94 protein-coding genes and 2 pseudogenes (2 of these 96 running past the window's edge) are annotated in these 115,343 nt (G+C 64.0%); 47 read left to right on the top strand and 49 right to left on the bottom strand.

Annotated features, from left to right (window positions below; all coding sequences use genetic code 11):
- From soxB to F0185_RS08005, 9 genes are all read right to left on the bottom strand, one after another.
- A protein-coding gene (gene soxB, locus F0185_RS08045) for a thiosulfohydrolase SoxB (RefSeq protein WP_167223441.1) crosses the window boundary here: on the bottom strand, positions 1-766 show its start. The gene continues 947 nt to the left of window position 1, outside the view; 766 of the gene's 1,713 nt are visible here — the first part of the coding sequence; its start codon is at positions 764-766; the stop codon falls past the left edge of the window.
- Between the two features lie 19 nt (positions 767-785).
- The gene (soxX, locus tag F0185_RS08040) at positions 786-1,409 is read right to left on the bottom strand and encodes a sulfur oxidation c-type cytochrome SoxX (protein ID WP_167223251.1); all 624 of its coding nucleotides are present in this window, start codon (positions 1,407-1,409) and stop codon (positions 786-788) included.
- Between the two features lie 10 nt (positions 1,410-1,419).
- Positions 1,420-2,226, bottom strand: a complete 807-nt coding sequence (soxA, locus tag F0185_RS08035; RefSeq protein WP_167223249.1) for a sulfur oxidation c-type cytochrome SoxA — start codon at positions 2,224-2,226, stop codon at positions 1,420-1,422.
- 34 nt (positions 2,227-2,260) lie between these two features.
- A complete protein-coding gene (soxZ, locus tag F0185_RS08030; protein WP_166884464.1) occupies positions 2,261-2,572 on the bottom strand; it encodes a thiosulfate oxidation carrier complex protein SoxZ in 312 nt (103 codons plus the stop codon).
- A gap of 44 nt (positions 2,573-2,616) precedes the next feature.
- Positions 2,617-3,078: a thiosulfate oxidation carrier protein SoxY gene (gene soxY / locus F0185_RS08025; RefSeq protein ID WP_167223247.1), complete on the bottom strand. Its 462-nt coding sequence runs from the start codon at positions 3,076-3,078 to the stop codon at positions 2,617-2,619.
- A 256-nt stretch (positions 3,079-3,334) separates the two neighbouring features.
- Entirely contained in the window at positions 3,335-4,390 is a 1,056-nt protein-coding gene (locus F0185_RS08020) for a c-type cytochrome (RefSeq protein ID WP_167223245.1), read from the bottom strand.
- Positions 4,374-5,726, bottom strand: a complete 1,353-nt coding sequence (soxC, locus tag F0185_RS08015) for a sulfite dehydrogenase (RefSeq protein ID WP_167223243.1) — start codon at positions 5,724-5,726, stop codon at positions 4,374-4,376. The genes F0185_RS08020 and soxC overlap by 17 nt, the downstream gene beginning before the upstream one ends.
- Before the next feature lie 130 nt (positions 5,727-5,856).
- Positions 5,857-6,225, bottom strand: a complete 369-nt coding sequence (locus F0185_RS08010; protein WP_229476822.1) for an ArsR/SmtB family transcription factor — start codon at positions 6,223-6,225, stop codon at positions 5,857-5,859.
- A 97-nt stretch (positions 6,226-6,322) separates the two neighbouring features.
- Complete coding sequence (locus F0185_RS08005) at positions 6,323-7,195, bottom strand: LysR family transcriptional regulator (protein ID WP_167223241.1); 873 nt, start codon at positions 7,193-7,195, stop codon at positions 6,323-6,325.
- 129 nt (positions 7,196-7,324) lie between these two features.
- Between F0185_RS08005 and F0185_RS35160 the strand changes: the two genes are divergently transcribed.
- Positions 7,325-7,453, top strand: coding sequence for a hypothetical protein (locus F0185_RS35160; protein WP_267875996.1), 129 nt, complete (start codon positions 7,325-7,327; stop codon positions 7,451-7,453).
- A 137-nt stretch (positions 7,454-7,590) separates the two neighbouring features.
- Here the strand turns inward: F0185_RS35160 and F0185_RS08000 are convergent, their stop codons facing one another.
- The 3 genes from F0185_RS08000 to F0185_RS07990 form a co-directional block, all read right to left on the bottom strand.
- Positions 7,591-7,977, bottom strand: a complete 387-nt coding sequence (locus F0185_RS08000) for a hypothetical protein (RefSeq protein ID WP_167223239.1) — start codon at positions 7,975-7,977, stop codon at positions 7,591-7,593.
- Positions 7,978-8,557: 580 nt separating this feature from the next.
- Positions 8,558-9,136: a DUF302 domain-containing protein gene (locus F0185_RS07995; protein ID WP_229476817.1), complete on the bottom strand. Its 579-nt coding sequence runs from the start codon at positions 9,134-9,136 to the stop codon at positions 8,558-8,560.
- Between the two features lie 27 nt (positions 9,137-9,163).
- The gene (locus F0185_RS07990; protein ID WP_167223237.1) at positions 9,164-9,832 is read right to left on the bottom strand and encodes an SEN1982 family lipoprotein; all 669 of its coding nucleotides are present in this window, start codon (positions 9,830-9,832) and stop codon (positions 9,164-9,166) included.
- A gap of 186 nt (positions 9,833-10,018) precedes the next feature.
- Between F0185_RS07990 and F0185_RS07985 the strand changes: the two genes are divergently transcribed.
- From F0185_RS07985 to F0185_RS34735, 7 genes are all read left to right on the top strand, one after another.
- Positions 10,019-12,361, top strand: a complete 2,343-nt coding sequence (locus tag F0185_RS07985) for a DNA polymerase II (protein WP_167223235.1) — start codon at positions 10,019-10,021, stop codon at positions 12,359-12,361.
- A gap of 231 nt (positions 12,362-12,592) precedes the next feature.
- On the top strand, positions 12,593-14,695 hold the full coding sequence (locus F0185_RS07980) for a TonB-dependent receptor (RefSeq protein WP_167223233.1): 2,103 nt from the start codon (positions 12,593-12,595) through the stop codon (positions 14,693-14,695).
- A gap of 190 nt (positions 14,696-14,885) precedes the next feature.
- On the top strand, positions 14,886-15,194 hold the full coding sequence (locus tag F0185_RS07975) for a hypothetical protein (RefSeq protein WP_167223231.1): 309 nt from the start codon (positions 14,886-14,888) through the stop codon (positions 15,192-15,194).
- A 55-nt stretch (positions 15,195-15,249) separates the two neighbouring features.
- Positions 15,250-15,612: a hypothetical protein gene (locus tag F0185_RS07970; protein WP_167223229.1), complete on the top strand. Its 363-nt coding sequence runs from the start codon at positions 15,250-15,252 to the stop codon at positions 15,610-15,612.
- A 193-nt stretch (positions 15,613-15,805) separates the two neighbouring features.
- Positions 15,806-16,906, top strand: a complete 1,101-nt coding sequence (locus F0185_RS07965) for an HAF repeat-containing protein (RefSeq protein WP_167223227.1) — start codon at positions 15,806-15,808, stop codon at positions 16,904-16,906.
- A 92-nt stretch (positions 16,907-16,998) separates the two neighbouring features.
- Positions 16,999-18,144, top strand: a complete 1,146-nt coding sequence (locus F0185_RS07960; RefSeq protein WP_166884440.1) for a branched-chain amino acid ABC transporter substrate-binding protein — start codon at positions 16,999-17,001, stop codon at positions 18,142-18,144.
- Positions 18,145-18,431: 287 nt separating this feature from the next.
- Positions 18,432-20,045 carry a chitinase gene (locus F0185_RS34735; RefSeq protein ID WP_229476815.1) on the top strand — a complete coding sequence of 538 codons (1,614 nt, stop codon included), beginning with the start codon at positions 18,432-18,434 and terminating at the stop codon, positions 20,043-20,045.
- 42 nt (positions 20,046-20,087) lie between these two features.
- Here the strand turns inward: F0185_RS34735 and F0185_RS07945 are convergent, their stop codons facing one another.
- Positions 20,088-20,402 (bottom strand): peptidylprolyl isomerase, encoded by a 315-nt coding sequence (locus F0185_RS07945; RefSeq protein ID WP_166884437.1) that lies wholly within the window; start codon positions 20,400-20,402, stop codon positions 20,088-20,090.
- 836 nt (positions 20,403-21,238) lie between these two features.
- On the opposite strand from F0185_RS07945, the gene F0185_RS07940 reads away from it, so the two are divergent.
- Entirely contained in the window at positions 21,239-22,153 is a 915-nt protein-coding gene (locus F0185_RS07940) for a hypothetical protein (RefSeq protein WP_167223225.1), read from the top strand.
- Positions 22,154-22,486: 333 nt separating this feature from the next.
- Here the strand turns inward: F0185_RS07940 and F0185_RS35425 are convergent, their stop codons facing one another.
- From F0185_RS35425 to F0185_RS07920, 4 genes and pseudogenes are all read right to left on the bottom strand, one after another.
- Positions 22,487-23,536, bottom strand: coding sequence for an energy transducer TonB (locus F0185_RS35425; protein ID WP_167223223.1), 1,050 nt, complete (start codon positions 23,534-23,536; stop codon positions 22,487-22,489).
- Positions 23,537-23,761: 225 nt separating this feature from the next.
- On the bottom strand, positions 23,762-24,559 hold the full coding sequence (locus F0185_RS07930; protein ID WP_167223221.1) for a sulfite exporter TauE/SafE family protein: 798 nt from the start codon (positions 24,557-24,559) through the stop codon (positions 23,762-23,764).
- A 10-nt stretch (positions 24,560-24,569) separates the two neighbouring features.
- Positions 24,570-25,865, bottom strand: a pseudogene (locus tag F0185_RS07925) (NAD(P)/FAD-dependent oxidoreductase); the annotation flags it as partial.
- A complete protein-coding gene (locus tag F0185_RS07920; RefSeq protein ID WP_167223217.1) occupies positions 25,817-26,698 on the bottom strand; it encodes an MBL fold metallo-hydrolase in 882 nt (293 codons plus the stop codon). The gene F0185_RS07920 and the pseudogene F0185_RS07925, both read right to left, overlap by 49 nt.
- Positions 26,699-26,912: 214 nt before the next feature.
- On the opposite strand from F0185_RS07920, the gene F0185_RS07915 reads away from it, so the two are divergent.
- Positions 26,913-28,229 carry a sigma-54 interaction domain-containing protein gene (locus tag F0185_RS07915; protein WP_167223215.1) on the top strand — a complete coding sequence of 439 codons (1,317 nt, stop codon included), beginning with the start codon at positions 26,913-26,915 and terminating at the stop codon, positions 28,227-28,229.
- 34 nt (positions 28,230-28,263) lie between these two features.
- On the opposite strand, the gene F0185_RS07910 is transcribed toward F0185_RS07915, so the two are convergent.
- From F0185_RS07910 to rnk, 4 genes are all read right to left on the bottom strand, one after another.
- On the bottom strand, positions 28,264-30,186 hold the full coding sequence (locus F0185_RS07910) for a PAS domain-containing hybrid sensor histidine kinase/response regulator (protein WP_167223213.1): 1,923 nt from the start codon (positions 30,184-30,186) through the stop codon (positions 28,264-28,266).
- 184 nt (positions 30,187-30,370) lie between these two features.
- Positions 30,371-30,712, bottom strand: a complete 342-nt coding sequence (locus F0185_RS07905; RefSeq protein WP_167223211.1) for a hypothetical protein — start codon at positions 30,710-30,712, stop codon at positions 30,371-30,373.
- Between the two features lie 31 nt (positions 30,713-30,743).
- The gene (locus tag F0185_RS07900; RefSeq protein ID WP_223164476.1) at positions 30,744-31,718 is read right to left on the bottom strand and encodes a GreA/GreB family elongation factor; all 975 of its coding nucleotides are present in this window, start codon (positions 31,716-31,718) and stop codon (positions 30,744-30,746) included.
- 94 nt (positions 31,719-31,812) lie between these two features.
- Positions 31,813-32,220, bottom strand: coding sequence for a nucleoside diphosphate kinase regulator (gene rnk / locus F0185_RS07895; protein ID WP_167223207.1), 408 nt, complete (start codon positions 32,218-32,220; stop codon positions 31,813-31,815).
- 401 nt (positions 32,221-32,621) lie between these two features.
- Here rnk and F0185_RS07890 point away from each other — a divergent pair, with 401 nt between their 5' ends.
- Complete coding sequence (locus tag F0185_RS07890; protein WP_167223205.1) at positions 32,622-33,152, top strand: DUF6985 domain-containing protein; 531 nt, start codon at positions 32,622-32,624, stop codon at positions 33,150-33,152.
- Positions 33,153-33,169: 17 nt separating this feature from the next.
- Positions 33,170-33,481: a YdhR family protein gene (locus F0185_RS07885; protein WP_167223203.1), complete on the top strand. Its 312-nt coding sequence runs from the start codon at positions 33,170-33,172 to the stop codon at positions 33,479-33,481.
- 42 nt (positions 33,482-33,523) lie between these two features.
- Here F0185_RS07885 and F0185_RS07880 read toward each other — a convergent pair whose 3' ends face one another.
- From F0185_RS07880 to paoA, 7 genes are all read right to left on the bottom strand, one after another.
- Positions 33,524-36,610 (bottom strand): CHASE domain-containing protein, encoded by a 3,087-nt coding sequence (locus F0185_RS07880; RefSeq protein ID WP_167223201.1) that lies wholly within the window; start codon positions 36,608-36,610, stop codon positions 33,524-33,526.
- A gap of 119 nt (positions 36,611-36,729) precedes the next feature.
- Positions 36,730-37,479 carry a class I SAM-dependent methyltransferase gene (locus F0185_RS07875; RefSeq protein WP_167223199.1) on the bottom strand — a complete coding sequence of 250 codons (750 nt, stop codon included), beginning with the start codon at positions 37,477-37,479 and terminating at the stop codon, positions 36,730-36,732.
- 108 nt (positions 37,480-37,587) lie between these two features.
- Positions 37,588-38,082: a hypothetical protein gene (locus tag F0185_RS07870; protein ID WP_167223197.1), complete on the bottom strand. Its 495-nt coding sequence runs from the start codon at positions 38,080-38,082 to the stop codon at positions 37,588-37,590.
- Between the two features lie 157 nt (positions 38,083-38,239).
- Positions 38,240-39,196 (bottom strand): cupin-like domain-containing protein, encoded by a 957-nt coding sequence (locus F0185_RS07865; RefSeq protein WP_167223195.1) that lies wholly within the window; start codon positions 39,194-39,196, stop codon positions 38,240-38,242.
- 133 nt (positions 39,197-39,329) lie between these two features.
- Positions 39,330-41,528, bottom strand: coding sequence for an aldehyde oxidoreductase molybdenum-binding subunit PaoC (paoC, locus tag F0185_RS07860; RefSeq protein ID WP_167223193.1), 2,199 nt, complete (start codon positions 41,526-41,528; stop codon positions 39,330-39,332).
- A gap of 2 nt (positions 41,529-41,530) precedes the next feature.
- Entirely contained in the window at positions 41,531-42,484 is a 954-nt protein-coding gene (locus tag F0185_RS07855) for an FAD binding domain-containing protein (RefSeq protein WP_167223191.1), read from the bottom strand.
- Positions 42,481-43,128 (bottom strand): aldehyde dehydrogenase iron-sulfur subunit PaoA, encoded by a 648-nt coding sequence (paoA, locus tag F0185_RS07850; RefSeq protein ID WP_167223189.1) that lies wholly within the window; start codon positions 43,126-43,128, stop codon positions 42,481-42,483. Before paoA ends, F0185_RS07855 begins: the two co-directional genes overlap by 4 nt.
- Before the next feature lie 500 nt (positions 43,129-43,628).
- Between paoA and F0185_RS07845 the strand changes: the two genes are divergently transcribed.
- Positions 43,629-45,026 carry a DUF4214 domain-containing protein gene (locus tag F0185_RS07845; protein ID WP_167223187.1) on the top strand — a complete coding sequence of 466 codons (1,398 nt, stop codon included), beginning with the start codon at positions 43,629-43,631 and terminating at the stop codon, positions 45,024-45,026.
- 87 nt (positions 45,027-45,113) lie between these two features.
- Here the strand turns inward: F0185_RS07845 and F0185_RS07840 are convergent, their stop codons facing one another.
- A complete protein-coding gene (locus F0185_RS07840; protein WP_223164475.1) occupies positions 45,114-46,025 on the bottom strand; it encodes a M48 family metallopeptidase in 912 nt (303 codons plus the stop codon).
- A 316-nt stretch (positions 46,026-46,341) separates the two neighbouring features.
- Between F0185_RS07840 and F0185_RS07835 the strand changes: the two genes are divergently transcribed.
- The 3 genes from F0185_RS07835 (at position 46,342) to bcaP (ending at position 50,966) form a co-directional block, all read left to right on the top strand.
- The gene (locus tag F0185_RS07835) at positions 46,342-47,712 is read left to right on the top strand and encodes a DUF4214 domain-containing protein (RefSeq protein ID WP_167223185.1); all 1,371 of its coding nucleotides are present in this window, start codon (positions 46,342-46,344) and stop codon (positions 47,710-47,712) included.
- Positions 47,713-47,964: 252 nt separating this feature from the next.
- The gene (locus F0185_RS07830; protein WP_167223183.1) at positions 47,965-49,353 is read left to right on the top strand and encodes a DUF4214 domain-containing protein; all 1,389 of its coding nucleotides are present in this window, start codon (positions 47,965-47,967) and stop codon (positions 49,351-49,353) included.
- A gap of 215 nt (positions 49,354-49,568) precedes the next feature.
- Positions 49,569-50,966 (top strand): branched-chain amino acid transporter BcaP, encoded by a 1,398-nt coding sequence (gene bcaP, locus F0185_RS07825; RefSeq protein ID WP_167223181.1) that lies wholly within the window; start codon positions 49,569-49,571, stop codon positions 50,964-50,966.
- A 160-nt stretch (positions 50,967-51,126) separates the two neighbouring features.
- Here bcaP and F0185_RS07820 read toward each other — a convergent pair whose 3' ends face one another.
- Positions 51,127-51,585, bottom strand: a complete 459-nt coding sequence (locus tag F0185_RS07820; protein ID WP_167223179.1) for an acyl-CoA thioesterase — start codon at positions 51,583-51,585, stop codon at positions 51,127-51,129.
- A 104-nt stretch (positions 51,586-51,689) separates the two neighbouring features.
- Here F0185_RS07820 and F0185_RS07815 point away from each other — a divergent pair, with 104 nt between their 5' ends.
- Positions 51,690-52,808 (top strand): ATP-dependent DNA ligase, encoded by a 1,119-nt coding sequence (locus F0185_RS07815; protein ID WP_167223177.1) that lies wholly within the window; start codon positions 51,690-51,692, stop codon positions 52,806-52,808.
- 521 nt (positions 52,809-53,329) lie between these two features.
- Positions 53,330-54,394, top strand: a complete 1,065-nt coding sequence (pstS, locus tag F0185_RS07810; RefSeq protein ID WP_167223175.1) for a phosphate ABC transporter substrate-binding protein PstS — start codon at positions 53,330-53,332, stop codon at positions 54,392-54,394.
- 9 nt (positions 54,395-54,403) lie between these two features.
- Here the strand turns inward: pstS and uraH are convergent, their stop codons facing one another.
- Positions 54,404-54,808 carry a hydroxyisourate hydrolase gene (gene uraH / locus F0185_RS07805; protein ID WP_308623248.1) on the bottom strand — a complete coding sequence of 135 codons (405 nt, stop codon included), beginning with the start codon at positions 54,806-54,808 and terminating at the stop codon, positions 54,404-54,406.
- Between the two features lie 12 nt (positions 54,809-54,820).
- Entirely contained in the window at positions 54,821-55,330 is a 510-nt protein-coding gene (locus F0185_RS07800; RefSeq protein ID WP_167223171.1) for a GlcG/HbpS family heme-binding protein, read from the bottom strand.
- Positions 55,331-55,466: 136 nt separating this feature from the next.
- On the opposite strand from F0185_RS07800, the gene F0185_RS07795 reads away from it, so the two are divergent.
- Positions 55,467-56,138, top strand: coding sequence for a heavy metal response regulator transcription factor (locus tag F0185_RS07795; protein WP_167223169.1), 672 nt, complete (start codon positions 55,467-55,469; stop codon positions 56,136-56,138).
- On the top strand, positions 56,138-57,496 hold the full coding sequence (locus F0185_RS07790) for a heavy metal sensor histidine kinase (protein WP_223164474.1): 1,359 nt from the start codon (positions 56,138-56,140) through the stop codon (positions 57,494-57,496). The genes F0185_RS07795 and F0185_RS07790 overlap by 1 nt, the downstream gene beginning before the upstream one ends.
- A gap of 237 nt (positions 57,497-57,733) precedes the next feature.
- Here F0185_RS07790 and F0185_RS07780 read toward each other — a convergent pair.
- The 6 genes and pseudogenes from F0185_RS07780 to F0185_RS07755 form a co-directional block, all read right to left on the bottom strand.
- Positions 57,734-59,635: pseudogene (locus F0185_RS07780) on the bottom strand (peptidase domain-containing ABC transporter); the annotation flags it as partial.
- Positions 59,636-59,668: 33 nt separating this feature from the next.
- On the bottom strand, positions 59,669-60,181 hold the full coding sequence (locus F0185_RS07775; protein ID WP_167223165.1) for a hypothetical protein: 513 nt from the start codon (positions 60,179-60,181) through the stop codon (positions 59,669-59,671).
- Positions 60,182-60,296: 115 nt separating this feature from the next.
- On the bottom strand, positions 60,297-60,734 hold the full coding sequence (locus tag F0185_RS07770; RefSeq protein WP_223164473.1) for a type 1 periplasmic-binding domain-containing protein: 438 nt from the start codon (positions 60,732-60,734) through the stop codon (positions 60,297-60,299).
- 215 nt (positions 60,735-60,949) lie between these two features.
- The gene (locus F0185_RS34360; RefSeq protein WP_223164472.1) at positions 60,950-61,639 is read right to left on the bottom strand and encodes a tlde1 domain-containing protein; all 690 of its coding nucleotides are present in this window, start codon (positions 61,637-61,639) and stop codon (positions 60,950-60,952) included.
- 4 nt (positions 61,640-61,643) lie between these two features.
- Positions 61,644-63,029: an HlyD family secretion protein gene (locus tag F0185_RS07760; RefSeq protein WP_167223161.1), complete on the bottom strand. Its 1,386-nt coding sequence runs from the start codon at positions 63,027-63,029 to the stop codon at positions 61,644-61,646.
- Between the two features lie 252 nt (positions 63,030-63,281).
- Positions 63,282-64,082, bottom strand: a complete 801-nt coding sequence (locus F0185_RS07755) for a ferritin-like domain-containing protein (RefSeq protein WP_167223159.1) — start codon at positions 64,080-64,082, stop codon at positions 63,282-63,284.
- A gap of 150 nt (positions 64,083-64,232) precedes the next feature.
- On the opposite strand from F0185_RS07755, the gene F0185_RS07750 reads away from it, so the two are divergent.
- From F0185_RS07750 to F0185_RS07730, 5 genes are all read left to right on the top strand, one after another.
- Entirely contained in the window at positions 64,233-66,347 is a 2,115-nt protein-coding gene (locus F0185_RS07750; RefSeq protein ID WP_167223157.1) for a TonB-dependent siderophore receptor, read from the top strand.
- Between the two features lie 139 nt (positions 66,348-66,486).
- The gene (locus F0185_RS07745) at positions 66,487-68,631 is read left to right on the top strand and encodes a TonB-dependent receptor (protein ID WP_167223155.1); all 2,145 of its coding nucleotides are present in this window, start codon (positions 66,487-66,489) and stop codon (positions 68,629-68,631) included.
- A gap of 269 nt (positions 68,632-68,900) precedes the next feature.
- Positions 68,901-69,608 carry a hypothetical protein gene (locus F0185_RS07740; RefSeq protein WP_167223153.1) on the top strand — a complete coding sequence of 236 codons (708 nt, stop codon included), beginning with the start codon at positions 68,901-68,903 and terminating at the stop codon, positions 69,606-69,608.
- 106 nt (positions 69,609-69,714) lie between these two features.
- The gene (locus tag F0185_RS07735) at positions 69,715-73,851 is read left to right on the top strand and encodes a hypothetical protein (protein ID WP_167223151.1); all 4,137 of its coding nucleotides are present in this window, start codon (positions 69,715-69,717) and stop codon (positions 73,849-73,851) included.
- The gene (locus F0185_RS07730) at positions 73,848-76,007 is read left to right on the top strand and encodes a hypothetical protein (protein ID WP_167223149.1); all 2,160 of its coding nucleotides are present in this window, start codon (positions 73,848-73,850) and stop codon (positions 76,005-76,007) included. Before F0185_RS07735 ends, F0185_RS07730 begins: the two co-directional genes overlap by 4 nt.
- 353 nt (positions 76,008-76,360) lie before the next feature.
- Here the strand turns inward: F0185_RS07730 and F0185_RS07725 are convergent, their stop codons facing one another.
- The gene (locus tag F0185_RS07725) at positions 76,361-77,101 is read right to left on the bottom strand and encodes a lipoprotein YafT (protein ID WP_223164471.1); all 741 of its coding nucleotides are present in this window, start codon (positions 77,099-77,101) and stop codon (positions 76,361-76,363) included.
- A gap of 249 nt (positions 77,102-77,350) precedes the next feature.
- Between F0185_RS07725 and F0185_RS07720 the strand changes: the two genes are divergently transcribed.
- The 7 genes from F0185_RS07720 to F0185_RS07690 all read left to right on the top strand — a co-directional run bounded on the left by F0185_RS07720 (position 77,351) and on the right by F0185_RS07690 (position 84,370).
- Complete coding sequence (locus F0185_RS07720; protein WP_167223147.1) at positions 77,351-77,551, top strand: hypothetical protein; 201 nt, start codon at positions 77,351-77,353, stop codon at positions 77,549-77,551.
- Between the two features lie 143 nt (positions 77,552-77,694).
- Positions 77,695-78,882 carry a sensor histidine kinase gene (locus F0185_RS07715; protein ID WP_167223145.1) on the top strand — a complete coding sequence of 396 codons (1,188 nt, stop codon included), beginning with the start codon at positions 77,695-77,697 and terminating at the stop codon, positions 78,880-78,882.
- Between the two features lie 134 nt (positions 78,883-79,016).
- Complete coding sequence (locus tag F0185_RS07710; protein ID WP_167223143.1) at positions 79,017-82,451, top strand: DUF4132 domain-containing protein; 3,435 nt, start codon at positions 79,017-79,019, stop codon at positions 82,449-82,451.
- A gap of 28 nt (positions 82,452-82,479) precedes the next feature.
- On the top strand, positions 82,480-82,776 hold the full coding sequence (locus F0185_RS07705; RefSeq protein ID WP_167223141.1) for a hypothetical protein: 297 nt from the start codon (positions 82,480-82,482) through the stop codon (positions 82,774-82,776).
- A gap of 16 nt (positions 82,777-82,792) precedes the next feature.
- Positions 82,793-83,248, top strand: coding sequence for a hypothetical protein (locus F0185_RS07700; protein WP_167223139.1), 456 nt, complete (start codon positions 82,793-82,795; stop codon positions 83,246-83,248).
- 67 nt (positions 83,249-83,315) lie between these two features.
- Complete coding sequence (locus F0185_RS07695) at positions 83,316-83,873, top strand: hypothetical protein (RefSeq protein ID WP_167223137.1); 558 nt, start codon at positions 83,316-83,318, stop codon at positions 83,871-83,873.
- Between the two features lie 191 nt (positions 83,874-84,064).
- Positions 84,065-84,370 carry a tetratricopeptide repeat protein gene (locus tag F0185_RS07690; protein ID WP_167223135.1) on the top strand — a complete coding sequence of 102 codons (306 nt, stop codon included), beginning with the start codon at positions 84,065-84,067 and terminating at the stop codon, positions 84,368-84,370.
- A 44-nt stretch (positions 84,371-84,414) separates the two neighbouring features.
- Here F0185_RS07690 and F0185_RS07685 read toward each other — a convergent pair whose 3' ends face one another.
- From F0185_RS07685 to F0185_RS07670, 4 genes are all read right to left on the bottom strand, one after another.
- Complete coding sequence (locus tag F0185_RS07685; protein ID WP_167223133.1) at positions 84,415-84,837, bottom strand: STY0301 family protein; 423 nt, start codon at positions 84,835-84,837, stop codon at positions 84,415-84,417.
- A 130-nt stretch (positions 84,838-84,967) separates the two neighbouring features.
- Positions 84,968-85,423, bottom strand: coding sequence for a BPSL0067 family protein (locus tag F0185_RS07680; RefSeq protein WP_167223132.1), 456 nt, complete (start codon positions 85,421-85,423; stop codon positions 84,968-84,970).
- A gap of 12 nt (positions 85,424-85,435) precedes the next feature.
- Positions 85,436-85,927, bottom strand: coding sequence for an Hcp family type VI secretion system effector (locus F0185_RS07675; protein WP_166884347.1), 492 nt, complete (start codon positions 85,925-85,927; stop codon positions 85,436-85,438).
- A gap of 156 nt (positions 85,928-86,083) precedes the next feature.
- Positions 86,084-86,545: an STY0301 family protein gene (locus F0185_RS07670; protein WP_167223130.1), complete on the bottom strand. Its 462-nt coding sequence runs from the start codon at positions 86,543-86,545 to the stop codon at positions 86,084-86,086.
- Positions 86,546-86,700: 155 nt separating this feature from the next.
- On the opposite strand from F0185_RS07670, the gene F0185_RS07665 reads away from it, so the two are divergent.
- The gene (locus F0185_RS07665; protein WP_167223128.1) at positions 86,701-87,108 is read left to right on the top strand and encodes an iron chaperone; all 408 of its coding nucleotides are present in this window, start codon (positions 86,701-86,703) and stop codon (positions 87,106-87,108) included.
- Here the strand turns inward: F0185_RS07665 and F0185_RS07660 are convergent.
- A complete protein-coding gene (locus F0185_RS07660) occupies positions 87,105-88,022 on the bottom strand; it encodes a LysR family transcriptional regulator (protein ID WP_167223126.1) in 918 nt (305 codons plus the stop codon). The genes F0185_RS07665 and F0185_RS07660 overlap by 4 nt on opposite strands.
- 187 nt (positions 88,023-88,209) lie before the next feature.
- Between F0185_RS07660 and F0185_RS07655 the strand changes: the two genes are divergently transcribed.
- On the top strand, positions 88,210-88,821 hold the full coding sequence (locus F0185_RS07655; protein WP_167223124.1) for an ankyrin repeat domain-containing protein: 612 nt from the start codon (positions 88,210-88,212) through the stop codon (positions 88,819-88,821).
- Here F0185_RS07655 and F0185_RS07650 read toward each other — a convergent pair.
- Positions 88,818-89,717 carry a LysR family transcriptional regulator gene (locus F0185_RS07650; RefSeq protein WP_167223122.1) on the bottom strand — a complete coding sequence of 300 codons (900 nt, stop codon included), beginning with the start codon at positions 89,715-89,717 and terminating at the stop codon, positions 88,818-88,820. The genes F0185_RS07655 and F0185_RS07650 overlap by 4 nt on opposite strands.
- A 101-nt stretch (positions 89,718-89,818) precedes the next feature.
- On the opposite strand from F0185_RS07650, the gene F0185_RS07645 reads away from it, so the two are divergent.
- Positions 89,819-90,658, top strand: coding sequence for a type 1 glutamine amidotransferase domain-containing protein (locus F0185_RS07645; protein ID WP_167223120.1), 840 nt, complete (start codon positions 89,819-89,821; stop codon positions 90,656-90,658).
- 120 nt (positions 90,659-90,778) lie between these two features.
- The gene (locus F0185_RS07640) at positions 90,779-93,289 is read left to right on the top strand and encodes a TonB-dependent receptor plug domain-containing protein (protein ID WP_167223118.1); all 2,511 of its coding nucleotides are present in this window, start codon (positions 90,779-90,781) and stop codon (positions 93,287-93,289) included.
- Between the two features lie 225 nt (positions 93,290-93,514).
- Here F0185_RS07640 and F0185_RS07635 read toward each other — a convergent pair whose 3' ends face one another.
- From F0185_RS07635 to F0185_RS07620, 4 genes are all read right to left on the bottom strand, one after another.
- Entirely contained in the window at positions 93,515-93,958 is a 444-nt protein-coding gene (locus F0185_RS07635; RefSeq protein WP_167223116.1) for a hypothetical protein, read from the bottom strand.
- A 159-nt stretch (positions 93,959-94,117) separates the two neighbouring features.
- Positions 94,118-94,492, bottom strand: coding sequence for a pentapeptide repeat-containing protein (locus tag F0185_RS07630; RefSeq protein ID WP_167223114.1), 375 nt, complete (start codon positions 94,490-94,492; stop codon positions 94,118-94,120).
- Positions 94,493-94,561: 69 nt separating this feature from the next.
- Complete coding sequence (locus F0185_RS07625; protein WP_167223425.1) at positions 94,562-95,125, bottom strand: cohesin domain-containing protein; 564 nt, start codon at positions 95,123-95,125, stop codon at positions 94,562-94,564.
- Positions 95,126-95,207: 82 nt separating this feature from the next.
- A complete protein-coding gene (locus F0185_RS07620; RefSeq protein WP_229476813.1) occupies positions 95,208-98,216 on the bottom strand; it encodes a reprolysin-like metallopeptidase in 3,009 nt (1,002 codons plus the stop codon).
- A gap of 908 nt (positions 98,217-99,124) precedes the next feature.
- Between F0185_RS07620 and F0185_RS07615 the strand changes: the two genes are divergently transcribed.
- From F0185_RS07615 to F0185_RS07565, 11 genes are all read left to right on the top strand, one after another.
- A complete protein-coding gene (locus F0185_RS07615; RefSeq protein ID WP_167223112.1) occupies positions 99,125-99,637 on the top strand; it encodes a sigma-70 family RNA polymerase sigma factor in 513 nt (170 codons plus the stop codon).
- On the top strand, positions 99,637-100,638 hold the full coding sequence (locus tag F0185_RS07610; protein WP_167223110.1) for a FecR domain-containing protein: 1,002 nt from the start codon (positions 99,637-99,639) through the stop codon (positions 100,636-100,638). Before F0185_RS07615 ends, F0185_RS07610 begins: the two co-directional genes overlap by 1 nt.
- A 92-nt stretch (positions 100,639-100,730) precedes the next feature.
- On the top strand, positions 100,731-103,160 hold the full coding sequence (locus F0185_RS07605) for a TonB-dependent siderophore receptor (RefSeq protein ID WP_167223108.1): 2,430 nt from the start codon (positions 100,731-100,733) through the stop codon (positions 103,158-103,160).
- 203 nt (positions 103,161-103,363) lie between these two features.
- Positions 103,364-104,191: a hypothetical protein gene (locus F0185_RS07600; protein ID WP_167223106.1), complete on the top strand. Its 828-nt coding sequence runs from the start codon at positions 103,364-103,366 to the stop codon at positions 104,189-104,191.
- 62 nt (positions 104,192-104,253) lie between these two features.
- Positions 104,254-105,288 (top strand): DUF4214 domain-containing protein, encoded by a 1,035-nt coding sequence (locus tag F0185_RS07595; RefSeq protein ID WP_167223104.1) that lies wholly within the window; start codon positions 104,254-104,256, stop codon positions 105,286-105,288.
- Between the two features lie 5 nt (positions 105,289-105,293).
- Positions 105,294-107,261, top strand: coding sequence for a glycosyltransferase family 2 protein (locus F0185_RS07590; protein ID WP_167223103.1), 1,968 nt, complete (start codon positions 105,294-105,296; stop codon positions 107,259-107,261).
- The gene (locus tag F0185_RS07585) at positions 107,258-107,908 is read left to right on the top strand and encodes a class I SAM-dependent methyltransferase (protein WP_167223102.1); all 651 of its coding nucleotides are present in this window, start codon (positions 107,258-107,260) and stop codon (positions 107,906-107,908) included. Before F0185_RS07590 ends, F0185_RS07585 begins: the two co-directional genes overlap by 4 nt.
- Positions 107,905-109,125: a glycosyltransferase gene (locus F0185_RS07580; protein ID WP_167223100.1), complete on the top strand. Its 1,221-nt coding sequence runs from the start codon at positions 107,905-107,907 to the stop codon at positions 109,123-109,125. Before F0185_RS07585 ends, F0185_RS07580 begins: the two co-directional genes overlap by 4 nt.
- A gap of 44 nt (positions 109,126-109,169) precedes the next feature.
- Positions 109,170-113,549 (top strand): glycosyltransferase family protein, encoded by a 4,380-nt coding sequence (locus F0185_RS07575; RefSeq protein WP_167223098.1) that lies wholly within the window; start codon positions 109,170-109,172, stop codon positions 113,547-113,549.
- Positions 113,546-115,054, top strand: coding sequence for a class I SAM-dependent methyltransferase (locus F0185_RS07570; protein ID WP_167223096.1), 1,509 nt, complete (start codon positions 113,546-113,548; stop codon positions 115,052-115,054). The genes F0185_RS07575 and F0185_RS07570 overlap by 4 nt, the downstream gene beginning before the upstream one ends.
- A protein-coding gene (locus F0185_RS07565; RefSeq protein WP_167223094.1) for a polysaccharide deacetylase family protein crosses the window boundary here: on the top strand, positions 115,051-115,343 show its beginning. It continues 1,021 nt past the right edge of the window; the window shows 293 of its 1,314 coding nt (coding positions 1-293); its start codon is at positions 115,051-115,053; the stop codon falls past the right edge of the window. The genes F0185_RS07570 and F0185_RS07565 overlap by 4 nt, the downstream gene beginning before the upstream one ends.

The following is a 115,343-nucleotide window of genomic DNA, read 5'->3' as shown; positions in this document are numbered from 1 at the left end:
TGTTTTCTTCCTGGATGCCGAAACTCCAGTCGGGCGTCAGGTAGCGTGGATTGGCGATCGGCGTGTACGGAAACGCCTGGCCGATAATGGCCACCGGCACGCCGTTCATTTCCTTGATCACGTAGGGGGCGAAGACCGGATCGCCAAAATCGGTGGTGCTGACGTTCTGCGCCACGAAATCGACCTTGCCCTTGAAATCCTTGCCGACGATTTCTTGCACGCGCTTGTCGCCCAAGGTCATTTCCCAGTGCGCGGTCATCACGTCCACACCCAGCAGCAGGCCCGCGTCGACCATGTCCTGGCCCTTTGTCCACAGGGCCGTGCCCGAGCCTTGCCAGGTGTCGCCGCCGTCGAGCAAGAGTGCGCCGGGGCGGCCCGCGCGCATTTGCTTGACCAGGGTGGCCAGGTGCGCAAACCCGCCCACCTTGCCATAGGTGCGCGCGGCCTGCTCGAAATGGAGCGCGGTAAACGCATGCGCCTGCGGCGTGTTCGGTTTGATGTTGACCTGCTTGAGCAGCGCTTCGCCCACCAGGTGCGGCATCTTGCCGGCAGCCTGGCCAATGCCGAGATTGACGCTCGGCTCGCGAAAATGCACCGGGTTCAGTTGCGCGTGGCAATCGGTGAAGTGCAGGAAATGCACATTGCCGAAGCGCGCCAGGTCGTACAGCGCTCCCGGCGAAGGCGCACCCAGCGCCGCTTTCGAGCCCAGCAGCATGCCGCCGGCGGCGGCGATGCCCATCAGTTGCGCAAATTCGCGCCGGTTCATTCCCATGGTGCCTCCTCGGTTACTCGTTGACGGGCGATGCGGGGTCGAGCAGCAGCGCCATCACATCCTTGAGCTGGGCTTCGGTCAGCACGCCGTTGTGGCCGAAGCGCGGCATGTTGGAACAGGCGCTGTAGGCTTGCGCGTTGTACAGCTTGTTCCAGGTGTACTTCAGGATCGCGTCGCTGTTGCCGCGCAGCTTGCCGTACTGGTACAGGGATGGTCCGATATTGCCGAACGAGATTTCTTTCTTGCTGATCTGGTGGCAGGCGTAGCAATTGCCGCCGTTGACCGCGCCGATCGCGTCCGACGATTGCATGCCGCGCCCGTTCTGGGCGATCTTTTCGCCTTCCTTCCAGGCGCCGAGGTACTTGCCGTCGGCCGGCTGCTTCACCGCGGCCAGCTGCGCCGCCTCGATGCGCGCCGCCACCTCGGGCGGACGGGCGCTCGGGTACTGGCTGCACAGTTGCTGGGACTCGTCCTGGGCCGCGACCCGTTCCACCGTGGCCGGCCCGGCCGACTTGAAGTCTTGCCGGATCAGGGCGAGCGCGGCCTGGCGGTAATCGGTATCGGCCGCCACCGTGGCGCAGCCGGCGATGGTGGCGGCGCCGCAGGTCGCCAGGAAGATGCGTGCGATTGATGTCATGTGCTTTCCCCTATCGTTTCAAGGCCGGGCCGGCGTACACGCCGCCGTTCGCGTTTTTTGCCAGGAACATCGTCAGCGCCGTCAGCGCGTCGGAGGCGTACAGCGGCTCCGGGAAGCGCTGCTGGCGGAAGCAGTCGGTCAGGCGGTGCTGCATGGTGCGCACTTCCCCCTGCGACACCCGATACGCCGGCCAGGTCGTGTAGGCGGCCTGGGCATTGATGGGATTGAGGATGTTCGGCAATTCCTGCAAGCGGATGCGTTGCCCGTCCACCGAGTGGCAGGTGGCGCAGGCGAAGTCGTGCGAGCCGCCCCGGTAGAAGAACAACTGCTTGCCGGTGTCGAAGGCGCGCTGCTCCATCGGGTGCGCGGTCGAGACCGCCATCTTCATGCCGCGCGACTCGGCGGTGATGTAGGACACCAATGCTTCGATGTCGGATTTCTTGCCGGCCGCGCCGAACGGCGTCTTGACCGCCTCGGCCGGGGTCAAGCCCTGCAGGGTGACGCGGCAGTGGACCAGGCGCTGTTCCAGGTCCATCACCTTGTTGACGTCCTTGAAGTAGCGCGGCAGTTCGGTGTACGCGCCTTTGAGCACGCCCGCGCCTTTGCCGAAGTCGCATTTCTCCAGCGACACCTTGTTCGGGCCGGTCTTGGTCTTCCACAGTTCTTCGCCGCGCATTTCCCACAGCTCGGCGGGATTGCCGTCGGCCAGCATCTGGCGGTACTTCGCAATCTCGTCGGTGCTGGACGTCTGCGCGAACGCCGCGCCGAACGCGGCCAGCAGTCCTGAAGCGAGCACAACTTTGTGGCGGTGGATCATGGTCGTCTCCTTATTGTTATTGTGCGTGGGGAACTCAGGTGATCGTGCCTTCATCGGTGCGGGTGTCGCCGGCCGTGTCGACCCAGGTCACGCTGACCTTGTCGCCCTTGGCCGCGCCCTTGAACTTGAACGACAGGAAGGGATCTTTCGAAACCGAGGGGCCGAAGCTGGCGTCGAACACGACCTTGTCGCCGACCTTGGCCACCAAGGTCTTGATGAAATGGGCCGGGACCACTTTGCCGGCCGCATCCTTGCGTTGCCCGGTTTCCATGTCGTGCCGCATGAGGATTTTTACTTCAACCAGCTCGCCGGTGGCGCTGGCGCGGATGCGCATTGGATCAGCCATGATGGTTTCCTTTGTCGATGTGGGGAAGAAGCGTGGGCGGCGGCTCAGCCGCCGCAGCCGCCGAGCGTGACTTTGATTTCCTTGGACGCGAGCAGCCATTTGCCGTCGGCGCGCACCAGCGCGTGCACGTTCGAGGTGCCGCCCATCTTCACGCGCGTGGTGACGGCCGGTTCGGTGCCGGGCGGGATGTTGAAGCTGGCCGACAGGGTGTTCGGGTTCTTCTCGACCAGGATCGCCATGAAATCGGTGTTGGGCGCCTTGCTGGCGACCGAGACCGGCACCACGGCGCCGTTTTCGGCGATATCCGGGCCGGTGATGGTGATGTCGGGGCTGACGACGAATTTATCGCCGCCGAGCTCCTTGACCACCGCCTCCAGGCTTTTGGCGTCGAACACTTTCTGGCTCCATTCGGCCGCGAACACATCGGACGGTTTGAGCAGCCCGGCGGCGAAGGCCGCGCCCAGCACCGAGGTAATGCGCATGAGGTTGCGTCGACTTTGATTCATCATCTTCTCCAGTTAGTAAAAGGTAGTGCGTCGCACGCCACCACACCGTCGTTCCCGCGCAGGCGGGGACCCAAGCAGGTAGCGCAGCGGCAGCGCGTCAAACTTGGGCCCCCGCCTGCGCGGGGGCGACGATATTCCGCCGGTGACTTGGCCCCCCCCGCCTGCGCGGGGGCGACGATATCCCGCCGGTGGCGTGGAACAGGATTACGCTTTGAAACAAGACTACCCGATCCGGGTAGTCGCCGGCCACATCCGTTCATTTGGGTGTTGCCAGAATCCAACCGACCATCGTGGCAATATCGGCATCGTTGAGATGACCCTGCGCCGGCATCGGCACCACGCCCCAGGCGCCGGCGCTACCCTGCTTGATCTTGCCGGCCAGGGTCGTCGCGGCATTGCTGTCGCCCTGGTATTTCTCCTGCACCGCCTTGAAACTCGGCCCGACGACCTTGGTGGCGACAGCGTGGCAGGCCAGGCACGCGTTTTGCTGGAGCAGCGCCAGCGCCGCCTGGCCGGGTGCGCCCGCCGCCGCTGCCGGCACCGCCGTCGCCGTGCCTGGCAGGCGGGCCGTCGGCGCGGGCTGTGTTGTATCGACGCCACGGGTGGCGCCGAAGCCGCGTGTCTGCTGGGCCAGGTTGCCGTGCGCATTGCGCGCCCCTTCCGGCAAGGACGAGCGCACGCTACCCTCGACCGGGCAGTTCTTCATGCATGCCACGCTCTTGACGTCCGGCTTGCCTTTGACATCCCACAAGCCGTGGCTGGTGACCATGCCGTGACGGTTCGGCATGCGCTGCTGGGCCTGCGCCATGGTCTGGTCCGACAGCACGAAGTCGTCCGCCACCACCTCGCCCATGTTGAGCATGTAGGCGGAGACCGCATACACCTCGTCGGTGGTGAGCGACTTGGGCGCGGTCCAGGGCATGGCGCGGTTGATGTAGTCCCACAAGGTGGACACGGTCGCCACTTTCATCAGGGTGGTCTTTTGCGGCTGGCGGCCATTGGTGAGCGAGGCCACCCGGCCTTTCGCGGCATCCTCGGCCGTGGTGCCGCCGATCAGCGGCGTAAACACCTCGTTCGACTCGCCGAAGGTGCCGTGGCAGGACGCGCACTTGCCTTCCCAGACCGCCTGCCCGGCTAGCACGCTGCCTGAGCCCTTGGGCAAGCCGGCAAAATCCGGACGCACGTCGATATCCCAGGCGGCCACTTCCTGTGGGGTGGCGCTTCGCCCCGGCTTGCTGGCCGGGGCGGCGCCGGCGCTGGAGAACAGCGCCGCCATGGCCAGCGCGAGCGCCGCTTCAGTCAACCTGGACATTGGACACCTCACCCGATTGCGCAACCTGCCACGACTGGATTGCATTGTTGTGATAAATAGAGCGGGTGCCACGCACCGCGCGCAGTTCATTGATTTTCGGCTGCACGTAGCCGGTCTCGTCAATGGCGCGCGATTGCAGCACGGCCGGCGCACCGTTCCAGTCCCAATCGATATTGAAACGGCTCAGGCATTTCGACAGCAGCGGCGTTTCCAGGCGCGCCGTGCGCCAGTTGCGCCCGCCATCGACCGAGACGTCGACCCGCTTGATCTTGCCGCGCCCGGACCAGGCCAGCCCGGTGATGTTGTAATACCCGGTATCGAGCAGGCGCTGGCCGGCCGAGGGCGTGGTGATCACCGACTTGCATTCCTGGATCGAGGTGTACTGGCGGAAGGTACCGTCCGGCAGCGCATCGATGTAGTGCAGGGACTCGTCCTTGGTGGCGTAGGGCTGGTCGCCCACTTCGATGCGGCGCAGCCATTTGACCCAGGACACGCCCTGCACGCCCGGCACCACCAGGCGCAATGGGTAGCCGTGTTCCGGGCGCAGCATCTCGCCATTCATGGCCCAGGCCACGATGACGTCGTCCAGCGCGCGCTCGAGCGAGATGGTGCGCGTCATCGAAGAGCCGTCGGCGCCCTCGGCCAGCACCACTTTGGCGCGCCGCTTGTCGACGCCACAGTCTTCCAGCAGCACCGAGAGCGGCACGCCGGTGAACTCGCTGCAACTGAGCATGCCGTGCGAATACTGGACCGAGGGCACCGCCACATTGCCCCATTCCATCGCCGTATTCGCGCCGCACTCGATGAAGTGCATGCGCGACACCGACGGCATGCGCATCAGGTCGTCCATGGTGTAGACCTTGGGATTCTTCACCAGGCCATTGATCATGAAACGGTGTTTGGTGGGATCGATATCGTGCCAGCCCTGATGGTGGCGCTCGAAGTGCAGTCCGGACGGCGTGATGATGCCGAACAGCCCCTGCAAGGGCGTGAACGAGACCGAGGCCGCGCCGACCCGGGTCAGCCCGGGCGACTCGCGCCGCTGCAGATTGGCCTCGTACTGCGAAGGCTGGCCGTACGGATTGGTCACGACCGGTTTGCCCAGGGTGCGCGAATGCGCGGGCAGGACCAGGATGTTGGGGTCGCCCGCCCCGCCGTCCTGCGCCAGCGCCGTGCCCGCGCCCATGGCGGCGCCGGCGGCCAGGAAGCTGCGCCGCAGGAAGCCGCGGCGCGCATCGTCGATGCCGGCGCGGTTGATGTCCTCGACCAGCGCGCTGTCGAGAAAATGCTCGGGGGCTGCTTGCACGCGGCCGGTTTTGCGTATCGGAGTCGTCATGACCACCACCTCTCGCTTGCCTGTTGAACATCGCCGCACGCGGCTATCGTTACCACTTACTTATATGACCATATGATCATATAACCAATTGAGCATATTTCACTTTCAACATGAACGGCATCGGCCTTGCTCAGCCGTCCGCGCCCATGAATCCCTGAATCGCGCCCTGCCCCATGCGGCGGCTGCTCTTGACCTTTTCCGCCATCTGGCTGCACACCGTGCGGCACAAGGCAATCGTGTTCTGGTCTTCGATGCGGTAATACACCTGCGCACCCTCCTTGCGGCGCCCCAGGATGCGGGCGCGGTACAGCATGTTGAGCTGGCGCGACACATTCGCCTGCGTGGCGGCGATATCGCCGACAATCGCGCCCACGGTGCGCTCGCCATTGCACAGCGCGTGCAGGATCTTGAGCCGGGTCGGTTCGGACAGCAACGCAAAATAGTTCGATACTTCTTCGAACACTTCGCTCATCTGTTCACTGTCGAGGTCTGGATCCATGCTTTGTTTCAGGTCTAAAGAAATGCCGATATACGCATGTAACCAAATACGCAGGGATTGCACAAGCGATTTCGATGTTGCACTGCGGAAAACAACACTAGTCCAGCATCTGCCGCGCCAGCAGCTGTGCGTGCGGGGTCAGTGCGGCAAAATCGCGTGCGCAGAGGTACAGCTGGCGGGTGGCCCAGGCTTCCGAGAGCGGCACGATGGCGAGGTCGCGGCGCAGCGTCCGGGCCAGCACATCGGACAGGATCGACACGCCGACGCCCGCCTCCACCTGCATCGCGATATGCTCGGGGTTGCGCAACTGAATCCGGTAGTCGAGCTGGCGGCCCAGGCGCGCCGCGCGTTCGGCCAGGTGGATGGTGAGCGCCGTATCGGCCATGCCCACGATGGGCTCGCCCAGGATATCGGCAAAGGCAACCTGCGTTTGCCCGGCGATCCGATGCGAACGGCTGGTAATGACGACCAGCTGGTCGCTGGCGATCAGGTGCGTCTGCAGGGGGCCGAAATCGGTCACGTCCGAGAGGATGCCCAGGTCGGCGCGCCGCTCCACCAGCGCCTGCACGCTGTCCAGGCTGGGACGCTCTTCCAGGTCGATCGACAAGTCGGGATGCGCGGCCAGGAACTGGCACAACTGGGGCGGCAGGAATGCCGCCATTGCCGCCGTGTTCGACAGCAGCCGGATGCGGCCTTTCAGGCCGGTTGCGTACGTGCGCAGCTCGCCGCGCATCTGTTCGACCTGATCGACGATCGAGCGTCCATGCCGGACCAAGGCTTCGCCTGCGGCGGTGGCACGCACCCCGCGTCGATTGCGTTCGAGCAAAGGCGCACCGAGCGCAGCCTCCATCCCGGCAATCCGTTCGCTCACCGACGCCAATGCCAGGTGCATGGCACGCGCACCCTGGGTCAGGCTGCCGCATTCGACGACGCTCAGGAACACGCGGATATCGGTCAGGTCGAAGCGCATGGTTTGTCTCGTGCTTTCGGAATTGCCGAAGTGTAGCACCGGAATTGCCAGATTGCGCAATTGGAGCCGGCCGACTACGATGGCATGCATGAGCCGCACATTGCCGGGCCTCTCACTACGGAGAACATCATGCTCGACGCTTTGTTGGAAACGATTGGAACGCTGGCCGTGCTGGCCAGTATCGCAGCAAAATTCCTGTATGCCCGCGCCGATACCGATGCCGCCGCGGAATCGTCGGCCGTGAACAGCGAAGATTAAGAGCGCCTGACTAAACCTCTCGACGTAACTCCAACAGATGAGTGAGAAGGCAAGCGAAAGAAAGGCTTGGTGGAGGTCGGCTCGCTGTTTTGAGTCGCGGCCGTTCGGCATCGCGCGGCTTTACGAGCTCGTGTTGGTCACTTCCCGATATTTATTTCCAACCAGTAGCCCGTCCAGGGAGCGTCAGAAAAATTGAAGCCTGAGACACCCGACCGCACACATTCCGAAAATTTCGTTTCAGGCGAAACGAGTACCTTCGAAGGCACACCATGTTTTGACAACCTCACCAGCAGCGAGATGCTATTTTCCTTACCTTCCGGGGCAGTTTTCCGACACTCGTTAATGACGGGGGTTAGCTTCGCGCCCCCTTCCGCAGCATTCTTTTGTTCCCAAGCCAAGCCTACTGGTACCCGCGAATCCCTATGCGATTGGGCTCGTAAGCTTTCGAACGAAGGACCGCCGCCAGCAATTGCACCATTGACGTAAATGAGCAGCAGCAGGGGGATTGAGTTTGATACTTTCATCTATTTCTACTATCTCAGGGGTGCAAAGGGGGCCTGGCCGATAATGCGCGGTGACATCTGCTCCACGATTCAAAGTAGCCCGATCTGCCTGAACTGCTTTCGAACAGCCAACGTGCCGCCTACGCAGACGACCAAAAGCAAAGCGCCGGGTATCAGGGAAACTAAAGTCTCCTCAGCCCTCTGAACCGGCCATCCATTAAACGCCATGTGCAATATTGTATATATCCACCATGCGCTAGTGACAACGGCAATTGAATACCAAAGGAAGCTAGCCCAACGACGACGGAAAATTAAGCCGACGCCGCAAACAAGGGGGAATGCAGCGGCGAGAAACCAAGCTGGTGCTGCATACTCAACTGCCCACCAACTCAAGTAGGCAGCAACTAGGATCAACAGAAAAGCAAGAAATTTAACGATCATTGCTACCAAGTCCCAATTTGCTTGTTGAACGGTTCAGTTGACTATCGGATGACCAGTTATGGCCGAAAGCTACCGGTCACAATGGCTCATTGTACGATGGTGTTGCTCTCATGCCAAGTGACCGGCTTGTCAGGCGTTCCAAGTCCTGCTCGACGGCGACTCAGAATTCGCCGCGTGCGCCGCGCTCGAGCATCTTCCAGACGGCGTCGCGCACGCGCTTGACGCGCGGCTTGAGCGCGGGCGGCAGCTTGCGCCCCATGGTGGTGAGCATGTCCATGTTCATGGTGTAGATCCACAGGCCGTCTTCTTTTTCCAGAACGCTGATGCGGCAGGGAAGAAACGCCGCCATGTGCGGGCTGAACTCGACCATCAGGCGCGCGGTCTCGGGGTCGCAATACGAGTACACCTTGAGGAACTTTTGCGGCTGGCCCGAGCGCGCCTGCAATTCCGCCGACAGCGGCAGGCTGCCGACCATCTTCAGGTTTTCTTCCGCCGCCACGCTGGCGAACGCATCTTCGATCTCGGCCACGGTCACACCCGGCTGCACCTTGCGTTCCCAGGTCACGGCGACGGCGATGTCGCCACCGGAGTCGGCCCAGCGGCCCCACACATCGGCGAACACGCCGCCGGCGCCGGATTCGGCCTGCGCCGCCGCGCCCAGCGTGCCGCAGGCGGCCAGCAGCAAGGGCGCAGCCGCCGTCAACAGGCGCAGCGGCAGGGCCGCCGACGTCATTCTCATCGCATCGCCTGGCGCGGCGCGCCTGATTCAGTCGAAACCAATGTCATACTCATCCCAGCCCTGCTCGTTCAATTTGAGCAGGACTTTCTTCTCCACTTTGCCCGCTTCCGCAAGGTTTTCTGCGATCTCGGGGAAGGCCGCCGAAAGTTCCGGCCGCTTGGCCCAGTCGGCCACCTTGTCAATCTTGTACGCATACGTCACGTTCACGAACAGCCACTTGCCCGCCTTTGCAGGCGTGGTCCAGTTGATCACCTTCGTGAGCTTCTTTTGACCGTAGCAAAGGTCGCCTTCAATGACCTTCTTCGAGGTTTTTTTACTGTAATCGTATTTGGTCACTTCCTTTTCGCGGTAGATCTTTTTCCCGGCGTCGGTCAGCACGTAACGCTTGACCACGACTTCCGGCTTGTACGGATTGGTGTCGTTCGGATCGTTTCCGCCAGGCGCCTCGGCCGTCAGTCCGAGCGCTTTCAATGCCTCCATTTTTGGGACCAGCGCGTCGGGGATGACGTCTTTGTTCTCCATGTCGGAGGGCGAAATGGACAGCGGCCACTCGGTCAACTCCAGGCAAAGTTCACCCTTCTTGTCGAGATAGTTCGCAACAGCGAGGCTGATATTCTTGTCGTTTGCCTCGATCTTGTTGTCGCATGCCGTGAGGGAGACAACACCAGCGACGGCCAGAGCCAGGTAGCTTTTCATTGAGTAGGGGTTTCGTCAGGAACGATGATGTGCAAAAGGTCGATCATAGTCGATCAACAATCATAACTCAACGCCATTTCAACAATTGCAACATTTCATACCAGCCAACATGCCGCACATCGCTTAAAATACGCGGACCACCGCTCCCCGGCGCACCATCACTTACAGCACTTCCGAGGTAGTCATTTGAATCAACCGCAGCAGGGGTTTATCCTGACCCGCCACTGGCGCGATACGCCGGCCGGCACCGAGGTCGACTTCTGGCTTGCCACCGACGATGGCCCGCGCCATATCCGTCTCGCCAAACAGCTCTCGGTCGCCTTCATTCCCGAGCAGTGGCGCGTGCAGGTCGAGGCGCTGCTGCAGGGCGAGCGCGGCTGCGAACTGCGCACGCTCGCCCTGCGCGACTTCGGCCAGCGGCCCGTGTTCGGCCTGTACTGCCAGCAGTACCGCCAGTTGACCCGGCAAGCGAAGCGCCTGCGCGAGTACGGCATCGACGTCTACGAGGCCGACATCCGCCCGCCCGAGCGTTACCTGATGGAGCGCTTCATCACCGCGCCGGTGCTGTTCCACGACGCGCCCGACAGCCCGCTCAAGCCGGCGTCCGGCTACCGGCCGCGCCTCAAACTGGTCTCGCTCGACATCGAAACGACCGCGCGCGGCGAACTGTATTCGATCGCGCTCGAAGGCTGCGGCCAGCGCCAGGTGTACATGCTGGGGCCACCCAACGGCCCGGACGCCACGCTCGACTTCGCGCTCGACTACTGCGACAGCCATGCGCAGATGCTCGAACGCCTCAACGCATGGCTGGCCACGCACGACCCGGACGCCATCATCGGCTGGAACGTGGTGCAGTTCGACCTGCGCGTGCTGCAAAAGCATGCCGAGCGCTGCGGCGTGCCGCTGCGCCTGGGACGCGACGGCAGCCCGATGGAGTGGCGCGAGCACGGCTCGCGCCAGCACTTTTTCGCCTGCGCGGCCGGGCGCCTGATCATCGACGGCATCGACGCGCTCAAGTCGGCCACCTGGAGTTTTTCCTCGTACAGCCTCGAAAACGTCAGCCGCACCTTGCTGGGAGAAGGCAAGGCGATCGACAATCCCTACCAGCGCATGGCCGAAATCGAGCGCCGCTTCAACGAAGACAAGCCGGCGCTGGCGCACTACAACCTGAAGGACTGCGAACTGGTCACCCGCATTTTCGACAAGACCGAACTGCTGCCCTTCCTGCTGGAACGCGCCAGCGTGACCGGGCTGGCGGTGGACCGCAGCGGCGGCGGCTCGGTGGCCGCCTTCGAGCACCTGTACCTGCCGCGCATGCACCGCCAGGGTTACGTGGCGCCCAACCAGGGCGATATCGCCGGCGAAAACAGCCCAGGCGGCTACGTCATGGATTCGCGTTCGGGCCTGTACGATTCGGTCATGGTGCTCGATTACAAAAGCCTGTACCCGTCGATCATCCGCACCTTCCTGATCGACCCGGTCGGCCTGGTCGAAGGCTTGCAAGACGATAGCGGCGCCACCGTGCCGGGCTTTCGCGGCGCGCGCTTTTCGCGCGAGAAGCACTGCCTGCCGGCCATCGTCAGCCAGATCGCCGAGGGCCGCGAGGCGGCCAAGCGCGAAAAGAACAAGCCGCTGTCGCAGGCGCTCAAGATCATCATGAATTCCTTCTACGGCGTGCTGGGCGCGGACCACTGCCGCTTCTTCGACCCGCGCCTGGCGTCCTCGATCACCCTGCGCGGGCAAGAGATCATGCACCGCACGCGCGAACTGATCGAGGAACGCGGCCACCAGGTGATCTACGGCGACACCGATTCGACCTTCGTGTGGCTGGGCGGCGCGCACGATGACGCGCAGGCCGGCGAGATCGGGCGCGCGCTGGTCGCCCACGTCAACGCCTGGTGGCGCGAGCACCTGCAACAGGAATTCGGCCTGCCCAGCGCGCTCGAACTGCAATACGAAACCCACTACCGGCGCTTCCTGATGCCGAACATCCGCAATTCGGAAGAAAGCAGCAAGAAGCGCTACGCCGGCCTGACCGGCCAGGCCGACGGCGGCGAAGAGATGGTGTTCAAGGGCCTCGAGGCGGTACGCAGCGACTGGACGCCGCTGGCGCAGCAGTTCCAGCAGGCGCTGTACCTGCGCATCTTCAAGCGCGAACCGTACCGCGAGTACGTGCGCGAATACGTCGAGAGCACCCTGCGCGGCGACTTCGACGAGCTGCTGGTGTACCGCAAGCGCATCCGCCGGCCGCTCGACGAATACCAGGGCGCCGCCCCGCCGCCGGTGCGCGCGGCGCGCCTGGCCGACGACTTCAACCGCCTGCACGGCCGCCCGCTGCAATACCAGCGCGGCGGGCCGATTCGCTATGTGATGACCCTGGCCGGCCCCGAACCGCTGGAAACGCAGCGCTCGCGCATCGATTACGACCACTATGTCACGCGCCAGCTGCAACCGATTGCCGACGCCATCCTGCCCTTCCTGGGCGACGACTTCCACAGCCTGACGACCTTGCAGCGGAACCTGTTCTGACGCCAGACCATGCGCTTCACATAAATTTGCCATATTGACGTTGCTCGGCAATAATATGAATGGGAATCATTATCATTCGTAGGGGCCTCGAAAAACCGTAGCGAGCGGTGCAAGTTTCGTCCGAGAAGCGCAGCCGTACGAAGGTACGGTGAGCATCGCAGGGCGGAAATTGCTCCGCGCAGTAGATTTTTCGAGGTCCCCGTAGTAAATGCACAAGAACAAGGACGTCACATGGCAATGCAACAGAAACGGCTGGCCGTCATCATCGCGCTGGCACTCCCCTATTTGTCCAGCCCTGCCCTCGCGCAGGCCCAGGCCGAACTGAAAGAAATCACCGTCACCGCCACGCGCGACCAGGACGCCGGCTATAACCCGGCCAGTTCGACCAGCGCCACCAAGATCGACGCGCCGCTGCGCGACATTCCGCAAACCGTCAACGTGGTGCCCCTGTCGGTGCTGCGCGACCAGGGCGCGCGCTCGCTGCAGGATGTGCTCAAGGCGGTGCCAGGCATCGGCCTGTCGCACGGCGACGGCCAGCGCGACCAGGTGACGATTCGCGGCTTTACCGCGATTGCCGACCAGTTTGTCGACGGCATGCGCGACGATGCGCTGTACTTCCGCGACCTGTCCAACACCGAGCAGGTGGAAATCATCAAGGGACCGGCCTCGGTGCTGTACGGGCGCGGCTCGTCTGGCGGGCTGATCAACCGGATCAGCAAGAAGCCCGGCATCAACAAGAATGAAGTCAGCGTGCAGGCCGGCAGCTGGAACCAGCGCCGCGCCGAGATCGACGTGGCGCGCGCCAACCCCGACAGCCCGGTGGCATTTCGCGTCACTGGCGCCGTCGAACGCGCCGACAGCTACCGCGACCAGCAGTTCCTCGACCGCGAAGCGTTTGCGCCGTCGGTCTCGCTCAATATCGGTAGCGCCACCAAACTGCTGTTGCAGGCCGAATACCTGAACGACAAGCGCGTGACCGATTTTGGCGTGCCGTCGTACCGTGGCAAGCCCGTCGACGTGCCGGCCGGCACCTACTATGGCGCCGCCAATGCCAAGGCCAACGATTACTCCGAAGCCGAAGTGAAAGCCTTCGGCTTCACCCTGGATCACCGCTTCAACGATGCGTGGACCGTGCGCAATGCCTTCCGCCACTATAACTACACCTTGGACCGCAACAATACACTGGCCGGTTCGGTCGACGAGAAGGCGCTGACGGCCTCGCTCAACCGCAGCAATGTGCTGCGCGACGAGAGCGGCTACTTCAACCAAACCGAGCTCAAGCAAGTGGCCAACCTGGCCGGCATGCGCCACCAGTTGCTGTACGGCGTGGAGATCGGCAAGCAGGAAAAAGACCAGTTGTTCCGCTCCCAGAACAATATCGCCAGGGTCAATCTGTTCAATCCGGTCGCCCCAAGTCTGCCGTTCACGGTCAGCGCCGCGCCGTCGACCGACAACCTGGGCGTGATGAAGGTCGCCAGCGCCTACGTGCAGGATATGGCCACCTTGTCGGCGCAGTGGAAGGCGCTGGCCGGGGTGCGCTTCGACCGCTTCGAGCAGAGCACGCTCGAACGCCGCGCCAGGCAGTCGAACTTGTCCCGGGTGGACCGCGCCTGGAGTCCGCGCGCCGGACTGGTGTACCAGCCGGGTGAGACGCAATCGTACTTCGGCTCGTTCAGCAAGTCGTTCCAGCCGTCCGGCGAATCGTTCGCGCTGGCCGCCAACAATGCCCAGATCGCGCCGGAAGAAACCACCAACAAGGAAGTCGGCGCCAAATTCGACCTGTTCGACGGCAATGCGACCGCCTCGGTGTCGCTGTTTCGCCTCGAGCGCACCAACATCAAGGCCACCGACCCGACCACCAATCGCTTGGTTCCCATCGGCACCCAGCGCAGCGACGGCATCGAGCTGACCTTTGCCGGCAAGCTGGGCGACGGCTGGCAGCTGTGGTCGGGCTATGCCTACCTGGATGCGCGGGCGGTGTCGTCGGTGGCGATGGACGCCGGCCAGCCGGTGCAGGGCAAGCGCCCGACGCTTACGCCGGTGCATAGTGGCAATGTGTGGCTGACCAAGTCGCTCGGCAATGGCTTCGGCGTGGGCGGCGGCGTGAACGCGGTTGGCGAGCGTTTCGCCAATCCGGGCAACACGGTGTCGCTGCCCGGTTACGCAACGTTTGATGCGATGGCGTACTACCGCCAGGGCAAGGTCGATATCCAGGTCAATGCAATGAACCTGGCCGACCGCCACTACATCGTGGCCGGGCACGGCAGCAACGGCAACCTGAACCTGCCGGGGGCGCCGCGCTCGGTGCAGGTGACGGCGCGCTACGCGTTCTGATGAGTGTGGAGCACGGCGCATTGCCGTGACGCTCGACCAATAACCCGCCGCGTGCGGGTTTTTTTGTTCTGGATCATTGGAGATGACTGTCCAGCGGAACTTGGCGCCGTCGAAGTTGTCTGACCATCGTGTGCACCCGTACTCATTTGCGAAAAGCTCTTTACGGCGCCTTGAATCGACAGGAAGGACGATGGATATGAGTGACGAATCACGTAGCCAAGACGGGATGGAAGCACGCGTGGCACATTTGGAGGCGAACGTCGCAGCCATGATGCTTGATGTCTCCGTGATGAAGACCGATGTTGCCGTATTGAGAACCGATGTCGGTGTGATGAAACTGGACGTCGGGGTATTGAAAAGTACTAGCGCCACCAAAGGTGACGTTTCCGAGGCGAAGGCTGCAATAGTTATGTGGGTTACCACTGCGATTTTTCTCTCGCAGCTGATACCCGAACTAATTCGCCTATCCGCAGTTTGCTTTAGCACGCCACGACGCTGAAGTGCTCATATCATCATGAACAGAACGGAGCTGTTCCAACTTTCCTGGAAATGCAATGGATACCGGCAATGAACAGAGCAATCATGGCAACCTTGAATGGCGTGTCGCGCGACTGGAAAATGATGTGGCCGTCATCAAGATCGATGTCGCACTAATCAAGGCCAACGGCGCGACCAAGACGGATCTTAACGAGTTGCGTTTCGAGCTTTCGGCGCAAATCGTCAAAGCGCAGGGCGAGATGGCGGCTCAGATCGTCAAAGTGCAGGGCGAGATGATGGCCCAGATCGAGAAACTGCGTTCCGACACGGTGAGCGCTGTGAATGCGGGACGAACTGCAACCGTTCTGTGGGTCACAAGCGCTGTGATCTTCGCGCAGTTCCTTCCCGCAATCGCACACTTTGTCAAAGAACTTTCCTGACGGCGATCCTTCCCACAGCGTCTATCCGATACTCGACAAGCATATCCAGGATTTCTTGCAACCGCGACGCAATCGATTTACCACAGCCTAGCAAAGAAATATTCCTCACTGACGTAATGATGGCGTATATTCATCATTGGCCGTTTTGCAACGGATAACGCGCTCCCACCCCTCAACGCCAAAGGAATCCCGCATGCGCCCTGCCCTCCCAGCCTGCCTCGCCGTCCTGATCTTGCTGGGAGGCGAAGCCAGCGCCCGCCCCCATCCGCTCGGCATCGCCGCGCCGCCCGGCGAGTCCACCATCGCCTACGACATGAACGCCGCCGGCCAGGTCGCCGCCGTGCTGGAAGATGGCGATGGCAACACGCGCGGGGTGTTGTTCGAAAAAGGCAAGGTCACCGACCTCGGCTCGCGCGGCGGCAAGCACAGCGACGCGCGCGGAATCAACGACCGGGGCCAGGTCATCGGGTCGGTGCGCAACAAAAACGGCACCTGGAACGCCTTCATGTTCCATCGCGACAGCGGCATGCGCGTGATCGGCACCTTGGGCGGCCCCAGCAGTTACGGCATGGGCCTGAACCAGGACGGCGTGGCGGTCGGGTTTGCCGATATCCCCGGCGGCGACTGGCACGCCTTCATCGATGATGGCGGCGGGACCTTGCAGGACCTGGGCACCCTGGGCGGCAAGATCAGCTACGCCAGCGGCATCAACAAGCACCGCCATGTGGTCGGCACCGCCGCCAACGAGCAGGGTTTGCGCCACGCTTTCCTGTACACGCCGGCGCGCGGCATGGTCGACCTGGGCACCCTGGGCGGGCGCCAGAGTTCGGCCATGGCGATCAACGACGCCGGCATGGTGGTCGGCGCCTCCGAAACGCGCGAGCGCCGCTGGCGCGCCTTCACGCACGACGGCAAGCGCATGGTCGACCTGGGCGCGCTGATCGGCAACTACAACAGCTTCGCCACCGACATCAACAACGCCGGCCACGTGGTCGGCACCGTGCTGGTGGGCGCCGAGCGCATGTCCTTCGTCTGGCGCGACAACAAGATGACCGTGCACCGTGGTGGCCAGGGCTTGCACCTGACCAATGCCATCAACGACCGCGAGCTGGTCATCGGCGCCACCTACGACCACGGCATGACCGCCGCCACCATGGCCTCGAGCGCCGCCGCCGTCATCACCCGGGGCGGCAGCGAACTGCTGACCCTGATCGCCGCCGTGCTCACCATGGCTGGCCTTGGGGTGCTGTTCAAGTTGCGCAGCCGGGGCATCGAGATCGACGGCCACGGCTGACGTAAGGGAAAGCCACAGGCGCGCGCTGCCATTACTGCGTGGTATGCTGCCCGATCTGCGGCGCTTGGGCCGCGTCAACGATAAAGGTAGCTATGCGGTTCAGTTCAAGATTGGTGTTGCGGGCGAGCGTGCTCGCTTGTATGGTTGGCGGCGCGGCGCAGGCGCAGGACGTGATCCGGATCGGGCACGTGGCGGCCACGTCCGGCGCCATCGCCCATCTCGGCAAGGACAATGAAAACGGCGCGCGCATGGCGGTCGATGAGCTCAACGCCAAGGGCGTCGTCATCGGCGGCAAGCGCTACCGCGTGGAACTGCTGGCCGAGGACGACGCCGGCGATCCCAAGCAAGGCACGACCGTGGCGCAAAAACTGGTCGACGCCAAGGTGCGCGGCGTAATCGGGCACCAGAACTCGGGCACCACCATCCCCGCCTCGAAAATCTATTACGACGCCGGCATCCCGCAAATTTCGCCGGCAGCCAGCAACCCCAAATACACGCGCCAGGGATTCAACACGGCGTTTCGCAATATCGCCAATGACGAGCAACTCGGCGCCGCCCTCGCCCGCTACGCGGTGCAGGACGGCAAGGCAAAGCAAATCGCCGTGATCGACGACCGCACCGCCTACGGCAAGGGCCTGGCGGACGAGTTCGTTAAGAACGTCAAGAAGTCCGGCGCCGCCCGCATCGTCGCCCAGCAATTTACGACCGACAAAGCGACCGACTTCAACGCCATCCTCACCGCGATCAAGGCCACCAAGCCGGACCTGATTTTCTTTGGCGGCATGGATGCCGTGGCCGGGCCGATGCTGCGCCAGATGAAGCAGCTCGGCATGCCGGTGCGCTTCATGGGCGGCGACGGCATGTGTTCCGATTCGGTGCCAAGGCTGGCTGGCGACGGCATGGCCGACGGCCAGGTCATCTGCGCCGAAGCGGGCGGGGTCGAGCCGCAGCAGCAAAAAGGCCTGGACGATTTCCGCGCGGCCTACCGCCGCCGCTTCGGCGTCGAGGTGATGACCTATGCGCCGTACGCTTACGACGCCATGCTGGCCATGGTGGCCGCCATGCAAAAAGCCGGCTCGCCGGACCCGGCGGTGTACCTGCCGGCCTTGGCCAAGGGCAGCTACCAGGGCATTACCGGCGTGGTCGCCTTCGACGCGCGCGGCGACGTCAAGGATGGCAAGCTGACCTTGTACACCTTCAAGGGCGGCAAGCGCCAGCGCGTCGCTGTCATCAAGTAAGTCCAGCTCGCCCCGAGCGAGCCCGGAAGCGGCCTTCAGCGCCGCCTCCGGGCCACCCAACACCTTCCCCGCTTGCCTTCATCTTTCCCGCCGCGCGCCGCCGATCGACCTTCCCTTGTCGTGCGCCTTGATAACGGGCGGCATCAAGCATTGCCGGAGGTAATAAGTTGGTATTAATAATTTTCAATTTGGTATGCATACTTTGGATTAGTGGTGTTATATTGGTATTTGTTTATTGCACATAAAACATCTTCAAGCCGCCTGACATCTCGACAAGGAGTTCCAAATTGAACAAGACACTCATCCATAGCCTCATCGTCAGCCTGCTGGGCGGCTCGCTCGCCGCTTGCGGCGGCGCCGGCACGAACCAGTCCACCGGCACGCAGTCATCCCAGAGCAAGATGCTGGCGGCAACGTCGGTGTGCTTCGCCGAATGGAACAGCGCAAGCGTGTATGAAGGCGGCAAATCGGCCAGTGTCGCGGGCGTCAATTACACGGCGGCGTACTGGACCCAAGGCGCCAATCCGTCGACCAATAACGGCGCGGCCGGGACCGGCAAACCATGGACCGTGAGCGGCGCATGTGGCGCCAATCCGACACCAACACCGACACCAACGCCGACCCCGACACCAACCCCAACCCCGACGCCGACGCCGACGCCGGTTCCAACGCCGACGCCGGTTCCAACGCCGACGCCGACGCCCGCGCCAACCCCGGCCGCCTGCGCGCTGTGGGCGGAAGGAAATTCGTACACCGCCGGCCAGGTGGTCAGCTATCTCGGCCTGTCGTACAAGGCGCTGGTGACGCATACGGCGTACGTTGGCACCAACTGGAATCCAAAGGATTCGCCAACGCTGTGGAGCGCCGGCGGCAGCTGCGCGACCCCGACGCCGACCCCGACGCCGACTCCGACACCGACACCAACACCAACGCCGACACCGACGCCCACCCCAAGCGGGCTGGCAAAACACGCGCTGGTCGGCTACTGGCACAATTTCGCCAACCCGAGCGGCAATACCTTCCCGATCAGCCAGGTCAGCAACGACTGGGACGTGATCGTGGTGTCCTTCGCCGATAACGCCGGCAACGGCAACGTCAGCTTCACGGTCGACCCGAGCGCCGGCAGCGAAGCGCAGTTCATCGCGGACATCAAGGCCAAAAAAGCCCAGGGCAAGAAGGTGATCCTCTCGCTGGGCGGGCAGAATGGTTCGGTCTCGGTTGGCTCGACCGCCGAAGCGACCAATTTCACCAATTCGCTGCACGCGATCATCGTCAAGTATGGTTTCGACGGCATCGACCTCGACCTGGAAAACGGCGTCTCCCAGGGCGCGGCGATCCAGACCTACCTGCCGATCGCGGTCAAGAACCTGAAGGCCAAGGTGGGCCCGGGCTTCTACCTGTCGATGGCGCCGGAATGGGTGTATGTGGAAGGCGGCTTTACCAGCTACGGTTCGATCTGGGGCGCGTACATCCCGATCATCAACGCGCTGCGCAATGAACTGACGGTGCTCCATCCGCAGTATTACAACAACGGCGACATCTACACGCCGTATGCGAGCGGAGCGATCAAGGCCGGATCGACCGACCAGCTGGTGGCCACGGCCAGGATGCTGATCGAAGGCTTTACTTACGGCGGCAATACCTTTGCCGGCTTGCGTCCGGACCAGGTGGGCTTTGGCGTGCCGTCCGGCAGAAGTTCGGCCGGGTCGGGCTTTACCACCACGACCGACGTCAACAACGCGCTCAACTGCCTGACCCGCCTGCTCAACTGCGGCACTATCAAGCCGCTCAAGGCGTATCCGGACTTCCGTGGCGTGATGACCTGGTCGATCAACTGGGACAGGTACGACGGCTATAACTTCTCGGCGCCGGTCAAGGCAACGCTGAAAACGCTGCCGTAAGCCCAGTCCTGAAGGGGCGCGCCACGGCCCCTTCAGGTTGCATCACTTCGCCAGCGGCGGCGGCTGCTGGACCACCACGTCGCGCTCCTCGATCAGCTTGCGCTTGAGATTGGCCCTGACCTTCTCGTAGCTCGCCGTTGCGACCGGGCGCGTCTCTTCGATGTCGATCACATGCCAGCGGCCATTTTTCGCGCGCACCGGCTGCTGCAGCAATCCCGGCTCGCCCTGTGCCTCGATGGCCTCGGCAATATCCTTTTCCATCTCCCCCACGCGCATCCAGCCGAGCTGGCCCGCACGCTTGATCACTTCCGGCAGTTTGGTACGCTTGCGGATGTAGTCGACGAATTCAAACGGCATACCGGCTGGACCTCGTTCCACAAGATATTCCGACTGCCTGAAACTTCCTCCGATTGTCGCGTCATGTTCGAACGCATGCTGGGTCGTGCGATTGGCCGTTTCACGGACATTGGCAGCGGCACGAATTTCCCAAGAGAGACTTGAAACAACTCATGCTGAAATTGCTTTTCAAAAATTCCGCGAATATTTTAGGCGTGCTCAAGTTTGAAAACATCAAGAGGCATAATTCAATCGGATTTTCAGTAGACAAGCGCGAATTCAAACCTTAGAATTTATCTAATCACCAAAAAAACGCATCAAGTTTTTATCAGGAAATTTTGAGGCAGGAGGAAAATGCCTCATAAAAAATACCTTTGGCAATATATTCGATGATATGCGGGTAACGCTTAGTGTACACAGACGATTATAGAAACATACAGGAAGATTCAAGCCAGTCTAGATAGCAATCGCCCGGTTGAATATGTGTACACACTTAAAGATAAGCTTGGTACCCGCTTTCGCGTTGGATCAGAGAGTGCGATGGCGTGGCTTGCGCATGGTTATCTAAGAAAAAAGGACGCTGCAAGGGCATATGCCATTGCGCAAGCATGGGCACTTGTGGGAAGCGCGGAAAATCGTGACCGTGTCGGATATCTACACTCTCAGCTTACGACAACTGAATTGTACGCCGCGAAATCATTGCTCAACCGCTGTGGCATCCAGAGCGATAGTGGCTCTTCGATAATGCTTTCACCATTTGGCCAAGTCAATTTTCACTAAAAATCCCCGACGCGGCATTTATTGATCTCACGGATTTATGACGCGCGCATTCTCAAGACATGACTTCAGGAGTAATTATGAAAGAATCTATTTGGCCAAAAATTCTTGTCTGGCTGTCGCTGTGTGGATATTGCTCTTCGAGTTGCGCAGCAATGGAAATTTCATCGCGCCTGGAAAACTTTATTGCAAAAACCGATGCTGTTTCAACAAGTGGCAAACCGACTGAGGAAAAAGCATCATTAATTAACGCGGAATATATGAAAAATTTCGCAACCGACGCGGCGGCCATACCAGATAACGAGTTAGCCGCGTTTTTCGAAGCAACCCAATACGTGATGTTTTATACACTGGATAGATCCAAATTATCTCTATTTGAAATGATATTTGCCAGACTGATTAACATACACGAAGCAACGTCAGAACAATCTGGTAAATTATTGCAGATGTACTATGCTCTTCGCGAATTTGAAAAAGCCAATTCTTTTATTGAGCGGTACGGTCGGCATCCTTTACAAGCTCGCCCGATTATCATAAAGGACCTGACGAGCCCTTCCTCGACGCGAACGATTTGGAATTTTCATCCGAAACGCACTTTAACGCGACTTGATATGGGCTTACAAAAGGGGCGACATCTCGTTATTATTGGCTCGCCGTATTGTCCATTCGCGACCAGAGCTTTTTCGGAAATCGAGAGCAGTCCCATGCTCGCGCCGCTACTACCTGGGAGAGTTACGGTCATGGCAATGCCTGATTTTAACTTCGATTACGATAGTTATACCAGGTGGAACCAATCGCATCCCTCTCTTCCTTTTACATTAACGCATCGCCGGGAAGAATGGCCCGAAGTTTCCCATTGGGTATCGCCTCTTTTTTTGTTTTTCCGAGATGGTAAGCTGGAGTCGAAATTTTCAGGATGGGACAAGGATGGGAATTTGGGTAAAATATATGAAGGATTTGGAATCGCTGCCTCTTCCGATTTCGGAAAGCGCTGAATAATTTGATGATGCACGTTTCCGCACCATAAAAACGAAGGCGTAGGTATCCGATTCGCTGCACGCGATCATCGTTAAGTGTTTAGTTTGGTGTCTTGACAGTGAAGTATGGATTCGACGGCATCGACCTCAACCTGAATGGCGGCGTCTCCCAGGGCACGGCAATCCCAGACCTATTTGCCGATCACCGTCAAGAACCTGAAGGCCAAGACCTGGTCGATCAACTGGGACAGGTACGACGGCTATAACTTCTCGGCGCCGGTCAAGGCAACGCTGAAAACGCTGCCGTAAGCACAGTCCTGAAGGGGCGCGCCACGGCCCCTTCAGGTTGCATCACTTCGCCAGCGGCGGCGGCTGCTGGACCACCACGTCGCGCTCCTCGATCAGCTTGCGCTTGAGATTGGCCCTGACCTTCTCGTAGCTCGCCGTTGCGACCGGGCGCGTCTCTTCGATGTCGATCACATGCCAGCGGCCATTTTTCGCGCGCACCGGCTGCTGCAGCAATCCCGGCTCGCCCTGTGCCTCGATGGCCTCGGCAATATCCTTTTCCATCTCCCCCACGCGCATCCAGCCGAGCTGGCCCGCACGCTTGATCACTTCCGGCAGTTTGGTACGCTTGCGGATGTAGTCGACGAACTTGGCGCCGCCTTTCAGCTCGCCGATGACCCGGCTCGCTTCCGTTTCGGTGGCAAAATCGATCTGCGCCAGCTTGTAATCTTTCGGTCCCAGCTTCGGATCGGTCTGCAGCTTGTACAGCGCGCGCACCTTCTCCTCGCTTGCGCCGGCGCTGTCGAAGGCCAGCGGCACCAGCACCGCGCCAGGCACCGCCACGCCGTCCAGGGTTGCGCGCCCGAAGCGGCATTGCGCAACCATCTCGAGCGCCTGCTGGTCGGCCAGCGGCTCGCCGCTCGACAATTCAATCTTCGGCGCGGACGGCGCGCCATCGGCGCCCACCAGCACGCGCACCGTCATGTTCGGCGCCAGGCCGTCCAGCTCGGGGAACTGGATCAGTTTGTTCCGGCGCGAGCAAAACTCGACCGCCAGGCGCGCCGGCGTGTACGCACCCGTTTCGGCGGGCAGCTTCCAGGGCACGCTGAGCACCCACGGCGTGCCGTCGGGACTGGTGGCCGGGACCGTGCAACTGGTCGCCAGCGCCACCGAGGCGCTGTCGAGCAGCGCGTAGCCGCTCTCGCCGACCACGCCCGCCACGCGCACCTTCTTGCCCGGCACCAGCTGGACCCGGCTCACGCCCTCCATGCGGTAGCGCAGAGCTTCGTCCGGGTAGACTTGCGCCGCGCAGGCCGACAGGGCCAGGTCGGCCGCCGCTGCGGTGGACAAGGGCACGGCCAGCGCCAGCAGCATGGCGGCGGTTCCGGATAGCACGGGGAGTGTGCGGGCGCAAGCGCTCAGCGTTCGATACATGGCAGACCTCGGTGTGGGTAAAGGCGGAAATTTCCGGCTTGAAACTCTAGCTGAAAACCACGCCAACCCTCAAGATATTTTTATGACAACGCCGGGAACCGTGCAAAACAACCACACAGCAGCCTGTCGGACTTGGGGAGTCGAAGCGAAAAAATAGCTGGGCGAGGCCAGATTTTGACGATTTCGCTAAGCCGTAGCGCGGACCAGCAGCGCGACCGCCACCAGCGCCGACACCAGCGCGAAGCCCTGTTGCAGGCGCGCAGCGGGCAGGCGCGCCGCCACCAGCCGCCCGGCGCCCATGCCGGCCAGCGCGCCGAATGCAAACGGCACGGCGACGGCCCATTGCAGATGCCCGGTGGCGGCGCTGGCGGCCACGCCCGCCATCGACACCAGCGCGATCACCGCCAGCGAGGTCGCCAGCACCGACTGGGTGCCCAGGTCGGTGAAGCGCTGCAGCGCCGGCACCATGACAAAACCGCCGCCCACGCCCAGCAAGCCGGACAAGCCGCCCGCCACCAGCCCACTCCAGCACAGCGCCCGTGCGCACGGCGCCGTCCAATTGAGCTTGCCGCGCGCGGTGTCGAGCCGGCACGGCGGCGGCTTGCCGCGTTCGGGCGGCGCGTCGCCGGTGCAGCGCGAGCGCCGCCAAGCGCGCAGCGCCACGTACAGCAGCACGATGGCGAAGACGGCCGTCAACGGCCGGTTCGGCATGCGCTGCGCCAGCCACAAGCCGAGCGGCGAACACACCACCCCGGCCGCGGCCACCAGCAGCGCCGCCTTGTAGCGCACGGTGCCGCTGCGCAGGCCCATGCCCGCACCCAGGCTGGCCGCCAGGCCCACCGCCAGCAAACCGATCGGCCCCGCTTCGGCCATCGACAAGCCCGCGCCGAACACCAGCAACGGCACGGCCAGGATGCCGCCGCCGGCGCCGGTCAGCGCCAGCACGATGCCGACCGCAAAGCCGAGCAGCGCGACGAGCGTCATGGGGCGCGCCTCACGCGTCCACCACCGTCGGCCTGGCCAGCCATTCGCGCCCCTTGAGCATGGCGTGCCAGTACAGCGGCGGCAGGATGCGCTCCTTGAGCAGCCACGCCAGCCGCGATGGCCGCGTGCCGTCGATCAGCCAGGATGGAAAACTCGGCGCCAGCTTGCCGCCGTACTTGAACTCGGCCAGGACGATCCTGCCGCGTTCCACCGTCAGCGGACAGGCCCCGTAGCCGTCGTAACGGGCCACGCCGGCCCGCTTGCCGAGCGCCGCCAGCACATTGTGCGCGACCACCGGCGCCTGCTTGCGCGCCGCCGCCGCCGTCTTGGCGTTGCCGGCATTAATGGCGTCACCGAGCGCGTGGATGTTCTCCCACCGCTTGTGACGCAGGGTGGCCGGGTCGACATCGATCCAGCCGGCGCCATCGGCCAGCGGGCTGACCCGCACGAAGTCCGGCGCCACCTGGGGCGGCACCACGTGCAGTAGGTCGAACGCGCGCGTGATGGTCTCCTTGCCGCCGTCGGCATTGAGGCGCGCAAACGTGGCGCGCCGCGCCGGGCCGTCGACTGCAATCAGGGTGTGGCCCAGTTGCAGGACGATGCCGTAGCCGTTCACATAGTCCATCAGCGCCGGCACGTACTCGGGCACGCCGAACAGGACCGGCGCGGCGCTGCAAAAGTCGACCCGCACCTGGCCGGCCACGCCGCTGCGCTTCCAGTGATCGGCCGACAGGTACATCGCCTTTTGCGGCGCGCCCGCGCATTTGATCGGCGCCGGCGGCTGGGTAAAGATGGCCTGGCCCGCGCGCAGGCTGCGCACCAGTTGCCAGGTGTAGGGCGCCAGGTGGCCCAGGTAGTTCGAGGTGACGCCGTTGCTGCCCAGCGTTTCGCGCAGGCCGTCAATGGCTTCCCAGTCGAGCTTGAGCCCCGGGCACACGATCAGTTGCCCGTAGCCCAGCATCCGATAGCCATCGAGAATGACGGCGTTTCGCTCCGGCTCAAACGCCGCCACCGCCGCCCTGATCCACTTCACCCCGCGCGGAATGACCGACGCCATGGTGCGCGCCGTCTGCGCCGCGTCGAACACGCCCGCGCCGACCAGGGTCCAGCCGGGCTGGTAATGATGCACCTCGGCCGGGTCGACGATGGCGATGTCGAGGCCCGGCGCGCGCGCCAGCAGGCTGGCCGCCGTCGCGATCCCGGCGGCGCCGCCGCCGATGATGAGCACCTCGTGCCGGTCCATGACCCCTGCCGCGCTCACAGCGCGTCGATCGGAATTTTCAGGTAGCGCTGCCCGTTCGATTCCGGTTCCGGGAAGCGTCCCGCGCGCATATTCACCTGCACCGACGGCAGGATCAGCGCCGGCATCGCCAGGGTGGCGTCGCGCCGGGTGCGCATGGCCACGAATTCGTCTTCCCTGACGCCGCCGCCGACGTGGACGTTGTGAGCGCGTTCCTCGGCCACCGTGCTGACAAAGCGCACCTCGCGCCCGCCGGGCTGGTAGTCGTGGCACATGTAGAGCAAGGTATCGTCGGGCAAGGCGAGCACCTTGCCGATCGAGCGGTACAGGGTGAGCGCGTCGCCGCCAGGAAAATCGCAGCGCGCGGTGCCGTAGTCGGGCATGAACAGGGTGTCGCCGACGAACGCGGCCAGGCGAGCACCGTGGCCGACCACGTAGCTCAGGCACGCCGGCGTGTGGCCGGGCGTATGCATGACGCTGCACTCCAGGCTACCGATGCGGAACGTCTCGCCGTCGGCGAACAGGTGGTCGAACTGGCTGCCGTCGCGCGCCATGCCGGCCCCGGTATTGAGCAAGGCGCCGAAGACTTCCTGTACGGCGGCGATGTGGCGGCCGATGGCGGTTTTGCCGCCCAGGCGCTGTTGCAGGTATTGGGCGGCGGTCAGGTGATCGGCATGGACGTGGGTTTCCAGGATCCACGCGACCTTGGCGCCAAGTTCGCCCACGCGCGCAATGAGCCGGTCGGCCGAGGTGGTGGCCGTGCGGCCCGATTTCTGGTCGAAGTCGAGCACGCTGTCGATCAGGGCGCAGCAGTGCGTCACCGGATCGAGCACCAGGTAACTGACAGTGCTGGTGGCGGCGTCGAAAAAACCTTCGACCTGGAATGCGGCTGTGCTCATGCGTGGGGGCTCTCCTGTGGATACCTTGCAGGACAATGCAAAACGCATGCCAGAGCGCCAACGTGCATAAAACTTGATCGATCTCCTTGATTTGTTAAGGAATTTACATGTCGCAGCGCGCGCGGCCGACTGCCAGGAGACTGCCACATGGCAGTGCCGCTTGACAGTCATGGCAGTGCTGCGCCACCATGCGTGCCTGACCAGGAGCTTCCCCATGCCCGACGACCCGGCGAAACCAGCCTCGATTGCCCCCCACTCCGCGCAGGTGCAGTCGCTTGTATCGTTCCTCGAACACGAGGCGCAGCCGATGATCGTGCTCGACCCCGACTACAACATCCTGGCCGCCAACGGCGCTTACCGGCGCCAGTTCGGCGCCACCGGCAAGCCGTTCATCGGCCAGAAGTGCTACCGCGTCTCGCATCACTACGAGCTGCCGTGCGACCAGGCGGGCGAGCATTGCCCGATGAAGAAGGCGCGCGAACTGCGCGGGCCGGACCGCGTACTGCACATCCACCACACGCCGCGCGGGCCGGAACACGTGGATGTGGAGCTGCGCCCGATCTTCGACGAACACGGCGCCATTACCGCCTACGTCGAGCGACTCTCGACGGTGCGCAGCGCGTCGGCGCAGCCCAGCGGCGACGGGCTGGTCGGCCGTTCGCCCGCCTTCAACCAGGCGCTGGCCGCGCTGCAGCGGGTGGCGCCGTCGATGCTGCCGGTGCTGCTGCTGGGAGAATCGGGAACCGGCAAGGAGCTGTTTGCGCGCGCCGTGCACGCCACCAGCGCGCGCGCGGGCGGCCCGCTGGTCGTGGTCGACTGCTCGGGCCTGAGCGAGACCCTGTTCGAAAGTGAATTGTTCGGCCATGAAAAAGGCGCGTTCACCGGCGCGGCGCTGCGCAAGCCGGGACTGGTCGAGACGGCGCAGGACGGCACCATCTTCCTCGATGAAATCGGCGACGTGCCGCTGGCGATGCAGGTCAAGCTGCTGCGCCTGATCGAAACGGGGACCTACCGCCGCGTGGGCGGAGTGGAAACCCTGCACGCCAATTTTCGCCTGGTGGCGGCCACCCACAAACGGCTCGACGAAATGGTCGCGCGCGGCCAGTTCCGCCAGGACCTGTATTACCGCATCAACGCCTTCCCGATCGAACTGCCGCCGCTGCGCGAGCGCGCCGACGATATCGCCCTGCTGGCCAATTCCTTCCTCGCGCGCCCAAGCGCCATGCGCACCGTCAGCATCGATGCGGCAGCGCTGGCGCAGTTGGAGCGGCGCGCATGGCCGGGCAATATCCGCGAACTGCGCAACGTGCTCGAACGCGCCAGCCTGTTCGCCGACGATGGCGTGATCCGCGTCGCCCACCTGCCGCCGGCGCCAATGCAGTCCGTACCGGCGCCGAAGGCCGGCGCCGGTACGGCGGCCGATGCGCTGGCCGATGCGCTGACCGGATTTGCCGGCACCCGCAGCGAGCTGGCCGCTTACCTGGGCATCAGCGAGCGCACCTTGTACCGGCGCCTCAAGCGGCAGGGCTAGGCCTGAGCGTTGAGGCGGCCAATCGACGCTCGCCCTAGGCGACTTCCGCCAGCACGTCCATCAGCCTGGCGGTATCGACCGGTTTGACCATGTGCTGGTCGAAACCGGCGGCTTGGCTGCGCTGGCGGTCGCTCTCCTGCCCGTAGCCGGTAATGGCCACCAGCAGCGCACCACGCGTGTGCGGATGGCTGCGCAGGCGCGCCGCCAGGGCGTTGCCGTCCATTTCGGGCAGGCCGATATCGAGCAGGCAGACGTCGAAGCGGGCCGTTTCGATGCGCGCCAGCGCGTCTCTGGCCGAATGCTCGACCGTCATGCGGTGCCCCGACGCTTCGAGCAGCATGGCCAGCATGGCGGCGGCGTCGACGTTATCGTCCACCACCAGAATATCGAGCGTGCGCGCTTGTCCGGCCACGCGCCCGGGAGCGTGCGCCGCCAGTGGGGTCTGGCGGCCGTCGCACAGGCGCGGCAGCGAGACGCTGAAGGTACTGCCGGCGCCGGTCCCGCCGCTGACACAGGACACCGTGCCCCCATGCATCTCGACCAGGCTTTTGACCAGCGCCAGCCCCAGACCCAGGCCGCCGGCGGTGCGGTCGGACGTATGCTCGGCCTGGCTGAACAGATCGAATACGCGGCATGCCAGCTGGTGCTCCATGCCGATGCCGTTGTCGGCCACACTGAGCGTCACGCGCTCGTCATCGAGTGCGATGCGCAGGTCGATCTTGCCGCCGTCCGGGGTGTACTTGGCGGCGTTGTTGAGCAGGTTGCCGACGATTTGCACAAGCCGCTTGGCGTCGCCCAGCACGGTGCTGGCCTCCGGCGGCACATGGATGCACAGTTTGTGCCCGCGGCCGAGGATCAGCGGCCCGCTTTGCTCGACGGCGTCGGCGACGATGTCGCGCAGGTCGAGCGGCGCAGTATCGAGCTTGACCACGCCGCCGGTCACGCGCGACACGTCCAGCAGGTCGTTGACCAGATGCGTCATGTGGCTGACCTGGCGGCTGATGATTTCGCTGGTCCTGCGCACCCGCGCCTCGTCGAACTTGCCTAGTTTGAGCAGTTCGGCGGCGGCGCCGATCGGCGCCAGGGGATTACGCAGCTCGTGCGCCAGCATGGCCAGGAATTCGTCTTTGCGGCGGTCGGCGTCGCGCAGCTTGTCTTCGGCCAGCTTGCGCGCGGTGATATCGGCGATGGTGCCCACCAGTTGCGTGCGCGGCTGTCCTGCGCAATCGTGGGGCCGGCCATACAGCTCGACCCAGCGCACCGCCCCGTCCTTGTCCAGCACCCTGCCCTGGAACTGGAAGCGCAGGTCGCCCGCCACGCTGGCGGCGACTGCCTGCGCAAACCGCGCAACATCGTCGGGATGCAAAAAATCGGCGGCAAAGCGCGTCGCGTTGACCGGCGGCTCGCCGTGTCCGACGCCCAGGATGTCGTAGGTGCGCTCGTTATCCCAGGTGACCTTGTCGGAAACCGGGTCCCAGGTCCACAAGCCCAGTTCGGCCGCGTCGGTGGCCAGTTGCAGGCGTTCGACGCTTTGCCGCAGTTCGTCGTCGGCCTGGCGCGCGCCGGTGACATCGCGCGACATGGCCAGGATGCGCCCGGGCTGGCCATCGGCGCCGAGGATCGGGGCGACAATCACTTCCCACCATTTCGGCGTCCCTTTGGCCGTCTGGCAGAAGGCGCCAAAACGGCCGGTGCCGCCGCTGCGGGCGGCGTCGAGCGCCGTCAATACCGTGGCCACCGTCTCTGGTGGCCACAAGCTGGCCCAGGCCAGGCCGACCAGCGGCGCGAAATCGTCGATTTCCATCGCGCACTGGCCGTTCTTGTTCATCGACAGCATGCGACCGTCCACGTCGAGCACTTTGACGCAATCCGGGCTGCTGTCGTAAATGGCGGCGCCGATGTCCGGAACGGCGGGTGCAGGCGGGACAACACTGCTGGGAGGGAGGGAATCGGACATGGGAGGAATCAAATCTTTTCGGCGAGCACAAGCAAAGCGGCTATGCCGTGATTCTACCGACTTGGCACCGAGCTTCAGTACGGTAGCAAACATAACCGCCAGTATCGGCGCCGCCATGGCAAACCAGCGCCATGCGCTACTCCCGGCAAGTGGACCTGAATCTGCTGGAGCATGCAGGCACGCTTTAGCCGATGCTCACGATGCCGTTCTCTCCATACGGCGTCGCCAGTTCTATCGCTTCAAGGATATTGCCTAATCGAAACTCCCAATAGGCTCTTTCTTTATCTTCGAGAAACCCCAGCATGACGTGCGCCTCGCGCTTGAGGATGGCCAGTTCAGCCCCGCGCGCTTCGATCCACATCTCGGTAGCGAGCAGCGGAAACAGAACCAGTCCGGCGGCAATCGCCTTTTCGCCTGCGTAGAAGGAATACCGTGTGCTTTCAACGCCGCCAAGGGCCGAGCTCAGCGGCAAGTCGACCTGCTTGCCGTGGTCATCGATGTAATAGGCATCAATTCCAAGTGTCATGTGTTTTTCCGAAAGTGGGTGCCGATCACGTTCACGACGCCCGTTGAAAGATGACGGTCCGTTTCGGCTTCCAATCACCTTGCTTGGAATCTTCGTCGAGATGCGACGCCCGCCACGCGTCTTGCAGGAAGCCGGGGAGATGCTCAAGCACGCCCAGCAGGTCGGTGCGGTACAGGATGGGCTCGTCGATCCTGGCGTTGCCATCCGACGACGCAATGTGCAGGCTCGACACCGCTTCCCCTGTGCTGTCGAAGTAGGCGAGCGCCACGATACGGTCAATGGATACGTAACGGATGCGGCGCGCCTTGTGCAGCGGGCTATGGTAAATGAACCCGTCATCCCTCAGTTCCACCCCGTAGATCCAGAAATTTTGCGGCAGCAAATGAATGCCGCCAAGGACCATCAACAGGCTCAGGATGACGGTGGCGACCGTGATGCCCACGGCGCCGAAGCCCAGGTGCTGCGGCGTGCACAGAATGATAGGGATCAACAGCGCCGGCAACACTACCAGGCTCAGCGCCATGGTGCGCTCGCCCCGCCTCATGCGCAGCAGGGTGCGGCGCGACTCGGCATTCACGCAATTGGCCGGGTAGCCTTTCCATCTGCGCAAGTCGCCCGACCGCTCCGGCTGCCACGTCAAGGCGACAATGCTCAGCCGCACAGTCTCGCCGCCGGAGCCGCTCCAGGTGACGCATTCGCCCACCCGGCGTCCCAGCAATGCGCTGCCGGCTGGCGACAAGACCGATACATACAGGCTTTCAGCGTGGTTGTCCTTGGGCAGTGCAAGCGTGCGGGACATATCCTCGTCAGGGTCGGCCAGCACGAAATGCACACGCGAATTGAGTGTCACCACATCAGGCGGCACGTGACCGGGCTCGACCACCTCGGCGCGCGCCAGCGCGGCCCGTAAAGCGCTGTGAAGGCTGGCCTGTTCGAGTGGCAAGGAGTCAAGCAGATAGTCGAGGCGCTCCTTGTCTGCCGATGTCACGATGAGTGTTGCTGTCACGTCAGCCCCCCCCCCGGATACCATTGCGTCCACCCTGCCGATGCGGCGACCGGCGCCGCGAGCAAAGCGGCGGGAAGTCGTCATCCGGCTGCGCTCAGCGGTGCAACTCGCCAGAGCGCTCGGGCTGGTACAAGACGTCCAGCACGGTGAGCTGGAAACTGGCGCCGTCGGGACGGTGCCAGTCGATGCTGTCGCCCACCGCCAGGCCGATCAGGGCATTGCCAACCGGCGAGAGGATGGAAATATGCCCGCCATCGGGCTGCATGTCTTTTGGGTAGGCCAGGGTCAGGCTGAACTCCTCGGCGGGCGCGTCGAGGGAAAAGCGCACGCGCGAATTCATGGTCACGACATCCGGCGGCATCTCGTCCGGCTCGACCAGTTCGGCGCGGGCAAGCTCGTCGAGCAGCATGTTTTTAACGTCGGACTGCGCGGCCGGCAGCGAGTCGAGCAGGGTTTCAAGGCGTTGCATGTCGACGGACGACACAATGATGTTCGGTCTCATGGTGGTACTCCACTGATATTGATAAACGGGGCAATGCGGATGGAGGGTGGCTCGGGAGGACGGGAAACGGGTTTGTTTCCGGATGGTCCTCACCGAGCTCGGGAGAGCCGGGCGAGATGGCGCGCGAGCGAGCGCGATCCGTCGCCACAAGGGGACGGACAAGCGTGCATCGGACGGGAGCGCAGTGGGTTCATTGGCGGGACGTGATCGGAATAGCCCGAGTATAGCGCTACTTGGGCAAGCGCGGCGATATCGGCGATAAATCCGGCCCGGCTGCCGGGCGCCATCCCGGCGCGTGGCGCAGGCGGCATGGCGCCCGTATAATCACGATGGGATGCCGCCTCGCGCACGAAGGCGCAACTCGTCGTTCTTTCCTTCAAATCCAAACAACGAAAGCACACATGAACGTTCCAGGACTCGGTGACACGACACTCGACGAAGGCACCGACTGGCTTTGCAGCGCGCCGATACAGGTGAAGATGCTCGATGACGCGATGTGCGAGATCGTCCTCGAAGGCTATGCAGAGGACCCGCACCAGGAAGATTTTCACGCCGCCATCGCCGCTTTTCTGTCGAAGGGTCCGGACGTGCTCAAGGCGGCGCAAGCGCATATCTTCCAGTACTACCGCGATGTGAGCGGCCGCCAGAGCGCGTCGGACGAGGGCTTCGTTGCCATCGACACGCCCGCCGACGTCTGGCGCCACATCCAGTTCGGCTACGAGCCGATGGTGGAACGCGGCGATCCCGACGAGCGCGATGTCTACATTTCGCTCACCTGCAACTGCGATTGGGAACGCGAACACGGACTGCAGATCGTCCTGCGCAATGGCGACACGGTCTGCAAGATCGGCCCTTTCGATGGCCATGTCACCAATGCCGATGCGTTCGACGATGACAGCCTGAAGCACGTTATCTATCGCAGCTTGAGCTGAGCGCGCAGGAGTCACCGATGATCATCGCCATGACCGCGTTTTCGCTACCCAAGCCCATCACCCGCGAGGAAGCGCGCACCATCTTCCTGAGCACCGCGCCGACCTACCAGGACGTGCCGGGACTGCTGCAAAAGCACTATGTGCTCTCGGAAGACGGGGGCACGGCGGGCGGCGTCTACGTTTGGGCATCGCGGGCGCAAGCCGAAGCGATGTACACGCCGGCCTGGCGCGCATTCGTGCGGGGCAAGTACGGCGCCGAGCCCTCTGTCACCTATTTCGACAGCCCGGTCATGGTCGACAATGTGGCGCAGAAGGTTTTCACTTACTAGCGGCGAGCCGCATGGCAAGCAGACCCGCAAGCTTGACGCGCTTCAGGCGTCCAGCATCCTGCTCGCCAGCGCGTCGCGCACGTGTTGCGCCAGTTGCGCGCGGCGGTAGGGCTTGCCGAGCAGGCGCACGCCGTCATCGAGCCTGCCGCCGGTGGTGAGCGCGTCGCGCGTGTAGCCGGATGTGTACAGCACCGCCACGCCAGGCAGCTCGCGCTGCGCCAGCATCGCCAGTTCGATGCTCGACACCGGTCCCGGCATCACCACGTCGGTAAACAACAGATCGACCCACGCCCCCCTGCGCAGCATGGCCAGCGCGCTGGCGCCGTCGTGCGCTTCCAGCACGCAGTAGCCAAGCTCGTTCAGGGTCGCCACCGTGGTCGCGCGCACCTCCGCATCGTCTTCCACCACTAGCACCGTTTCGCCGCCGCCGACCACGTCCTGCTCGGCCGCGCCCATCTTGCTGATGGCGCGCTGCGCTGAACGCGGCAGGTAAATCACCACCGTGGTACCTTCGCCCGCCACGCTGTCGAGCAGGATGTGGCCGCCGCTCTGCTTGACGAAGCCGTAGGCCATGCTCAGCCCCAGGCCGGTCCCCTGCCCCACCGGCTTGGTGGTGAAGAACGGCTCGAACGCATGCGCCATCACCTCGGCATCCATGCCCTGGCCGGTATCGGCAAAGCTGAAGCGGATGTAGTCGCCGGGCGCCAGGTCAAGCGCGCCGGCATGCGCGGCGTCCACCGTCTCGTTGCGCAGGCCGATGGTGAGCACGCCGCCGCCGGGCATGGCGTCGCGCGCGTTGATCGCCAGGTTGATGACCACGTTTTCCCACTGGCCGGGGTCGACCAGGGTGTTCCACAGCCCGTCATCGGCGTCGATGCTGATGCGCACCGATTCGCCGAGCGCGCGTTGCAGCAGGTCGTCCATGGCCTGCAAGGTTTGCAGGGGGTTGAGCACCACCGGCTGCAGCGGCTGGCGGCGCGCGAACGCGAGCAGCTGCGAGGCCAGCTTGGCGCCACGGTCGACCGCCGACTGGATACTGTTCAAGCGCTTGTGCAGGCGCGCGTCGTCGCGGTTGGTCAGCTGGAGCAGTTGCACATTGCCGCCAATGACATGCAGCACATTGTTGAAGTCGTGCGCCACGCCGCCGGTCAGCTTGCCGACCGCTTCGAGCTTTTGCGAATGCTGGAGCGCATGGCGCGCTTCTTCCAGCGCCAGGCTGCGCTCGACTTCGAGCTGTTCGGCGAGCTTGCGTCCGGAAATGTCGCGCATGAAGGCGCTGATCACGAAGCCGGATGCCTGCGCAAAGCCGGCAATGGCCAGTTCGACCGGCACGCGGCGCCCGTCGCGGTGCTGCGCGCTCACATCGAACACGTTGCGGATCATGGTGCCGGCGCCGCTGGCGACCATGCGCGCAATCCCGGCGTTGTGGGCGGCGCGCAGTTCTTCCGGAATGATCAGGGTGGACAGGTCGTGCCCGATGGCGCTTGCCGCCGGCCAGCCGAACATAGCTTCGGCCTTGGCGTTCCAATCGGTGATGCGCCCGTCCGCGCCGACGGCGACGAAGGCGTCGTGCGAATGGTCGAGGATAACGCTGACCCGGTGCTGTTCGGCCGCCAGGCGCGTGTTCGCCTGGAGCAGGGTTTGTTCGTCGGCCTTGGCGCGCGTGATGTCGCTGTGGGTGCCGATGGTGCGCAGCGGATGGCCGGCGGCGTCGCGCGTGACCGCCATGCCGCGCGAGCGGATCCAGCGCCAGGCGCCGTTCTTGCAGCGCAGGCGGAACTGGCATTCGTACGACTGGTCGGTGCTGTCGACGTAGGCGTTCAGGGTGGCCAGCACGCGCTCGCGGTCCTCGTCGTGCATCAGCGCCTGGAAGGCGGCGTCGGTGGGCGCGATCTCGTCGGCGCCGTAGCCGAGCATTTCTTTCCAGCGGCGCGAATGGACGATGTCGCCGGTGCCCCGATTCCAGTCCCAGACGCCGTCGCCGGCGCCCTCCAGAGCGTACTTCCAGCGAAATTCGCTTTCTCTGAGCTGGCGCGTCATGTCGGCGGCCAGCGCCACGGCGCGCCCGCGACCGGAGGCGAGCGTCCACACCAGCAGCGCCAGCAGGGCGCCGGTGGCGAGGCCGATGACGGCGATGAAGTGCGGCCGGTCCGATCCCTGGCGCGCCTCGAACTGGGCGGCCGAGCGCATGTGCAAAATCCACGGCCGGCCGGCGACAACCACCCGCACGACGGTGGAAAAACGGGCCGGGCGCCGCATGTCGGCCGGCGTTTCGCGCGCCGAGCGGAATAGCCTGGCGCTGTCCGCGATCGCGTTGCCGTCGTAGATCGAGAGCATGATGTCGGCCGAGCGTTCGCCGCCCAGGCCGGCCATCAGGTCGTCCATGCGAAACGGCGCGCCAACCCAGCCGATGATGCTGGCGCGCCGCTCGGCCACGGTGGCGGCGGGGGCATCGCGCCGGTACACGGGCAGGTACATGACCAGCCCGGCCTGTTCGTTGCGGCCATCTTCCTGGATCAGGCGCACCTTGCCCGAGGCGGCCGACTGGCCGGTATCGCGCGCCCGTTCCATGGCGGCGCGCCGGGTCGGGTCGCTCAGCATGTCGAAGCCGAGCGCGCGCAGGTTCAGGCCGGTGAAAGGTTCGATGCGGGTAATGGTCGACAACACCGGCCGATCGCCCAGCGGATGGACGGTGTAGCCCGGGCTTTCGCGGCGGCGCGCGGCGGTATGTGCGTCGAGCTCGGATGGCGCGACCAGTTCGACCAGCGCAATTCCCTGGATGCCGGGATAGGTTTCCTCCAGCCGCAGCGAGGCGATGTAATCGCGAAAATCCGCGCTTTCGACCTTCATCGAGCCGAGCAAAAAGGCTTGGGTGCCGCGTTGGACTTGCTCGTAGTTGCCCATGCGCTGTTCGATGCGGCGCTCCATCTGGCGCGCCTCGAAGGCAAATTCGGCGTGCTGGCTATCTTCGAGCTCGGCGCGGGCAATTTGCCAGGCGAAAGATGTTGCAATAATGACAATTAGAAAAATCGTCAGTGCCAACACCGAGGGGGCGTATTTGCCATGGATGGCAGAGACGAGCGCACCACCTTGGCGCTTTTCTTCAGGTTGGGCAACGCTGGTCGGCATAGGCAGCTTCGAGAAGGAGAACTCGCATTATTAACCAAATGTGAGATTCTCCGAGGCAAAGTGTTGCAGTACACCTACTTTACGCGGGATGCGTCGTTGCCCTTGCAATGGCATGCCAATTATGCGGGCCGGGTGCCGATCAGGATCGGCTGGTAAAAGGCGTCGTCGATGCGGCGCACATTCTCAAACCCGGCTTCGCGCATCAGCGCGCACATCTTGTCGGTCGAGATGGCGTAGTAGCGCGAGCGCATCGCATGCGTTTGCACCGCCTGGCTCACCAGGTCTTCTTCGATGAAGTAAAAGGTCAGGTCGTAGTGTTCGCCGGCGAAATCCCAGACCTGGAACAGCACGTAGCGCTTGCCGTCTTCGGTGCGCGCGCCGTAGGGCTTGACGAGGTTGACGCCGCGCTCCTCGCGCTCGTAATCTCGCATCGACATCAAAAAGCCGCCGCCGGGCGCCAGGCAGGCGAACATCTGGCGCAGCGCGATGAGCAGGTCGTCATCGGTGAGCAGGTGCGGCAGCGAGTTGTCGCACGAAAGGACGATATCGAAACCGCCGCCATGGTGATCGTGGGCGCGGCGCATGTCGCACACCGACAAGCCGACGCTGGCGTTGGCGAGCATCGCTTCGCGCCGGGCGCGCTCGATCTCTTTTTCGGACAGGTCGGACGCGCTGACCGAAAAGCCGCGCTGGGCCAGTCCGATGGCCTGGGTGCCAATGCCGCAGGACACGTCCAGCAACTTGCGCTTGCCCGGCCATTCGGCGTCGATGAGCTTGCTAAGCTGCTCGCCCTGCAAGGCGACGCTGGCGTGCCAGTCCTGGTGGATCAGGTGGTAAAACGGCGTCAGGCGGTCGTAAAAATCGGACATGGAATCCTCGTCAATGGCGGAGCGCAAGCTCGTGGATAGACGAGAATAATATCATTCAGGCAAAGTTGATGGCCAGCATCATTCCACTGACACTAGCCAAGCAAGCATTTACGCCACTGCCCTGCGCGATTTTTTGTAGCGCCGTTTCAGGCAATGGACCAGCTTGGATAGATCCACCTTGGAGCCGTAGACGTCAATCTTGTTGTCGTTGCGCAGCCAGACATCCACATCTTGCTCAATCCACGACAAGGGCCAGTATTCGGCTTTTTCTTGCGGGAAGAAATGCACATGGCCGGGTTCACCAAATGCCGACGCCTGGACCGCAAAACGGTTCTCGGCCATTACTTCCTCGATGTCGTCCAGAAGACGCTGGGCCGGGACCTGCGTGGTGATCGTTAGCTTTGCCGGCAGTTCATCGTACGGAATCATGATGGTGGCCATGAACACCAAAGCCAGCAAGCCGAGCGGCGTAAAGCCACGCGCGGACGGCGGCAGCTGGAAAAACATGTCCTGCAATGTCCACATTGCTATGTAGAAACATATCGTCAAGGTGAAATGGTTCGCCGAACGATACGGCCACAGGTATCGCCACAGCGGGTGCATGCGCCTGGTCCGCGACACTGTAAATGGTGGTGCCTGGTGCTGAAACCGACGGGCCGAATGTTCGTACGAGGTGGACATGGGTAAACCCTTCATATGGTGGCATTTTCATAAGACAATGCGCAGCAAGAGAAAGTTCCCTCGTCCACCGGCTTTTTTGCTAATCCCCCGCGCGCCGCAAGGACGCGTCCTCATTCAAGGCATACGGCATCGCCCTTGCCCAGCGGTTGGCCGACAGTGAAAACGTCAACGCGCGCACCTGGTGATACCAGCCTGCCGGCACATACAGCATGTCGCCCGGATTGACGATCACCTCGATCATGGCAGCCTGGCGCGCCAGCGGGAATTTGTCGAAATCGGGCGCCTCGGGGTCGACCGGCGAACCAAACAAAATGGCATTGGCCTGGCTGGGATACAGGAATTCGTCGTGGTGCGGCGGCGCCAGGAAGATCCGCTTGCTGCCCCAGACCTGCGCGAAGATATTGTCGTCGTAGTCGCAATGGAGCGGCGTGACCGTGCCCGCCGGCCCGAGCCAGAAGCGCGGCGGCCCCATTTTGCTGAAGTACGCCGGCCAGTAGCACATGCTGTTCAATTCGCGCAATTCCAGATTGCCCAGGTAGGGCGGCAAGCCTTGCGTGCCGGCGGCGACCAGGTCCAGATACTCCAGCATGGACATATCGCGCATGGCGCGATCGGGCGCGAAAGCGGTGTTGATATAGTCGCCCACGCGCGCGCGCACCGGCACGTGGCTGAAGCGCTCGCGCAGTGATTGCGGGGTGAGGGACGACAATGGCCAGCGCGTGGCCACGCCCGTGATCAGGAATGGCAGCCCGTGCGCCGCGCGCGCGCGGAACGCCGCCGCATCGAGCACGCCGATGCGCGGCACTTGGTCGATGACCGGCAGCGCGCGTGCGACCCGCTTGATCGCTTCGCGCATGGCGTCGATCGACGTCACCCCACGCACCAGCGCATCGCGTTCCTCGCGCGCCCGCTTTTTGGCGGCGGCGTCGCCGGACCATGCCGATTCCGTCGCCAGCAGCGTTGGCGGCAGCCGTGGCGCCACGCGCGCAGGTAGTGGCTCCAGCTCGGGAACCACCGTATTCTTCTCACTTGACATAGACAATGCCCATCTTCCCGTTATGACTGTCGACGCGGCGGCGAACCGAAAAACCTGCGGTTCGCGCCGTGAGGCGACAGCATAACGCATGCGATGGCACTGTTCCACTTCTTCGTGGCGTGCAAGAGCCGCGTCAGCTCATGGCCGGCATCTTCTCAAGAAGCTTGTCGAGCGTGAGCGGATAGTCGCGCACACGCACGCCGGTGGCGTTGTAGACCGCATTCGCAATCGCCGCCGCCACCCCGCAAATACCCAGCTCGCCCACGCCCTTGGCCTTCATCGGCGACGACATCGGATCGGTCTCGTCGAGGAACACCACCTCCTGGTGCGGCACGTCGGCGTGCACCGGCACTTCATACCCGGCCAGGTCGTGATTGACAAAAAACCCGGTGCGCGTATCGACCACCAGTTCTTCCATCAGCGCCGCGCCCAGGCCCATCGTCATCGCCCCGATCACCTGGCTGCGCGCCGACTTCGGATTGAGGATACGCCCCGCCGCGCACACGGCCAGCATGCGCCGCACCCGCGTTTCGCCGGTGACGGCATCGACCGCCACTTCGACAAAATGCGCGCCAAAGGTCGACTGCTGGAATTTTTTGTCGAGGTCGCCGTACTCCATCGCGTCCTCGGCCACCAGTTCGCCGCCCTGCGCGGCTTGCGCCAGCGGCACGCTCTTGCCGCCCGCGCTGACGGCGCCGCCGGCAAATTGGGCCTCGGCCGGGTCCATCCCCAGCTTTTGCGCCACCGCCTCGCGCATCTTCATGCACGCCGCGTACACCCCGGCGGTGGAACTGTTGGCGCCCCACTGCCCGCCCGAGCCGGCCGATACCGGAAAGCGCGAGTCGCCCAGGCGCACCACCACCTTGTCGATCGTCACGCCCATCATCTCGGCCGCGGTCTGGGCGATGACGGTATAGCTGCCGGTGCCGATGTCGGTCATGTCGGTTTCCACCGTGACCACGCCCTTGCCGTCGAGGCGAATGCGGGCCCCCGACTTCATCACCAGGTTGTTACGGAAGGCGCTGGCCACGCCCATGCCGATCAGCCAGCGCCCTTCGCGCTTCTTGCCCGGCTCGGCACTGCGTTCCTTCCAGCCGAACTTGTCGGCGCCGCTGCGCAGGCAGTCGATCAGGCGGCGTTGCGAGAACGGCCGGCTCGGTTTTTCCGGATCGACCTTGGTATCATTGAGGATGCGGAAGGTGACCGGGTCGATCTTGAGCTTGTCGGCCATTTCGTCCATGGCGATTTCGAGCGCCATCAGGCCGGGCGCTTCGCCCGGGGCGCGCATCGCGTTCCCTTCCGGCAGATCGAGCACCGCCAGGCGCATTTTGGTCATGCGGTGCGCGCCGGCGTACAACAGGCGCGTTTGCATCACCGCCGTTTCGGGTTGACCGCCCGCCAGGTCGCCCGACCAGCTTTCGTGGCCGATTGCGCTGATCTTGCCGTCGCGCGTGGCGCCGATGCGGATGCGCTGGATGGTCGCCGGACGGTGCGTGGTGTTGTTGATCATCAGCGGGCGGCTCAGCGCCACCTTCACCGGCCGCTTGGCCGCGCGCGCGCCCAGCGCCGCCAGCAACGCTTCCGAGCGCAGGAACAGTTTGCCGCCGAAGCCGCCGCCAATGTACGGCGAAACCAGGCGCACGTTTTCTTTCGGGATGCCGAGCGTCCTGGCCAGGTCGCCGCGGGTCCAGTCGATCATCTGGTTCGCGGTCCACACGGTCAACTGCTCGCCTTCCCACGAAGCGATCGAGGCGTGCGGCTCCATCATCGCGTGCGACTGGTCCGGCGTGCGGTAGGTGGCGTCGAGCCGGACCGGCGCGCCGGCGTAGGCGCGCTCGAAGTCGCCCACCTTGGTGTCCGCATTCTCGCCCTTGGGCTCGGTGGCCGAGCCCTTGACCTTCGCGAGGTCATACGCGCCCTTCTCTTTTGCGTACGTCACCTTGACCAGGTTGGCGGCGGCGCGCGCCTGCTCGAACGTCTCGGCCACCACCAGCGCAATGGCCTGGTGGTAATGCTGGATGTCCGGCCCGGCGAGCAGTCTGGCGGTATTGAACTTGCCCTTGCCGAGGGCGCCGGCGTTGTCGGCGCTGATGACGGCGATCACGCCCGGCGCGCGCCGCGCTTCATCGAGCTTGATCGACGTGATGCGGCCCTTGGCGATGCCGGCGCCGACCACGTGGCCGTAGGCGGCGTTCGGCGCCGCTTCATGCTGCTCGTAGGCATAGGGCGCCGTGCCGGTGGTCTTGGCCGGGCCGTCGATGCGATCAAACGGACGGCCGAGCACCTTCATCTGGTCGATCGGATTGGTGGTGGCGGGTGTGGAAAACTTCATGGTCAGCCTTTCTTCGCATCCGCCAGCACCGCGTGAAGCGTGCGCTGGACCAGCGTGATTTTGAATGCGTTGTCGTGCGTCGTTTTGGCCCCTGCCAGCAACTGGTCGACGACGGCCCTGGCGCCGCCGGCCATCTTTTGCTCGGCCGCTTCGATGCGCCACGGCTTATGGGCCACCCCGCCGAGCGCCACCCGGCCGCCGCCGTCCGGCAGGATCACCGCCGCCACCGACACCAGCGCAAAGGCGTACGAGGAACGGTCGCGCACCTTGCGGTACACATGCGTGCCGCCGAGCGGCTTGGGCAAGGTGACGCCGGTGATCAGTTCACCCGGTTCGAGCAGCGTTTCGATGTGCGGCGTACTGCCCGGCAGGCGGTGGAAGTCGGCAATCGGAATCGTGCGCGCGGCGCCATTGGGGCGCACCGTTTCCACTTGGGCGTCGAGCAGGCGCATGGCCACGGCCATGTCGCTCGGATGGGTGGCGATGCAGGCGTCGCTGGCGCCGACAATGGCGTGCTGGCGGCTGAAGCCGCCGATGGCCGAACAGCCACTGCCCGGCTGGCGCTTGTTGCAGGGCTGGTTGGTGTCATAAAAATAGGGGCAGCGCGTGCGCTGCAGCAGGTTGCCGGCGGTGGTCGCCTTGTTCCGCAACTGCATCGAGGCGCCCGACAGCAAGGCGCGCGAGAGCACGGCGTAGTCGCGCCGCACCCGTTCATCCGACGCCAGGTCGGTATTGCGCACCAGGGCGCCGATGCGCAGGCCGCCGTCCGGGGTGGCGTCGATCTTGTCCAGGCCGAGGCCGTTGACATCGATCAGGTGGCCCGGGGTTTCGATTTCGAGCTTCATCAGGTCGAGCAGGTTGGTGCCGCCGGCAATGAATTTGGCGCCGGGGGAGCGCATGGCGGCGGACGCGGCGTCGGCGGCACTGGTGGCGCGCTGGTAGGTAAACACCTTCATGCCTGGCTCCCCGCGACCTCGGTGATCGCATCGAGGATGTTCGAATAGGCCCCGCAGCGACAGATGTTGCCACTCATGCGCTCGCGGATTTCCTCCGCCGACAGCAGCGGCCTGGCCATCAGGTCGGCGCTCACGTGGCTGGGGATGCCCTGCCTGATCTCGCTGAGGACCGAGACGGCCGAGCAGATCTGCCCCGGCGTACAGTAGCCGCACTGGTAGCCGTCATGCTTGATGAAGGCGGCCTGCATCGGGTGCAGCTTGTCCTTGTTGCCCAGGCCTTCGATGGTGGTGATGTCGGAACCCTCATGCATGACCGCCAGGCTGAGGCAGGAGTTGATGCGGCGGCCATCGACGATGACGGTGCAGGCGCCGCACTGGCCATGGTCGCAACCCTTCTTGGTGCCGGTCAGGTGCAGGTTTTCGCGCAGCACATCGAGCAAGGTGGTGCGAGTGTCGACCTCGAGCGCGTGGCGCTTGCCGTTGACCTGGAAGGCGACCTTGTTGGTCACCGGGGCGGCGGCGGGCGTGGCGGCAACCGCCCCCGCCGCGCCGGCCGCACCCGGCACGCCGGCCGCTGTCACGCTGATGGCCCCGGCGATTAACAGTTCCCGCCTCGATAGTTTGATGTCGCTGAACTCGTCCATGTGTTGGCATCCTTTGAAGGCGTTGAATGATGTGTTGCGCTTACGTAAAACGTGCAATTTATCAAGAATGCCCGGCATGCATGGATTGGTCTGTTAGTCGACGCACGCTCGTGCGATAAACTGGTTTGAGCGCTTGGGCAACGCCCTCGGCCACAGGGCAATGGTGGCGGCAAGCGGTTCCAGCGCTAGCGCATTTTGTTTTTTCTTAACAACACTTAGTCCTGTAAGCACGGGAAATAATCATTTCCTATGCGCATTAATGAACTTGCGATACCATTTGTGCTTACTTAACAATCACAACAAGCCGTCCGGGCGCGACGCCCCTGCGGCCAGCCGCTGTCGGCCGATCGCCCGACACGCCCGCATGCCTTTACCCTACCCCGCTGTGGACGACAAGCCAGTCGGCGGGGCCGAGGTATCGGACCTCCCGTGCAGCCGGGACACCCGGCCGTGCCGCGTGCGCGCAGGCTGTTTTCCCGTGACGAACAACAAGGATGTCAATGACTTACCCCATTTTGGATTTACCATCGCTGACCCAGCATGAGCTCGGCAGCGCCGCGCCGCTGACGTTCGACCCGTTCTACGAGAACGTCGACTTGACCCCATGGGACGAGCTGGCCAGCGTAAAAAGCAACCAGGTCGGCGCGATGCAGCACGACCTGTTTTCATTTACTGCGGTCAAGGGCGTCACCTACTATGTGTTCAGCACCAGCTACCTGGAACCGACCCGCATCATCGTGTACGACAATCTCGGCCGCCCGATCGGCGCCGACAATGAGACGGATGGAAGCTCAGGCATGCACTATCTGCCCAGGTTGTTCGCCGAGTACTCGGGCACGATGTATGTCGACGCCGGCTGGAACCAGGGCCAGACCGAGCTTGGCCTGGCGGTGTCGCTCAAAGTGTTTGGCGACGTCGATACCAAGAACGTCGCCCCGCCACCCGTGCTGCCGCCCGTGAGCACGATGACGGGCACCGCTTGGGCCGACCGTTTCGTCGCCACCCGCGCCGAAGACCTGATCGATGGCGGTGGCGGCATCGATACCGTCGCCTATGCCGGCACGCGCGCCTCGTACAACATCATCAAGGACGGCGACAAGGTGCGCATCTGGTCGATTCCCGACACCAAGGACGTCGATACCCTGCGCTCCGTGGAAAAACTGAGCTTCTCGGATGGAAGTTACGACATGCAGTATGGCGACCTGACCCAGTCGCTGTATGTCGCCTACTTCGGCCGCGCGGCCGATGTCGGCGCCCTGAAGAGCTTCCAGTCCCAGCTGGCCGCCTTGGGCGCGCCCGCCAACGTCAACGACTTCAGCGCGCGCTACGCCAAGGATGCCTCGGTGAAGAACCTGATCGATTCCTTTGGATTGAGCCACGAATCGAAAGCGCTGTACTCGGGCGACAACAAGGCCTTCGTGAAGGCCATCTACAACAACCTGTTGAGCCGCGACGCGGACCAGGGCGGCCTCGATTTCTGGAGCAATGCGATCGACAGCGGTTCGCTCACGCGCGCCAACGCCTCGCTGTCGATCCTGGCCGGCGCGCAGGGCAACACCAGCGCCCAGGGGCTGGCAGACGCGCTGCTGCTTCAAAAGAAGATCAGCGTCGCCGCGAACTTTACCCTGGCGCTGGAAACGTTCGACAAGGGCAACCGCTATGACGGCGACTTCGCGGCCGGCATCGCGCGCAAGCTGCTCGGGGCAGTCACGACAACGACCGATGCGTTCGATTTCCAGGACGATGTGATTGATGCGATGTTCGCCCTGCCGCCGCCACGTGGCGTGCCCGACCAGGCAAGAGAGATGCCGTTCGCTGCGCATGAGGCGCTGCGCGACGCGCCGGTCATCGAACTGACCGGGGTCGGCGGCATTGCGGACGCGTTCATGTTTGCCTGAGTGCGCGGCAAGTGAGGGTGCCGAGAGGATGGTGACTGTACAGGGAATAGAAGCGCTTGCCTTGCAAGGCAAGCGCATTGACTTCACTTACCTGGATGACTTCTTCTTGCCTGTCTTTCTCGTCGACTCTGGCTTGCTGGCCGACTCTGGCTTGGCCGGCGCCTCTGGCTTGGCCGCCCCCTCTGGCTTGGTCGCCGCATCATACAGCGGCGTCACGCGCGGCTGCATCGCGGTCAGCGAGGCGATCCGGGTAGAGTCGGACGGGTGGGTCGACAAAAACTCGGCGTTGCCGGCGCCGCCCGATGCGGCTGCCATCTTTTCCCACACCGACATCGCCGCGCGCGGATTGTAGCCGGCGCGCGCCGCCAGTTCCAGGCCCATGGTGTCGGCTTCCGATTCATGCTCGCGCGAGTTCGGCAAGGTGAACAGGTAGTGGGTCGCCTCGCTGGCGACCGCGACCTGCAAGCCCTTGCTCGGGGCCAGCACGCCGGCCAGCGCGGTCAAGCCACCGGTGGCCTTGGCCTGCGACATGCGTTCACGTCCGTGCTCGCGCAAGGCGTGGGCAATTTCGTGGCCCATGACCATCGCGATTTCATCGTCGGTCAACTTGAGCTGGCGGATCAGGCCCGTGTAAAAGGTAATCTTGCCGCCCGGAGCGCAGGAAGCGTTGAGCACCGGCGCGTCGATCAGCGCCAGCTCCCATTTCCAGTCCTTGGCATCATCGCGGAATACCGGCACCTGCACTTGCAGGGCCTTGGCGATACGCGCCACGCGATTGTATTCGGTGCCTTTGGTCACCAGGCGACCTTCGCTTTTTGCCTTCTGGTTCTGGTTGCTGAAACTGGACAGCGCCATCGCATCCACTTCCGAGGCCGACACAAGCATCATCTGGGAGCGGGTGACTCCCACGGCTCCGGGCTTGGTGCTGGTGGCGCAACCGGCCAGGGCCGCAACGGCGATCACTGTCAGGCACAGCTTGGTTTGCATGGTGTTCAACATTTTTACTACTCCGAGTTACACAAAGAATTGCCTATGATAATAGTTTCTTATGCAGATGTCATGATTTTTATCAAGATCAATGATATATTTTATATTAATGTCGTTTTTATCAACACGTTGGTCCCTGTTCAGACTAAATCATCACGAAATCGGCTGTTGGACACGCAGGCTTACCAGTGCTTACACTTGCTAACAGCTCATTAACAAGAAAGACATATTTCTATCTAGAAATTGAACGATACTCGTGGAATACTGAACCGAAGCGAGCGACATGCCGGGCATGGCGCTTTCCCTGACGAACGACAAGGACACCACCATGGCCTACCCCACTATCGATTACCTTCCCTCCTTGACCGCGCAACAGCTTGCCCAAGCCCATACGCTGACGCTCGCCACGTACGTTCCGACCAGCGCCACCTCGTCGTGGGACCAGTCGGCCTCGGTGTACACCAGCGCCCCTTACGCGAGCCTGGACGACCTGTATGCGTTCACAGCCGTCGAGAACGCCACCTACGATATTTTCAGCTTCAGCTTTTTCGACCCCTTCCTGATCACGCTGTATGACAAGTCGGGCAAGGCGATCGCGGTCGACAAGGAGAGCGACAGCGGCTACGGAAACGATTTCCTGTCCAAATTCGTCGCGCCGTATTCGGGCACGGTGTACGTCGACGCGGGATGGCACCAGGGCTCGGCCGATGTCAACCTGGGCGCCTCGCTGAACATTTACGCCGACCTCGACACCATACCGAAACCGACCAACACGCTCACCGGCACCGATGGCGCGGACGTCTTCGTCGCCACCAAAAGCAGTGACCTCGTCAACGGGCTGGGCGGGGTCGACACCATGGTCTACCAGGGCAAGCGCGGCGATTACGACATCGTCAAAAGCGGCGCCGAATTGCTGGTCTACTCGCTGGTGAGCAACGATGGCGTGGACAGCCTGCGCAACGTTGAAAAGCTCTCCTTCTCCGGCCAGGTGACCGACATCCGCCACAGCGACCTGGCCCAGGCGCTGTACGTGAGCTATTTCGGACGCGCGGCCGACACGGGCGGCCTGAAGGGCTTCCAGGCGCGCCTGGGCGAGCTCAATGCACCGTCCAGCGCGGCCGAACTGAGCGCCCGCTACAACAGCGACCCGGCCGTCAAAGTACTGATCGACTCGTTCGGCTCGAGCGCCGAGTCGAACGCGCTGTACTCGGGCGACAACAAGGCCTTCGTGCGGGCGATCTACACCAACTTGCTCGGGCGCGAGCCGGACCAGGGCGGCCTCGATTTCTGGACCAATGCCATCAACGCCGGCGCGCTCACGCGCGCCAATGCCTCGCTATCGATCATGGCCGGGGCGCAGGCCAACAGCAGCACCCAGGGCAAGCTGGACGCCCTGCTGATCGGCAACAAGATCAGCGTGGCCTCGAACTTTACCTACGGCTTGGAAACCGAAGACAAGGTCGGCGCGTACAACGGCCTGGGCGCGGCCGCCGTGGCGCGCGAGCTGCTCAAGCAGGTCAGCGCCAGTACCGACGCGTTCACCTTCCAGACCCAGGTGATGAAAGCGGTAAACTCCTTGCCGACCTCGACCGGCGGCCTGGCCAGCCCGGGCGATGCGCCGGCCCTCGCGCAACCGGACGCACCGGTCATCGCCCTGAGCGGCGTGGACAGCCACTCCCCCGCTTTCGTGTATGCCTGATTGACGCCTTACTCTCCTGTGCCGGCCCGCGCCGGCACAGGCATGCCCACCTTCGCCGCGCGCACATCACCGGCAAATAGTTAACAAAAACAAATACCTGTTGCCGATTGAGCATAAAATCCGCTACACTCGCCGGTTAAGATTGGTGAGCGAGGCATCCACAGCGGCGCCCGAGCTGCCGACGCCCCTGCTGTTTTGCCCGATCAATCCCCGTCTGCGTGAAGGACGGGCTGCCCTTCCCCAACGACCACCATGACCTACCTGACCATCGACACCCTGCCCGACCTGAGCGCGGCGCAAATGAACAGCGCTCCCTTGCTGACCTTTTACCCGATCCGCTACGACGGCTACTCGTTCGACTGGGACGAATCGGCCAGTTTCCGCAGCGACGGGACGCACCTGCTGTTCAATGACGTGTATTACTTTAACGGGATCGCCAACATCCCCTACGACATCTCCAGCGACAGTGCGCGCGATCCGTCGGGCATCACCGTGTACGACATGGCCGGCAATGCGATCGCCGTCGACCGCGAACTGGGCTACGATGAGGCCTACCCCAGCGACCTGTTGATCAATTTTATCGCGCCGTATTCGGGCAAATTCTATGTCTCCGCGGGCTGGAACCAGCTCAGCACCAACATGACCACCTCGCTCACCGTGTACGCCGACATGAACCGGCCGGCGAAAGCGCCGCAGCGGATCACAGGCAACGACCTCGACGAGACTGTCGGGTACGGGAGCAGCGTGGACGACCTGATCGATGGCGGCGGCGGCATCGACCAGGTCGTGTTTTACAATCCGCGCGTCAATTACACCATCCTGCGCAACGGCAATACCACCAGCGTGACCTCGATCCTGCGTAACGAGGGCAACGATGTCCTGTCGAATGTCGAAGTGCTGCGCTTTTCCGATATCACGGGCAAGACGACCTTTCTCGACATGACCTATGTCGACCTGGCCGAATCGCTGTACATCGGCTACTTCGGGCGCGCCGCCGATGTCGGCGGCCTGAACAGCTTCCAGGCCCAGCTGGCCGCGCTGAAAGCCCCCACCACCGTGAGCGGCTTGAATGCGCGCTACGGCACCGATGCCGCGCTCAAGAGCCTGGTCGACTCGTTCGGCGCCAGCGCCGAATCGAACGCCCTGTACGGCGGCGACAACAAAAGCTTCGTGACCGCCATCTATGCCAACGTGCTCAACCGGGCTCCCGACCAGGGCGGCCTCGATTTCTGGAGCAAGGCCATCGACACCGGCAGCCTGACGCGCGCCGGCGCATCGCTGGCCATCATGGCCGGCGCGCAGTCGAACAACACGCCACAAGGCCAGGCGGATGCCCAATTGCTGGGCGTAAAAATCAACGTGGCGAGCAATTTTACCTATGCCCTGGACATGGGCAACCTGGGCGGCGCGTACAACGGGGCCGGCCCGGCGGCCGCCGTGCGCACCATGCTCGGCTCGCTCAGCGCCAGCACCGATGTCCTCGCTTTCCAGCCGATGGTGCAACAGGTGATCGGCAAGATGGCCAAGCTCCCCGGCGTGCAAAGCCCGATCCAGGACCTGGCGCCGCCTGACGCCGGGCACGCACCGGTATTGCTTACCGGCATAGACAGCAGCGACAACAGCGCCTTCCTGTTCGCCTGATCCCCTGTTTCACCCCCGCGCCGACGCCGTCCGGCGCGGGGAATGCCCGCCTCACCCCCCGCTTTTGTTTTCTTTTCGCCATCTTTATTCCCGCAACTCGTCAATGCCCGCGCCCGGTACGTTACAATCGCGGGCGCAGTAGTCGTACACCCCGGCCGTAAAGAAGCTGCCTGGGTGGCATCTTAAAAACATAAGACTTTAAGCGAGACAATTGAATGAGCCTTTTCCGAACGAAAAATCTGGACGCCATGGTGGCGCAAAGCCGCGCCGCCGGTGGCTTGAAGAAAGTGCTGGGGCCGCTTGACCTGGTACTGATGGGCATCGGGGCCATCGTCGGCACCGGTATTTTCGTGCTGACCGGCACCGGCGCCGTGACGGCCGGCCCGGCCCTGACCCTGTCCTTCGTGATCGCCGCGATGGCCTGCGGTTTCGCCGCCCTCTGCTACGCCGAATTTGCCTCCACCATTCCCGTGGCCGGCTCGATCTACACCTACAGCTACGCCACCATGGGCGAAGTGGTGGCCTGGATGATCGGCTGGGATTTGCTGCTCGAATACGGATTGGCCACCTCGGCCGTGTCGGTCGGCTGGTCCGGCTATTTCCAGTCGCTCATCGGCGGGCTCGGGATCAAGCTGCCGGTCGCGCTCACGGCCGCGCCCGGATCGATTCCCGGCGTCGAGACCCTGTTCAACCTGCCGGCCATGATCATCATGCTGCTGCTCACGGCCATGCTCTCGTTCGGCGTGCGTGAATCGGCCCGCATCAACAGCGTGATGGTGGTGATCAAGATCGGCGTGGTGCTGCTGTTCATCGTGGTCGGCGCGCGCTATGTCGAGCCGGCCAACTGGCAGCCCTTCATGCCATTCGGCATGAACGGGACGATGAGTGCGGCCGCGCTGGTGTTTTTCGCCTTCATCGGCTTCGATGCGGTGACCTCGGCGGCGGAAGAAGTCAAGCGCCCCGAGCGCGACCTGCCGATCGGCATCATCGGCTCGCTGGTGGTGTGCACCATCCTGTACGTGATCGTCTCGGCCATCATGACCGGCATCGTGCCTTACCAGCAATTTGCCGGCGTCGATCACCCGGTCTCGCTGGCCCTGCAGTTCGCCAAGCAGAACTGGGTCGCCGGCTTCGTCGACCTGGGCGCGATCCTGGGCATGACCACCGTGATCCTGGTGATGACCTACGGCCAGACCCGCGTGATTTTCGCCATGTCGCGCGACGGCTTGCTGCCGCAGCGCCTGGCCAAGATCCACCCGAAATACGGCACCCCGTTCTTTGCCACCTGGATGGTCGGCATCGTGTTCGGCCTGATCGCCGCCGTGGTGCCGCTCGGCGTACTGGCCGAGCTGATCAACATCGGCACGCTGGCCGCGTTCTGCCTGGTGTCGGTGGCGGTGATCGTCTTGCGTCGCACCCGTCCGGACCTGCCGCGCGCCTTCCGCTGCCCCGGCGTGCCGGTGGTGCCGGGACTGGCGATCATCTTCTGCGTGGCCCTGATGACCTTCCTGAGCAAGACCACCTGGATCGCCTTCGGCATCTGGCTGGCGATCGGCCTGGTCGTGTACTTCGCGTATTCGCGCCGTCACTCGCTGCTCAATACCGACAAGTAAGCCTGGCGTGGCGCGCTTGCGCCATGCCGGTAACAAAAAAGCCCCTGGAATCAGGGGCTTTTTTGTTACCGGCATGGCGTGCGAGCCGTTGAGCGGGTCATCGACCCAGTTTTCTTGGAATCAAAAATTGCTGATACGATATCGGGTGCCCGGCGACCTGCTACTTCGGCGGCAAGCGCTTTTGCGGCGGCAGCAGCTTGCAGATTTCCGCCGGCAGCGGCACCGATTTTTCGGCTGGAAAATTGACCCACACGATCTTGGCGCCGCCTTCGGCGTGCAAGACGCCCGGATTGCCGTCGGCGCCGACCATGCGGATCTGATGGAACATTTCGAAACTGGAGCGTCCGGGCGGCCCGACGAAGGTGCTGATCTCGATCTCGCCCGGGTACTTGAGCTGTTTCAGGAAGGAACAGTGGGCGTTGACGATCACCGGGCCCTCGCCCGCCGGATCGGGGGTGCAGGCAATCTCGTCGAACCAGGAAATGCGGGCCTGTTCGATATAGCGAAAGTACACGGTATTGTTGACGTGGCCCATCGCATCCATGTCGCCCCAGCGGATCGGCATGCGCAGGGTATGGACCAGGGTCGGCTGAAGAGTGGTGGCAAGTGTATTAGTCATGGCGCGATCTTACCATCGGCGCGGCTGTGCGTGCCAGCATGGCTGGCGCCGGGGCGCCATGGCGCTTCTCGTTATGCATCTCATTTTATTGTCAGGATAATCGCATGGAAAAACAATCAGTCTCGCTGTACCAGACCAAGGGCTCGACCGACAAGGAATACCATTGCCACCTCGACCCGGTCGAGGGCGGCTGGATGGTGTACGGGCGCAACGGCCGGCGCGGCAGCGCGCTGACGCACCAGGCCAAGACCGCCACGCCCCTGCCCTACGCCGAGGCGAAGGAGATCTACGACACCCTGGTCCGCAGCAAGCTCAAAGGCGGCTACAGCCCCGATGACGCCGGCGTGCCCTACCAGGGCACCGAGCTCGAATCGGCCTTCACCGGCGTGCTGCCGCAGTTGCTCAATCCGATTCCCGAAGAGCGCGCCCTCAAGCTGCTGCAGGACGACGCCTGGGTCATGCAGGAAAAGGATGACGGCCACCGGCGCATGGTGTCGGTCAAGGCGCCGGGCGAACTGGTCGGCAGCAAGCGCAATGGTTTTCCGGTCCCGCTGCCGCTGGGCGTGGTGGAAGATTTGTCGGGCCTGCCCGCCGGCACCATCCTCGATGGCGAAGCACTGCCCGGTCCGCGCCTCTCCATTTTCGACATCCTCGAACTGGGCGGGCGCAAGCTGCACGAGCTCGGCTTCGTGGAGCGCCATGCGCTGCTCGCCGCGGCGGTGGGCGCGACCGCCAACGTGTCGGTCTCGCCCTTGTACCAGGGTACGGCGGCCAAGACCGAGGCCTTCGAACGGATCCGGCAACAGCGCGGCGAAGGCGTGGTGTTCCGCAAGAAGGACGCCACCTACGCCCACGGCCGGCCAGCCTCGGGCGGCGACGCGCTCAAGCACGTGTTCTATGAAACCAGCACCTTTGTCGTCGAGCAGCTTGCCAAGGGCAAGCGCAGCGTGCACGTGGTGGTGTTCGACGCCAGCGGCGCCAAGGTCGACATGGGCAAGGTCACCATTTCATCGAACTTCGAGATCCCGCCGGTCGGCGCCCTGGTCGACGTGCGCTACCTGTACGCCCATCCGGACGGCAAGCTGCATATCTCGACCTACAAGGGGGTGCGGGACGACCTGGACATGTCGGCCTGCAGCGCCGCCCAGCTCAAATACAAGGCGGACGAAGCCATGGAAGAAGGCGAAGGCGACGATGAAGAAAGCGACGCCGCTGCGGCCTGAGTGACCTGGGACGCGCAGCGCTTTTGCAGCCGGCCAGCGCCGATGCGGTGGCCTTTTCATGTCCGCGGTTCAGCCGTGCAAGCGCCCACCCACATGTCATTCAGTTAATCAAGACAGGAATATATTTAATCAAAAAAACAACTTTGTGTATTTACAAATTCTTTCCTGGCACTATAGCTGTTCTCTAATGTTGCTAACAGCGCGCAATTCCGAGCTTTTCCTCTAAAGTCAGGTGCACACGCTCCGTTTCAGATATTTCCGTGTAGAATCATCAATCGTAGAAACTTATCTGTCAATACGTCGCCGGCCGCGTAGCCAGCGTCACTGCCAGCGATCCAGCCTGCCGCGCTGTTGCGCCGCGTTGCACGCCTTGGAACTTGCCACGCCCAGCGCGGCTCAGCCTGAGAAAAACGACACTCCCGCGCTCTCATTTCCGCCTGCCATGGCCCAAGCAACGCCATGACGCCGGAGCCATGCAGACGCCACACCCCCGCATCACCTATCGAACACGGACATACGCTATGTTTTATGCTAAACGAATTATTTTTGCCGCCATCGTCGCGGCCTCGCCTGCCGTGCATGCGCAAACGTCATTGACCGGCGCCGGCTCGTCGGCCGCCGAAATCCTGTACACCTCGATGGCGAGCGCCTACAGCAAGTCGTCGAACGTGAACCTGAGCTACCAGTCCAGCAGTTCCACCGAAGGCATCCAGCAAGTCAAGAACCGCAAAGTCGACTTCGGCGCGACCGATGTCGCCCTGTCGGCGGACGAACGCAAGGCCGGAAAACTGTTGTGTTTCCCTACCGCTGTGTCGGGTATCGTTCCTGTTTTCAACCTGCCTGGCGTGAGCAGCGGTCAGCTCAAGTTGACGGGCGAGGTGCTGGCCGACATCTTCAGCCGGAAAATCACGAAATGGAATGACCCGAAGGTGCAGGCGCTCAATCCGGGACTGGCCCTGCCCGGTCTGCCGATCACGGTCGTGACCCGCCAGGATGGGTCCGGTACCACCTACAACTTTTCCGACTACCTGAGCAAAAGCAGCCCGGACTGGAAAGCCAGCTACGGCAGCAGTTACAGCATCACCTGGGCGGCCGGCACCATGCCCGTGAAAGGCAGTTCCGGCGCGGTGGCCGCGCTCAAGCAGACGCCGGGCGCGATTGCCTACGTGGACTTCCAGTATGTCACGAAAAACAAGCTGAGCTTCGCCAGCCTGAAAAATCGCGATGGCAAATTCGTCTCGCCAACCGGCGCCGGTTTCTTGTCGGCGATGAACAACAGCGGCTGGGCGAGCAAAGCGGCGTATGAAGAAATGCTGACCGATAAGCCAGGCGCCGGCAGCTGGCCGATCACCGCCAGTACCTACGCCATCGTGCCGCAGGTCAGCAACACGCCCGACAAAACGGTCGCGGCGATCAAGTTCTTTACCTGGGGTTTCGTGCATGGCGACGATGCGGTCGGCAACACGGCCTTCGTGCGCCTGCCCGACAACGTGCAGGGACGCATCTTCGGCGAACTGACCACCATCACCGACAGCGCCGGGGCACCGCTCAAATGGTCCCTCACCGACGCCCTCAAGATGCGCTGATCCGGCGACTCAGTTGCCGCGATAGGTCGAGAATCCGAACGGGCTGATCAGCAATGGAATGTGGTAATGCGCAGCCTTGCCATCGACCACGAACAATACCGGCACTTCCGGGAAGAAACTGTCGATCTTCCTGGCGGCAAACCAGGCGCCGGTCTTGAAGGTCACCCGGTAAATGCCCTTGTCGAAGCGTTCCCCCTCGGGAAACAGCGCCGGAATGCGGCCGTCGGCATTGGTGCTGCCCGCACCCAGCGCGACCCACTGCTTGCCGGCCTGCTTTTCCAGGGTCACCTCGACCTGGGCCGAGGGCAGTCCATCCTGCAAATTGAGCACGTGCACGCTGAGCGGATTGGCGGCGGCGGCCAGTTGCGCGACGCCCGACAGGATCAGGGCGGCGGCAAGCGATGTGATGTTCATGGTCATACTCCCTTAATTGGATTGATTGGTTTGAATGGACAGCTGCGCTGCGAGCGATGCGATGGCGCGCGCGGCGCAGGCCTCGTCCATCGCCGCGCCGCCGGACCCGGCCACGCCGATACCGCCGATGACCTCGTTGCCGGACATGAGCGGCAAGCCGCCGCCGAGCAACAGCAATTCCGGCAAAGTGGTCAGGTTGGCGGTGTCGGGTTCGGTGCGCGCCCGTTCGGCCAGCACCCGGGTCGGCGTTTTGGCCGACAAGGCCGTGTACGCCTTGCGCTGGGCCGCCAGCGTGTTGTGCGGGCCGACACCGTCGGCGCGCTTGAGCGCCACCAGGTTGCCGCCGCGGTCGACCACGGCCACCGCCGCGCCGCGCCCCTGCGCCTGGCAGGCGGCCAGGGTGGCGTCGACAAGGTCGCCGGCCAGCGGCAGCGCGATGTCCAGGCGCAGCACCGGCGCCGCAGCCACGCCGCCGCTTATCAGCAGCAGCGAAAATGAAAGTGAAGCGAGGCGCAAAGCCATGTGAATCCTTCGGGTGGGCAGCAAAGATCCCATGCTAACGCCGCCCGCCCGACGCCACGATGACGCCCGGATGACGAATTTGTAATCGGCTCGCAAGCGCGCCTGGGGCATAATCGGACGCATACCGGGAGCAGGCATGCGCATATTGTTGGTGGAAGACGAAAGCAAGACGGCGGACTACCTGCGCAAGGGCCTGGGCGAGTCCGGTTACATGGTATCGGTCGCGTGCGACGGCCATGACGGCCGCCACCTGATCGAGGAAGAAACGTTCGACCTGATCATCCTCGACGTCATGCTGCCCGGCCTGGACGGCTGGCAGCTCCTGGACATCGTGCGCCGGCGCGGCGCCACGCCGGTGCTGTTCCTGACCGCGCGCGACGCCGTCGAAGACCGCGTCAAGGGACTCGAACTGGGCGCCGACGATTACCTGGTCAAGCCCTTTTCCTACGCCGAACTGCTGGCGCGCGTGCGCACCCTGCTGCGGCGCGGTCCGCCGCGCGAACGCGACACCCTGCAAGTGGCCGACCTGCACCTGGACCTGCTGCGCCGCAAGGTCACCCGCAATGGCGAGCGCATCGTGCTCACCAACAAGGAGTTCGCGCTGCTGCACCTGCTGCTCAGCCGCGAAGGCGAAGCGCTCTCGCGCAGCTTCATCGCCTCCCAGGTGTGGCAGATGAATTTCGACAGCGACACCAACGTCGTCGACGTCGCCATCCGGCGCCTGCGCGCCAAGGTCGACGACCCCTTTCCCGTCAAGCTGATCCACACGTTGCGCGGCACCGGCTACCGGCTGGAAGCGCCGCCCTGATGCGCGTCCCGCGCTCGCTGAGCCTGCGCCTGGCGCTGCAATTCGCGCTGGCCGGCGCCGTGCTGACCGGCGCCATGGGCGTGTACCTGTACCAGTCGCTGGCGCGCGAACTGGCCTGGCGCGACGACCAGGCGCTGGCGGGCCGGGTCGAGCGCATGGTTGCGCTGATCGACGACAGCGCCAGCATCGACGCCCTGCAACGCCGGCCCCAGCTCTACGGCAACATGCTCGGCAACCGCGACAGCATGCTGTGGATCATCGACGACCAGGGTAGCGCGCGCATTTCCGTCAATCCCGCGCGGCTGCCGGTGCCGCGCCTGCCGGGCCGCGCCGACACCCAGTTCGGCGACGTGCACGGGGCCGCGCCCGCGCGCCTGGCCTGGCGCCGCCTGGAACACCGGGGCGCCGGCCTGACCCTGGTGGCCGGCAAGCTGCTGGCCGAGCGCGAGCAGATGCTGGCCTCGTACCGCGCCAAGCTCCTGATCGCGCTGGCCGCCAGCGGCCTGCTCCTGTTCGCGCTGGGCTGGCAGGTGAGCCGGCACGGGCTGGCGCCGGTACGGCGGCTGGCGGCGCGCGCGGCCGCCATCGACAGCGCCCACCTGCACCTGCGCCTGGCCGGGCGCGGCGACGTCAGCGAACTGGCCGAACTCTCCGCGGCGCTCGACACCATGCTGGCGCGGCTGGAACACGGCTTCGCGCAACTGTCGCGTTTTTCGGAAGACCTGGCGCACGAACTGCGCACCCCGCTCAACAACCTGATGGGCCACACCCAGCAGACCCTGTCGCGGGTGCGCAGCACGGATGACTATGAGGAACTGCTGGCCTCGAACCAGGAAGAATACGAGCGGCTCTCACGCATGATCGACAGCATGCTGTTCCTGGCCCGCAACGAGCAGCCGGACGCTGCGGTGCAGCGCAGCGAGGTCGAACTGGCGCCGCTGGTGGCGCAGCTGTGCGAGTATTTCGAGGGCATGGCCGAGGAACGCCAGATGACGTTCGACAGCCGCGTGCAAGGCAGCGTGCGGGCCGACCCGGCCCTGTTGCGGCGCGCGCTGGCCAACCTGCTGGCCAATGCGCTGCGTTATGGCATGCCGGGCAGCACGGTCGGCATCGCCAGCGCAAGCGTCGACGGCATGCTGGAGCTGAGCGTGCATAACGTCGGCCCGGAGATTGGCGCCGCGCATCTGCCGCACCTGTTCGAGCGCTTTTACCGTGCCGACGCCGCGCGCAGCGGGCATGGCGACACCGGCGGGCTCGGGCTGGCCATCGTGCGCTCGATCATGCAGCTGCATGGCGGCAGCGCGGAGGTGGACAGCGGCGCCGCAGGTAATACCTTCAGGCTGCGCTTGCCGGGCTGAAGGATTCGGAACTGACAAAAAAGGTCGACGCATCATGTTGTGTTCAACGTTCTTCGGAAGGATATCGTTGGCGCGACCTGTCGGCGCATACTCTCCCCCATCGTCCAGGCAGATGATGCGGTCCGCGCTGTCGATCGTCTCGCGCCGGTGAGCAACCACGATGCGGGTAATCGCCAGTGACTTCAGTGCAGCGTTTATCCGCGCTTCACACTGGGCATCCAAGTGCGACGTAGCCTCGTCGAGCAGGAGGATTTTCGGCATCCGATAGAGCGCGCGCGCCAGGAGCAGCCGTTGCTTCTGGCCGCCCGATAGTGCCCCTCCCATATCGCCGATGTAGGTGTCGGTTCCCATCGGCATCCGACGAATATCTTCATCAATTGCTGCACGCTGGAGGCATCGCCACACCAGCGGTAAATCAATCTGTTCGTTAAAAAAAGCTACGTTTTCGGCGATGGTACCGGACAAAAGCTCGTCGTCCTGCATGACCGTTCCGAACGCTCTTCGGACCGTCCGTGTCCCCCACGCCTTGACCGTGCGACCGTCAAGTATTACCTCGCCAGCTGAGGGTGTTTACAAACCGCACACAATTTTCAAAAGCGTTGATTTTCCCGCACCGGAAGGCCCGACAATTGCCACAAATTCCCCCTTGTCGATCCTGAGCGATACCCCGCTCAGAACATACGGGTCCTGTGGCGCGTAGGCGAAAGCGACATTGGATAGTTCCACGGCACCATCGATCGAGGTACCTTCAGGCGATGCTGCGTCCACGCCATGTTCGCGTTCGACCAGAACGACGTCCGCTAACCGGTGCGAGTACATATCTGTCATACGCCACTGGACAAGCTGTTCGAAAAATGCGCTGGACCGCGCCATGAACTGCCCCTCATATGCCATGAACGCGTACAGCAGGCCGACAGACATGCTGCCATCGATGATCGCCCCCGCGCCATTAAAGACGATGAAGACCATGATCATTGCACTAAGGAGGCCGAGCGCGCTGGCGAAGATTTGATTGGTCAGATTCAGGCGCTGGTCATACCTGATACAGTCAGCAAGGCTATTAGCCCAAGTGCGTTCCCGTGCCTGCTCCGCCCCCATCGCCTTGATTGTTTGAATTGCCCGGATGGTTTCTATGCGCTTGCCATTTTCCGCAACATGTGCCACAAGTGCCTGCATGCCCAGCCTGATACTGAAAGGCAAAGCCACGAGCCGGATCGCCACATACAACGTCAATCCGGCAAGGGCAAGCCACGCAAGGTCGGACGCGAGCATGAACATCATCGCAAGCGTGGTCAGCACCAGCAGGCCATCGACTGTAGTGACAATCAAGCCGCCTGATATCAGCGATCGAACCGGTCCGATGGCATCGAAGCGTGACAGCACGTCGGCCAACTTGCGTCGTTGAAACCAAGGCAAGGGGACCCGTATAAGGTGGTGTAATAAGCGCACGCTCATATCCCAATTCATCAACGCGCTCAGCTGTAAGGTGACCATGGCCCTCAACAGTTCGGCCACAATGTTAAAAACTCCGAACAGCGCGAAACCGGTCGCCAATGCAAGCAACAGCGGTCGGTCACCCTTGAGTGCGGCCTGATCAACTACAAGTTGAATATAAAATGGACTGGCTACCATGTACGCTTGCAGAAGCAGCGACAACAGAAAAATCTGTGCAAGGCAGCGATAGCTGACCGCATCGAAGCGGAACCAAGACCAGAGGCTCAATGGACTGCTGGTCCGGCGCTTTCGGAATTCCGGGGCCGTGGCAAGTTCGAGCGCTACACCGGTAAAGTAGCGGCCCGCTTCCTTAATGCTAAGGGTGCGCGCGCCGCAAGCCGGATCAATTATCTGCACCCTATTCCTGCGAATCCGCCTGAGTACGACATAGTGCTGCATGCCCCAGTGAAGAATGGCAGGCAGGTGTAACTTATTCAGTTCGCTCATCTCGCACCGAACTGCACGCGAAGTAAGATTAGCCGTGGCGGCAAGGTCCATCACTTGGGCCAGCGTCATGCCACGCGCTGACGTAGGGCAGATCCGCCGCAGTGTATGCAAATCGGTCGGCGCGCCGAGCTCCTTGAGCACGATTGCGATGCACACTAGTCCGCACTCTGCGGTCTCCGACTGGTAAATGTGATCCATGATGCGACGGGAAGCGTAGGTAGCCGCCTCTCCTTACTCATATTTCGGCGGCATTGGATTGTCATCGAATAACCAACCCAGATCCATGCATGGCGACAGCACTGTACGCGTCGGGATACCGTTCTTGATTACCCATTCAGCAACATACGAGTGCCCCCCATCGCCAAATCGTCCGCGAAATGCACAGTTATTACGATCATAGCAATATCCGGCAAATCTCTTTATTCCTCCATTACGTAAGGCAACGCTTGTATTGAACATGCCGGACGCCTGAAGCGCGTAGGTCATGCCATCGACGCTGATGTTAATCGACTTGATTTCGTCAACCGGTCGGCCGGTTGCAACCACGGGTGGCACGTGGTCGACAAGACAGGCTTGCCCCCTGCTGCATCCGTGTATATGGTGTTCCGCCGCCACGAAGGGGCCGTCAATAACCGTGACAATGACATCTCCCGACATGACGTGCCGGTATGTTTCGGCCTTTATGGCAGACGGGACCAGATTCAGAAAAAGAACCATCAGCAGTGCCAGACTAGTTAACTTCATCGCTGCGCTCCTTTAATTTGCATTCTATTACTTTGAGAGATGCCAGTGCATCAACAAATGAGCACGGCCACCCGTTAGTTCAAACAACAGCGAAGGCGGTTGCAGCTCAGTTTCATTAAGGCAGCTTGCTTTCCGCGAGTGCGCGCCCTCCCTCGTGCGGCGGGATTGGATTCTCGGAAAACAGCGCCGAAATATCGTTACTTGCAGACAGTACCGTACGTGTCGCAACCCCATCCTTGATGATCCATTCCGCCGAGTAGGCGCCGCCGGCTTCGGCAAATCTCGCTCGGAAAGCACAATTGAAACGATTGACGCAATAGCCCGTAAATCGTTCCAGTCCGCCGAATTTCCAACTCAGTCCAGGATCGAACATTCGCGACGAAGGAAGGGTGTACGTCAATCCACCCACGCTGACCTTAATCGACTTTACTTCGGTGTTCGGAAGACCAAGAGTCATCAGCGGCGGAAGGTGATCAACCAGACAGGTATCGGCTTGATTGCAATTCTGTATGTGGTGTTCGGATGCGTTAAAGGAACCATCTACAAGCGTCACGAATATTCCACCGGATAGACTTCTCTGGTAGGTGTCTGCGTGGGCCTTTAAGGCGAGACATGACAGCACCAGGACCGGCACAGTCATCGCCCTCATTGCTCTCATCGCTCTCATCGTTGCCCTCCTTTCAATTTTTTCCGCATGGTGGAGAAATTCCGGCCGGAATATCGGCCGGAATATCGAAATGCGGCACAACATGCCAGCCGCCTGCCCCTCTACCTTACGACCCTTAACTCTTTCACGTTGCTGTTCACTATCGATTCCCTCATATCACGCGGGAGGATGATGCAACCTTCGGATGCGGTGCCGCGCCCATTATCTCCATGTATCAGGAAGTCCGACCGTTCGTGCATATCATTTTCCGAGGACGGTCTCAACGCGATGGAATTTGGCCCTTTATGATTAGTAACGTCACCGATCATGTAGCGACCCTCAGGAAGGGGACCGCCATTGCGAATATGGTCGGCATCCGGATTATTCTTGTACAGCGGGGTACCTGAGTAACCGGCATTTTCGCTACCAAATTGGTAGGATCTTCCGTCCTTCCCGACCAACATCAGGTTGCCCGAACTTTGATGATATTCGAAGTGATAGTCACCTTGCGGGATCGCGTCCGGTGCAATTGACGCGTACCTTCCAACCCCGCCGCCGACCGCGTCGGTGCCAACAAATCCGTCCGAGAAATTGTCATTCCAGTTGTCGTAATTCCCGTAATCTCCAAAGTAATCATTGGAATCGGAAAACCATTCGACCGTGCCGCCGCCATCATTGGCATAATCACGATCTGAAAACATCATCAAATTGCTATCGGCGCCCCAGTCGCAATTTCGTGTCCAATGCTCGGCCCTATTCTGAGCAATACCCCCTGCAACGAAACAAAGTTCATGTTTGCTTAATTCACGCATGATGTCACCTGCTAAATAAGTTTATTGATGAAGGTGGGATCGATGCCACATCGTCCCCTGAACGCCGCTGCATCGCGTGTAGAGGGTCCAGTAACCAGTCGAGCAAACTTCGCTCTTCGAGGACCAGATCTGCAGTTACACGCATTCCGGGTGCCAGCGGCCAACGCTTGCCATATGCGGACAAGCTGTCGCGTTGTAACGCGACCCGGATTTTGTAAAGCTGTTCCTTGGCTTCCGTCGGTATCGGCAGTTCGTTCGGCAAAACCGGGGCGTTCGATACGAAACGCACTTCGCCCTCGCCAACGCCGAATACCTGATACGGAAACGCGTCGTACATTATCTTCACTTTTGCACCAGTTTTGACCATGCCGATGGCACGTGAAGGAGCCCAGAGTTCAAGCTCGAGCGACCTGGCCCCGTTGTTTGTGCTCGATGGCACGATCACGGCAAGGGATTGATTGGGCGACACCGGCGTGCCGTTCTTGACCTGAAGAGCGGACACCACGCCATCGCGCGGAGCGGTGGGATTGTCCGCATACGTAGCTTCGTATGTAAGCCGTTTTTCTTCTTCTTTTACAGCGATTTGCGCAGCATCTATCACGACCAGACGCAGCTCTGCGCCAAGCCGCTCGTGTTGTATCCTGAGTTGTTCGAGTGTGCTTTCCTGCTGAGACTTTTCGCGGGAAAGTGCACTTAACAGCTGGCGTGATGCGATCAGGTCGTTTTCCTTGGCGTGAACTGTGAGCGCGGGCATCATTCCCTGCGCACCCAAGGTCTGTGCCGCCACTACCGTTTTTTCCTGAATGGCTACTCGTTCCTTCTGCAGGCGGATCGAACCGGCAATCTGCGCTAAATCGGTGACGATACCCTTGCGATGTGCACCGATCTCTTCGCGCTGCCGCAACAGTTGGTCGCGCCGTGCGCTTGCCTGGCTCGCCTGCAAGTCGAGTTGGCTTAGCTGGTTCGCGCGCAAGCTGCCTGCAAGCGATTCGCCATGCTCCAATTTCGGAGCGGACGATACAAACATGAGAACCTGACCGGCCCGCACATGATCGCCTTCGTTAACAAGCACCCTTTCAGCAATGCCCGATTTTGTGGCCATGATTCGCAGAGCCCCCTCCGCTGGGGTCACTTGCCCGATCACGGTTTCCTTGTGTGCGTAGCGTGTACTGCACACGAACCACGCCGCAACGCCGAACAATGCAACAAGGAAGGTGGTTAGCACCCACTGGGAGAGCGCCACAGGCATCACGGGCGCGCCGAGACGCTGGACGTCAGTCAGTCGTGCTTCATGCCTGAACAGTTCTGCTGCCAACTGCTCCGGACTGGGTTCCTCTTCGCCGTTCATTGTTTTGTCGCGCAAGTCATCGATTAGCAAGCGGGCGACCATTCCTGGCACCTCGCCTCCACTTCGATTTCGCTCTGAGACTTTGGTTCCGCATTTGCGCAGAAATTCTTAACGAAAGAGGACCGCTTGACGTCAGGCGAACTTCATATAGCTTGTATCACAAACAGCTACCACGCAGAACGATCCGTCGCATGTTAGCTGTGAAGCCGCGAGAGACGACACGGAAGTCAGCCTGTGGCCTGGCTGCGACACATCCAAGACACTGACTGCGGTCTATGACGCCTCACCGCGGATTCAAGAGAGCATTCCCAACTCGGCCTCTGTGAACCCCGCCCGGCGGCGCGCGTCGAAATTGAACGGCCCCTTGAGCACCGGGGCCTCGTAGCGCAGCGCCAGCTCGGCGTACGCCGCCTGCGGATCGAGCCCGCGCTGCTCGCACAGATAACGATACCAGCGGTTGCCGATCTCCACATGCCCGACCTCGTCGCGCAGGATGATATCGAGGATGGCCGCCGCCGCCATGTCGCCCGCCTGCGCGATTTTTGCGCGCAGCGGCGGAATCGCATCGAGCCCGCGCGCCTCGAGCGTGCGCGGCACCAGCGCCATGCGCGCCACCACATCACCCTTGGTTTTCTCGACCATCTCCCACAGGCTGTCGTGGGCCGGGAAGTCGCCGTAGCGGTAGCCGAGCACCTCGAGGTGCGCGGCCAGCATCGAAAAATGATACGCCTCCTCTTTGGCCACGCGCAGCCAGTCGGTGTAGTACCCGTCCGGCAGGCCGCCAAAACGCCACAGCGCATCGAGCGCCAGGTTCATGGCGTTAAATTCGATGTGGGCCAGCGAATGGACCAGCATCGCGCGCCCTTCCACCGTCACCATCGAGCGCCGCCCCACCAGGCGCGGCGGCACCAGTTGCGGGCGCTCGGGCCGGCCCGGTATCGGACCGGCCACGTCGAACACGGCGCCATTATCCACGCGCCAGTCACCGTTCAGGTGCGCTTGCGCCAGCACGGCAATCGCCGCCGTCTTGGTGGCCGGATCGGGTTCGAGTAAGCACTGCAGCGCGTGCGCGCGCAGTTCCAGCGGGTGGGCCATCGGATAACCTTGTGCGTGAAAATGCGGGCAGTATACCAAGCCGGACGGCGCCGCCCGGAAGCTGTACCACGCACCGTCGGCAGTAATTGCTAATGATTCTCATTTAGCATAAAATATTGACCCTTTGTACGCTCTCTTGAGACTTTTACCATGACCGCACCACGCCGGGCGACCCTCCGCCCTCTCTGCTTCGCCGTTTCGCTCGCCTGCATCGGGCCCCACGCAGCCGCCCGGGCCGAGGACGGCGGCGCGGTCGACGCGGTCACCATCACGGCCGTGCGCGCCCAGGGCTTCGTGCCCAATTCGGTTTCGGCCGGGAGCTTTCGCGGGGCCGACGTGATGGACGTGCCCTCCACCGTCAACGTCATCACGCGCGAAGTGCTGGAACTGCAAGCGGCCGCCGGCCTGTACGACGCCCTGCGCAATAGCGCCGGCGTGACGCGCCAGCAGAACGGCGGCGAGACCTGGGACCAACTGGTCATCCGCGGCATAGCCGTCGAAAACCGCACCAACTACCGCCTCAACGGCTCGGTGCCGATCATGAACTTCTCGCAGGTGCCGATGGAGAACAAGGAGCGCGTCGAAGTGCTCAAGGGCGCCTCGGCGCTGTACTACGGCTTTACCTCGCCGGCCGGGGTGGTCAACTTCGTCACCAGGCGCGCCGGCGCCGCTCCCGTGACCAGCGCCGGCGTCAAGCTGGACGACCAGGGCACGGCGATCGCGAATATCGACCTCGGCCGCCGCTTCGGCGAGCGGCAGCAATTCGGCGTGCGCCTGAACGCCGCCGCTGGCTCGCTGGGCAGCTTCCTCGACCAGGTCGGCGAAGGCAGCCGCCGCTTCGCCTCCGCCGCGCTGGACTGGCGCGTCGACAGGCGCCTGCTGCTCAAGGCCGACCTGGAATACGACCGCCGCAAGATCACCGAACAAGCCGGCGTTGCGCTGCCGACCGCCGTCAACGGCATCATCGCCCTGCCGCGCGCGCTCGATCCGGCGCGCCTGGTCGGTCCGGACAGCGCCCGCTTCGACGCCACCAGCAAAAGCGTGGCCCTGCGCGCCGATTATGCGCTGGCCGACGGCTGGGCGCTCACGCTCGAAGCCGGCCGCTCGCAAGTGGCGCGCGAACGCAACCTGGCCATTTTCCGCTTCACCAACCCGGCCGCCGTGGCCACCGGCGCCGGCCGCATCGCCGGCAATGCGCAAGAGAGCGTGGTCGGATCGAACATCGTGCGCGCCGAGTTGTTCGGCACCGCCAGCAGCGGCGCCATCAAGCACGAGATGACGCTCGGCGCCAGCCGCACCAACAAGACCCAGGACCCGATCTACCAGAGCACCTACGCGATCGCCGCGCAGAACCTGTACGAGCCGGTCGTCATCACCAGCATCACGTACGCGCCGCGACCGGCCACGCCGACCACCGCCGCCCTCGACACGCGCGACGACGGCCTGTACGCCATCGACCGCATGCAACTGTCGCCGCAATGGCAGTTGATCGCCGGGGCGCGCAAGGTGCGTTACCGCAGCGCGCAGGGCACAAACAACTACGCCGCCGGCAAGACCACGCCGATGGCCGCCGTCATCTACAAAGCGCTGGCCGACCTGTCCTTGTACGCCTCCGCCGCGCAGGGCCTGGAAGAAGGCGAGGCGGGTCCGGCCGGCACGCTCAACCAGGGCGAACGCATGGCGCCGGGCGTGAGCCGCCAGAAGGAACTGGGCATGCGCTGGCGCGCCCCGGGCGGCACCCTGGTCTCGGCCGCGCTGTTCGACATCGACCGCCCCGGTTACTACACCAACGCGGCCAACCTGTTCGTGGCGGACGGCGAACAACACTACCGCGGCATCGAACTGGCGACCCAGGGCCAGCTCACGCGCCAACTGGCGTGGCAAACCTCGGCCCAGTTCCTGCGGCCTGAATTTGCCAATATCAATGCCAGCTACAACGGCAAACTGCCCGAGAACGCGTCCAGGCAGACCGCCAGCGCCTTTCTCTCGTACGCTTTTGAGAACGCCGTGCCCGGCCTGTCGGTCAACAGCGGCATGTATTACACCGGCCGCCGTCCCGTCAATGACCTGAACCAGGCCTGGCTCGGCGGCGTCACCCTGTGGACCGCCGGCGCGCGCTACATCCACCAGGCCATGGGCAAACGCACCACCTGGCAAGCCAACCTCGAGAACCTCGGCGACAAGCGGTACTGGGCCGGCGCCGGCGCACGCCTGGCCGCCGGCGCGCCGCGCACCATCAAACTGAGCGTCAAGGTCGACCTGTAAGCCAGCCAAAGTAAGCTCCAGATGTTAATGATTCTCATTTACAATTGCATAAATTCAATCATTGTCATGTGCGCTTGAGAGTTGCCTGATTTCCTTTTCTCCGCACGGCCACCTGCATCCATCACCCGGAGAAAAGAATATGCATTCCATCCCACGTCAACGCCTGCTGGCGGCCGCGCTGAGCACTGCCTTCGGTCTTGGCGCCAGCGCCTGGACCGGCGCCGCGCTGGCGCAAGCGACCCAGGAACTGAACGCGATCACCGTCACCGCTACGCAGGACAAGCTGCCCGGCGACGCGCCCGCGCCCTACGCCGGCGGGCAGGTCGCGCGCGGCGCCCGCCTGGGCATGCTGGGTAACGCCGACAACATGGAGGCGCCGTTCAACATTACCGCGTACACCTCCGGGCTGATGGTCAACCAGCAGGCGCGCAGCCTGGCCGACGTGATGGCCAACGACCCGGCGGTGCAGATGAACGGCCCCTGGTACTTCGATAATTTTTACATCCGCGGCTTCGCCATCAACCGCCAGGAGATCGGTTTCGACGGCATGTACGGCATCGCCAGTGCCGAAGGCAATGTACTGCAAGGCGTGGAACGGGTCGAGGTGCTGAAAGGCCCGAGCACCCTGATCAACGGCAGCGCCCCGCGCGGCGCCGCCGGCGGCGCCATCAACCTGGTGCCGAAACGCGCGGCCGACACCCCGCTGACGCAACTGAGCGTCGCCTACCTGAGCGACGCCAACATCGGCGCCCACCTCGATGTGGGCCGCCGCTTCGGTCCCGACAACGCCTTCGGCGCGCGCATCAACCTCGCGCACCGCGCCGGCGAGGTGCAGGGCGACCATGAGAAGCAGCGCGCCAGCAGCGTCAGCGCGGGCCTGGACTATCGCGGCGAGCGCCTGCGCGTGAGCGGCGACTTCGGCACCAGCAAGCAGATGCTGGACGGCGCCAAAAGTAACTTCTACGTCCCCGGCGCGCTCTTGCCGGCGGCGCCCGACGGCAAGAACAATGTGTGGCCGGCGTGGTCTTACCAGGACAAGGAAAACACCTTCGGCGTGCTGCGCGCCGAGGTCGACGCCACCGACACGCTGACCGTCGGCGCAGCCTACGGCGGCGCGCGCGCCAAGCGCCACATGATTTCCCCGTTCGGTGAACTGAGCGCCGGCGGCGATATCGATTTTTACGGCAGCGGCTTCGCCGAAGAAACCGACACCAGCAGCGCCGAGGCCAGCATGCGCCTGCGCCTGGCCAGCGGCCCGCTCAAGCATCAGCTGGTCGTCACGGCGACCCGCTTGGGCTCCGACCTGACAGCCGATAATCCCAACCTGGCCGACTCGCCCCGTTCGAACCTCTACCGGCCGGCGGCGTTGCCGCGGCCGGCCGACCTTGACCTGAACGGCCCGCAGTTGCCGTCGTCGTCGACGCGCATGACCAGCTACGCACTGGCCGACACCATCGCCATGCTCGACCAGCGCCTGCTGTTGACGGTCGGCGTGCGGCGCCAGCACATGCGGGTTACCGCCTTTGGCTGGCAGACCGGCGCGTTCGAGTCCGCGTACAAAAAGAGCGCGACCACGCCGGCCGCCGGCGCCGTGTTCAAGGTGTCGCCACGCCTGTCGCTGTACGGTAACTACGTCGAGGCACTGTCGCAGGGGCCGGTGGCGCCGCTGAACGCCGTCAACCGCAACGACGTGTTTGCGCCGATCGTCGCGCGCCAGGGCGAAGCCGGGGTCAAGCTCGACCTGGGCAAGCTGACCACCAGCCTGAGCGCATTCCAGATCAGGAAGCCAAGCGGCTTTCTCGATGCCGGAAACGTCTACCGGATCGCGGGCCAGCAGCGCAATCGCGGCCTGGAATGGCAGGCCGCCGGCGAAGCGGGCGGCGGTGTGCGCGTGCTGGGCGGACTGACCTGGACCGACGGCGTCCTGAGCAAGACCCGCAACGGCGAGTTCGACGGCAAGACGGCGGCCGGCGTGCCCGAGTGGGTGGCCAAGTTCGGGGGCGAGTGGGACCTGGCCCAAGTGCCGGGGCTGACCGCCACCGCGCGCGCGCAGCACGTATCGGCGCAGGCTTTCAACGCCAGCAACAGCGTCGAGATGCCGGGATGGACCCGGATCGACCTCGGCGCGCGCTACGCGACCCGGATTGCGGGCCGGCCCGTGGTGCTGCGCGGCAGCGTGGAAAACCTGGCCGACCGCCGCTACTGGGACACCGTGCCGGCCTATCAAGTCGTGACGTACGCGGCGCCACGCACGATCCTGCTCTCCGCCACGATCGACTTCTGACGCGGCGCCGCCAGCCAATTCCGGACAGCAGGCGAGCTTCGCGCGTCCCCACGGTTTTTTGCCTGCTTGAATTAATCCACCCGGTCAAGAACGCGATAGACGTTCGGCAATGTTCAAATATTTACCGCCTGTCGGGAACTAGAAGTCACCGGCCGTGATCTTACACAAGACGCCTTAGTGTTGGCACCTCAGGTGCCCCGGACGCCCTAAACGCCTACCCGTGTGGCTGCATTCCCCTCGTGCGTTCGCTTGTAAAGAAAGGAAACACCATGTCTTCCAATTATTCTTTCACGCCTCAAAAAATTGCTGAACTGGCACATCAGATTCGCGAGGCACCGCCTGTCCAATACGATCCGTGGAAAGGCGAGCGTCCCCGGACGCGACTCGAAATGGTTGCCATGCTCAAGGACGATATCGCATCCATGCGGGACAAGGGCTATAGCGTGACGAAGATCGCCGGGTTCCTCGGTGACTGTGGCTTCCCGATATCGGCAATCGGCTTATACGACGCAATGCGAAAACTCGAGTGCAGTCTGGCCCGACCGTATGTGCCGCTCGCCCAGCGCCTGTTGCAGAGCCTGGCGTCGGGTGACAGCGATCGTCAGCCAGCAGTACCGGGTTCCGCTGTGGCAAGCGATTTGAAAGCACAGCCGCGCGCCATGCGCCTCCAGCGTGGCGCACATGCCGCCATGTCTACGGCCCCGGTCGAGCCGGGACCGCAGCGCATCGCCATTCAGCCGTCGGCGCAGCGGCTGCTCAAGAAACTCAAGCCTTCCGAGGCATGCGTGTTCACGGAGGCGCTTGGCCAGCTGCGCCCGGGCCAGCAAATCATCAGGCTCGACGCCCACACAGCCGATGCCGGAAAAAGCCTGGCTGCTATCGGCTTGCTGAGGGCAGTCAAGGACCAGGGAAACAACGCCTACGAAGTGCCATTTGAAATGGCGCGCATCGAAACCGGAAAACGTCTGGAGCGCTAAACCAGCCATTCCGGCAACAGTTCAAAGACGCCGGCCGTGACGAAGCACATCACGAAACCGCCAGGGCGGACAGTCCATCATCATTGACCACATTCCGGAGGCTTCGATGCCAAAGGTAGCTCGCATCAATCGCCAACAGGCACGCATATTCAAGCTGGGATTCGAAGACCCCTACCGCAATTCGCGTGGCCGCGCCTTCATTCGCTTGCTTAACTGGTACACGGGATTTGGGAAAACCTATACTGCCGCCTGCTTCTCCCTTCACCTTTTTTTGACCGAGAACGTGATCCCCATCTTTCTGGCGCCGCTACAGTCGGTGGTTACCGGGTTTGCCGAGGAGGTGCGCCGGCATATGTGCGTCGACCGCTTTGATGACGAGATCGAGCAAGCCATTCGTCGCTATGGGCAAGCCGTTCCCGTCTACAGGCTTTGCTCACGCGAGTTTCATATCAACGACAGGTCCTTCTTCCAGGCTGTCCTGTTGCTGGTCGAATGGCTGGGACAGCAACCTGTGGTCTACGCCGCGCTCGAGAAGGATTTGTCGAACAAGTCGCGCGGGATCGGAGGGTCCACACCGTCGCTCGCAGCCCAACTGGCTGAATGCAAGAGCAAATGCCATGTTTGCCTGAAATCCGAGCTGCACTCCATGTCGTCTTCAAACGAGGACTTTGAAGTTGAAATGGAACGCTATCAACGAGCGGCCGATAAAGTGCTGGCGATGGCGAATCGAATCACCCGCAAGGTCATCGATATCGACATGCGCTCGCGCTATCACGGTCCCATACGCAAGTTGATGAGCGCGCCCGAGGTGTACGACATGGTCAGGCGCCTCTATCCCCTGCAAGCGTTCGCCGACAAGCCGGGGATGATTATCGGCACCGCTTCGAAAGCCGCCATGCCACTGCAGGTGCTTGTGTATCACGAGGCGGAGAAACGGTGTAAATGGGTCGACTACGATTCGCTGTTCTGGTTCGCGGGCGAATTGAACCGTTCGGGCAACCCGCTTGCCCAGGCAATCAAGCCCGGACAGCAACGCATGCGGGTAAACATCTTCATCGATGAAGAAGAAGATTCCTATTTTTATCTGTTCGATCAGCGCATGTCGGTCGTCAATCCGGACGGGCGCAACGACTTGAACGAGGTCATCGGCGACTTCCAAAAGTACTTTGACCTGGCGTGGCCCTTTGCTTTCGAACACGGCACCCATCGCGGGCTCGCCAGGAAGTTATTCTATAACCTCTGGGCATTTGCCGACGTCAGCGTCGACGTCGAGCAGCTCTTGAACCATGAACGGGTAAAAACCGGCGTCACATTCATTGCTCCCGAACGACAGATTGTCCTCCTGCGCGAGGCCCTCGCAACAAAGTGGCCGCATGTCTCCGCACAGTTTGGGGACCAAGAACTTGGAGAAGTCTACAAAGAACTGATAGCAAACCACGATGCGTCCGATGGTTTCGAGCGCTTCCGCCAAAAAGCGTATGTCCTGGGAAAAGTGCTGACCTTTGTCAAGGGCCTGCCACGTAACGGGCACGAAGACGACTATCAGGTTTTCCGCAAATGGCGCGCGCTCGTCTTCGAGAAGAAGTTTTTCCTGATGTCGCGCAGTCGCTACGGTGAAATGCTCGACCAGCCCAGCCAGACCTTTTTCAATGCCATGTCTGCTGTGATGACGAGCGATTATCTCAATCGGGTCGAGCTGTCGGGCGATACCGGTAACAGGACGATCCGGCTCGAGTATCGCGACCGGAAGATGAAGATGAACGCCTTCACCCTACTGCACTATCTGAAGTTCATCATCCTGATCGCCGATGTCCTCAAAGACAAGAAAGCTAACATTCAGTTCGACAAAGACAGCCGCGTACGCTACCGCAATCTGTACAAATTCGCGCGCGACGCGGGTCAGCTTTTCAAGTCGCACAATCATCAGGACGGATTGGACGATGACGCACTGGCAAGCGATGCCGTCGGTGAAGACTTTTTCTTTTTCGGTACCAAGAGTATTGTCAGCCTTGACGAAAGCGAGCGGCAGGCGACGGAATACAATCACACGCAGGATTTGGCGCTGACCCTGTCGATTGTGTCGCTGCGCGATACCCCCGAGGAAGACCTGCGCAACGCCCTCGGCGAAAACAATGGCATCTATCTTTTGAGTGCGACAGGCGGCCTGCAGCCATGCTCCAGCGGCACGTTCAATCAGCGCCGGCTACAAGCAATGTTGAAAGACATCGGTGGTGTGTACTTTCCGATGACGCCAGCGGAAGTGGCCGTTGTCGCGGCAGCGGCGGAAAAACAGCGAAGCAAGCGCCAGCGCGACGTTCGCATCGTGGACGATGCGCTGTTGGCCTACCGTTTTCCCGCTACTGGTTCATTTAGCGGCTTGAGGTCGAAATTCCTGAGCGCGCTACCGTCCGACGGCAAACACCGACACGAGCGCATGACGCCCTACAAGGAGCAGGAAGTGCGCGGACTGGTCGCCTCGCTCGACCGCTTGCTGTCGACGCCGCTACGCTGCGGGATGTGTCTGTGCTTGTCCATGGCCTGGGCCAGGGCTTGCTTGTTGGGCCTGGCGCAATCGACGGCCTTCGTCAGTCAAGTCGATACGGCGGGGTACCATTTTGTCGTCGACCCACTATTCCTGCCGCAGTACCGCGGTAACGGAAAAGGCGAAAAAATACACATCGTTCTCTATGCGGCCGGCCAGTTCAAGAAACGCGATTTTTCGCAAACCGGCGCCGTGGCGCAGGTCGACGAAAGTGATCAGTTCAGTGACGAGTTTCTCGAAGCGCTGGATGTCACCGATAAAAAGGTGCTCCTGTGGACGGCATACCGCTCGGCCGCCCGTGGCACCAATTTCATTGCAACGCGTAACGGCCAGCAAATCGATTTCGAACTGATTTACCTTATCAATTCGCCCTATTACAACCGCCACACGCGCCCGGGCACACCTGGCTTCCATATCGAAACTTTCCAGAGCATGATCCAGGTACTCAACGACCGCCCGCAAGGCGCCCAGACAATGAGCCGCGCCGAGTTCCTCTATGACTACGCACGCCATCGCTGGGAAATCCTGGAACGTGAACATTTCATGGATCTTTGCCGCACGCTTTTTCAAGCGCTCGGGCGGGTTGAGCGTCGGCCCGACAACTTTATCGAAAGGCAAGAAATCTATCTGGACGTCGAGGTTGCGCAGACCATGCGACTGGGAACGCGCTTCGCGCCGGAACTCGTACAACGCGCATCGGCAACGCAGATCGCCGTCCTGCAGGCCATCGCCGATTATGATCAACAGACGGCGCTATTCGCCCACGAAGATGCGCGCCGCAAGCACGTCTTTGCGAGCTTGCGCCATGCAGAAGCGCTCAAGCAGTACACAAAACAGTTGCCCGCACAATTTCGCAGCAGCAGCGAGGCTCGCCAGCGGTGGGAGTCGATGTTCGACGAACGCATGGTCACCGCCCCGCAAGCTTACTGCGCCCATCTGCGGCGCAGTGGCGTCCCCGCTGCATATTGCGACGCATTGTATTTCCGTGCGCCAGAGCACGTGGCTCTGTATTCCTGCAAGGTCGATATGCTGGGCAAGCAACAGCGCATTATTGCCGACCATGTGGATGGCGACGCCGCTTACGACTGGGTCGCTTATCTTGCGCCAGCTAACCTGCTGCGCAGCCTGTCCTCACCATTTAACAATTTACGTAAATTCAGGACCGGATTTCCCGATAAGAACACAAAGGAGGGATTTCTGCTGGTGCCGCAACCCTGGTTTGTCACCGACATTATCAAAGGCTATCTTGCAGAGCGCGAATTTGTTCACTTCGCCCAGCGCGAATTTGGCCTGGACATCGACCACGGCATAGCCGCAGGACCGTTCGAATTGCTTGACGCCCTACATCATCCCGAGGCGGCGCAAATTTATCAACAATTTGACTTCTACTTTGTGGTGAACGGAAACGTCCTCCTCGCCATCGACATCAAAAATTGGACCAAGGCGACAGACCATCTCAAGAAAGCGGAGCTGGAACGGATGGCGAAGTTAAAGCAACGCAAACTGGCAAGAATGTTTCCGCAATACGAGGTACATGCACTGTACGTCAATCTGTATGGCGCCCATAAGTACAACATCATGCTCCAGCCAGGGTCTGGCGCCATTTCATTCATGTCCATGTATGTTCAAGGTACGCTCTCGCGCGAACCGTGGATTCTGAACGCCAAGCTGGCGGAAGTGATGCTATGGAGCGGATCATGACACTGCACCGACTGGAAGGCGACGTCGCGCACGCCTGGACGAACGCTTTGCGCTTCGGCACCAGCGTCGAAGACGCGGCGGTGGACCTGTTTCGCAGCATGCGGCAGCAAGGCTCGTTGTTGCCGACATCATTCGCGCTGCCTGACGTTCAAACCAATGATGAGCCAAGCGAGGACCAGAGTAGTTATTATCGGCGACGTGCCAAGGTGATTCGGGACAAGATCGCCAAGGTGGGCAAGCTCGTCCAGCGTGCGGGCAAAGGTCATCGACCGTTCTACTTAATCGCAGAGGGCCAGGTCTGGTTTCTGTCCACCCACGCGAAGGTGGCGCAGTCGGCATCGGAATCGTTCGTGCGCGCCCATGCGGACATTTACCTGCAACTGGTGCTGCAAAAAGAATTGCGGGAACAAAGCGGCATTCCAGTCGCAGATACAGATCCGATCGGTGGCTTCGGCGTCGGCGTATACCTGATGCATAAGGTGAGCAGCAATGCCAAAAACCTGCAGTTAGCGGAACTGCGCTTCGACGTGGTGCCGAAGCACGGCATCATACTCGCCAACGTGCGCGCCTCCAGTTTCTATAAAACAGGGAGGGGGCCGGATATCCGCTTGGGCGCGCTCGACACTGGGCATGGCTACTCGGCTGACATTGTCGACCTGCGGGACGTGTCGGTAACACGCGGCGACGCCCGCGAACATCCGATTCGCGGCATTCATCTACGCAAAAGCGAATTTCGTCGAACCCGCCTGTACTACCTGAATATACTGACGGAATTTGCTCTGTCCATATTCCAGCGCGCCGGCATCGCCATCGAGCGCGACACCTTTACGGCGACTCACTACGTGCGGGAGGGATATCTTCCCTTAGCGTCGATCGCGAGCCTGGCGCGTCCCCTGCTTATTGTCAATACGACGCCGGAACCCATGCAGGCCACCTCGCTGATGGCGCTGAACGATCTCAAGTCATATTTTCCCAAAGGCTATCATGTGGCTGGCGGTCGCGTAGGCTTCACTCAGCCAAAGGTAAAACTTGCCTCTCGCATTCCGCGCTCGCTCACCACGAAATACAATTATCTCTTTCTTAATGGCGCGAAGATTGAAACGAACTCGGTCCGCATCTTGAAGGCTGGCGATGATGAGGCCGGTCCTGCGTCGACTGTACGCGGCTACAACTGCCTGGAGACCCAAGGCGCGAGCACCGATCCTTACACCAGCATGAAATTCGCGTTTTTAATGAATCGCGCCGTGTTTGGATTCTGCACGCAGGGGCTCGATCGGTCCCCTGCAGAATTGTCCGGGCTCGGCGCCGACACGAATGTTTCGGCAACCTTAAGGGAGGAGGTGAAGCGGTGCCTGGTTGAATTGTCACTCAAGGAGATTGTTGCCGGTGTCAAGCCGTTCCCCGTTTCGCACCTCGTACCATCCGAGACCGTCCGTCGACTGACCCTGCTCGGCACGCGTTCTCTCAACAGTGGGCGCAACAGCAGAAAAACACTGATTGCAAGTATCGAGGTCGATATCGACAGCGCTGGCATCCGGGTACGCAGCACGCGCCGTACTCCATGGTCGGAGGAGCGCCTTGCTAACCTCGGGTTCGTGGAGCAGTTTCCTTTTCTGGTCGATCAAGATCAAGAAGTACGAGACCGGCAATTCTGGATGATCGATGCGACAAGCGGCAAGCGTTTGCGAGCTTGGCACGGCAGTTTTGTCCCCAAGCTTCTCCTTAATCAGCGCTACGCGGGCATTGAGGCAGCGCTTGCATATCAAGAGAATGAGCGTAACGGTCTCAGGGATGTCGAATTTTATTCAAAAAGCAAGTTCTACAATCTGCTACCGTATTACATTTCCATGCGCGACCAGGGCACGAAGGCGCGCACGGAAAGCCTCGGCCAACTTATCCCATTGCAAGATAGAGGCCGATGGGTACGCATATTCATTCCCCCGGCCGACGGCATTGATGGGACTGGCACATCCCTGTCGGGCATGCGCGATGTGATGGTGTATACCAATAATGGCGAAGTAATCGCTGATGGATTGCTCGACGAACCGCTACTGCACTTCTATCTCCACACTATGACCAACGGTATTTTAGTCTCTGGTGGAAACTCCAAAATGAGCCTGCTGGAAAAATTCGTCCGCCTGACCCTGGAGAACTAGTGTCCTGAGTTGGAAATTCGTTGATTATAAATATGGCGAAATCGTACTGAGACAAGGAACAAAGCGCAGACAGGCAGGCGCTTGGCGAGCATTTGTGACGCAGTATCGGCGCGATTATCGCCATATTTATTCAACGAATTTCTAACTCAGGACACTAGGTACCCCGTGGCGGGCGCTGCACCTGCCGGAACTGCGCTCTGACTTCACGGCGCGCAACCGGCGCGCACGGTCCACGCGGCGCACATCCGCAGCGACGGCAAGGGCTTCTTCATCAGCGAACCAAGCTTCGCGGCAGAGAGCCGATCCGAGGCCAGCGATTAACCGTTTTCCCAGGCCGCGCCATGGCCGGAAAATCAGCTCGAGAACTTATAGAACAACTGCGTCACCGCCGCGCGATAGGCTTTGTCCTTGAGCAGTGCGACCTGTGCCTGGTCGGCGGCTGCGCGCGAGCCGCGCGAGCTGAAGTCGACATCTTCGAACGGCTCCGGCGAGAACATCTCCCACTGGCCGGTTTTGACATCGACCAGCGCCACTTTCAGGCGAATGCGCATGCGCTGGTTTTCATCCGGAACCAGCGCGCCCAGGATCGGCACCCACGACACCACCTTGGTCGAGAGGTTTTCACGGCCCGATTCCAGGATGCCCCAATACACCATGATTTTTTCGGTGCCGCTGCGGGCGGCGGCCAGACGCAGGTGGCCGGCGTAATTCGTTTTACCCTGGCTCGCTTCGGGCCGGCCGCTGAAGGCGATCGGCTGGTAGTACTGCGAAAAAGCCTTGACCATCGCTTCATCGGGAATCATCGCGCCCGATTGCACCAGCATTACCGAACTGTTTCTGGCGACAGTCATCTTCTGGCGCGATTCGAGCGCGGCGCGAATCGCCTCGTCCGTCACCGCAACGCTGGTGTCGATGCCGAGTACATTGAATTCGCTCAGCTCGCCCTGGTAAGCCATGCCTTGACTGCGACCGTAGCGGCCGGAGTCGCCCGGATAACCGGAATCGGAAATGGACCGGGTGGCGCATCCGCTCACCAGCAGCAACAGGCACAGGCCGGCGGCGGCGCGCACGGCAATCATTTGTGGAACACGCATCTTTAACTTTCAATTAATATTGTCAGCGGATCATACGGGAATCGGCTGGCCTTGCTAAGCAAAAATGGAAGCCTTCTCCACTAACTTTGTTACGAAAAGTTTCAGCTTGATCAGCGGGCGCTGCGCGCATGGCGCATCAAGCTGCGGCGCGGGCGTGTCAACCGAATGGCGGCGCCATGCGCTATGTAGGCAAAGCCAACGAAGGCGCAAGTCCGGATCGAGCTATCCGACAACCCGAAAGGAACCACCATGCCCGCACGCCCACGCCTTGTCCCGCCCGAGGGCACCTTCATCATCATGCAGCAGCGCGGGCACGATCGCATCCTGTTCGAAGTCAATGCCGGAAAAATGGTCTCGATTCGGGTCGAACCAGACCCGGATGAGTCGACCGACACCGACAACACAGACGAGGCCGCCTTTCCGCACATGCAGGCCAAGGGCAGTTGCTGATCGAGTCAGTAGCGATTCAAGTGTCACACCGAAATCCTGAAAATACAGTACGCTTGTAAACCTGAAAAATCCGTGATGCCGGGAGCCGCGCCAGAGGCGTACCCGGCCGACGATGGCGATGCAGGCACACTGAGAGCGATGAGATGACACTGGCGACCGATCAGAACAGCGGCGCCCGGCCCTTGTCCGGGGTGGCGGTGGCGCTCGAAGGTATCCGCGAACTCGTGCTGGACCATTGGGCCATGCTGGTGCGCCGCAATATACGCGGTGCCCGGGCGCTGCTCACGCCCATCCTGATCAACACCCTTCCCTCTTTCTACGCCAACCTGGTGCAGGCGCTCACGCCCGGCTACCCGCGCGACGACGCCACCAGCCACAGCAGCGCGGCGACCGCGCACGGCGGCGAGCGCGCCCGCATGACCGACTATGGCGCCGAACAACTGATCCATGAATACCAGCTGTTCCAGGAGGCGCTGCGCGATGTCAGTGCCGCGCAGGGCGTAGCCATCAGCGGCGCCGAATGGATCATCATCGAACGCTCCGTCTACGCCGCCATCCGTGAAGCGGTGCGCGCGTTCACCGCGATCCATGAAGAGCTGCGCCACAAAGTGGCGGCCGCGCTGTCGCACGACATGCGCACCCCGCTGGCGGTGATCGCCAACGGCGCGCAGTTGATCGAGGTCGCCGGTGACCTGGCGCAGGCCAGGCGCCTCGGCCAAAAAATCGGCGCCAACGCGCTTCGCCTCGACAGCATGGTCGACGAAGTGCTCGACGCTCTCACGGCGCCCAACGGCGCGCGCCTCCCGCTGCGCCTGAGCCGGTTCGACATGCGCGAACTGATCGAGCAGGTGCGGCGCGAGTTCGCCGACCGCTACCCTTCCGCGCTGGAAGTGGCCGCGCCGCGCGTCACCGGCTGGTGGTGCCGCGAAACGCTGCGCCGGGCGCTGGAAAACCTGGTGTCGAACGCGATCAAATACGGCGATGGCGGCGCGATCCGCATCGAATTGACCGAAGCGCACGGCAATATCGTCCTCACGGTGCACAACACCGGCAATCCGCTCGACGAGGAGCAGCGCGGCCGCATTTTCGATTATCTGCGGCGCGAGCGGCAAGTGCAGGCGCCGGGCTGGGGCATCGGCCTGCCGTTCGTCAAGCAGGCCGCCGAAAGCCATGGCGGCAGCGTGTCCGTGGACAGCTCGGCGGCCACCGGCACCACCTTCCTGATCGATGTGCCGGTCGACTGCCGTCCGTATGTCGACGCCGGCAGCCGCGCGGCCCCGCAAGATACGCCGGCGCTGCCCGCGGCCGGGCACCATCCCGTGCCCAAATAGGCGTGCCAAACCTACAATGTTAGTATGGCGTTAAAATTGCAGCCGTCTTACAGGCACGCGTTGCGCGCTAAGACCGGCGCTGTTTGATCAGGGGTGTCATCGCTGGGTTCATCACTATTCACGCCGGAAAACGCATGCCGCACACATCGACGCTCGTCCCACCCTGGCTTGGTGCCGGCCCGCTCATCGAACTGTCCCCCAGCCTGGCCGGCGCCGCGCTGCCCTCGCGCCGCTTTCCCGGAGCGCCCCCGCCGCGCGACGCCGGCGTCGCCTGGGCCACCTACATCGCCCTGGCGCGCCGAAAATGCGATTTCATGTCGACCTGGGCCGAGCACCCCGAAGCGGCCGATCGCGTGGCGCGAGACGTACGCGAAGGCTCGCCCGAATCCGACGTGGTCCTGCTGGCCGGGCAAACCGTGTTCGAAAGCGACCTTCAACGCGCGCAAGGATCGCCTTTCATCGACTTCCTGGTCGCCTCCAAAGGGCTGCCGTATACGCTGCAGATCTTGCTGGAGCTGGAAAAGTTCTGGGTGTACTCGTTCATGGGCAGCGTCAGCCTGTACACATGCGATGGCGACGGCAAGCGCCTGTCCACCATGCACGCCGCCTTCTGCGCCACCGAACTGGCCCTGCGCGCCCACCTCGCCGTCGCCGACGCCGCCGTCTATGCGCAGTGCGTGCAGATGATCCGAAGCGCCGTGCCGACGCTGCATCCATGCCGCCAGCCGCTGCTCGGGGTGCTGCTGCCGGACGAGCCGGCGCTGTCCGACCAACTGGCGCTGCTGCCGGCCATCCTGGCGCATGATCAAAGCGCGGCCTGGCTGCGCCTGACCGCGACCGCGCCGGCCAGCCTGGCCGCCTTGAGCGGCTTGACTGCGCGCGAAGGCCACTGGCACCAGATGTACCACGCCACCCCGGCCGCCGTGGCCAGCGCGGTGCGCGAACGCGGCGTGGACGCGGTCGCGCTGCTGCAAGACGGCGCGGCCATCGCGGCGGCCGGGCGCGCACTGGCCTGCATCGGCACCCCCGCCTCGATGCGCGCCATGGCGCTCGCCTGCGACGTCAACAAGGACGCGGCGGTGCGTTTCTCGAAAGCGGCGCAGCGCTGGCCGCTGGCCGCCATCGCCGCGCTCAGTGAACTGGTCGCCGCCGACGGCGCCGGCCCGGCGTCGGCGCGCACGGTGTTCACCGCCCTGGCGCACACGCACGCACGCTCGCTGCCCGATTTCACGCCGTGGATATCGATTGAGGCGGCGCGCGTGCTGGCGCAGATCGGCGCGCACGCCGCAACCGGCACGCCGGCCGATGATGCCGGCACGGCGGACCTGCCGCCGGTGCTGGCCTCGCCGCCCTGGAACGCGGCGCCGAAAAAAGCGACGGCGCCGCTGCTGCTCGACGCGCTCGCGCTGGCGCCTGTGGAACGCTGGAGCGCAGCCGAACGCGCGGCCATGGCCCACATTCCCGTTCCCCGATACGCCCCGGCCGACGTGCTGCGCGACCCGGTCATGGCGGTCAAACACCTGGGAATCCAAACGTCGCCTTTTACCACGCAGGCCGCGCAGGCGGTCATGAAGGCCGACGCGGACGCGTTCATGGCGATCTGGGAGGCCCACCGCGGCGCCGATGCGTGGATCAGCGGCTGGATGCTCGCCAGCCTGCCGGAACCGATGAATGAACAGGTCTGGAACGCCTTGGACGGCTTCGAGGTGAGCGAAGCGCAGTGCGTGATAGGCACCCTGGGCCTGCGCGGCTTGCCCAACCTGGTCACGATGTGCGAACGCCGCCCCGCCCAGGAACTGCGGCACGCCCGCTATTTCGGCGCGGTGGAACTGGCGGCGCCGATGGCGCGCGCCTGCGCCACGCTCAAACCCGGCGCGCCGCGCAGCGCCGCGCGCGACTGGCTGCTGGCCAATCCCGAGCACGCGGCCTGCGCCCTGATCGCGCCGGCGCTGGGCAAACCCGGTGCGGCCCGCGACCAGGCGCGCGCCGCCCTGCTCCTGATCGCCGGCGCCGGCCACGCGCCCTTGCTGATGCAGGTCGCGGCCCGCTATGAGCGAGCGAAGGTGGAAGCGGCCTTGCGCGCCCTGCTGGAGCAGGACCCGCTCGATCGTCATCCGGCAAAAATCGCCAAGCTGCCCGACTTCTGGCTGCCGCAATCCTGGACCCGGCCGCGCCTTGCCGCCAGCGGCCGGCCGCTCCCGGTCGCGAGCCTGGAGTATATCGGCGTCATGCTGCGCTTCCCGCACGCCGACGGCGTGTACGCGGGCGTGGACCAGCTGCGCCAAGCCTGCAGCGGCGAATCGCTGGCCGCCTTTGCCTGGGACGCCTTTCGCGCCTGGACCGATGCCGGCTCGGAATCGCGCGAGGGCTGGATTTTCAGCGCGCTCGGCCTGGTCGGCAACGACGACACCGCGCGCAAGCTGGCGCCGCTGATCCGCGCCTGGCCGGGTGAAGGCCAGCACGCGCGCGCCGTCACCGGCCTCGACGTGCTGGCCCGGATCGGCAGCGACACCGCGCTGGTCCTCCTTAACGGCATCGCCCAAAAGGTCAAGTTCAAGGCCCTGCAAGAGCGCGCGCGCGAAAAAATCGCCGAGGTCGCCGCCGCGCGCGGCTTGACCAGCGAAGAGCTGGAAGACCGCCTGGCGCCGGACCTGGGCCTGGACGCGCAAGGCACGCTGCGGCTCGATTTCGGGCCACGCGCATTCCTGGTCGGCTTTGACGAGGCGCTCAAGCCCTGCGTGCGCGACGCCGATGGCAAGCGCCTGCCCGACCTGCCCAAGCCGAACAAGGGCGACGACGCGGCCCTGGCCGATGCCGCCGTGGCGCGCTTCAAGCTCCTGAAAAAGGATGCGCGCACCATCGCCGCGCAACAGGTGCAACGCCTGGAAGTGGCGATGTGCACGCGCCGGCGCTGGGACGCGCAGGTGTTCCACACCTTCCTGGCGGGCCATCCGCTGCTGCGCCACCTGGTGCAGCGCATCGTCTGGGGCGCCTGGGAGGCCGCTGGTCCCCGCCTGCTCGGATGCTTCCGCGTCGCCCCCGACGGCGCCCTGACCGACGCCGCCGACGACGCGTATGCGCTGCCGCCCGGCGCGCTCATCGGCATCCCGCATGCGCTCGACCTGCCGGCGGCAGACGCCGCCACCTTCGGCGCCCTGCTGGCCGACTACGAACTGACCCAGCCCTTCGCCCAGATCGGGCGCGACACCTACACCCTGAGCGACGCTGAAAAAACGTCCGACCGCCTGCTGCGCTGGAACGGCGCGGCCGTGCCCACAGGGCGGGTGCTGGGCCTGGCCGACAAAGGCTGGCGGCGCGGCACGCCGGAAGGAGGCGGCGTCATCGCCAACGTCTTCAAGTTCGTCGCGCCCGGGCGCATTGCGGTACTGTGGCTCGAACCGGGCATCCACGCCGACGCGACCGACAGCGCCGCCGAACAACGGCTGTGCGAGCTGGTCACCGGCGAGGGCGACAAGTGGGGCTCGGTCGGCACGGCCGAAGCGCTGTCCGCGCTCGACCCGATCGCGGCCAGCGAACTGATTCGCGATATGCAGGCCTTATGCGCATGAACACCACCACCTTTTTCGGAGCATCACCATGCTGATTCACGCCAGCAGACTAGCCCTGATCAGCATTGGCATCGCGCTGCTGACCTTCGTCCTATTCGTGATGACATGGACTGAGTCGCTTTGGTTCAGCTGCGGCAATTTCATGCTCGATTGCGTCAGCGACGCAGCCACCGCCCTGGTGATCGGCTGCGGCATCGGCATGTTCGTCGCCATGGCCTCATTCAGCGAGCCCGATACCCTCCCCGGGCTGAAGTGGGTGAGCTTTGTGTTAAACGCAGTGCCGATGTTCCTCGGCGCCGCGTTCTGGGTTCTTCTCACCGGGTGAGCCGGGTAGCGCCATCATGACGTCCGAAAAATTGCGCATCAAGCTGCTCGAGCGCCGCGTGCGGCAGTTCGCCGCCGCGCTCGACGGGCTTGGCGATGTGCGCATCACCATGCCCGCGCCGGGTGACTTCCTGCGTCATCGGCAGGCGCTTGCGCAGGCGAACGCGCTTGACGCGCCGGCGCTGCGGCGCTGGCCTCATCCGGTCGACCGCGCTGCCGTCCTCGACCTTGTCTGTGCCGGCATCGCCAGCGCCGGCCCCGAGGTTCACATCCCTTGCGAGCAGCCCTTCCACATCGTGGCGCGCATTGACGATTGCCGCGCCTTCGTCAGCAGCATCTGGCGCATGGAAGCGACGCTCGACCTGAGCTTGTACTTCACCTCGCCCGCCGCTGTCATTGCGCTGCACGATCTCGAATACGCACTGGCGTACGTCGTCACAGCGCTGGGGCAGGAGCCGCTCCACGATTCTTAACAGGGCGCAATCGGCCCTGAATACGCCTCATGCTCGATGTCGTTAACCACAGTGACAGGAGCGCGATATGAGCAGCACCACCAACATCCAACGCCGCATGCTGCTGCAAGCGGCCGCCTGCCTCGCCGCGGCAGGCCAGCCCGGCGCAAGCAGCGCCGCCGCAGCGCCAGCGGCGGCAACCGGCAAGCCGGGCGACTTCGATTTTTTGTCGGGCGAGTGGAAAATCCGGCACAGGCAGTTCAAGGACACGCAGTGGGATGCATTCGAGGGCGAGGCCAGCGTGAGCAGCCTGCTGGGCGGCCTGGCCAGCGTCGAGGAACTACGCATCCCGTCACGCAACTTCAGCGGCATGGGACTGCGCATTCTCGATGTCAAGCAAGGGCGCTGGGCCGACTACTGGTGCAACCGCAAGAACGGCGTGCTCAATCCGGCAAGCTGGGGTGGGTTCAAAGACGGCGTGGGCACCTGGGACGCGGCCGATGTGGAAGACGACCAGGCGGTCATCGTGCGCGGCGTCTGGGACCGCATCGGCCCCGCGTCGTGCCGTTGGCGCCAGGCGGTGTCGCACGACGGCGGCCGCAGCTGGGCGGAAAACTGGATCATGGACTGGCAACGCGCCAGTTGATCAGACCCGCCGAACGATACGACTTGTGCGTCCCCTCGCGTATCCCGAGGACGTGCAGCCGAGCGCGGCCAGCTGATGGCGCCATCCGCCGACCTGTAAAATTGCGGCATCAAAATTTTTCAGACCGCGCCCATGAGCACCATCACACCCTGTCAACCACCCCACCGCGCGCCCAGGCGTACTACGGAGCGATGCTGATCGATGACAACGGCCCCGGCTCGGTGGAACAAGGTGTGGCCTTGCTGCGCATGGCGGCGGCACAAGACGACCCGTCGGGACAATCGTATCTTGCGCGCTGCTACGAAACCGGACGCGGTGTGGCGCGCGACGACGGCCAGGCGCGGGCGCTGTTCGAAAAGGCCGCGCTGCGCGGCGACAAGCCTGCGCAGCGCAGCATGGCCAACATCTACGAACGCGGCATCGGCGTGGCGGCCGATCCGGTCAGGGCTGAGGAGTGGCGCAAAGCGGCCGGGATTCCAGTTCCCCGGCCACGCTGAGCGCCACGGTGGCGGCGCACGGGTTTCGTGCATCTCCCGCTTGCTTACTTGCACATGGCGGACACGGTATAGCTGGTTGCATACATCCGCGACTTGATTTCCCTGACGTCCAATTTGCACGACGTAATGGCCGGCGCCAGCTTTTCCCACCGCTCGACGTCGCCAGCGCCCCAGGAACCACCGCCGTATCTGCACACCAGCCAGTTTTCGTGCTGCGGATTAAAACGGTATTCGGTGTACCAGCCGCCCTTGACCTTAATCGGCTCATCCGGCACCGCAAACTGTCTGCCGAACTGTCTACCGAAATACATGTACGCAAAGGAGAGATGGCCGCGTTTCAGCCGCCCGATGCCGTTCGGATCTGACGGGCTGTTCGCCAGCGCCGCTTCGGCCATCGGATAGATCGTGGGGCATGCAAGCACCTGCGCCTGCGCAGCCGGGGCCAGAACAAACGCTGCCACGAGCACGGACGATCCCGCTGCGTGCCAGGCTGGACTGGCCGGGCTGGCATCGGTCCTGCACACCGCCCCGGTCAGATGTCGCCTCGACGGCCTGCGCGGCCGACCACAGGATCATCACTGTCAGCTGACAGCGTTGTCACTGCACCTCCACCACGTAAAATTCCGTGGCTTCGTTCGATGCCTCCGCCCGTTTCGGATTGGCTTTTTTTTCCGCAGCTGTCCAGGAGCTTACGCGACGCATGCCCGGTGCTTTGTTTGTCCACTGATCAACCATGACAATCGCAGTAGGCTTGCCTTTGGCATCTTTCTCAACGTCGGCGAAACCATAAAATAGTGCGGCATGCCACCCTTTTTCGTTAGGAAACCGCCATTTGTTATTCACGAGCTTGAAGTTGGCAATGACCGTGCCAGGCGGCAGGGTAGTCAAATCGAGCACCCTGGCCCCGCGTTGCCATCTGCTTGTATGTCCAACATTGGTATATTCTTGAGGCAGGCGCACGCACTGCCCATTTCCAATCTTTTTCGTGTCCGTGCGCTCCCATTCCGCCATCAGGTCATCCAGGTTGTCACGATAAACGACGGGGTGAGGCATTGCGACCTCCCCTTACGCGCAGCGGTTCGCTGCGCAATCCCAGCCGCCGGCGGAGTTGCCTTCTGGTCCACCCTTGATGCCCTGGCGGGTGTACTTCCATTTCATCTTGGAATACGCCAGATGCACGTATTCAATCACGATGCCACTGTCGCCGCTATCGGGCGTCACGCTCGACACGATCACGTTTTCCAGATCCACGGTGTAATAATTAACCGGCTTGCCATCGCCATCGGCGCGCATGAACTGGAACGACGCTTTGGGAATGGTCTTGCCCATGGCGCAATGCTGCTGCAGGATCGGGGATGCCATGTCAGCGAGCTTCTTGAAAGACAGGTCCGACAGTTCCGCCCTGCCGGTGGTCATCCCGCCGGCCGTCGACGCTGTCGATGCGCCCGGCTGGAACACGCTCCAGGTCACGCGCGATACTTCGATCCAGTCCTTATGGCCCGCATCCGTGGATTCGCCTTTGATACCGTCGAGTTGCATGTAGACATCTGTTGCCATGTTGACTCCAAAAATATTAACTAATCAGTATTATCGCTGCAACGCGACAGTATTGCTAATAAATTAATGTTAAATCGCAGACTTCGGGTTGATACAATTCCAGCCATCCGAGGCCGGTGGCGGTAAGCTGATTCGATCCGGACCGCATCAGGATGATTACTTGCAGCTGGCCCAGGCCTTCCAGACAGTTTGGCTGCGCGGCTTCCTGGTCTGCGTGACGTGCAATACACACGAGCTCAGCTTGCTGTCGATCCGTTGCCAACGCTCCAGGCTGCCATCGCCCCACGTCTGGCCACCATACACGCACACCAGCCAGTTATCCGTATCCGCAACGACGCCGAATTCGGTTTGCCACCCACCGTTGACCTTCCTGGAGGCAGGCGGAACCATTGTCTGCGCGCTGTACAGATCGCCATCGTGAATATATGTATAGCTCAGATGCGCCGGTTTCAGCAGTCCGTGCCCTTCCGGATCGGACGAATCGGGCGGCAGCGTCAGCGTCTTGCTCCGATAGAAGTCAGGACACGTCACCTCGACGGCCTGTGCTGCCGAGGACAGGAAAATCGCTGCCAGCAAAAGCGCTTTCACGGCGCCGCGATTTGAAGATAAAGATTGCATGATGATGTTAACTCCCAAAAGCTGGACTGGATAATATTATCGCGGCAACATCATGCGATTGCCAATGAATGTCGACGCTAAAAGCCCGACATGTCGTCAATGCTGAGGTAACATCGTAGGCCTGCGGAAAATCAACGTCATTCCTGAGGCACACCATGAACGTTTTTTCGGACTACCTGGCACAGATGGACGAGCCGTCCCAGCGCGCGCGAACCAGCGAGGTGCTCGATTGGGTCGGCCAGACATTCCCCGCGCTCGAACGCAGGATTGCCTGGAACCAGCCCATGTTCACCGATCACGGCACCTTTATCGTTGGCTTCAGCACGGCCCGCCATCATCTGGCGGTCGCCCCCGAAGCGGCCGCCATTGCGCACTTCTCCGGCCAGATCAAGCAGGCCGGCTACCAGCACACCAAACTGTTGATCCGCATTCCCTGGCGCGCCGACGTCGACTTTTCCCTGCTCGGGAAAATCATCGGCTTCAATATCGCCGACAAAGCCGACTGTGCGACCTTCTGGCGCAAGCAGGCCAAGCCCGGCGCAGCCGCCAAGAGCCAAGGCTAGCGCGCCAGCGCCATGCGGATATGCGCGATCTTGTCCAGCACCGCCGGGCGCGTTTCGTGCGCGCGCGCCACCACCTGCACGTCGATCGACAACAAGCGGGCCACAGCGGGCGGCAGCGCGCGGTAAGCCACGCCAAGGCGCGAGGTCGCCCGCATCGATTGCGGGCACAGCGCCACGCCCTCGCCCGCCGCCACCGCGGCCAGCAACAGCGTGAAGTCTTTCGGTTCGGGCCGGCGCGGGGCCGCATAGCCGAGGCGCCTGAAAGCGCGCTCGCACTTGTCGTAAAAAGCCGGATTGTCGGCGCGCGCGAACCAGAACAGCGGCAAGTCGACGACGTCGGCCAGGTCGACCTGCGCGTTTGCCGCCGCCGGATGCGTCTCGGGCAAGACCAGGATCATCGGTTCGCAAGCGAGCGGCTCGACCGCCAGGTCCGCCCCCGAAGCGGCAATATCGCCGACGATCGCCAGATCGAGCGCGCCGCTGCTCACGCGCTCGGCCAGCTGGCGCGACCATGCCCGTTCCAACGCCCGCCCGCCGGTAAAGGCCGCATCGCTGACGAGCGCATGCAAGGCCGGCATCAGCGCGTGGTTGATCACGCTGGTCAGGCCCATGCGTACCGCATCGGCGTCGTCGCAGCTCGCCCGCACGCCGCCAACGGCGGCATTGAGCGCCAGCAGCAGCTTGTGCGCCTCTTTCCTGAACGCGACGCCGGCCGGGGTCAGGCTCACGCGCTGCGTGTCGCGCTCGATCAGGCGCACCCGCAGCATCTCTTCCAGGCCCTGGATCTGGCGCGACAGCGGCGGCTGCGACATGTTCATCAGCTCGGCGGCGCGACGGAAATTGAGCTCTTGCGCCACCGCCAGGAAGCACTGCAAGGCCCTGGTGCTGGGTAAATGTTTCGACAGCATCAGCATAAGTAGGCTCCGGAACCGGTTTTCGCGAGGATGCGGCGCAACAGGGACAGGCGCATGGTCCATTATCCCATCCTTGCGCATCGCCTGCCGGGCCGGTTTAGACTGCGCAAACCGATCATATTGCTGTTATCGAGGACGCGGCATGGTCTAGCCTAAAAGGAAACTACTGCCCAAGGATTTCGAGGCGATGCTCGACAAGGGCGACCTCGATGAACTGAAAGCCGTGTTCGACACGCGCCTGATCGACGCCCGTGGCGGCGACGACAAGCGCAGCGCGCTGGCCTTCGACCTGTGCCCGGACCCGCTGGCGCGCTGGCTGCTTGCGCAAGGGGCCGATCTGTACGCGACCAACACCTCCGGCGACACGCCCCTGCACCTGCGCGCATGCAGCTGGCGCGGCCGCATCGAGGTATTGCTGGAACTGGGCGCGGACGTCAACCGCCCCAGCGCGTCCGGCGCCACGCCGCTGCACGATGCCGCGCGCTGCCATCGCGCCGGGAGCACCGGCGTGCTGCTCGCGCATGGGGCGCGCTTCGACGCCGTCGACGCACAGGGCCTGACGCCGCTGGAACTGGCGCTCAAGACCTGCCACAACGCGCAGCTGACTGAGATGATCGTCATCGCCACGGACCTGCTGGCGGCCGGCGCCCACGTCACCGCGCCGATGAAGGACCATGTGAGGATGATCGGCACGCGGTTCGAGCAATCCCGCGCCGTCTTCAGCGCGGAGCATGTCGCCGCCGCCAGCGCCGCGCTCGACGCGCTGTACGCGCTGTTCGAGGTGGCGCCACCGCGCTAGCGGGCGCCCGTCAGCGCGCCGATCAGGGCGCGCGCCGCCGCCGACGGGCGCCGGTGAGCGGCATACATCGCCGAAAACGCGCGCGTGCGCCCGCGCATGGCGGGCAGCAGCTCCACCAGTTCGCCCCGCTCGATGCGTTCGCGCACGATGAAGTCGTAGCTCTGGCACACACCCAGCCCATGCGCGGCCAGCGACACCACGCCGAGCACATCGTCGGAGACGGTCAAGCGCGCCGCCGGCGACCAGTCCACATCGCCGCCCGCATCGCGCAGCAGCCAGGGCGAGACGCGCCCGGTGCTGGGCATGACGAAGCAGATGCAGGCGTGCCGCTGCAACTCGTCGAACGAGGCCGGCGTGCCCGCGCGTTGCAGGTAAGCGGGCGAAGCCACCAGGCACAGTTGGGCGTCTTCCAGCTTGCGCGCCACCATGCCGCTGTCGGGCAACTCGCCCAGGCGCACCGCCACGTCAAACCCCTCCGCCACGAGGTCCACGTTGCGGTTGGCAATGTTGAGCTCCACCCGCACCAGCGGATACTGCCGCGCAAAGGCGTCGAGCAAGGCCGGCAGGCGGTAATGGCCGTACGTGGTCGGCACGCTCAGCCGCACCCGGCCCGCCACCTCGTCGGCCTGGCCCAAAATGGCGCGTTCGGCCTCGTCGATCAGCGCGAACGCGGCCAGCGACTGCTCCAGGTATAACTGGCCGGCATCGGTGATGCTCAGGCTGCGCGTGGTGCGGCGCAACAACTGGCTGCCGAGGCGCTGCTCCAGCCGGACCAAAGCGCGGCTGACGACTGACGCCGTGGTCGCCAGGGTGACTGCCGCCGCCGTCAGCGAACCGTGCTCGGCCACCGCCAGGAAAATCTCCACATCACCCAAATGGCCGTAACGTCGCGCCATTTTTGCCTTTCAAGAACTAATCATTGACTCTATAGGTAGTTTATCTCTTTTCAAGGCGCGAATATAGTCTTGCCTACGCTAACTACCGAAGGAAACCGACCATGAACCACCTCAAACCCCTCCTCGCCGCCATGCTGCTCACCCTGGCAGGCGCCAGCCAGGCCGCCAATGTGCTGGTCGTGTTGTCCGACGCCAACCACCTTGAGCTGAAGGATGGCAAAAGCTACCCGACCGGCTTTTACCTCAACGAACTGGCCCAGCCGCTCAAGCTCCTGCTCGACGCCGGCCATGACGTCACCTTTGCCACGCCCACAGGACAGGCTCCGACGCTCGACACCACCTCGCTCGACGTCATGTACTTCGGCGGCGATGCGGGCAAGCTCAAGCAGCATCAGGACTTGGTCGCCAAACTCGAGATCACCTCGCAGCAGCGCTCGCCGGTGATCAGCCTGGCACGGGTCGAGCAGATCGGCTATGCGCGTTACGACGCCGTCTACATTCCGGGCGGGCACGCGCCTATGCAAGACCTGATCCGCAGCGCCGCGCTCGGACGCCTGCTGGCCCACTTCCAGCAAGCCGGCAAGACGACCGCGCTGGTGTGCCACGGCCCGGCAGCGCTGCTGTCGGCACTCAGCCAGCCGGAGGCCAGCATCGCCCGCATGGAGCAAGGCGGCAAGGCCACCCCGCCGGGCTGGATCTACGCGGGTTACCGCATGACCGTGATCAGCAACCAGGAAGAAGGCCTGGCGCAAGGTTCGCTCAAGGGCGGCGTCATGAAACTGCTGCCGCAGACGGCGCTGGAAACGGCCGGCGCCCGCTACAGCAGCAATGCCACGCCATGGACCAGCTACGTGGTCACGGACCGGGAATTGATCACGGGCCAGAATCCGGCGTCCGCCCTGCAAGTCGGGCAAGCACTGCTCGATCGCCTGACGAAATAGCACCTCGCCGGCCCTTCTAAGCTTATGTGAAATGCGTCGTTCTGTTAACGCCGGGCACAATTTATAGTGGCAGCCCGTTCGGCCGCAGTGCCGGCGCCCCATCACTGAGGAGTCAACAGAATGAAGCAACACGGTTATCAAAGCGCCCCCCAGGCTCTGCGTCTCAGCATCCTGGCCATGTCGATGGCGTCGCTGTGGGTTCCGGCCATGGCCCAGACCGGCGACACCGGCGCCGGCGCCGAGACGCCGCCGCCGGCCGTGGTGGTGACCGGCACCCGCGTATCGAACCGTTCCGTGCTCGATACGGCCTCGCCGGTCGATGTGGTGTCGGCCGACCTGATCAACAACAATGGCGTGACCGAAGTCAGCCAGGCATTGTCGGCCGCCCTGCCGGCGCTGAACTTCCCCCGTCCGGGCCTGACCGACGGCACCGACACCGTGCGCCCGGTTACCCTGCGCGGGCTGGCGCCGGACCAGGCCCTGGTGCTGGTCAACTCCAAGCGCCGCCATGCGTCGGCGCTGGTCAACGTCAACGGCACCGTGGGGCGCGGTTCGGCCTCGGCCGACCTGAACACCATCCCGGCGGGCATCATCCAGACGGTGGAAGTGCTGCGTGACGGCGCCGCCGCCCAGTACGGCTCGGACGCGATTGCCGGCGTGATCAACTTCCGCCTGCGCGAAAACCGCAGCGGCGGGGAATTTGGCGTGAGCACCGGCGCGCGCATCTCGGAATACGACTACAACACCGGCGCCGTGCCGGCCGGGCTGGCGCTCGACGTGCCGAACAAGCGCAAGCGCACCGACGGCCAGACCACCACCGTCAGCGGCTGGAAAGGCTTTACCCTGGGCGAGGACGGCTTCCTGACCGTGGCGGCCGAATACAAGAAGCAATCGCATACCGAGCGCAGCGCTTACGACGTGCGCCAGCAGTATCCCCTTATCAACGGCAAGTTCGACCCGCGCGAGCAAACCATCAACCGTTACAACACCTGGGGCGGCGAGCCGGAACTGACCCAATCGACCATCTTCGCCAACGCCGGCATTCCTTTATCGGGCGAGGCCAAACTGTACGGCTCGGCCAGCTACCAGAAACGCGATTCGAGCGCCGCCGGCTTCTTCCGCCGTCCGCTGCAAGATGAAAACATCGCCTCGCTCTATCCGGACGGCTACCTGCCCGTCATTGCGCCGACGGTGGACGACTTCAGCGCCACCGGCGGGCTGGCCTGGAGCGCGCAGGGCTGGGACTTCGACGCCTCGATCGGTTTCGGCCGCAACAAAATGGCGTTCACGGTCGAAAACTCGCTCAACCGCTCGCTCGGCGCGACCAGCAAGACCGCATTCGACGCCGGCGGTTTTGCCTACGACCAGTTGACCCTGAATTTTTCGGCCGTCAAACCAGTCAGCGTGGCCATCTTGCCGGCGCCGCTGAACGTGGCCGTGGGCGCCGAAGCGCGCCGCGAAAACTATGAACTGTGGGCCGGCGAGCCCGATTCTTACCGTTACGGCGGCGTGACCCTGGCCGACGGCCGTCCGAGCGCGGCCGGCTCGCAAGTATTCCCCGGCTACACCCCGGCCAACGCCATCGACAGCGGGCGTCATTCGATCGGCGCCTTCCTCGACCTGGAAACCAAGCTGACGCCAGAGTTGCTGACCTCGCTGGCGGTGCGGGCCGAGCGCTATTCCGACTTCGGCAGCAACGTCACCGGCAAGCTGGCCACGCGCTACGATTTCACGCCGGCGTTCGGCCTGCGCGGCTCGCTGCAAAACGGCTTCCGCGCGCCTTCTCCGCAGCAGCAGTTCTACACATCGACCGCGATGACCTTCATCGACGGCGCGGCGCTCAATATCGCCACCTTCCGTCCCGACGACCCGGTGGCCGTCGCGCTCGGCGCCAAGCCGCTGGAAGCGGAAAAATCGGTCAATCTGGCGCTTGGCGCGGTGGCCCGCATCGGCCCGGTGAGCCTGACCGTCGACGCCTACCGCATCAAGATCCGCGACCGCATCGTGCTCAGTGAAAACCTGACGCAAGCGAACGTGCGCCAGTTCCTCAGCGCCAATGGCTACAGCGGCGTGGGCGGGAGCCGCTTCTTCATCAACGGCGTGAACTCGACCACCACGGGTGTCGACGTGGTGGCCAACTGGCCGTTGCGCAGCACTGCGGGCCAGATCGACCTGACCCTGGCGGGCAACTTCAACACCACCGAAGTGACGCGCGTGCCGGTCACGGAGCAGCTCGCGGCGCTGAGCCCGGCGCCATCCCTGTTCGGGCGCGCCAACGTGCTCGGTATCGAAGAAGGCCAGCCGAAGAACAAGATCAGCGCCAGCGCGCGCTGGAAGCTGGCGCAATGGGGCGCGACCTTCAACGCCACGCGTTACGGCAAGGTGCTGTCGGCGGGCAGCACGCCAGCGAGCGATTTCTGGCTGACCCCGAAGACCGTGGTCAACCTGGAAGCGCGCTACACGCTGGCCGGCGGGGCGACGCTGGCGCTGGGCGCGGACAACCTGTTCGACGTGTATTCGGACCCGGTGCCGGCCTCGCTCAACACCACGGCGGCGGTGCCGTACGCCAACCGCGCGCCGTTCGGCCGCTCGGGGCGCTTCGTGTACGCACGGGCCAGCTACAAGTTCTGACCAGCAACCCGGTGCTAGGTCTGAGCAACCCGGTGTCAGGTCTGACAAACGGACACGAACTCGAGCAACCCGGTGTCAGGTCTGACAAACGGACACGAACTCGAGCGTAAAGCAAACGACTGGCCATCTTATGCTGAGTTCGTGTCCGAATGTCAGACCTGACACCGGATTTATGCTGAGTTCGTGTCCGAATGTCAGACCTGACACCGGATTTAGACACCGGATTTAGGCAGGATAAGTCTCATCGAAGTGTTTTACGGATGCCTCAATTGCGCTTAACTCCTTCGTGGTCCGGCTTGCGAGCGCGCGGCGCAGTAGCGGAACCGCCTTCGCCACAAGGGCCTGATGTTCGATATAGCCCGAATCGACGGCAATCTCGGTAAGCATCCTACCCAGGATATAGGGATCGACGGTCGTGGCGGCTGCCTCCATATACCGAACCGCATCTGGCGCAGAAATACCGTAAAGAACATCAAACGCGGAGGCCTGATAATACACGTCGCCGATCTCCTCGCGCAGGATCCTCAATGCCACCTCCCGCGCACGCGCTTTATCTAACTTCGCCAGCGCTTGCAGGGCGTCACCACCTTCATCAAAATCCTCGACGACAATTGCCTGCTTCTCCAGCCGGGATAGTTCATTCAATACGGACGCGTCAGTTTTTGTCATTTGTAGAAAGTATCCGGGGAGGCAGCTTGATCCCAGCTGTCCAAGGCTCCGCCCGCAGCCAGGACGTCGATGGCCGCGCCGATGCACTCTTTCGCGCTCTGCATGAGCCCATGCCTCATCCTGGCCCAACAAAGCGCGTATCAATGCCGGCCGATCGCACTACTGCTCATGGCCCTTGATCCAGCTGTCAAAATCGTCTTGCGTCGAGATGCTGCCGTAGGCCCAGTTGTTGTTCCAGCAAACCCCATCCGTTTTTGCTCGTGCGTATTGCGAGCCTTCAACGGACACATTCTCGAAACGGGCACCGCTCAGGTCGGCATCCCTGAAATCGCAGGTTTTGATGCCGCCATTGCGAAATGTGGCGTTGCGCAGATTGGCATGCCTGAAATCGACATACAAATTGCAGTCCTGAAACACCACATCCTCCAACACCTGCCCCTCGAAACTCTCACGGCAGATCGTCAGGCCTTGAAAGCACCGTTCGCCGCGTTCGTATGCGGCTAATACTTCAGAGGCAATATCCGTACTGTCCATGTGCCTCCCGGTGCGCCGGCGCGCGCGCTGGCTCGCGCAGTGCCAGGCCTGACATCATCAATCACTCAATCAGACACGCGCCGCCTGTTGGCCTCGCCGCACTACGCCGGCAGCCACCAGCCCGATCCCAATCAGCAAGAAGCTTCCCGGCTCGGGCACCACCCGCACCGAGCCGCCATCGGCCGCCACGGCAATCTCGTTCAGGTTGGCGTCCAGGAACAGCACGTCGGAAAACGTCAGCGCCGCATTGCCGTTGCCGAAGGTATCGAAACTGAACAGCCCCAACTGGCCGCTGCCGGACGCGCCCGGCCCCGCGCCAACGAGCGTGTTGAACACGAACGAAATCGTGCCGGTCGCGTTGTCGATCTTGCCGCCGTCGCTGAAGGTCGTGCCGGCACCGCTCAAAAACGCGCCCTCCTTGACACCGCTCGCCTTGAGCAGCGCCGCATCGAAGCTGAGCGTGAATTGGTAGCCGTACAGGTCGGTAATATCCGAAATATTCACCGCCAGGTCGACCTTGCCGCCCGATACCACCGGCGACGGCACGGCGTTCACCGACAGGGTCGGAATGGCAAACGCCTGCGTGCTCGCGGCCAGCATCATGGCGGCGAAGAGTTTCTTGAATGTCGTCATCTGTTCATCCTCATGCCCCGTGGGGCTCAATATGCGGTAACGACCGGCCCGATGCGCACGCACCCGGCCGGCCGTGCTTCGGTCAGTTGCAGGCGGCGCCCTTGGCCAGGCGCTGCGCTACGTAAGTGAGGTCTCGTGCGTTGACGACACCGTCGGCCAGCACATCGGCGCGCGCGTCAAAACCGTCCTGGCCCGTGCGTTTGCCGAAAGCGGCCTTGACCAGCGCCAGGTCGGCGCAGTCGACGCTGCCGTCCATGTTCTGGTCGCCCGCGAGGTGGATGCCGAAGTCGGCGTTGGAGATGTCGAAGAACACATTGCCCACCGCTTCCACCTTGATCCGGGCCGCCGCCGCCGGCGCCGCCGGCAGGGTGACCTGGGCGCTGCCGTTGTTGGGCACGCCTTCGGCCAGCAGCACCGGCCAGGTCTTGCCGCCGTCGGTCGAGAGCGCGATGTTCACGCTGGCCGCGCCGACCGGGGCCACGTCGGTGTTGGCGACGTTCCAGGTGACGGTCTGCAGCGAGCCCGGATCGAGCGTTTGCGCCGTATTCGGCGACGTGACCAGGAACGGGCCGGCCTCGGGCGCGAGCACCAGCGAGGTGCCGGCGCTGTTGACGCCACCCCGGCCGTCGCGCGCCGTCAGCTTGAAGTTGAGCGAGGCCGGCGCCGCGTTGGTGCCGGCCAGGCCGACGTAGGCTGCGGTCGGAAGATATTCCGAATAGCACTCGATGTCGGCCAGGCTCGGCGGCGTGGCCGCGACGGCGCACGCGCCCGTGACCGCGTTGGTGTTGTTCGACAGGATCTGCGCCAGGTCAGGGAACACCCGCGTCGGATCGGCCGTGGTGTGGTTTTCGCCCGGCGAGTTGTACTCGAGCGTGGCGGCGGCGCTCACGGTGGCGCGCGTGCCGAACTGGCGGAACAGCGGGCCATTGAGCTTGACGTTGCTGGTCAGCCCGGTGCCGCCGGCGGCGCCCCGGTCGTTCTGCTCCCACATGTAGGTGATCGGGTCGCCATCGGCGTCGGTCGCGCTGCCGGTCAGGGCGAACGGCGTGCGCACCGGAATCGTGTAGCTGGCCGCCACCGTCACCACCGGCGCGTTGTTGCCCGTCGCGGCGACGCTGCCGCCACGCGTGGTCGGCCCGCCCACGGCGACTTCGCCGACGAAACCACTCGATCCGGCCGTGAAGTCGACCAGTTGCAGTGGCGCGACATTGAGGCCGGCCAGCTTGCCGTTGAACGTCACGGTAAACGCCGCGTCGCTCAGGGCGCTGACGGTCACCGTGCCGCCCGCCGGCCAGCCCGGACTGCCTTCCAGCGCGGCCTTGACCCCGGCCGTGGTGTAGTTGGTGCCGCGTACGATCGGCGCCGACAGGTTGCCATTGACCTTGATGCGGAATTGCTGGCCGGCCGTATTGAAACCGCGCAGCGCGGCGACCTGCACTTCGTTGAGGATCGACTCGGCGCTCGAGGTGTAGGCGACGACTTCATCGAAGCTGCGCTGCGACCAGTACGGATCGCTGTGCGGCTGCAGGTTGTCGGCGCCGCAAATGCCGGCGTAGGCCATGATCGATGAGCCGCTGCCCACTTCGACCGAGGTGCCCGGATTGCGGTTACCGCCGCTGCAATTGGAGATGACGCCGTTGAAGGTATGGTTGCCGGCGAACTGGTGCCCGAGTTCGTGCGCCACGTAGTCGACCGCGAACGAGTCGCCAATCGGTTTCGGCAGGCCGGTGCAGCCCTGCGCCTTGCCGTTCGCGCCGACCACGCCCAGGCTGGCGACGCCGCCGCCGTTCAGGCCGAGCGCGATGTGGCCGACGTCGAAGTTGCCGGCGCCGGCCAGCAAGCCGGTGACGACACGGTTGCGCGACAAGGTGCCGCTGCCGCAGCCTTCGGCCTGGGTCGGCGTAAAGCACGCCGCCGCGCCGCACGGGCCGTTGGGCTCCGTCATCTGGGCGGCGGTGTCCAGGTTCAGGGCGTCGGTGGCGTCGATCAGCACCAGGCGGATCGAGGTCTCGTCTTCATACACTTGCGAAACCCGATTGATCAGCGTCACCTTGGCGGCGGTGACGTTGGCAGCGCCGCCGAAATAGGTGGCGTAGGTCGGGTCGGTGACCAGCGCCAGCCGGTAGGTGCGCAGCTGGTCGCTGACGGCCACGTTCGGCGCCATGGCGCCATCCATCACGCGAAACGGCACGGCGCTGGTGTTCTGGCCGTCGGTGGCGCTCAGGTCGAACGCGCCGGCGCGGCCTGCCGGCAGGGTCACGCGGATCGTGCCCCTGGCATCGGCCGTGGCGGTGGCGCTGTGCAGGGTGGCCGTGTCGGCTTCGCCGCGCACGGTCAGGTTGACAGTGGCGCCGGGCACGAAGCCGGTGCCAAGCACCTCGACCGGAACGCCTTCTTTATAGAAGGAATGCGACAGCGCCAGTTGCGCTTCGGGCAGCGCGCCTTCGACCAGCGGGCCGTGCTGGTTGATCAGGTCGCTGCGGCTGTAGCTGGCGTACAGGCTGGTATCGAGATGGTAGTACGGGTCCACATACCAGCCGCCATTGGCCGAGCGTACCGAGGCGTGCAAGCCGAGCGGGGTGATATCCATGCGCAAGGTGGCGCTCGGGTCGTCGATACCCCTGCCCTTGTAGGTCTTGATGCCGGGGTGCCTGGCGGCGAGCGCGGCTTCCATGATGGGGGACTCGACCAGGGTGAAGCGCTGGTAGCCGCCATCCGGGTGCGGCAGCGAGATGGTCTGGCTGCTGGCCATCATGCTGCTGCCGCGTTCGAGCGGGGCGCTGGCGGTGAGCGAGGCCATGCCGGCCGCGTCCAGGGTGGCGCCGCGGAAGCGCTTGAGCGAAAGGGCCGGTGTCTTGGCGCTGGCGATGCCCATGCGGCCGCTCGAGACGGTCGCATCCTGCCAGTACGGGGCGGCGCGCTGGCTCGAGACCGGCGCGGCGGCCGGTGCGGCCACGGCGGCCTGCGCCAGGGGCGCGGCGGCGGCGAAGGCCAGGGCGATACACAGGGCAAGGGAAGATTTCTTGCATGCGGCGCTACGCGGATGTTGCAACCCGCCGTTGTACAGCGGATTCCAAGGCTTCATTGTCATGCGGTGCCCTTTCGCGGCTTGGTGAATATATTGGTCGTGGTGAGATGTCTTCCTGCGCATTGTTCCGGATCAACGGGCATGTTTTTTGGTCAAAAAAGCCGCCCTGGCCTGGCTGCAAATAATGCAACTAAACTGTACTAATAGTATTGCTGGATTGGCATTTGACACAAGATTAATTTTGAATTTCTGCAACAACCGGGTGGGCACATGCCGGGTGGGTATCAAGGAGGGATTCCACGCTCAAGGCGTCGTCAGGAATCGCCAATGATCGACCCTGGAAATGCATTACTTCCTGCCCTTCATGGTTTTTCGTGCAGTACCGGCTTGACAAAGGATGAACGCATGGATAACTTAAGACATCCACGTGAGGAACAACATCGTGACTACCCCAACCACGACCGATCAAATCGCATTTCGCTACCATGCGACCGATAGCGCCACCGGTCTCGCAACGAGACTTCTACCGCAATACGACGCCGACGATGGCCCCCTCACAGACGAGCAAATGCGTGACATCGACAATGCGGTACCACAAGGCGTCAAACGCTCTGTCAGGTCGAGCCTGTTTGACATCGAGACCCCATGAAACCGCTGTGATGGGCCGAGCCTACCGCTGGAGAGCGCGCCGTCGACTTGCCTGATACCAGCGAGTGGTTCTCGGTGCCCCCTGCGGCGCCGCATGGACGAATACCCAAGCTGGGCATCCTTCATCCCTCCCTGATCCCGGCGGTTCAAGCGGCATACCGCGCCGCGACGCAATGAGAGTCAACCCGGTGGCGCAGCAGTGCTGCCAGAGAGTCATTCCCAGGCCCACGATTGCAATTGCCATGCAATCCGGGTCTCGTCTATAATGATAATAATTCTCATTCACATTTGTCGGTGCAGGGCACCTGACCAGGAATCGTGTCATGTCCGTTGCCGCGCCGGCGCTTCTGCAGCAGGTCCACCACCTGTACAGCCACCACCACGGATGGCTGCGCGCCTGGCTGCGCAATAAGCTCGGCTGTTCGCAGCGCGCCGCCGACCTGGCGCATGATATTTTCCTGCGCCTGCTCACGCGCGACGAACCGGTCGCGATCGACCAGCCGCGCGCCTTTCTCACCACCGTGGCCCAGCGCGTGCTGGCCAACCACTGGCGGCGCGAGCAGATCGAGCGCGCTTACCTGGACGCGCTGGCAATGGCGCCGGCGGCGCTCTCGCCCTCCCCCGAAGAACGCGCCATCCTGCTCGAAACCCTGGTCGAGATCGACCGCCTGCTGGCCGGCCTGCCGGCGCAGGTCAAGCGCGCCTTCCTGCTCGCCCAGCTCGACGGCATGAGCCAGGCCGACATTGCCGCCGAGCTCGGCATCTCGCTGAGCACCGTCAAGCGCCACCTGGTGCGCGCCGGCGCCCAGTGCTACTTCGGCCTGGCGCCCGATTGATGGCGGCGCCGGACCCGGCCGGCGCACGGCCGGTGCCGGCCGCCGTGGCGCGCCAGGCGGTCGAATGGCTGGTCGAACTGCAGTCGGACGAGGCCGGCGAGGCCACCCGCGGCGCCTTGCAGCAATGGCGCGCCGCCCACCCCGAGCACGAACGCGCATGGCAGCACATCGCCGCCGTCAACGCCCGTTGGCGCGGCGCGGCCGGCGCTGCGCAGCTGTCCCACGCCGCCCTGCTCGACGCGCCCGCCGCCCCGGCCCGTCCCCTGCCCCGGCGCGCCGCGGCCAAGACGCTGGCGGCCCTGCTGTGCGCCGGCGGCGGCGCCTGGCTGGCGCACCAGCAAGCGCCGTGGCGCGAATGGCGCGCCGACGCCCGCACCGGCGCCGGCCAGCGCCGCACCATCGCGCTGGAAGACGGCGGCACGCTGGCGCTCAACAGCGGCAGCGCGGTCGATGTGCGCTTTTCCGCCACGCAGCGGCGCGTGCGCCTGCTCGCCGGCGACATCCTGATCCATACTGGCAAAGACCGCGCCGCCCGCCCTTTCATCGTGGAAACCGCCGAAGGCGAACTGCAAGCGCTCGGCACCCGCTTCGCCGTGCGCCAGCATGCGGGCGCGAGCCGGGTCGATGTGTTCGAAGGCGCGGTGGCGATCCGCCCGCGCCACGCCTTGCACGCGCCGCTGCGCATCCTGCGCGCCGGCCAGCAGGCCCGCTTCAGCGCCGATGGGGTCGACGCCGCCCGCGCCGCCGACGACGACAGCGTCGCCTGGGCCGATGGCATGCTGGTCGCCAGCGCCATGCGCCTGGCCGACTTTCTTGCCGAGCTCAGCCGGCACCGGCCGGGGCGGCTGGGCTGCGACGCCGCGATTGCCGACCTGCGCGTGTCCGGCAGCTACCCGCTGGCCGACACCGACCGCATTCTCGACACCCTGCGCACCACCTTGCCGGTGGAGATACATTTCCTCACGCGCTACTGGGTGACGCTGCGCCCGGCACGCCGATAAACAATATTTTCCGCATCCTGAGCTGTTTTCGATTCTCGCGTGACATGCAAGGTGAGCACTCGACATCTTCAACTTTGCAAAAGGAATCCACCATGCGGCAACGCACTCAAGCACCCCACCATCGACGGCCCCGTTTCGCCCAGCGCGCGCTGCTGGTCGCCATCGGCCACGCGCTCGCTACCGGCCTGGTCGCCACGGCCGCCTTGCCGGGCGCCGCGCTGGCCGCCGACGCGGCGCCGGCTCGTCAAGCCTACGCCATCCCGGCCGGCCCGCTGGAAGGGGCGCTCAATCGCTTCGGGCGCGAAGCGGGCATCTTGCTGTCGTTTCCGAGCGCTACCACCGCCGGCCTGTACAGCCCCGGCTTGAACGGCAGCTACGCGGTGGCCGACGGCCTGGCCCAGCTGTTGCACGGCAGCGGCCTGGCGGCCGTGGCGCAAGCCAATGGCGGCTACGTGCTGGTCAAGCAGGCCCCGCTCGCCGCCGCAACGACCGCGGTGGCGGCGCCGCCGACGCGCACCCAGGCCCTGTCCGGGATCACCGTGACGGCGCGCGCCGACGCCGAAAGCCCGAGCGCGCCGCTGGCCGGCTATGTCGCCAAGCGCAACAGCACGGCGGCCAAGAGCGCCACCGCGACGCGCGACATCCCGCAGTCGGTCTCGGTCGTCACGCGCGACAACCTGGACGCGCGCGGCGTGTCCAACCTTGCCGAAGCGCTCGAATACGTGCCGGGCTTCACCCCGCGCACCTACGGCCGCGACGACCGCTATGACTGGTCGATCGCGCGCGGCATCGGCAGCACCAACGGCGGCAATTACCGCGACGGCCTGAAGGACGCAGGCAATATGTACGCCATGCCGCGCCTGAACAGCTACGGCGTCGAGCGCGTCGAGTTCTTGCGCGGCCCGGCCTCGCTCATGTTCGGCAGCACCATCCCCGGCGGCACGGTCAATTCGATCACCAAGCGCCCGACCGACGAGGCGCAGGGCGAGATCCGCGTGCGCGCCGGCGACATCGAGCGCCGTGGCGTGGCCGGCGATATCTCCGGCGCCCTGAACGCGGACGGCTCCCTGCTGTACCGCCTGGTCGCCCTGAGCGAGCAGTACGACCTGATGACCCCCGGCACGAGCAAGAAGGAGCGCTACTTCGCCCCCTCGCTGACCTGGAAGATCGACCGCGACACCACCCTGACGGTGCTGGCGAATTACCAGGAAGACCGCATCGCCGGCGACGCCTATCCCTTCAAATATGTGGAAGCGGTGGGCCATTACATTCCGGTTGCCGAGAAAGGCTGGGACCACTTCGAGCGCAATCAATGGTCCACCGGCGTGCTGTTCGAGCGGCGCATCAACGACCAGCTGAGTTTTCACAGCCGCAGCCGCTACGGCAAGGTCAAGCTCGACTACCAGGTCAACTTCCTCACCGGCCTGGTGAGCGACAGCGTGGTCGTGCGCCGCGCGCAGCACATCAACGATTACACCGAGAGCCGCCAGAGCGACAACTACCTGGAGTTTCAGTGGAACGCTGGCAAGTGGGCCAACACCACCATCGCCGGGGTGGACCTGAGCAAAATCAGTGGCAACTCCTTGCGGGGCACCACGCCCAACAATCAGTTCGACCTGGGCACCGGGACCGGCCCGTTCGCCGCACCGCAGCTCAAGCCCGACTACGCCGCCACCACCCGCCAGAGCGGCGTGTACCTGCAAAACCAGGCCAAGTTCGACGAACAGTTCGTGATCGTGACCGGCGTGCGCCAGGACCGCTTCCGCGAAAATGCCGTCGCCGCCTGGGTCAACGGTCCGGTAGGCACCAACAAGACCACCGGCCGCCTGGGCGGAGTCTGGCTGCTGGCGGGCGGCGTGTCGCCTTACGCGGGCTACTCCACCTCGTTCGAGCCGCAGGCCGGCGCCACCTTCGACGGCGTCAGGTTCAAGCCGACGAGCGGGCGCCAGTATGAAGTCGGGGTGCGCTACGAGCCGGCCGGCGCCAACGCCATGCTCTCGGCCGCCGTGTTCGATATCGTCCAGCAGAACGTGGCCGCCGCCGATCCGTTCAATCAAGGGTTCAACGTGCAGCGCGGCGAAGTGGGATCGCGCGGGCTCGAGCTCGAAGCGAACGCCAGCCTGGTGCGCGGCATCGACGCCACCGCCAGCTACAGCTACACCGACGCCCGGGTCACGCGCGATACCAATCCCAAGCTGGTCGGGCGCAAGAATGGCCAGGTGCCGGCCCACAAGGCGGCGCTGTGGCTCTACGCGCGCGTCCCGGGCGAATGGGTAAGCGGCATGAAAGCCGGCATGGGCGTGCGCTACAACAGCAAGGTGCCGGACTTCGAAAACACCCGCTGGGTGCCGGGCGTGACCTTGTTCGATGCGCGCCTGGGCTATCAGGTCGGTACGCACTGGGAATTGTCGCTCAACGCACGCAACCTGTTCGACAAGAAACATCTGGGCAATTGCAGCGATGGCGATTGCTATCCGGGCGACCGGCGCGAACTGGTCGCCACGGCCAACTATCGCTGGTAGCTTTCACGCGGCGCGCTAGCTCAGCAGTACGCGCCGCGTCCCTCCCGTTTTACAACACCCGAAAAAAATAGATAGGGGTCCGGACGTGCGCGCCCTTGCTTTGCGCTATAGTTTTTGCATAAGAAACTTAGCCAATCAACTATTTCTTCTGGGTGGTGTACCGTATGGAAATTACTGGTTCCACAGTTCTACTTCAGCCTGGCATGTATATCCTGCGCCATCCCAAGCAGGGCATGGCGCCACTGTCGATCGCACGCGCGCCCGGCGCGCGTGGTGACGGCACGCTGGAAACGCTCGGCACGCCCGGCACCCACAACGCGGTGCTGCGCGACGGCAGCGACTGCATCGTCGTGCATGTCAGCGGCGGACCGGTCAGCCTGCTCGTGACCGCATTTCTCGAACAAAAGGGCGACCCAATCCCCGCGCTGCGCGTCGACCAGATCGGCCTCGACCGCCCCGGCGCGAGCGCCGCGGTCCCGGCCGCGCGGGCGATCGTGCCCGCGCCGCCAGCGGCCGGCGGCGTCCAGATCGGCGCCCAGGGCATCACCCTGATCGGCCATGTGGAGCGCGACGGCGACATCATCGCCGCGCCCGGCGAGCTGCTCGGCGACCCGCGCAGCCTGCTGCGCCTGGAAGGCTTCCAGGTGGTGTGGCCGGACCGCCCCGACGGCGTCGACCTGGCCTACAACATCGTGGTCGAAGGCGGCGGCGCACTGCCGATGGTCAAGAGCGGAAAATTTTGCGGTACCCGCGGAGAAGCGCGCCGCATCATTGCTGTCACCTTCGCCCTGATCGGCCCGCGCGCCAGTCAATGGCGGCTCGATGGTACAGCGTACTTCAGCGGCGGCTATCAGGTGCCGCTGCAATCTGCCGTACCGCTGAGCGGGCCATCCGGGCTCGAACATCTGACGGCAGTCAACCTGAGCGCAACATTGGACGAGCAGGTCGGCGCCCAGCGCAATCCCTGGCAGGAATCGGCCAGCACCAAGGTGTTCAAGTCCAACGGTACCGCACAGCAACTCGCTTCCTGAGCGGCGTGCGGTCGCCAGGACCGGCTTGAGCAGGCGTCTCAACGACAAGAGGAGAACTACTTATGTATGAATTACCGAGCGCGAGTGCCACCACTACCCTGCGTGGCATCAATCCCCTTATCTTCACCCAGGGCACCATCGACCGCATCTTGCAGCTGACCGCCGCCGTCGACAACTCCGTGCGCTTCGATACCGTCGCGCCCGACACCAACGGCAAAATTACGGCCCCGTTCGGCGCCGAAGTGGTGCTGGTCAACTCGTCCGACAATTTCGTCGCGGCCATGACGCCACCGCCCAATGCCCCGGTGATCGTGTTCCAGGGCAAGGGCGGCGTCAACGTCAGGTTCGAGGACAGCACCGCTTCCGTGCCGGACAACAAGGTCGACCGCGTCGTGGTCGGCACCAACGGCCCCGACAAGTTCGTGATCGCCGATACGCGCGACACCCAGCTCAACCTGGGGACCGGTAACAGCGTGGTGCAGACCGGCGGCGGCAACGACACCGTCATTGCCGGACTGGGCAACAGCACCGTGGTCGGCGGGACCGGCAACGCCATCGTCCAGCTCAGTGGCAACGCCGCCGATTACAAGGTCACGGTCAAGGATGGCCACGCCATTGTCACCAACCTCAAGGACCTCAAGACCACCGATATCACCAAGCTCCAGTTCGTCCAGCTCGACGGCACCCAGGCGCTGGTGTTCGCCGAGGATTTCAAGGAGGCCGGGGTGGCCACCATCTACGAAGCCGCGCTCGGTCGCACGCCGGACGCCGGTGGTCTCGATTTCTGGCTCGACGCCGCACGCGCCGGGGTATCGCTGGAAAGCATTGCCCAGAGCTTCCTCAACTCGACCGAATACAAGGCCCTGCCGGCACAGGACAACCAGCAATTCCTCACTACCCTGTACCGCAACACCTTCGACCGCGCGCCGGATGCCGAAGGCCTGGCATGGTGGACCAAAGTGCTCGACAGCGGCGTGTCGCGCGCATCGGTGCTGGCCGGTTTCGTTTCCGACGCCGGGCAAAGCCTGGAAGGCACCGCCGCCCACATCGAGCCGGTCGTGGTCGGATCGGTGACCGTCGTTCACAATATCGTCTGAACGTGGTGGCGAGCGCGTCGGCAACGGCGCTGCCCTCGGCCTGGCGCTCGCCACGCCTGCGGGACGACTTTTTGCTGTCGCGCGCGGTCGGGGCGTTCCAGGCCGGTTTCCCGGCCGACGCCCTGCTCGGCGCGGAAGCGCTGTGCCGGCGCCATGCCGATCTGGTGGCGCCGGCATTGCTGCGCGCCGTTATCCTGCAATCGCTCGGCTCAAACCTGAGCGCGGCGGCGTGGCTGCGCGCCTGGCGCCGCGATCCGCAAGACCCCAACATGCAAGACAAGCTGCTGGCCGCCTGGCTGGCCGCCGGCGAGCCGGCCCGGGTGGCGTCGCTGGCGCCGGCCCTGCTGCCGCGCCGCTGCCGGGCCGGCAACCACGCCAGCCTGCTGGCGCACGCGCAGTCGGCCGGCCTTGCCCCGGCCGGGGCCTGCTGGCGCAGCGGCGCCGACATCGAAGGCATGCTGTTCGACGCCACGCCAGCGGCCAGCCTGCTGCTGCACGACGAGCATAGCGGGCAGCACTACGAGGTGCGCCTGGAGGGCGCGCGCTTCCGCTTCGCGCCGCCGCATGCGGACGGGGTCTGGTCGCTGGCCTTGCCGGGCGCTGGCGCCTGCCTGCCCGGCTCGCCCCTGGTGTTCGCCGCGCCGCGCCCGGCCAGTGCTACGCCGGCGCCGGCGCAGCCAGCGCCGCTGACCGTGCTGGTGCCCCTGTATCGCGGCCTGGAACAGGCGCAGGCCTGCGTGGCCAGCGTGCTGGCCAGCCTGCCCGCCAACCGCATCGACGCGCGCCTGCTGCTGATCGACGACGCCAGCGGCGAGAGCGCGCTGTCGGCCTGGCTCGACACCCTGGAAGCCGATCCGCGCATCACTGTGCTGCGCAACCGCTACAACCTCGGCTTCATCGAAAGCGTCAATCGCGGCCTGCGCCATTGCGCCGGACACGACGTGCTGCTGCTCAACGCCGACACCCTGGTCCATGGCGACTGGCTCGACCGCATGCGCGCCGCGCTCTACCGCGCGCCCGACATCGCGTCGGTGACGCCATGGTCGAACAATGGCGAGATCAGCAGTTTTCCCGACATCGCCCGCGCCGCGCCCGTGCCCGACCCGGCCCGCCTGCGCGAGCTCGACGAGGGCGCCGCCGCGCTGCACCGCGAGGGCGCCACGGTCGATGTCGAGGTGCCGGCCTGCTGCGGCTTCGCCATGCTGATGCGCGCCGGCGCGCTGGCCGCCATCGGCACGCTCGACGGCGCCGCGCTCGAACGCGGCTACGGCGAGGAGGTCGACTGGTGCCTGCGCGCACGCGCCGCCGGCTACCGCCATTACGTAGCCACCGGCGTGTTCGTGGCGCACGCCGGCGGCGTCTCGTTCGGCGCCGAAAAGCACTTGCGGGTACAGCAGAACCGCGCCGTGCTGGTGGCGCGCTATCCCGACTACTACCCCCAGTACCAGCGCTTCCTGCGCACCGATCCGCTGGCTGCGGCGCGCGCCGCCCTGGCCCGGCGCGCGGGCGGCGCCGAGGCGCCCATGCCGGCCGCGCAGCCAGCCACCCCCGCCTGCGCGCCAGGCACGAGCGTGGCCTCATCGTGCACCCGCATCGCGGTCTGGCGCCATCGCATCGGCTCGCCGCAGGCGACGCAGGTGCTGGCCCTGGCGCGCCTGGTCGCCGCGCGCAAGGACGACAGCGTGCGCCTGCTGGTCATCGGCGAGGTCAGCGAACTGCTGTGGGGCACCGGCGTGGTCGACGCCCTGCCGGCGGCGACCCGCCACGGCGAGGCGCTGCTGGGCGACACCGAGCTGCTGACCATCGGCGCCTGCGCCGTGGTGCTGGTGTGCGAGGGCGACGACGTCCCGGCCGGGATCGACACGGTGCGCCTCGGTCCCGCCTTCGACGCCCGTTACTGGTTCAGCGCCTGGCTCGGCGTGCCGCCGGCCGCCGCCGCGCCGTTCCGCTTCGCCCAGGCCGGCGCCCGATGAGCGCTAGCGCGGCTGCCTGCCCGACTCCCCCGCCAACCGCGTGCGCCGCCGCGCGCGTGCGACGCCTGCTGCACGTCGGCTGCGGCGCGCGCAATGGGCGCGCGTTGCCGGCCTGCTGGCACGGCCCCGCATGGCACGAAATCCGCCTCGACATCGACCCCGGCGTCGCGCCCGACATCGTCGCCAGCATCTGCGACCTGTCGATGCTGGCCGACGCCAGCGTCGACGCGGTCTACTCGGCCCACAACCTGGAGCACCTCGACGCCTTCGAGGTGCCGCGCGCGCTGGCCGAGTTCCGGCGCGTGCTGCGCCCGGACGGCTACGCGGTCATCACCCTGCCCGACCTGCGCGCCATCGCCCTGCATATCGCCGCCGGCCAGCTCGACGCGCCGCTGTACCAGTCCGCCGCCGGCGCGATCAGCCCGCTCGACATGCTGTTCGGCCACCAGGCCGCGCTGGCCGCCGGCCACCGCCACATGGCGCACCGCACCGGCTTTACCGCCGCCAGCCTGGGCCGCAACCTGCTCGGCGCCGGCTTCGCCGAAGTGCGCGTGCACGAGGGAACCCGCTGGGACCTGTGGGCGCTGGCCTGCATGCCCGCCACCGGCGCCGCCGTGTGGGACGAGCTGGCCGGGGTGATGCAATGAAGATCCTGTTCATCCACCAGAATTTTCCAGCCCAGTTCCAGCACCTGGCGGCCAACCTGGCGCAAGAAACCGGCAACCAGGTGGTGGCGCTCGGCCTGGACGGCGGCGTGGCGACGCCCGGCGTGGCGCCGCCTGGCGTGACCCTGCGCCGCTACCAGCTGCTGCGCGCGGCCGGCGCCGACACCCATCCGTTGCTGGCCGAGCAGGAAACCCATGTGCGCTACGCCGAAGCCTGCGCCGCTTGCGCCATGCAGCTCCAGCGCGACGGTTTTACACCGGACATCATCTATGCCCATCCGGGCTGGGGCGAGGCCTTGTTCATCAAGGACGTGTTCCCGCACGCCAGGCTGCTGATCTACTGCGAATACTATTACGCGCTGGAAGGCCAGGATGTCGGCTTCGACCCCTCGCTGCCGCCCCTGAGCCTGCCCGAACGCTGGCGCCTGCGCCTGCGTAACAGCACCAACCTGCTCAGCATGGAACTGGCCGACGCCGCCCTCTCGCCGACGCACTGGCAGCGCAATACCTACCCGGCCGGGGCGCGTGACAAGATCAGCGTGATCCACGACGGCGTCGACAGCGAACGGCTGCGCTTCAAGCCCGATGCGCGCCTGGCGCTGCCGCTCGCGCAGGGCGGCATGCGCACCTTCCAGCCCGGCGACGAAGTGGTCAGCTACGTGGCGCGCCACCTGGAGCCGATGCGTGGCTTCCAGGTGTTCATGCGCGCCCTGCCCGACCTGCTGCAACGGCGCCCGCAGGCGCACGTGATCGTGGCCGGCGGCGAGGCGTGCGGCTACGGCCACGCGGCCCCCGGCGGCGCCAGCTGGAAAGAACACATGCTGGCCGAGGTGGGCGACGGTATCGACCTGGCGCGCGTGCATTTCACCGGCCAGCTGGCGCCGGCGCAGTACCTGGACCTGCTCAGCATCAGCCGCGTGCATGCCTACTGGAGCGTGCCGTTCGTGCTGTCATGGTCCTTCCTCGAAGCGGCCTTGTCCGGCTTGCCGGTGATCGCCTCGGCCACCGCGCCCGTGCTCGAATTTGCCGCGCGCCTGGACGTGCCTACCGTCCCCTTCTTCGACGCCGCCGCCTTTGCCGACGCCCTGGCCGAACGCTGCGCGGCCGGCCCGCAAGGCCCGCGCCAGCCGCGCCACCTGCCCGACACCGACCTGGCGCAGTGCCTGGCGCGCCAGCGCCAATGGTTGGGGGCCAGCTAGCCGCAACCGTCTTTCCAACTCCCTCTACCGATTCAGGAGACAGCATGGATGTCAGCAGCAACGCGGTATCGAACGATCGCGCCGGCAACGGCGCACTGGCCGGGCGCGCCATCCGTGGCCTGATCGAGCGCATCGGCCCTGACGGCGTCAGCGGCTGGTGCCTGGACCTCAATTGCCCGCAGGAGCAACTGGCGCTGGAGTTTCGCGCCGGCGGCAAGCCGATCGGCTTTACCACCTGCAGCGTGGAGCGCGACGATGCCGGCGGCTTCGGCTTCCACTGGCCGCTGCCGCGCCACATGCCCCAGGTCGCGCTCGACACGCTCGAAGCCTGGGTCTTCGACACCACCATCAAGCTGGCGCGCGCCCCCGCGCAAGATGGCGGCGCGCAGCCGGCGCGCCACCCCAGCGGCGCCATCGTGCTCGAACAGGTGGAAGCGGCCGGCATCGGTGGCGTCATCCACGGCGCCGGGCCGGGCCAGGCACTGACCATCGAACTGCATGCCGATGGCGTGCTGCTGGCGGCGCAGGAGAGCGGCCCGGTTTTCCTGCTGCCGGTGCCGGACGCGCTGTTCGACGGCCAGTTGCACCAGCTGACCCTGCGCGTGCCGGAACTGGGCGCCCAACTGGCGCTGCCGCGCGAACTGAGCGTGTTTGCCGCTGTCGACGCCGGCAACTACCACGTCCGCAACGGCATCCTGTACGGCTGGATCGATCCGCTCGGGGTGCCCGGCGGCGCGGCCGAGCTGCGCGTGGACGACGGCCAGCGCAGCCTGGGAAAAATGCCGGTGGACGCCGGCGCCGAACCCGGCGCGGCCTTCCACTTCAAGTTCGAGCTGCCGCTCAGGCTGTACGACGGCGAAGCGCACGCCATCGCCATCAACCTGCACGGCACCCGCTGCCGCCTGCGCACCCAGGGCGGCGCGCTCTCGCTGGCATGGCGCTATCCGGTGGTGGGCCGGGTCGACCGGGTCGGCCCGAATGGCCTGCACGGCTGGGCGCTTGACACGCGCGACACCAACCAGGTGCTCACGGTCGGCCTGTACGAGGGCGAGCAGTTGCTTTGCCAGGGCCAGGCGCAGCTGGCCCGGCCCGACGTCAACAAGCTGTTGCAAACCGGCGGCAATCACGGCTTCGAACTGCTGTTCCCGGCCGCGCTGTACGACGGCCAGGCGCGCCGGATCAGCGTGCGGGTGGACGGCATGCCGCTCAATTTTCGGCTCGAATACGACGTGCCGCTGCTGCTCGCGCCCGAGCAACTGGCCAAGATCGACCCGGCCGAGCGCTACCAGGGGTTTGTCGAACAGCTCAATACCGGCATGATCATGGGCTGGGCCTGGGACCGCAAGAACCCGGCGGTACCGGTCCACGTCGCCATCTATGTCGACGACACCTTGCTGGCGGTGGCCGAGGCCAACCGCTTCAGCGCGCGCCTGCGCAGCGACAACCGGCATGGCCACCATGCCTTCCTGTTCAGGTTCCCGACCCACCTGATGAACGGCGCCCAGCGCAAGATCCGGGCCGTGATCGTCGAAGGCGGCCTCGGCCTCAAGATCGAGAACGACAGCCTGCGCTTCCCGCTGGTCGACTTTTTCGGGCGCCAGATCGCGCCCCTGCCGGACGGCCACTACAGCCACCGCGCGCCGCCGCAACTGTGGCAGGGCCGGCGCGCGCGCCTGCCGGCGCCGCTGGCGGAACCCGGCACGCCGCTGATCTCGATCATCGTCCTGAACTGGAACGGCGCCACCATCCTGCGCGACCTGCTCGAATCGATGTTGCGCATCGACTGGCTGCACGACTACGAACTGCTGCTGATCGACCACGGCTCGGTCGACGCCAGCCTGGCCGTGGCGGCCGACTATGCCGACCGGTTGCCCTTGCGCATCCTGGCGCGCGGCGTCAATTTTTCGTTCGCGGCCTCGAATAACTACGGCGCCGCCCTGGCGCGCGGGCGCTACCTGGTCTTCGCCAACAACGACCTGGTCATGCTGCACGACTGCCTGGCGGTGATGCGCGAACACCTCGACGATCCGCAGGTCGGCGCGGTCGGCCTGAAGCTGCTCGAGCCGCTCGCCAGCGGGGCCGACGCCTGGCGCTACGTCACCCATCACCAGGGCGTACAGTTCAAGGTCGACACCCTGGCCGGCAAGGGCCAGCGCTATTACGCGCCGATGGAAATCGGCGAGCAGCCGCACGCCGACCTGGCCGGCTGCTACGACCTGCCGGTGGCCACCGCCGCCCTGCTGATGTGCCGCGCCGAGGAATTCAAGGCCGTCGGCGGCTTTTACGAAGGCTATGTCTACGGCATGGAAGACGTGGACCTGTGCCTGGCCCTGCGCCTGAGCCTGGGCAAGGCCGTGCTGTGCGATACCGCCGCCGTGGCGCTGCACAACCGCAGCGCCACGCGCGACTCCAAGATCCGCGCCGGCGCGCACCAGAAAATGTACTCGGCCAAGCTGCATGCGAATAACCGCAACCTGTACATCGGGCGCTACGGACGCCAGCTGACCCGCACCATCCTGCGCTCGCTGGTCGAGGGCGACACCATGTGGCGCCCGGCCCCGCTGCGGGTCACCATCGCCGTCACCGCCACCGCCATCAGCACCCCGGCCGGCGACTTTTTCACGGCGCTGGAACTGGGCGAGGCGCTGCACCGCCTGTACGGCTGGGAAGTCATGTTCGCGTCCATGCCAACCCACCAGTTACCCGGCACCGACGTGCTGGTGGTGATGCGCCACGATTACGCCATCGAAAAAATCAGCGAAGCCAATCCGGGCCTGGTCACGGTGGCCTGGGTGCGCAACCGGGTCGACCAGTGGATCGACGCCCCGCACCTGCAAGCCTACCAGTTGGTGTTTGCGTCGTCGCAGAAAGCGATCGCCCATCTGCGCGAGGCCACCGGCATCGAAGCGACCCTGCTGCCGATCGCGGCCAACGCCGCCCGCTTCAAGCCGCTGCCGGCGGCGCCCGAACACGCCAGCGACGTCACGTTTACCGGCAGCTACTGGGGCGCCGAGCGCGAAGCGATCGGCCTGCAAGACCTGGCGCGCGAGCGCTACCGCTTCGCCATCTACGGCCACGGCTGGCAAGACCGGCCCGACTGGAAGGCCCACTGGCGCGGCGCGGTGCCGTACGCGGCGCTGCCCGAAATCTACAACTCCGCCAAGATCGTGCTCGACGACAGCCACCCGGTCACGCGCAACTGGAACTCGCTCAATTCGCGCGTGTTCGACGCCTTGGCTACCGGCAAGCTGGTGCTGACCAACTGCCGTGGCGGCGCCGAGGAACTGTTCCCCGGCCTGCTGCCGGCCTTCGACGACGAGCAGCAACTCCAGGCCCTGCTGCGCCATTACCTCGACAACGACGAGGAACGCGAGGCGCTCGCCGCCAGGCTGCATCGGGAGGTGCTGGAAAAGCACACCTACGACGTGCGCGCCGCCACCTTCCGCGACGGCCTGCGCGGCCTGCTTCGGCACACCTTGCGCTTTGCGATCAAGATCGGGGTGCCGTCCATGGACCAGCGCGAGCAATGGGGCGACTGGCACTTCGCGCTGGGCATCAAGCGCGCCCTGGAAAAACGCGGGCACGTGGCCCGGATCGACATCCTGCCCGACTGGTACTGCGGTCTCACCGCCGCCGACGACGTGGTGATCGTGCTGCGCGGGCTGTCCCAGTACCAGCCGCAGCCGACCGCCATCAACCTGGCGTGGCTGATCAGCCATCCGGACGATGTGACCGTGACCGAACTGCAGCAATACGACCATGCGTTCGTGGCTTCGAACAGCTTTGCGGCCTGGCTGGGCGAGCGCATGGGCGACCAGGTCAGCCCGCTGCTGCAATGCACCGACCCGGCGCTGTTCTATCCGGAGCTTGACGAGGAACTCGATGTGCCGGAGGTGATTTTCGTCGGCAATTCGCGCGGCCAGCTGCGCGAGGTGGTGCAGTACGCGCTGGCCGGCGGGGTCGACCTGGCCGTGTACGGCGGCCTGTGGGAAGGCATCCTGCCGCCGCAGATGGTGCGCCAGACCTATATTCCCAACGCACGCCTGCGGCATTACTATTCGGCCGCCAAGGTGGTGCTCAACGACCACTGGAGCGACATGCGCGACCAGGGATTCGTGTCGAACCGCCTGTTCGACGCCGGCGCCTGCGGCGCGACCATCGTCAGCGACGATATGCAAGCGTGCCGCGCGCTGTTCGGCGATGCTGTACATTACTACAACACGCCGGAAAATCTGGCGGCCGGGGTCGCCAGGCTACAGCGCGGCAAAGCAAAAACTGACAGGGGAGGCAAACGCTTGCGTGAACTGATCATCGCCAATCATACTTTCCAGCACCGCGTCGACGACATCTTGCAGGTCGTCGCACGGCTGGCGCCCGACACCGTCGCCGCCAGCGCGCCCGTTGCCGCCGTGGAGGCCGCATGAGCGCCGTCCTGAACGCCGACACGGCGCTCCAGCCGCCGCTGCCACCGGCCAGGCTGCGCTTCATGGCCGAGACCGACGAGTCATTCTTGCCGATCTGCGACCACCTGTGCCGCACCGTGCTCAGTCACAATGTCGACCTGGGCTGCGACCTGCTCGACGTCGGCTGCGGCTACGGCCGCCTGGCGTACGGGTTGCGGCGCGCCGGATTTCGCGGCAGCTACCGCGGCTTCGACATTTTGTCCACGCAAGTCGACTGGCTCAAGCGCAACTTTGCGCAAGCGCACGACGCCGCCCGCTACGATTTCGACTTCGCCAACGTGCATAACGCCCGCTACAATCCGGGCGGCCTGCCGTTCGAAGACATCACGCTGCCTTATGCCGAGGCCAGCTTCGACTGCGTCACCTCGTTTTCGGTGTTTACGCATATGTACGAGGACGACATCCGCCACTACCTGCGCCGCATCGGCCCGCTGGTGCGCCCGGACGGCAAGTGGCTTGCCACCTTTTTCCGCCTGCCGGACGATTTTTCGCTGCTTACCCAGCACCCGGCGATGCGCTACCGGCTGACCGAGCAGATTTCCCCGCACGCCTTCATCCACAACCCGGCCGAGCCGCTGCATGTGATCGCCTACAAGGACGCCTTCCTGCGCCAGGTGTTCGCCGAGGAAGGCTGGACCGTCGCATCGCACCACCCGGGCAGCTGGCTGGGCGACCCCAACGACGGCGAGTTCCAGGACTGGTTCGTGCTGCGCCGCCAGGGCGCGCCCGCGCAGGAGCTGGACCCGCCCGCACCAGCGGAAGCGCTGGCGCCGCCTGCGCCTACGCCGGCCGCACCCGCCTGCAACATCTGCGGCGGCAGCGCCTTCGGCCCCGGCCCGGCCGGGCGCCTGGCCAGCACCGGCGCGCCTCCCTGCTGCCAAAACTGCGGCGCGCTGGAGCGCCAGCGCGTGGTGCGCCACATGATGCAGGCCATGCCGGTCGGCTTTCTCGACTGGCGCCGCAGCCTTCAGTTCAGCCCGGACCCGGCGCACAACCCGGCCTGGTTCCGCAGCCATGAAGTGTCGGTGTACGACGGCCCCGGCAGCCTCGACATCCAGGCCATCGCGCGCCCGGACGGCAGCTACGACTACCTCACCGTCAGCCACGTGCTCGAATGCATTCCGCGCGACCTGGCCGCCTTCGACGAGATGCACCGCGTCCTGTCGCCGCGCGGACTGCTGCACATCGGTTTCGGCGGCAGCCAGCTGCGCGCCGTGACCGAAGACTTCGACGTTCCGGTCGACCGCTACGCCAATGTGCACCGCTACGGGCGCGACGTGTACCAGCGCTTCGGCTGCGCCGGCAAGGGCATGGGCATGCTGGCCGTGCAAGGCATTGACCCGGTCACCGGCGCTTCCGACGTGGCCCACCTGTTCGCCAAGGATGCGGCCGATATCGCGCGCGTGCGCGCCTGGCTGCTGGCCTGGGACCCGGCCCTGGTCATCGTCGACGAACAGCTGCCATGATGCGCGAGCCGACGCCGGCCTGCCAGCTCGCCGACGCGCACTGCAACCTGTGCGGGGCCGGCATGCGCGAGGCGCACGACGCGCTTTGCCCGGTGTGCGCCAGCAGCGCGCGCCAGAGGGTGATGCGCAGCGTCTTCCAGGCGCTCCCGCATGGCTTGCTGGCCTGGCGCACGCTGGCGCCCGCGCCCGCCCCGCACGGCCTCGATGAACGCTGGTTCGCCGGGCGCGCCACGGCGCCCGACCTGGCCCTCGCCGAGCCGGCGGACGTGGTCGAAGCGCTCGACAGGGT

This window comes from Massilia rubra, from assembly GCF_011682065.1.
Lineage (GTDB): Bacteria > Pseudomonadota > Gammaproteobacteria > Burkholderiales > Burkholderiaceae_D > Telluria_A > Telluria_A rubra.
The sequence above is the reverse complement of the archived record's forward strand: the minus strand, read 5'-3'. Positions and strand labels throughout refer to the sequence as shown.

Bases quoted from the DNA above. Each gene is read 5' to 3' on its own strand.
- F0185_RS07940 (WP_167223225.1), top strand. From the start codon at position 21,239: ATGAAAGAATCTATTTGGCCAAAAATTCTTGTCTGGCTGTCGCTGTGT.
- F0185_RS07920 (WP_167223217.1), bottom strand. From the start codon at position 26,698: ATGAGCACAGCCGCATTCCAGGTCGAAGGTTTTTTCGACGCCGCCACC.
- soxA (WP_167223249.1), bottom strand. From the start codon at position 2,226: ATGATCCACCGCCACAAAGTTGTGCTCGCTTCAGGACTGCTGGCCGCG.
- F0185_RS07680 (WP_167223132.1), bottom strand. From the start codon at position 85,423: ATGCCTCACCCCGTCGTTTATCGTGACAACCTGGATGACCTGATGGCG.
- F0185_RS07835 (WP_167223185.1), top strand. From the start codon at position 46,342: ATGGCCTACCCCACTATCGATTACCTTCCCTCCTTGACCGCGCAACAG.
- F0185_RS07735 (WP_167223151.1), top strand. From the start codon at position 69,715: ATGCCAAAGGTAGCTCGCATCAATCGCCAACAGGCACGCATATTCAAG.
- F0185_RS07650 (WP_167223122.1), bottom strand. From the start codon at position 89,717: ATGGCGCGACGTTACGGCCATTTGGGTGATGTGGAGATTTTCCTGGCG.
- F0185_RS07700 (WP_167223139.1), top strand. From the start codon at position 82,793: ATGACGTCCGAAAAATTGCGCATCAAGCTGCTCGAGCGCCGCGTGCGG.
- F0185_RS07625 (WP_167223425.1), bottom strand. From the start codon at position 95,125: ATGACGACATTCAAGAAACTCTTCGCCGCCATGATGCTGGCCGCGAGC.
- F0185_RS07830 (WP_167223183.1), top strand. From the start codon at position 47,965: ATGACCTACCTGACCATCGACACCCTGCCCGACCTGAGCGCGGCGCAA.
- F0185_RS07915 (WP_167223215.1), top strand. From the start codon at position 26,913: ATGCCCGACGACCCGGCGAAACCAGCCTCGATTGCCCCCCACTCCGCG.
- soxZ (WP_166884464.1), bottom strand. From the start codon at position 2,572: ATGGCTGATCCAATGCGCATCCGCGCCAGCGCCACCGGCGAGCTGGTT.
- F0185_RS07945 (WP_166884437.1), bottom strand. From the start codon at position 20,402: ATGCCGTTTGAATTCGTCGACTACATCCGCAAGCGTACCAAACTGCCG.
- F0185_RS35160 (WP_267875996.1), top strand. From the start codon at position 7,325: ATGCTCGACGCTTTGTTGGAAACGATTGGAACGCTGGCCGTGCTGGCC.
- F0185_RS08020 (WP_167223245.1), bottom strand. From the start codon at position 4,390: ATGTCCAGGTTGACTGAAGCGGCGCTCGCGCTGGCCATGGCGGCGCTG.
- F0185_RS07665 (WP_167223128.1), top strand. From the start codon at position 86,701: ATGAACGTTTTTTCGGACTACCTGGCACAGATGGACGAGCCGTCCCAG.
- F0185_RS07910 (WP_167223213.1), bottom strand. From the start codon at position 30,186: ATGTCCGATTCCCTCCCTCCCAGCAGTGTTGTCCCGCCTGCACCCGCC.
- soxY (WP_167223247.1), bottom strand. From the start codon at position 3,078: ATGAATCAAAGTCGACGCAACCTCATGCGCATTACCTCGGTGCTGGGC.
- F0185_RS07635 (WP_167223116.1), bottom strand. From the start codon at position 93,958: ATGACAAAAACTGACGCGTCCGTATTGAATGAACTATCCCGGCTGGAG.
- F0185_RS07745 (WP_167223155.1), top strand. From the start codon at position 66,487: ATGCATTCCATCCCACGTCAACGCCTGCTGGCGGCCGCGCTGAGCACT.
- F0185_RS07965 (WP_167223227.1), top strand. From the start codon at position 15,806: ATGCGCCCTGCCCTCCCAGCCTGCCTCGCCGTCCTGATCTTGCTGGGA.
- F0185_RS07755 (WP_167223159.1), bottom strand. From the start codon at position 64,082: ATGGCCCACCCGCTGGAACTGCGCGCGCACGCGCTGCAGTGCTTACTC.
- F0185_RS07615 (WP_167223112.1), top strand. From the start codon at position 99,125: ATGTCCGTTGCCGCGCCGGCGCTTCTGCAGCAGGTCCACCACCTGTAC.
- F0185_RS07890 (WP_167223205.1), top strand. From the start codon at position 32,622: ATGAACGTTCCAGGACTCGGTGACACGACACTCGACGAAGGCACCGAC.
- F0185_RS08000 (WP_167223239.1), bottom strand. From the start codon at position 7,977: ATGAAAGTATCAAACTCAATCCCCCTGCTGCTGCTCATTTACGTCAAT.
- F0185_RS07580 (WP_167223100.1), top strand. From the start codon at position 107,905: ATGAAGATCCTGTTCATCCACCAGAATTTTCCAGCCCAGTTCCAGCAC.
- F0185_RS07640 (WP_167223118.1), top strand. From the start codon at position 90,779: ATGAAGCAACACGGTTATCAAAGCGCCCCCCAGGCTCTGCGTCTCAGC.
- F0185_RS07975 (WP_167223231.1), top strand. From the start codon at position 14,886: ATGGATATGAGTGACGAATCACGTAGCCAAGACGGGATGGAAGCACGC.
- F0185_RS07740 (WP_167223153.1), top strand. From the start codon at position 68,901: ATGTCTTCCAATTATTCTTTCACGCCTCAAAAAATTGCTGAACTGGCA.
- F0185_RS07630 (WP_167223114.1), bottom strand. From the start codon at position 94,492: ATGGACAGTACGGATATTGCCTCTGAAGTATTAGCCGCATACGAACGC.
- F0185_RS07575 (WP_167223098.1), top strand. From the start codon at position 109,170: ATGGATGTCAGCAGCAACGCGGTATCGAACGATCGCGCCGGCAACGGC.
- F0185_RS07690 (WP_167223135.1), top strand. From the start codon at position 84,065: ATGCTGATCGATGACAACGGCCCCGGCTCGGTGGAACAAGGTGTGGCC.
- F0185_RS07820 (WP_167223179.1), bottom strand. From the start codon at position 51,585: ATGACTAATACACTTGCCACCACTCTTCAGCCGACCCTGGTCCATACC.
- F0185_RS07845 (WP_167223187.1), top strand. From the start codon at position 43,629: ATGACTTACCCCATTTTGGATTTACCATCGCTGACCCAGCATGAGCTC.
- F0185_RS07710 (WP_167223143.1), top strand. From the start codon at position 79,017: ATGCCGCACACATCGACGCTCGTCCCACCCTGGCTTGGTGCCGGCCCG.
- F0185_RS08010 (WP_229476822.1), bottom strand. From the start codon at position 6,225: ATGGATCCAGACCTCGACAGTGAACAGATGAGCGAAGTGTTCGAAGAA.
- uraH (WP_308623248.1), bottom strand. From the start codon at position 54,808: ATGAACATCACATCGCTTGCCGCCGCCCTGATCCTGTCGGGCGTCGCG.
- F0185_RS07815 (WP_167223177.1), top strand. From the start codon at position 51,690: ATGGAAAAACAATCAGTCTCGCTGTACCAGACCAAGGGCTCGACCGAC.
- F0185_RS08005 (WP_167223241.1), bottom strand. From the start codon at position 7,195: ATGCGCTTCGACCTGACCGATATCCGCGTGTTCCTGAGCGTCGTCGAA.
- F0185_RS07600 (WP_167223106.1), top strand. From the start codon at position 103,364: ATGTATATCCTGCGCCATCCCAAGCAGGGCATGGCGCCACTGTCGATC.
- soxC (WP_167223243.1), bottom strand. From the start codon at position 5,726: ATGACGACTCCGATACGCAAAACCGGCCGCGTGCAAGCAGCCCCCGAG.
- F0185_RS07775 (WP_167223165.1), bottom strand. From the start codon at position 60,181: ATGAAGTTAACTAGTCTGGCACTGCTGATGGTTCTTTTTCTGAATCTG.
- soxX (WP_167223251.1), bottom strand. From the start codon at position 1,409: ATGACATCAATCGCACGCATCTTCCTGGCGACCTGCGGCGCCGCCACC.
- F0185_RS07720 (WP_167223147.1), top strand. From the start codon at position 77,351: ATGCCCGCACGCCCACGCCTTGTCCCGCCCGAGGGCACCTTCATCATC.
- F0185_RS34360 (WP_223164472.1), bottom strand. From the start codon at position 61,639: ATGCGTGAATTAAGCAAACATGAACTTTGTTTCGTTGCAGGGGGTATT.
- F0185_RS07970 (WP_167223229.1), top strand. From the start codon at position 15,250: ATGGATACCGGCAATGAACAGAGCAATCATGGCAACCTTGAATGGCGT.
- F0185_RS07880 (WP_167223201.1), bottom strand. From the start codon at position 36,610: ATGCCGACCAGCGTTGCCCAACCTGAAGAAAAGCGCCAAGGTGGTGCG.
- F0185_RS07865 (WP_167223195.1), bottom strand. From the start codon at position 39,196: ATGTCAAGTGAGAAGAATACGGTGGTTCCCGAGCTGGAGCCACTACCT.
- F0185_RS07870 (WP_167223197.1), bottom strand. From the start codon at position 38,082: ATGCACCCGCTGTGGCGATACCTGTGGCCGTATCGTTCGGCGAACCAT.
- F0185_RS07960 (WP_166884440.1), top strand. From the start codon at position 16,999: ATGCGGTTCAGTTCAAGATTGGTGTTGCGGGCGAGCGTGCTCGCTTGT.
- F0185_RS07725 (WP_223164471.1), bottom strand. From the start codon at position 77,101: ATGCGTGTTCCACAAATGATTGCCGTGCGCGCCGCCGCCGGCCTGTGC.
- F0185_RS07875 (WP_167223199.1), bottom strand. From the start codon at position 37,479: ATGTCCGATTTTTACGACCGCCTGACGCCGTTTTACCACCTGATCCAC.
- pstS (WP_167223175.1), top strand. From the start codon at position 53,330: ATGTTTTATGCTAAACGAATTATTTTTGCCGCCATCGTCGCGGCCTCG.
- F0185_RS07585 (WP_167223102.1), top strand. From the start codon at position 107,258: ATGAGCGCTAGCGCGGCTGCCTGCCCGACTCCCCCGCCAACCGCGTGC.
- F0185_RS07855 (WP_167223191.1), bottom strand. From the start codon at position 42,484: ATGAAGGTGTTTACCTACCAGCGCGCCACCAGTGCCGCCGACGCCGCG.
- F0185_RS07645 (WP_167223120.1), top strand. From the start codon at position 89,819: ATGAACCACCTCAAACCCCTCCTCGCCGCCATGCTGCTCACCCTGGCA.
- F0185_RS07790 (WP_223164474.1), top strand. From the start codon at position 56,138: ATGCGCGTCCCGCGCTCGCTGAGCCTGCGCCTGGCGCTGCAATTCGCG.
- F0185_RS07930 (WP_167223221.1), bottom strand. From the start codon at position 24,559: ATGACGCTCGTCGCGCTGCTCGGCTTTGCGGTCGGCATCGTGCTGGCG.
- F0185_RS07610 (WP_167223110.1), top strand. From the start codon at position 99,637: ATGGCGGCGCCGGACCCGGCCGGCGCACGGCCGGTGCCGGCCGCCGTG.
- F0185_RS07660 (WP_167223126.1), bottom strand. From the start codon at position 88,022: ATGCTGATGCTGTCGAAACATTTACCCAGCACCAGGGCCTTGCAGTGC.
- F0185_RS07800 (WP_167223171.1), bottom strand. From the start codon at position 55,330: ATGGCTTTGCGCCTCGCTTCACTTTCATTTTCGCTGCTGCTGATAAGC.
- F0185_RS07980 (WP_167223233.1), top strand. From the start codon at position 12,593: ATGGCAATGCAACAGAAACGGCTGGCCGTCATCATCGCGCTGGCACTC.
- F0185_RS07905 (WP_167223211.1), bottom strand. From the start codon at position 30,712: ATGACACTTGGAATTGATGCCTATTACATCGATGACCACGGCAAGCAG.
- F0185_RS07715 (WP_167223145.1), top strand. From the start codon at position 77,695: ATGACACTGGCGACCGATCAGAACAGCGGCGCCCGGCCCTTGTCCGGG.
- F0185_RS07990 (WP_167223237.1), bottom strand. From the start codon at position 9,832: ATGAAAAGCTACCTGGCTCTGGCCGTCGCTGGTGTTGTCTCCCTCACG.
- F0185_RS07605 (WP_167223108.1), top strand. From the start codon at position 100,731: ATGCGGCAACGCACTCAAGCACCCCACCATCGACGGCCCCGTTTCGCC.
- F0185_RS07670 (WP_167223130.1), bottom strand. From the start codon at position 86,545: ATGCAATCTTTATCTTCAAATCGCGGCGCCGTGAAAGCGCTTTTGCTG.
- bcaP (WP_167223181.1), top strand. From the start codon at position 49,569: ATGAGCCTTTTCCGAACGAAAAATCTGGACGCCATGGTGGCGCAAAGC.
- F0185_RS07995 (WP_229476817.1), bottom strand. From the start codon at position 9,136: ATGAGAATGACGTCGGCGGCCCTGCCGCTGCGCCTGTTGACGGCGGCT.
- F0185_RS07705 (WP_167223141.1), top strand. From the start codon at position 82,480: ATGCTGATTCACGCCAGCAGACTAGCCCTGATCAGCATTGGCATCGCG.
- paoC (WP_167223193.1), bottom strand. From the start codon at position 41,528: ATGAAGTTTTCCACACCCGCCACCACCAATCCGATCGACCAGATGAAG.
- F0185_RS07695 (WP_167223137.1), top strand. From the start codon at position 83,316: ATGAGCAGCACCACCAACATCCAACGCCGCATGCTGCTGCAAGCGGCC.
- F0185_RS07675 (WP_166884347.1), bottom strand. From the start codon at position 85,927: ATGGCAACAGATGTCTACATGCAACTCGACGGTATCAAAGGCGAATCC.
- F0185_RS07885 (WP_167223203.1), top strand. From the start codon at position 33,170: ATGATCATCGCCATGACCGCGTTTTCGCTACCCAAGCCCATCACCCGC.
- rnk (WP_167223207.1), bottom strand. From the start codon at position 32,220: ATGAGACCGAACATCATTGTGTCGTCCGTCGACATGCAACGCCTTGAA.
- F0185_RS07750 (WP_167223157.1), top strand. From the start codon at position 64,233: ATGACCGCACCACGCCGGGCGACCCTCCGCCCTCTCTGCTTCGCCGTT.
- F0185_RS07795 (WP_167223169.1), top strand. From the start codon at position 55,467: ATGCGCATATTGTTGGTGGAAGACGAAAGCAAGACGGCGGACTACCTG.
- F0185_RS07570 (WP_167223096.1), top strand. From the start codon at position 113,546: ATGAGCGCCGTCCTGAACGCCGACACGGCGCTCCAGCCGCCGCTGCCA.
- F0185_RS07840 (WP_223164475.1), bottom strand. From the start codon at position 46,025: ATGTTGAACACCATGCAAACCAAGCTGTGCCTGACAGTGATCGCCGTT.
- F0185_RS07620 (WP_229476813.1), bottom strand. From the start codon at position 98,216: ATGACAATGAAGCCTTGGAATCCGCTGTACAACGGCGGGTTGCAACAT.
- paoA (WP_167223189.1), bottom strand. From the start codon at position 43,128: ATGGACGAGTTCAGCGACATCAAACTATCGAGGCGGGAACTGTTAATC.
- F0185_RS07760 (WP_167223161.1), bottom strand. From the start codon at position 63,029: ATGGTCGCCCGCTTGCTAATCGATGACTTGCGCGACAAAACAATGAAC.
- F0185_RS07730 (WP_167223149.1), top strand. From the start codon at position 73,848: ATGACACTGCACCGACTGGAAGGCGACGTCGCGCACGCCTGGACGAAC.
- F0185_RS07595 (WP_167223104.1), top strand. From the start codon at position 104,254: ATGTATGAATTACCGAGCGCGAGTGCCACCACTACCCTGCGTGGCATC.
- F0185_RS07655 (WP_167223124.1), top strand. From the start codon at position 88,210: ATGCTCGACAAGGGCGACCTCGATGAACTGAAAGCCGTGTTCGACACG.